The sequence below is a fragment of the Sabulicella rubraurantiaca genome (assembly GCF_017355885.1).
In the GTDB taxonomy this organism is placed as follows: Bacteria; Pseudomonadota; Alphaproteobacteria; order Acetobacterales; family Acetobacteraceae; genus Roseococcus; species Roseococcus rubraurantiacus.
Genome location: NZ_JAFEUU010000001.1, coordinates 557,985 through 669,832 on the forward strand (window position 1 = coordinate 557,985; position 111,848 = coordinate 669,832).

The 111,848-nt window shown below is 68.9% G+C and carries 104 protein-coding genes and 3 tRNA genes (2 of these 107 cut by a window edge); 45 read left to right on the forward strand and 62 right to left on the reverse strand.

Annotation, left to right across the window (positions count from 1 at the left end; genetic code table 11):
• Window positions 1-101, reverse strand: partial view of a RidA family protein gene (locus JTJ31_RS02690; RefSeq protein ID WP_207537038.1) — the 5' portion only. It extends 250 nt beyond the left edge of the window; only the first 101 of its 351 coding nucleotides appear in the window; its start codon is at window positions 99-101; its stop codon lies off the left edge, out of view.
• 177 nt (window positions 102-278) lie between these two features.
• Between JTJ31_RS02690 and JTJ31_RS02695 the strand changes: the two genes are divergently transcribed.
• Window positions 279-1,307 carry a Kelch repeat-containing protein gene (locus JTJ31_RS02695; protein ID WP_207537305.1) on the forward strand — a complete coding sequence of 343 codons (1,029 nt, stop codon included), beginning with the start codon at window positions 279-281 and terminating at the stop codon, window positions 1,305-1,307.
• Between the two features lie 5 nt (window positions 1,308-1,312).
• On the opposite strand, the gene dnaE is transcribed toward JTJ31_RS02695, so the two are convergent.
• From dnaE to JTJ31_RS02860, 33 genes are all read right to left on the reverse strand, one after another.
• A complete protein-coding gene (gene dnaE / locus JTJ31_RS02700) occupies window positions 1,313-4,732 on the reverse strand; it encodes a DNA polymerase III subunit alpha (protein WP_207537039.1) in 3,420 nt (1,139 codons plus the stop codon).
• 21 nt (window positions 4,733-4,753) lie between these two features.
• Window positions 4,754-5,434 (reverse strand): ABC transporter ATP-binding protein, encoded by a 681-nt coding sequence (locus JTJ31_RS02705; RefSeq protein ID WP_207537040.1) that lies wholly within the window; start codon window positions 5,432-5,434, stop codon window positions 4,754-4,756.
• Window positions 5,427-6,680: a lipoprotein-releasing ABC transporter permease subunit gene (locus JTJ31_RS02710; protein WP_207537041.1), complete on the reverse strand. Its 1,254-nt coding sequence runs from the start codon at window positions 6,678-6,680 to the stop codon at window positions 5,427-5,429. Before JTJ31_RS02710 ends, JTJ31_RS02705 begins: the two co-directional genes overlap by 8 nt.
• Window positions 6,681-6,725: 45 nt before the next feature.
• The gene (proS, locus tag JTJ31_RS02715) at window positions 6,726-8,033 is read right to left on the reverse strand and encodes a proline--tRNA ligase (protein ID WP_207537042.1); all 1,308 of its coding nucleotides are present in this window, start codon (window positions 8,031-8,033) and stop codon (window positions 6,726-6,728) included.
• A 395-nt stretch (window positions 8,034-8,428) separates the two neighbouring features.
• Window positions 8,429-8,686 carry a DUF1467 family protein gene (locus JTJ31_RS02720; RefSeq protein WP_207537043.1) on the reverse strand — a complete coding sequence of 86 codons (258 nt, stop codon included), beginning with the start codon at window positions 8,684-8,686 and terminating at the stop codon, window positions 8,429-8,431.
• Complete coding sequence (locus JTJ31_RS02725; protein ID WP_207537044.1) at window positions 8,686-10,329, reverse strand: ribonuclease J; 1,644 nt, start codon at window positions 10,327-10,329, stop codon at window positions 8,686-8,688. The genes JTJ31_RS02720 and JTJ31_RS02725 overlap by 1 nt, the downstream gene beginning before the upstream one ends.
• Entirely contained in the window at window positions 10,326-11,120 is a 795-nt protein-coding gene (locus JTJ31_RS02730; RefSeq protein ID WP_207537045.1) for a type III pantothenate kinase, read from the reverse strand. Before JTJ31_RS02730 ends, JTJ31_RS02725 begins: the two co-directional genes overlap by 4 nt.
• A 3-nt stretch (window positions 11,121-11,123) precedes the next feature.
• Window positions 11,124-11,840, reverse strand: a complete 717-nt coding sequence (locus JTJ31_RS02735) for a biotin--[acetyl-CoA-carboxylase] ligase (RefSeq protein ID WP_207537046.1) — start codon at window positions 11,838-11,840, stop codon at window positions 11,124-11,126.
• Window positions 11,837-13,258 carry an NADH-quinone oxidoreductase subunit NuoN gene (gene nuoN, locus JTJ31_RS02740; protein ID WP_207537047.1) on the reverse strand — a complete coding sequence of 474 codons (1,422 nt, stop codon included), beginning with the start codon at window positions 13,256-13,258 and terminating at the stop codon, window positions 11,837-11,839. Before nuoN ends, JTJ31_RS02735 begins: the two co-directional genes overlap by 4 nt.
• The gene (locus tag JTJ31_RS02745; RefSeq protein ID WP_207537048.1) at window positions 13,255-14,772 is read right to left on the reverse strand and encodes an NADH-quinone oxidoreductase subunit M; all 1,518 of its coding nucleotides are present in this window, start codon (window positions 14,770-14,772) and stop codon (window positions 13,255-13,257) included. Before JTJ31_RS02745 ends, nuoN begins: the two co-directional genes overlap by 4 nt.
• 3 nt (window positions 14,773-14,775) lie before the next feature.
• Complete coding sequence (nuoL, locus tag JTJ31_RS02750; RefSeq protein ID WP_207537049.1) at window positions 14,776-16,686, reverse strand: NADH-quinone oxidoreductase subunit L; 1,911 nt, start codon at window positions 16,684-16,686, stop codon at window positions 14,776-14,778.
• Between the two features lie 4 nt (window positions 16,687-16,690).
• Window positions 16,691-17,002: an NADH-quinone oxidoreductase subunit NuoK gene (gene nuoK / locus JTJ31_RS02755; RefSeq protein ID WP_207537050.1), complete on the reverse strand. Its 312-nt coding sequence runs from the start codon at window positions 17,000-17,002 to the stop codon at window positions 16,691-16,693.
• On the reverse strand, window positions 17,002-17,697 hold the full coding sequence (locus JTJ31_RS02760; protein WP_207537051.1) for an NADH-quinone oxidoreductase subunit J: 696 nt from the start codon (window positions 17,695-17,697) through the stop codon (window positions 17,002-17,004). The genes nuoK and JTJ31_RS02760 overlap by 1 nt, the downstream gene beginning before the upstream one ends.
• A complete protein-coding gene (nuoI, locus tag JTJ31_RS02765) occupies window positions 17,694-18,182 on the reverse strand; it encodes an NADH-quinone oxidoreductase subunit NuoI (protein WP_207537052.1) in 489 nt (162 codons plus the stop codon). Before nuoI ends, JTJ31_RS02760 begins: the two co-directional genes overlap by 4 nt.
• Window positions 18,179-19,189: an NADH-quinone oxidoreductase subunit NuoH gene (gene nuoH, locus JTJ31_RS02770; RefSeq protein ID WP_207537053.1), complete on the reverse strand. Its 1,011-nt coding sequence runs from the start codon at window positions 19,187-19,189 to the stop codon at window positions 18,179-18,181. Before nuoH ends, nuoI begins: the two co-directional genes overlap by 4 nt.
• Before the next feature lie 4 nt (window positions 19,190-19,193).
• Complete coding sequence (gene nuoG / locus JTJ31_RS02775) at window positions 19,194-21,221, reverse strand: NADH-quinone oxidoreductase subunit NuoG (RefSeq protein ID WP_207537054.1); 2,028 nt, start codon at window positions 21,219-21,221, stop codon at window positions 19,194-19,196.
• Window positions 21,222-21,227: 6 nt separating this feature from the next.
• Window positions 21,228-22,523, reverse strand: a complete 1,296-nt coding sequence (gene nuoF / locus JTJ31_RS02780; protein WP_207537055.1) for an NADH-quinone oxidoreductase subunit NuoF — start codon at window positions 22,521-22,523, stop codon at window positions 21,228-21,230.
• Between the two features lie 3 nt (window positions 22,524-22,526).
• Window positions 22,527-23,189, reverse strand: coding sequence for an NADH-quinone oxidoreductase subunit NuoE (gene nuoE / locus JTJ31_RS02785; protein ID WP_207537306.1), 663 nt, complete (start codon window positions 23,187-23,189; stop codon window positions 22,527-22,529).
• Window positions 23,190-23,236: 47 nt separating this feature from the next.
• Window positions 23,237-24,406: an NADH-quinone oxidoreductase subunit D gene (locus tag JTJ31_RS02790; RefSeq protein ID WP_408015379.1), complete on the reverse strand. Its 1,170-nt coding sequence runs from the start codon at window positions 24,404-24,406 to the stop codon at window positions 23,237-23,239.
• A 68-nt stretch (window positions 24,407-24,474) separates the two neighbouring features.
• A complete protein-coding gene (locus JTJ31_RS02795; protein ID WP_408015370.1) occupies window positions 24,475-25,113 on the reverse strand; it encodes an NADH-quinone oxidoreductase subunit C in 639 nt (212 codons plus the stop codon).
• Complete coding sequence (locus tag JTJ31_RS02800; RefSeq protein ID WP_207537058.1) at window positions 25,106-25,651, reverse strand: NuoB/complex I 20 kDa subunit family protein; 546 nt, start codon at window positions 25,649-25,651, stop codon at window positions 25,106-25,108. Before JTJ31_RS02800 ends, JTJ31_RS02795 begins: the two co-directional genes overlap by 8 nt.
• Window positions 25,652-25,657: 6 nt before the next feature.
• Window positions 25,658-26,026 (reverse strand): NADH-quinone oxidoreductase subunit A, encoded by a 369-nt coding sequence (locus JTJ31_RS02805; protein WP_207537059.1) that lies wholly within the window; start codon window positions 26,024-26,026, stop codon window positions 25,658-25,660.
• A 194-nt stretch (window positions 26,027-26,220) separates the two neighbouring features.
• A tRNA-Asp gene (locus JTJ31_RS02810) sits at window positions 26,221-26,297 on the reverse strand.
• Window positions 26,298-26,359: 62 nt separating this feature from the next.
• Window positions 26,360-26,435 (reverse strand) — tRNA-Val (locus JTJ31_RS02815).
• Between the two features lie 124 nt (window positions 26,436-26,559).
• Window positions 26,560-26,835 (reverse strand): HU family DNA-binding protein, encoded by a 276-nt coding sequence (locus JTJ31_RS02820; protein WP_207537060.1) that lies wholly within the window; start codon window positions 26,833-26,835, stop codon window positions 26,560-26,562.
• 190 nt (window positions 26,836-27,025) lie between these two features.
• Window positions 27,026-29,422 (reverse strand): endopeptidase La, encoded by a 2,397-nt coding sequence (gene lon, locus JTJ31_RS02825; protein ID WP_207537061.1) that lies wholly within the window; start codon window positions 29,420-29,422, stop codon window positions 27,026-27,028.
• 118 nt (window positions 29,423-29,540) lie between these two features.
• A complete protein-coding gene (gene clpX / locus JTJ31_RS02830; protein ID WP_207537062.1) occupies window positions 29,541-30,797 on the reverse strand; it encodes an ATP-dependent Clp protease ATP-binding subunit ClpX in 1,257 nt (418 codons plus the stop codon).
• 146 nt (window positions 30,798-30,943) lie between these two features.
• Window positions 30,944-31,585: an ATP-dependent Clp endopeptidase proteolytic subunit ClpP gene (gene clpP / locus JTJ31_RS02835; protein WP_207537063.1), complete on the reverse strand. Its 642-nt coding sequence runs from the start codon at window positions 31,583-31,585 to the stop codon at window positions 30,944-30,946.
• A 179-nt stretch (window positions 31,586-31,764) separates the two neighbouring features.
• The gene (gene tig, locus JTJ31_RS02840) at window positions 31,765-33,087 is read right to left on the reverse strand and encodes a trigger factor (protein WP_207537064.1); all 1,323 of its coding nucleotides are present in this window, start codon (window positions 33,085-33,087) and stop codon (window positions 31,765-31,767) included.
• Window positions 33,088-33,125: 38 nt separating this feature from the next.
• Window positions 33,126-33,210: transfer RNA gene (locus JTJ31_RS02845), tRNA-Leu, on the reverse strand.
• An 83-nt stretch (window positions 33,211-33,293) separates the two neighbouring features.
• The gene (locus JTJ31_RS02850) at window positions 33,294-34,565 is read right to left on the reverse strand and encodes a TRAP transporter large permease (RefSeq protein ID WP_207537065.1); all 1,272 of its coding nucleotides are present in this window, start codon (window positions 34,563-34,565) and stop codon (window positions 33,294-33,296) included.
• Window positions 34,562-35,032 carry a TRAP transporter small permease gene (locus JTJ31_RS02855; protein WP_207537066.1) on the reverse strand — a complete coding sequence of 157 codons (471 nt, stop codon included), beginning with the start codon at window positions 35,030-35,032 and terminating at the stop codon, window positions 34,562-34,564. The genes JTJ31_RS02850 and JTJ31_RS02855 overlap by 4 nt, the downstream gene beginning before the upstream one ends.
• A gap of 1 nt (window position 35,033) precedes the next feature.
• On the reverse strand, window positions 35,034-36,029 hold the full coding sequence (locus JTJ31_RS02860; protein WP_207537067.1) for a TRAP transporter substrate-binding protein: 996 nt from the start codon (window positions 36,027-36,029) through the stop codon (window positions 35,034-35,036).
• An 84-nt stretch (window positions 36,030-36,113) separates the two neighbouring features.
• Between JTJ31_RS02860 and JTJ31_RS02865 the strand changes: the two genes are divergently transcribed.
• On the forward strand, window positions 36,114-36,671 hold the full coding sequence (locus JTJ31_RS02865) for a DUF1643 domain-containing protein (RefSeq protein ID WP_207537068.1): 558 nt from the start codon (window positions 36,114-36,116) through the stop codon (window positions 36,669-36,671).
• Here JTJ31_RS02865 and JTJ31_RS02870 read toward each other — a convergent pair.
• From JTJ31_RS02870 to JTJ31_RS02880, 3 genes are read right to left on the reverse strand one after another with little or no spacing between them, the layout of a single operon-like run.
• Complete coding sequence (locus JTJ31_RS02870; RefSeq protein WP_207537069.1) at window positions 36,653-39,040, reverse strand: 1-deoxy-D-xylulose-5-phosphate synthase N-terminal domain-containing protein; 2,388 nt, start codon at window positions 39,038-39,040, stop codon at window positions 36,653-36,655. The genes JTJ31_RS02865 and JTJ31_RS02870 overlap by 19 nt on opposite strands.
• Before the next feature lie 38 nt (window positions 39,041-39,078).
• Complete coding sequence (locus JTJ31_RS02875) at window positions 39,079-40,479, reverse strand: malonyl-CoA decarboxylase (RefSeq protein ID WP_207537070.1); 1,401 nt, start codon at window positions 40,477-40,479, stop codon at window positions 39,079-39,081.
• Window positions 40,479-41,939, reverse strand: coding sequence for an NAD(P)H-hydrate dehydratase (locus tag JTJ31_RS02880; RefSeq protein WP_328805650.1), 1,461 nt, complete (start codon window positions 41,937-41,939; stop codon window positions 40,479-40,481). Before JTJ31_RS02880 ends, JTJ31_RS02875 begins: the two co-directional genes overlap by 1 nt.
• Before the next feature lie 46 nt (window positions 41,940-41,985).
• On the opposite strand from JTJ31_RS02880, the gene JTJ31_RS02885 reads away from it, so the two are divergent.
• The 8 genes from JTJ31_RS02885 to JTJ31_RS02920 all read left to right on the forward strand — a co-directional run bounded on the left by JTJ31_RS02885 (window position 41,986) and on the right by JTJ31_RS02920 (window position 47,251).
• Window positions 41,986-43,305 carry a sulfite oxidase gene (locus JTJ31_RS02885; protein WP_207537071.1) on the forward strand — a complete coding sequence of 440 codons (1,320 nt, stop codon included), beginning with the start codon at window positions 41,986-41,988 and terminating at the stop codon, window positions 43,303-43,305.
• A gap of 2 nt (window positions 43,306-43,307) precedes the next feature.
• Entirely contained in the window at window positions 43,308-43,622 is a 315-nt protein-coding gene (locus tag JTJ31_RS02890) for a hypothetical protein (RefSeq protein ID WP_207537072.1), read from the forward strand.
• The gene (locus tag JTJ31_RS02895; protein WP_207537073.1) at window positions 43,619-44,233 is read left to right on the forward strand and encodes a hypothetical protein; all 615 of its coding nucleotides are present in this window, start codon (window positions 43,619-43,621) and stop codon (window positions 44,231-44,233) included. Before JTJ31_RS02890 ends, JTJ31_RS02895 begins: the two co-directional genes overlap by 4 nt.
• A gap of 30 nt (window positions 44,234-44,263) precedes the next feature.
• Window positions 44,264-44,890 (forward strand): ParA family partition ATPase, encoded by a 627-nt coding sequence (parA, locus tag JTJ31_RS02900; protein ID WP_207537074.1) that lies wholly within the window; start codon window positions 44,264-44,266, stop codon window positions 44,888-44,890.
• Between the two features lie 7 nt (window positions 44,891-44,897).
• On the forward strand, window positions 44,898-45,356 hold the full coding sequence (locus tag JTJ31_RS02905) for a CopD family protein (RefSeq protein ID WP_207537075.1): 459 nt from the start codon (window positions 44,898-44,900) through the stop codon (window positions 45,354-45,356).
• Window positions 45,353-45,781, forward strand: coding sequence for a GNAT family N-acetyltransferase (locus JTJ31_RS02910; protein ID WP_207537076.1), 429 nt, complete (start codon window positions 45,353-45,355; stop codon window positions 45,779-45,781). The genes JTJ31_RS02905 and JTJ31_RS02910 overlap by 4 nt, the downstream gene beginning before the upstream one ends.
• 10 nt (window positions 45,782-45,791) lie before the next feature.
• Entirely contained in the window at window positions 45,792-46,766 is a 975-nt protein-coding gene (locus JTJ31_RS02915; RefSeq protein WP_207537077.1) for a zinc-binding dehydrogenase, read from the forward strand.
• Between the two features lie 200 nt (window positions 46,767-46,966).
• The gene (locus tag JTJ31_RS02920; RefSeq protein WP_207537078.1) at window positions 46,967-47,251 is read left to right on the forward strand and encodes a hypothetical protein; all 285 of its coding nucleotides are present in this window, start codon (window positions 46,967-46,969) and stop codon (window positions 47,249-47,251) included.
• Window positions 47,252-47,255: 4 nt separating this feature from the next.
• Here the strand turns inward: JTJ31_RS02920 and JTJ31_RS02925 are convergent, their stop codons facing one another.
• The gene (locus JTJ31_RS02925) at window positions 47,256-48,206 is read right to left on the reverse strand and encodes a Bug family tripartite tricarboxylate transporter substrate binding protein (RefSeq protein WP_207537079.1); all 951 of its coding nucleotides are present in this window, start codon (window positions 48,204-48,206) and stop codon (window positions 47,256-47,258) included.
• A gap of 165 nt (window positions 48,207-48,371) precedes the next feature.
• Here JTJ31_RS02925 and JTJ31_RS02930 point away from each other — a divergent pair, with 165 nt between their 5' ends.
• The 3 genes from JTJ31_RS02930 (at window position 48,372) to JTJ31_RS02940 (ending at window position 51,082) form a co-directional block, all read left to right on the forward strand.
• Window positions 48,372-49,367 carry a cysteine synthase A gene (locus JTJ31_RS02930; protein ID WP_207537080.1) on the forward strand — a complete coding sequence of 332 codons (996 nt, stop codon included), beginning with the start codon at window positions 48,372-48,374 and terminating at the stop codon, window positions 49,365-49,367.
• The gene (gene cysE / locus JTJ31_RS02935) at window positions 49,364-50,017 is read left to right on the forward strand and encodes a serine O-acetyltransferase (protein WP_207537081.1); all 654 of its coding nucleotides are present in this window, start codon (window positions 49,364-49,366) and stop codon (window positions 50,015-50,017) included. Before JTJ31_RS02930 ends, cysE begins: the two co-directional genes overlap by 4 nt.
• 78 nt (window positions 50,018-50,095) lie before the next feature.
• Entirely contained in the window at window positions 50,096-51,082 is a 987-nt protein-coding gene (locus tag JTJ31_RS02940) for a glycosyltransferase family 2 protein (RefSeq protein ID WP_207537082.1), read from the forward strand.
• Between the two features lie 3 nt (window positions 51,083-51,085).
• Here the strand turns inward: JTJ31_RS02940 and JTJ31_RS02945 are convergent, their stop codons facing one another.
• Both JTJ31_RS02945 and aroB read right to left on the reverse strand, forming a co-directional pair.
• Window positions 51,086-52,096, reverse strand: coding sequence for an NADP-dependent oxidoreductase (locus JTJ31_RS02945; RefSeq protein ID WP_207537083.1), 1,011 nt, complete (start codon window positions 52,094-52,096; stop codon window positions 51,086-51,088).
• Window positions 52,093-53,790, reverse strand: coding sequence for a 3-dehydroquinate synthase (gene aroB, locus JTJ31_RS02950; RefSeq protein ID WP_328805651.1), 1,698 nt, complete (start codon window positions 53,788-53,790; stop codon window positions 52,093-52,095). Before aroB ends, JTJ31_RS02945 begins: the two co-directional genes overlap by 4 nt.
• A 36-nt stretch (window positions 53,791-53,826) precedes the next feature.
• Between aroB and JTJ31_RS02955 the strand changes: the two genes are divergently transcribed.
• Together JTJ31_RS02955 and JTJ31_RS02960 are read left to right on the forward strand one after the other, a co-directional pair.
• The gene (locus tag JTJ31_RS02955; protein WP_207537084.1) at window positions 53,827-53,973 is read left to right on the forward strand and encodes a hypothetical protein; all 147 of its coding nucleotides are present in this window, start codon (window positions 53,827-53,829) and stop codon (window positions 53,971-53,973) included.
• Window positions 53,974-53,976: 3 nt separating this feature from the next.
• Window positions 53,977-54,882: a tyrosine recombinase gene (locus JTJ31_RS02960; protein ID WP_207537085.1), complete on the forward strand. Its 906-nt coding sequence runs from the start codon at window positions 53,977-53,979 to the stop codon at window positions 54,880-54,882.
• Here the strand turns inward: JTJ31_RS02960 and JTJ31_RS02965 are convergent.
• Genes JTJ31_RS02965 through JTJ31_RS02975 form a run of 3 tightly spaced genes read right to left on the reverse strand, consistent with a single transcriptional unit; the run spans window position 54,864 to window position 57,945 of the window.
• Entirely contained in the window at window positions 54,864-55,826 is a 963-nt protein-coding gene (locus tag JTJ31_RS02965) for an NAD(P)H-dependent flavin oxidoreductase (RefSeq protein ID WP_207537086.1), read from the reverse strand. The two genes, JTJ31_RS02960 and JTJ31_RS02965, sit on opposite strands and share 19 nt — an antisense overlap.
• The gene (locus JTJ31_RS02970; protein WP_207537087.1) at window positions 55,823-56,785 is read right to left on the reverse strand and encodes a Bug family tripartite tricarboxylate transporter substrate binding protein; all 963 of its coding nucleotides are present in this window, start codon (window positions 56,783-56,785) and stop codon (window positions 55,823-55,825) included. Before JTJ31_RS02970 ends, JTJ31_RS02965 begins: the two co-directional genes overlap by 4 nt.
• Window positions 56,782-57,945, reverse strand: a complete 1,164-nt coding sequence (locus JTJ31_RS02975; RefSeq protein WP_207537088.1) for an acyl-CoA dehydrogenase family protein — start codon at window positions 57,943-57,945, stop codon at window positions 56,782-56,784. The genes JTJ31_RS02970 and JTJ31_RS02975 overlap by 4 nt, the downstream gene beginning before the upstream one ends.
• A gap of 310 nt (window positions 57,946-58,255) precedes the next feature.
• Here JTJ31_RS02975 and JTJ31_RS02980 point away from each other — a divergent pair, with 310 nt between their 5' ends.
• Genes JTJ31_RS02980 through JTJ31_RS03010 form a run of 7 tightly spaced genes read left to right on the forward strand, consistent with a single transcriptional unit; the run spans window position 58,256 to window position 64,611 of the window.
• Complete coding sequence (locus JTJ31_RS02980; RefSeq protein WP_207537089.1) at window positions 58,256-58,663, forward strand: ATP-binding protein; 408 nt, start codon at window positions 58,256-58,258, stop codon at window positions 58,661-58,663.
• Window positions 58,664-58,692: 29 nt separating this feature from the next.
• Entirely contained in the window at window positions 58,693-59,016 is a 324-nt protein-coding gene (locus JTJ31_RS02985; protein ID WP_207537090.1) for an STAS domain-containing protein, read from the forward strand.
• A 53-nt stretch (window positions 59,017-59,069) separates the two neighbouring features.
• Entirely contained in the window at window positions 59,070-59,759 is a 690-nt protein-coding gene (locus tag JTJ31_RS02990) for a CheR family methyltransferase (protein WP_207537091.1), read from the forward strand.
• Complete coding sequence (locus JTJ31_RS02995; protein WP_207537092.1) at window positions 59,752-60,651, forward strand: chemotaxis protein CheW; 900 nt, start codon at window positions 59,752-59,754, stop codon at window positions 60,649-60,651. Before JTJ31_RS02990 ends, JTJ31_RS02995 begins: the two co-directional genes overlap by 8 nt.
• Window positions 60,648-61,649 carry a chemotaxis protein CheB gene (locus JTJ31_RS03000; RefSeq protein WP_207537093.1) on the forward strand — a complete coding sequence of 334 codons (1,002 nt, stop codon included), beginning with the start codon at window positions 60,648-60,650 and terminating at the stop codon, window positions 61,647-61,649. The genes JTJ31_RS02995 and JTJ31_RS03000 overlap by 4 nt, the downstream gene beginning before the upstream one ends.
• Window positions 61,646-62,284 (forward strand): response regulator, encoded by a 639-nt coding sequence (locus JTJ31_RS03005; RefSeq protein WP_207537094.1) that lies wholly within the window; start codon window positions 61,646-61,648, stop codon window positions 62,282-62,284. The genes JTJ31_RS03000 and JTJ31_RS03005 overlap by 4 nt, the downstream gene beginning before the upstream one ends.
• Entirely contained in the window at window positions 62,281-64,611 is a 2,331-nt protein-coding gene (locus JTJ31_RS03010) for an Hpt domain-containing protein (RefSeq protein WP_207537095.1), read from the forward strand. The genes JTJ31_RS03005 and JTJ31_RS03010 overlap by 4 nt, the downstream gene beginning before the upstream one ends.
• On the opposite strand, the gene JTJ31_RS03015 is transcribed toward JTJ31_RS03010, so the two are convergent.
• The 3 genes from JTJ31_RS03015 to JTJ31_RS03025 are packed head-to-tail and all read right to left on the reverse strand — an operon-like array spanning window position 64,612 to window position 68,484.
• Window positions 64,612-65,745: a PP2C family protein-serine/threonine phosphatase gene (locus JTJ31_RS03015; protein WP_207537096.1), complete on the reverse strand. Its 1,134-nt coding sequence runs from the start codon at window positions 65,743-65,745 to the stop codon at window positions 64,612-64,614. It abuts the gene before it with no gap.
• Window positions 65,742-67,304, reverse strand: coding sequence for a methyl-accepting chemotaxis protein (locus tag JTJ31_RS03020; protein ID WP_207537097.1), 1,563 nt, complete (start codon window positions 67,302-67,304; stop codon window positions 65,742-65,744). The genes JTJ31_RS03015 and JTJ31_RS03020 overlap by 4 nt, the downstream gene beginning before the upstream one ends.
• Window positions 67,305-67,311: 7 nt before the next feature.
• The gene (locus JTJ31_RS03025; protein WP_207537098.1) at window positions 67,312-68,484 is read right to left on the reverse strand and encodes a M20 aminoacylase family protein; all 1,173 of its coding nucleotides are present in this window, start codon (window positions 68,482-68,484) and stop codon (window positions 67,312-67,314) included.
• A 74-nt stretch (window positions 68,485-68,558) separates the two neighbouring features.
• On the opposite strand from JTJ31_RS03025, the gene glpK reads away from it, so the two are divergent.
• Genes glpK through JTJ31_RS03040 form a run of 3 tightly spaced genes read left to right on the forward strand, consistent with a single transcriptional unit; the run spans window position 68,559 to window position 71,712 of the window.
• Window positions 68,559-70,028, forward strand: a complete 1,470-nt coding sequence (gene glpK, locus JTJ31_RS03030; RefSeq protein WP_207537099.1) for a glycerol kinase GlpK — start codon at window positions 68,559-68,561, stop codon at window positions 70,026-70,028.
• Window positions 70,028-71,398: an acyclic terpene utilization AtuA family protein gene (locus tag JTJ31_RS03035; RefSeq protein WP_207537100.1), complete on the forward strand. Its 1,371-nt coding sequence runs from the start codon at window positions 70,028-70,030 to the stop codon at window positions 71,396-71,398. The genes glpK and JTJ31_RS03035 overlap by 1 nt, the downstream gene beginning before the upstream one ends.
• Entirely contained in the window at window positions 71,395-71,712 is a 318-nt protein-coding gene (locus tag JTJ31_RS03040; protein ID WP_207537101.1) for an AtuA-related protein, read from the forward strand. The genes JTJ31_RS03035 and JTJ31_RS03040 overlap by 4 nt, the downstream gene beginning before the upstream one ends.
• Here JTJ31_RS03040 and JTJ31_RS03045 read toward each other — a convergent pair.
• The 4 genes from JTJ31_RS03045 to JTJ31_RS03060 are packed head-to-tail and all read right to left on the reverse strand — an operon-like array spanning window position 71,709 to window position 77,008.
• The gene (locus JTJ31_RS03045) at window positions 71,709-72,683 is read right to left on the reverse strand and encodes a Bug family tripartite tricarboxylate transporter substrate binding protein (protein ID WP_207537102.1); all 975 of its coding nucleotides are present in this window, start codon (window positions 72,681-72,683) and stop codon (window positions 71,709-71,711) included. The two genes, JTJ31_RS03040 and JTJ31_RS03045, sit on opposite strands and share 4 nt — an antisense overlap.
• Before the next feature lie 52 nt (window positions 72,684-72,735).
• Window positions 72,736-73,389 carry an aspartate racemase/maleate isomerase family protein gene (locus JTJ31_RS03050; RefSeq protein ID WP_207537103.1) on the reverse strand — a complete coding sequence of 218 codons (654 nt, stop codon included), beginning with the start codon at window positions 73,387-73,389 and terminating at the stop codon, window positions 72,736-72,738.
• A complete protein-coding gene (locus JTJ31_RS03055) occupies window positions 73,386-74,723 on the reverse strand; it encodes an alkaline phosphatase PhoX (protein WP_207537104.1) in 1,338 nt (445 codons plus the stop codon). The genes JTJ31_RS03050 and JTJ31_RS03055 overlap by 4 nt, the downstream gene beginning before the upstream one ends.
• A complete protein-coding gene (locus JTJ31_RS03060) occupies window positions 74,723-77,008 on the reverse strand; it encodes a molybdopterin-dependent oxidoreductase (protein WP_207537105.1) in 2,286 nt (761 codons plus the stop codon). The genes JTJ31_RS03055 and JTJ31_RS03060 overlap by 1 nt, the downstream gene beginning before the upstream one ends.
• A gap of 64 nt (window positions 77,009-77,072) precedes the next feature.
• On the opposite strand from JTJ31_RS03060, the gene JTJ31_RS03065 reads away from it, so the two are divergent.
• Both JTJ31_RS03065 and JTJ31_RS03070 read left to right on the forward strand, forming a co-directional pair.
• Window positions 77,073-78,467 (forward strand): aspartate aminotransferase family protein, encoded by a 1,395-nt coding sequence (locus tag JTJ31_RS03065; RefSeq protein ID WP_207537106.1) that lies wholly within the window; start codon window positions 77,073-77,075, stop codon window positions 78,465-78,467.
• Window positions 78,464-79,636 carry an O-antigen ligase family protein gene (locus JTJ31_RS03070; RefSeq protein ID WP_207537107.1) on the forward strand — a complete coding sequence of 391 codons (1,173 nt, stop codon included), beginning with the start codon at window positions 78,464-78,466 and terminating at the stop codon, window positions 79,634-79,636. Before JTJ31_RS03065 ends, JTJ31_RS03070 begins: the two co-directional genes overlap by 4 nt.
• A gap of 4 nt (window positions 79,637-79,640) precedes the next feature.
• Here the strand turns inward: JTJ31_RS03070 and JTJ31_RS03075 are convergent, their stop codons facing one another.
• From JTJ31_RS03075 to tpiA, 3 genes are all read right to left on the reverse strand, one after another.
• Entirely contained in the window at window positions 79,641-81,275 is a 1,635-nt protein-coding gene (locus JTJ31_RS03075; RefSeq protein ID WP_207537108.1) for a CTP synthase, read from the reverse strand.
• Between the two features lie 323 nt (window positions 81,276-81,598).
• A complete protein-coding gene (gene secG / locus JTJ31_RS03080; RefSeq protein ID WP_207537109.1) occupies window positions 81,599-81,919 on the reverse strand; it encodes a preprotein translocase subunit SecG in 321 nt (106 codons plus the stop codon).
• Window positions 81,920-81,975: 56 nt separating this feature from the next.
• Window positions 81,976-82,710, reverse strand: coding sequence for a triose-phosphate isomerase (tpiA, locus tag JTJ31_RS03085; RefSeq protein ID WP_207537309.1), 735 nt, complete (start codon window positions 82,708-82,710; stop codon window positions 81,976-81,978).
• Window positions 82,711-82,818: 108 nt separating this feature from the next.
• Between tpiA and JTJ31_RS03090 the strand changes: the two genes are divergently transcribed.
• Both JTJ31_RS03090 and trpE read left to right on the forward strand, forming a co-directional pair.
• Window positions 82,819-84,705, forward strand: a complete 1,887-nt coding sequence (locus JTJ31_RS03090) for a peptidylprolyl isomerase (protein ID WP_207537110.1) — start codon at window positions 82,819-82,821, stop codon at window positions 84,703-84,705.
• On the forward strand, window positions 84,705-86,189 hold the full coding sequence (gene trpE, locus JTJ31_RS03095; RefSeq protein ID WP_207537111.1) for an anthranilate synthase component I: 1,485 nt from the start codon (window positions 84,705-84,707) through the stop codon (window positions 86,187-86,189). Before JTJ31_RS03090 ends, trpE begins: the two co-directional genes overlap by 1 nt.
• An 83-nt stretch (window positions 86,190-86,272) precedes the next feature.
• Here trpE and JTJ31_RS03100 read toward each other — a convergent pair whose 3' ends face one another.
• The 3 genes from JTJ31_RS03100 to JTJ31_RS03110 are packed head-to-tail and all read right to left on the reverse strand — an operon-like array spanning window position 86,273 to window position 90,536.
• Window positions 86,273-87,019 carry an enoyl-CoA hydratase gene (locus JTJ31_RS03100; protein WP_328805652.1) on the reverse strand — a complete coding sequence of 249 codons (747 nt, stop codon included), beginning with the start codon at window positions 87,017-87,019 and terminating at the stop codon, window positions 86,273-86,275.
• Window positions 87,016-88,224, reverse strand: a complete 1,209-nt coding sequence (locus tag JTJ31_RS03105) for a flavin-dependent oxidoreductase (RefSeq protein WP_236019781.1) — start codon at window positions 88,222-88,224, stop codon at window positions 87,016-87,018. The genes JTJ31_RS03100 and JTJ31_RS03105 overlap by 4 nt, the downstream gene beginning before the upstream one ends.
• A complete protein-coding gene (locus JTJ31_RS03110) occupies window positions 88,221-90,536 on the reverse strand; it encodes a bifunctional salicylyl-CoA 5-hydroxylase/oxidoreductase (protein WP_207537112.1) in 2,316 nt (771 codons plus the stop codon). The genes JTJ31_RS03105 and JTJ31_RS03110 overlap by 4 nt, the downstream gene beginning before the upstream one ends.
• A 76-nt stretch (window positions 90,537-90,612) precedes the next feature.
• On the opposite strand from JTJ31_RS03110, the gene JTJ31_RS03115 reads away from it, so the two are divergent.
• Genes JTJ31_RS03115 through JTJ31_RS03150 form a run of 9 tightly spaced genes read left to right on the forward strand, consistent with a single transcriptional unit; the run spans window position 90,613 to window position 98,001 of the window.
• Window positions 90,613-91,335: an SDR family NAD(P)-dependent oxidoreductase gene (locus tag JTJ31_RS03115; RefSeq protein ID WP_207537113.1), complete on the forward strand. Its 723-nt coding sequence runs from the start codon at window positions 90,613-90,615 to the stop codon at window positions 91,333-91,335.
• Window positions 91,335-91,811: a MarR family winged helix-turn-helix transcriptional regulator gene (locus JTJ31_RS03120; RefSeq protein ID WP_207537114.1), complete on the forward strand. Its 477-nt coding sequence runs from the start codon at window positions 91,335-91,337 to the stop codon at window positions 91,809-91,811. Before JTJ31_RS03115 ends, JTJ31_RS03120 begins: the two co-directional genes overlap by 1 nt.
• Entirely contained in the window at window positions 91,808-92,602 is a 795-nt protein-coding gene (locus JTJ31_RS03125; protein WP_207537115.1) for an enoyl-CoA hydratase family protein, read from the forward strand. The genes JTJ31_RS03120 and JTJ31_RS03125 overlap by 4 nt, the downstream gene beginning before the upstream one ends.
• Window positions 92,602-93,756: an acyl-CoA dehydrogenase family protein gene (locus tag JTJ31_RS03130; RefSeq protein WP_207537116.1), complete on the forward strand. Its 1,155-nt coding sequence runs from the start codon at window positions 92,602-92,604 to the stop codon at window positions 93,754-93,756. The genes JTJ31_RS03125 and JTJ31_RS03130 overlap by 1 nt, the downstream gene beginning before the upstream one ends.
• Window positions 93,756-95,360, forward strand: a complete 1,605-nt coding sequence (locus JTJ31_RS03135; protein ID WP_207537117.1) for an AMP-binding protein — start codon at window positions 93,756-93,758, stop codon at window positions 95,358-95,360. Before JTJ31_RS03130 ends, JTJ31_RS03135 begins: the two co-directional genes overlap by 1 nt.
• Window positions 95,357-95,752, forward strand: a complete 396-nt coding sequence (locus tag JTJ31_RS24470; RefSeq protein WP_236019782.1) for a RidA family protein — start codon at window positions 95,357-95,359, stop codon at window positions 95,750-95,752. Before JTJ31_RS03135 ends, JTJ31_RS24470 begins: the two co-directional genes overlap by 4 nt.
• A complete protein-coding gene (gene queG / locus JTJ31_RS03140) occupies window positions 95,749-96,777 on the forward strand; it encodes a tRNA epoxyqueuosine(34) reductase QueG (RefSeq protein WP_328805653.1) in 1,029 nt (342 codons plus the stop codon). Before JTJ31_RS24470 ends, queG begins: the two co-directional genes overlap by 4 nt.
• Complete coding sequence (gene queC, locus JTJ31_RS03145; RefSeq protein WP_207537119.1) at window positions 96,774-97,472, forward strand: 7-cyano-7-deazaguanine synthase QueC; 699 nt, start codon at window positions 96,774-96,776, stop codon at window positions 97,470-97,472. The genes queG and queC overlap by 4 nt, the downstream gene beginning before the upstream one ends.
• Window positions 97,438-98,001, forward strand: coding sequence for a VUT family protein (locus tag JTJ31_RS03150; protein ID WP_236019783.1), 564 nt, complete (start codon window positions 97,438-97,440; stop codon window positions 97,999-98,001). Before queC ends, JTJ31_RS03150 begins: the two co-directional genes overlap by 35 nt.
• A gap of 3 nt (window positions 98,002-98,004) precedes the next feature.
• Here JTJ31_RS03150 and JTJ31_RS03155 read toward each other — a convergent pair whose 3' ends face one another.
• Window positions 98,005-99,627: a thiamine pyrophosphate-binding protein gene (locus JTJ31_RS03155; RefSeq protein ID WP_207537120.1), complete on the reverse strand. Its 1,623-nt coding sequence runs from the start codon at window positions 99,625-99,627 to the stop codon at window positions 98,005-98,007.
• 70 nt (window positions 99,628-99,697) lie between these two features.
• Complete coding sequence (locus tag JTJ31_RS03160; RefSeq protein WP_207537121.1) at window positions 99,698-101,164, reverse strand: N-acyl-D-amino-acid deacylase family protein; 1,467 nt, start codon at window positions 101,162-101,164, stop codon at window positions 99,698-99,700.
• A gap of 146 nt (window positions 101,165-101,310) precedes the next feature.
• Between JTJ31_RS03160 and dctP the strand changes: the two genes are divergently transcribed.
• The 7 genes from dctP to JTJ31_RS03195 all read left to right on the forward strand — a co-directional run bounded on the left by dctP (window position 101,311) and on the right by JTJ31_RS03195 (window position 107,614).
• Window positions 101,311-102,279, forward strand: coding sequence for a TRAP transporter substrate-binding protein DctP (gene dctP, locus JTJ31_RS03165; RefSeq protein ID WP_207537122.1), 969 nt, complete (start codon window positions 101,311-101,313; stop codon window positions 102,277-102,279).
• Between the two features lie 24 nt (window positions 102,280-102,303).
• A complete protein-coding gene (locus JTJ31_RS03170; RefSeq protein ID WP_236019784.1) occupies window positions 102,304-102,891 on the forward strand; it encodes a TRAP transporter small permease in 588 nt (195 codons plus the stop codon).
• Window positions 102,888-104,165: a TRAP transporter large permease gene (locus JTJ31_RS03175; RefSeq protein WP_207537123.1), complete on the forward strand. Its 1,278-nt coding sequence runs from the start codon at window positions 102,888-102,890 to the stop codon at window positions 104,163-104,165. The genes JTJ31_RS03170 and JTJ31_RS03175 overlap by 4 nt, the downstream gene beginning before the upstream one ends.
• Window positions 104,166-104,225: 60 nt before the next feature.
• On the forward strand, window positions 104,226-105,461 hold the full coding sequence (locus JTJ31_RS03180; RefSeq protein ID WP_207537124.1) for an ABC transporter substrate-binding protein: 1,236 nt from the start codon (window positions 104,226-104,228) through the stop codon (window positions 105,459-105,461).
• A gap of 81 nt (window positions 105,462-105,542) precedes the next feature.
• A complete protein-coding gene (locus JTJ31_RS03185; protein WP_207537125.1) occupies window positions 105,543-106,790 on the forward strand; it encodes a serine hydrolase domain-containing protein in 1,248 nt (415 codons plus the stop codon).
• A gap of 61 nt (window positions 106,791-106,851) precedes the next feature.
• Entirely contained in the window at window positions 106,852-107,052 is a 201-nt protein-coding gene (locus JTJ31_RS03190; RefSeq protein ID WP_207537126.1) for a hypothetical protein, read from the forward strand.
• 46 nt (window positions 107,053-107,098) lie between these two features.
• Entirely contained in the window at window positions 107,099-107,614 is a 516-nt protein-coding gene (locus JTJ31_RS03195; protein ID WP_207537127.1) for a biotin transporter BioY, read from the forward strand.
• Here the strand turns inward: JTJ31_RS03195 and JTJ31_RS03200 are convergent.
• The 4 genes from JTJ31_RS03200 to phnF all read right to left on the reverse strand — a co-directional run.
• Window positions 107,550-108,545 (reverse strand): glycosyltransferase family 2 protein, encoded by a 996-nt coding sequence (locus JTJ31_RS03200; protein WP_207537128.1) that lies wholly within the window; start codon window positions 108,543-108,545, stop codon window positions 107,550-107,552. The genes JTJ31_RS03195 and JTJ31_RS03200 overlap by 65 nt on opposite strands.
• Window positions 108,546-108,639: 94 nt before the next feature.
• Window positions 108,640-110,025 carry a hypothetical protein gene (locus JTJ31_RS03205; RefSeq protein ID WP_207537129.1) on the reverse strand — a complete coding sequence of 462 codons (1,386 nt, stop codon included), beginning with the start codon at window positions 110,023-110,025 and terminating at the stop codon, window positions 108,640-108,642.
• Between the two features lie 215 nt (window positions 110,026-110,240).
• Window positions 110,241-111,407, reverse strand: a complete 1,167-nt coding sequence (locus JTJ31_RS03210) for an alpha-D-ribose 1-methylphosphonate 5-triphosphate diphosphatase (RefSeq protein ID WP_207537130.1) — start codon at window positions 111,405-111,407, stop codon at window positions 110,241-110,243.
• Window positions 111,408-111,409: 2 nt separating this feature from the next.
• On the reverse strand, window positions 111,410-111,848 hold the 3' portion of the coding sequence (gene phnF / locus JTJ31_RS03215) for a phosphonate metabolism transcriptional regulator PhnF (RefSeq protein WP_328805654.1). The gene runs 287 nt beyond the window's last position; 439 of the gene's 726 nt are visible here — the last part of the coding sequence; its start codon lies off the right edge, out of view — the gene reads right to left on this strand; it ends in the stop codon at window positions 111,410-111,412.

Below are 111,848 nucleotides of genomic sequence, written 5' to 3' on the forward strand. Positions count from 1 at the left end.
TCGCCCGAGGTGTCGTCGGGCACCTGCCCGGCCAGCCAGACCAGCCCGCCATGCACCACGGCGCCCGACAGGCGCCCTTCCTCAGCCAGCCGACGGATCATGGGACTCCCTCTCGTCAATGACGCCCGAACCTAACCGATGGAGGCGCGCCCGCCAGCCCGGTCCTTGACGCATCCGGTGCGCCTGCGGAGCTTTCCGCCGCGGCCGCATTGCTGCCCGGCGCCGCGCTGGCCCAGGCACAGCACCACGGAGCGCATGGGGCTCCCGACTTGCGGCCGATGACGCCCTCGCCCGAGCCCTACGCCAACCTGTTCCAGGGCGGCGCGCCGCATCACATCACACCGGAGCAGGCGGCACAGCGCGTCACGGACAGCCCAGCCCCCGCCGGCCCGGCGGGGCGCTGGGTGAAGCGCGCCGACATGCCCATCCCGCGCTCCGAGATGGCCTGGGCGACGGCCTGGGATGGCCGCATGCACGTGGTCGGCGGCTATGGCGAGGGCCAGGTGAACCGCGCCTACCACACGGTCTATGATCCGGGGCGGGACCAGTGGTTCGACGCGGCGCCGCTGCCGCGCGGGGCCAACCATGTCGCGGTGGTGGCAGATGCCGGGCGCGTCTATGCGCTGGGCGGGTTCATGGAACAGAATCGCCGCTGCGATGACAAGGCCTTCTTCTACGACGTCGCCCGCGACCGCTGGCAGGAGATCGCGCCCCTTCCCCGTCCGCGCGGCGCGGCGGCCGCCACGGTGCTGGACGGAAAGGTCCACCTGATCGGCGGTGCCACCGACCCCGCGCCCGAGCGCGCCTCCATCTCCTGGCACGAGGTCTATGACCCGCAGGCCGACAAGTGGGAGCTGCGCCGCCCGCTGCCCGCCGGCCGCGACCACGTGGGCTGCGTCACGCATGCCGGGGTGATCCATGTCGTCGGCGGGCGCTTCAACACCTTCCAGTACAACACGGACATGCACCACGTTTACCTTCCGGCCCGCGACACCTGGGAGGTGAAGGCACCCCTCCCCACCGCGCGCTCGGGCCATGGCATGGTGATCCACAAGGGCCGCTTCTACGTGATGGGCGGCGAGGGCGGCATCCTCGAGCGCGGACAGGCGCGGGACGCCAAGGTGTTTGGCCAAATGGAGAGCTACGACCCGGCCTCCGACACCTGGCAGAGCCACGCGCCGATGCCGACGCCCCGCCATGCCGTAGCCGCGGTCTCCATTGGAGATTGGATCTATGTGGCGGGTGGCGGCGCCGTGCTGGGCGGCGCGGTGCAGAGCGCCATCCACGAGGCGTGGACGCTGGGGTAAGGGGCCTAGACCTCCTCCACCTGCGCGACGCCGGGCAATACCTTGAGGGCCTGCATCATGCGTGGCCCGACATTCCAGCCGCCCGGGAGCGCCACCTCGACCTCCTGGCCCGGGCCAAGGCGCGGCACGATGGAGACGCGGCCCTTGCCGCGTCCCTCGCGCTCCAGCAGCGACTTGATGTCCGGCAAGGCCGTCGCGGCCTCGACGAAGACGCGCATCCCCTGCCCCGCCCCGGCAGCCGCCTTGTCCAGCTTCTCGCAGTCGGCGGCGGTCAGGCGCAGCGCGTCGTTCTCGATCCGCGCATCGGCCGTGACCAGCACGGCCGAGCCCTCCTCCAGCATGTCGCGGCAGCGATTCAGCACTTCGGAGAAGAAGGTCACCTCGTAGCCGCCCGCCTGGTCCGAGAGCGACACCCAGGCCATGCGGCTGCCGGTGCGCGTGTTGCGCTCCTTCCGGCCGGTCACCGTGCCCGCCAGCTTCAGCCGGCCCGACCCGGCCCGCGCCTTCTCCGAGATGCGGGAGGAAAGCGTGACGCCCAGGCGCCGCAGCGCACCGCGATACTCGTCCAGCGGATGGGCCGAGAGGTGGAAGCCCACCGCCTCCGCCTCGAAGGCAAGCTTGTCCAGGGTGGGCCAGTCGGGCATGTCGGGCAGGCGCAGCATGGCCGGCCCCTGCTCCGCCTCGCCGAACAGCCCGATCTGGCTGGAGCCGCGCTCCTCCGCGCTGGCCTGGGCGCGGCGCAGCACCGTCTCGGCCCCCGCCACCAGCTTGGCCCGGTTGCCCTCCAGGCTGTCGAAGGCGCCCGCCTTGGCGAGGTTCTCCAGCTGCATCTTGTTGAGCAGCTTCGGGTCCACGCGCGCCGCGAAATCCGCGAGGCTGGTGAAGGGCCCGCCCACGTCGCGCGCTGCTACCAGATCCTTCATCGCCTGCAGCCCGACGCGCTTGATCGCAGCGAGCGCGAAACGGATGGCCCCATCCTCGATCACGAACTCCGCGCCAGATCGGTTGATGTCCGGCGGCAGCACCTTGATAGAAAGCCGCGACGCCTCCTGCATGTGACTCGCCAGCTTCTCCGTCTTGTCCATGTCGAGCGTCATGGAAGCGGCAAGGAAGGCGACGGGGTAATGCGCCTTCAGATAGGCGGTGTGATAGGAGACGAGCGCATAGGCCGCCGCGTGCGACTTGTTGAAGCCGTAATTGGCGAACTTCTCCATGAGGTCGAAGACCTCACCCGCGACCTTCTCCGGCACGTCGTTCTTCGACGCGCCTTCGACGAAGATGGCGCGCTGCTTCGCCATCTCCTCCTTGTTCTTCTTGCCCATGGCGCGGCGCAGGAGGTCCGCGCCGCCCAGCGAATAGCCCGCCATGACCTGGGCGATCTGCATCACCTGTTCCTGGTAGACCATGATGCCATAGGTCTCGGCCAGGATGTCGTGGATCAGCGGATGCGGGCTGTCCCATTTCTCGCCGTGCTTGCGGGCGCAATAGGCCGGAATGTTCTCCATCGGGCCGGGCCGGTAGAGCGAGACGGCGGCGATCAGATCCTCGAAGCGGTCGGGGCGCATGGCGCGAAGGCAGTCGCGCATGCCCTGGCCTTCGAACTGGAACACGCCGGCTGCGTCGCCCTTCGCTAGCATCTCGTAGGTGTCGGCGTCATCCAGCGGGAGCGTGTCCAACTCCACCGTCACGCCCTGCTCGCGCAGCAGCTTCACCGCGCGGTCCAGCACGGTCAGTGTCTTGAGGCCGAGGAAGTCGAACTTCACCAGCGAGGCCTGCTCGACATGCTTCATCGAGTACTGGGTGATGAGCATCTCGCTGCGTGGGTCGCGGTAGATGGCGGTGATGTCGAGCAGCGGCTTGCGCCCGATCACCACCCCCGCCGCGTGGGTGGAGGCGTTGCGGTACAGGCCTTCCACCTGGAGCGCGATGTCCAGCAGGCGTCCCACCGCCTCATCCGTCTCCCGCGCCTCCTTCAGCCGCGGTTCGCCCTCGATGGCAGCAGCGAGAGGCACGGGATTGGCCGGGTTGTTCGGGATGAGGGAGGCAATGCGGTCCACCTGCCCATAGGGCATGCCCAGCACGCGCCCCACGTCGCGCACCGCCGCCTTGGCCTGAAGCTTGCCGAAGGTGATGATCTGCGCGACGCGGTCGGCGCCGTATTCGCGCACCACGTAGCGGATCACCTCATCCCGCCGGTCCTGGCAGAAATCGATGTCGAAGTCCGGCATCGAGACGCGCTCGGGATTGAGGAAGCGCTCGAAAAGCAGTCCGAAGCGCAACGGATCCAGGTCGGTGATGGACAGCGCCCAGGCCGCAACAGAACCTGCGCCCGAGCCGCGCCCAGGCCCCACCGGGATGCCCTGCGCCTTGGCCCACTGGATGAAGTCCGCGACGATCAGGAAGTAGCCCGAGAAGCCCATCTGCTCGATGACGCGGAGCTCGTATTCCAGCCGTTCGGCATGGATGGGCGGCACCGGCTCGGGCGCGAAGCGGCGCGCCAGACCTTCGCGTGCCATCTCGGCGACGGTTTCGCCTTCTGTCCGCCCTTCGCGCACCTTGGGGCAGACCGGAAGCTCCGGCTTGCGGGCCGTCTCCATCACCGTGCAGAGCTTCGCGATGGCGAGAGTGTTGTCGCAAGCCTCGCCCAGATCGGCGAAGGCGGCGCGCATCGCCTCCGCCGGCTTGAACCAGTGTTCCGGCGTGACGCGGCGACGCTCGCGCTCGGTAAGCAATCGCCCTTCCGCGATGCAGAGCAGGGCGTCGTGCGCTTCGTGCATCTTCGCCTCTGCGAAATACACGTCGTTCGTGGCGACGATGGGCACGCCGGCCTCATCCGCGAGGCGCAGCAATCCCGGCTCGAGCGCCGCCTGGCGCGGCGTCGGGCCGTGGCGCATCAACTCCACCGCCATCCGGTCGGGGAAGCATTCGCGCAGCGCGTCCAGCAGCCATCCCGCCGCCTCGCGACGCCCTTCCGCCAGCAGGCGCGACAGCGGCCCGCAATCGCCGCCCGTCAGCAGGAATAGCCCCTTCCCGTGTCCGCGCAGGTCATCCAAGCCGATGGCCGGACGGCCCGAAGGGTCATCATCCCGCACCCACCCTATCGAGGACAGCTTCTTGAGGTTCGCCAGCCCCTCGGCATCCATGGCGAGGGCCACCACGCAATCAGCGCCGGCTCGGAGAACCTCTTCACGAGTCTCGGACACGGCGCGGCGGGTGAGCCAGAGCTGACAGCCCATGATAGGCTGCACACCCTTCCCGCTGGCGGCCTGGGCGAATTCCAGCGCACCGAACATGTTGGCCGTGTCGGTCAGCGCCACGGCCGGCATCCCGGCGGCAGCGGCCAGGGCGGGCAGCTTCTCCGCCTTGATCGCCCCCTCGCTCAGGGAATAGGCGGAATGGGCGTGGAGATGGATGAAGCCGGCCATCCCCCCAATATAGGCGATCCCTCAGCCGGGAACGAGCACCCCTCCGCGCAGGGTCACCACGCGATCCATACGCGACGCCAACTCGTTGTTGTGGGTCGCGATCAGGGCGGCGAGGCCCCGGTGGCGCGCCTCGTTCAGCAACTCGGCGAAGACGAGCTCCGCCGTCGCGGCGTCCAGGTTGCCGGTCGGCTCGTCGGCCAGGAGCACGCGCGGCGCATTGGCCAGGGCGCGGGCGATGGCGACGCGCTGCTGCTCGCCGCCCGAAAGCTTGCCGGGCCGGTGGTCGAGCCGCGCGCCGAGTCCGAATGTGCCGAGCAGATCCTTTGCCCGCTCCGCCGCCTTCGAGCGCGAGACGCCGGCCGCCATCTGCGGCAGCATCACATTCTCCGCTGCCGTGAACTCGGGCAGTAGGTGGTGGAACTGGTAGACGAAGCCGATGGTGCTGCGCCGGATCTCCGTGCGCGCATCGTCGCCCAGCGTGCCGGCGGTGCGCCCCTCTACAAGCACCTCACCGCCATCGGGGCGTTCCAGCAGCCCAGCGACATGCAGCAGGGTGGACTTGCCCGTGCCGGAGGGCGCGACCAGAGCGACCACCTCGCCCGCTTCCAGCGCCATGTCCACGCCTCGCAGCACTTCGAGCGTGCCGGCCTCGGTGCGGTAGCGGCGCTCCACGCCGCGCAGTTCGAGCGGCGGGCTACTCATTGCGCAGCATCTCCACGGGGTCGGTGCGGGCGGCGCGCCAGCTGGGATAGATCGTCGCCAGCAGGGCCAGCGACAGGGCCAGCGCCACGACCTGCGCGACCTCCGCCCAGTTCAGAACGGCGGGCAGACGGGTGAGGAAATACACTTCCGGGCTGAACAGCTCCGTGCCCGAAAGCATCTGGATGAATTGCCGGATGCTCTCGATGTTGATGCAGAACAGCACCCCCACCACGAAGCCCATCAGAGTGCCGATCGCGCCGATGGAGGCGCCGCAGAGCAGGAAGATCCGCATGATGGCGCCGCGCGTCGCACCCATGGTCCGCAAGACGGCGATGTCCCTTCCCTTGTCCTTCACCAGCATGATGAGGGAGGAGATGATGTTGAAGGCCGCCACGATGATGATCAGTGTCAGGATCAGGAACATCACGTTCCGCTCCACCTGAACCGCCGCGAAGAAGGAGGAGTTGGCGTCCTGCCAATCCAGGATGCGGATGCCCGAGGGGATGGCGGCGCGGATGTCCCGGTTCACCGCCCGCACCCGCGTCGGGTCGGCGACGAAGACCTCCACCTGCGTGGCGGCGTCCGGCCCGGTCTGGAAATAAGTCTGGGCGGCGGGGAGCGGCATGAAGACGTAGGAACTGTCGTATTCATTCATCCCCACCTCGAACAGCGCCACGACGCGGTAGGCGCGCAGGCGGGGGATGGTACCGATGACGGTGGCACGGCCCTGCGGGGAAACGAGGGTCAGGCGGTCGCCCACGTTGATGCCCATGCGGAAGGCGAGGCGCGTCCCGATGGCGATGGCATCATCGCCGCTGAACTGATCGAGCGAGCCGGCGCGGATGTTGCCGGCGATGATCTCCCGCGCGCGCAGATCCTCCGGCCGGATGCCGCGCGCGAGGCCGCCGCTGGCTCCGCCGCCCTCGGCCGTCAGCAGCACCTGCCCTTCCACGATAGGCGTCGCGCTCACCACGCCGGGCACGCGGCGGACCGCGGCTGCTACCGCGTCGAAGTCGCGCAGATTGCCGCGTTCAGCCGCGAAGACGCCCATGTGGCCATTGAGGCCGAGGATGCGGCCCAGCAATTCCTGCCGGAACCCGCCCATCACGCTCATCACGATGATCAGCGTCGCCACCCCCAGCATGATGCCAAGGAAGGAGAAGATGGCGATCACCGAGGTGAAGCGGTCGCTCTTGCGCGACAGGAGGTAGCGCTTGGCCACCGTGCGCTCGAATGCGTTGAACATCAGTGCCTCTCATTGAGCAGCCACGCGGCCGCTTCGCGCAAATCCCTAGCCCCGGATCCGTGCGAGCGCGTCGTCCAGTGAAACCTCCTCGCGCTCGCCAGTCGCGCGGCGCTTCAGCTCCACCTTGCCTGCGGCGGCGCCGCGTGGGCCGATGATGGCCTGCCAGGGGCAGCCCAACAGATCCGCATCGGCGAACTTCACCCCGGCGCGTTCCGGGCGGTCATCCAGCAGCGCCTGGTCGGGCATCGCCGCATGGAGCTTGCCACACAGCGCGTCCGTCGCGGCATCGCCGGGCTTGAGGTTCAGGATGGAAACGCGCCAGGGCGCCACCGCATCCGGCCACTTGATGCCGGCCTCGTCGTGATTCGCCTCGATCAGCGCGGCGACAAGGCGCGACACACCGATGCCGTAGGAGCCCATCTCGGGCACCACCTCGGACCCGTCCGGCCCGGCGACGCGCAGCCCCATCGGCTCGGAATACTTGGTGCCAAAATAGAAGATGTGGCCGACCTCGATGCCGCGGGCGCTCACCTGCCGCTCGGCCGGGACACGCCCCCAGGCGGCCTCGTCGTGCTTCTCGTCAGTCGCGGCGTAGCGGCTGGTCCAGAAATCGACGGTGGGGGACAGGTCGCCCTCGTAGTCCGGTTCCTGTGCCAGCGGGTCGAAGTCGAGCAGCTCGCGGTCCAGGAAGACCTGGCTTTCGCCCGTCTCGGCGAGGATGATGAATTCGTGGCTGAGGTTGCCGCCGATCGGACCGGTATCCGCCTGCATGGGGATGGCCTTCAGGCCCATGCGCGCGAAGGTCCGCAGATAGGCGACGAACATCTGTCGGTAGGAGTGCTGCGCGCCTTCCTTCGTGAGGTCGAAGGAATAGGCGTCCTTCATCAGGAACTCGCGCCCGCGCATCACTCCAAAGCGAGGCCGCACCTCGTCCCGGAACTTCCACTGGATGTGGTAGAGATTCCGCGGCAACTCGCGATAGCTCGTGACGTAGCCCCGGAAGATGTCGGTCACCATCTCCTCGTTGGTCGGACCGAACAGCATCGGGCGGCCATGCCGATCCTCAATGCGCAGCATCTCCTTGCCGTAATCCTCGTAGCGGCCGGAGCGCTGCCAAAGCTCGGCCGACTGGATGGTTGGCATCAGGATTTCCTGCGCGCCCGCGCGGTCCTGCTCCTCCCGCACGATGCGGGCCACGTTGTTCAACACACGCAGCCCGGCCGGCAGCCAGGCATAGATGCCGGCGCTGGTCTGGCGGATCAGCCCCGCGCGCAACATGAGGCGATGAGAGACGATCTGCGCCTCGGCAGGGGTTTCCTTGAGCGTGGGCAGGAAGGCTTTGGTCAGACGCAAGGGAGCGGATTCCTCGGAGGCAAAGGCGGCGCACCCTACAGCGGAATCCGTTGATCCCGAAACCGACCCCTGCAACAGCCGGAATGAAATTTTGCTGCGCCGCACAACGGATTTGGTGAAGAAAGTGACTTGAATGGCCGGTTTCCAACCGCTAAACAAAAAGAAGGGCTGGCCCCTTGCGGGGACAGCCCAAGTTTAGGGAGGAAACGCCAGTCACACGGCAGAGAGAGGAACATCCTCTCTCTGACGACGATAATGGCGGAATGACCCTTCGAGTCCAATGCGAAAGCCGGGAAAAATCGGCTGAAAATCAGGCATCCATTAAGGATATGCCTATTCGAGGGGCGACCGCCGGGCGAAATCCAGGCAGTCGCCTTTTCCTTGTGCAGGTCGCCTCAGTCGGGGATGGCCAGCCAGCCGCGGCGGAACGAGATCAGGTCGCTTTCGATCAGCGTATAGATCGCCAGCCAGATCACCGCGGAGAGAATTGTGGTCCAGATGATCTTGCGACCGAGCTGCGGCGCGGCAGGCGCGCCTCGCCAACCGCCTTCCTCCAGGCTGCCTTCCTCCGGATTCACGCCAATCGGCAGGATGCAGAAGAGCAGCGTCCACCAGATCAGCGAATAGACTACAAAACCGATAAACCAGCCCATCAGACCCTCAGCAGGTGAACCTCGACATTGGGGCGCTTGCGAAGCTGCCGCCCCACCGCCTTGCGCAACATGGCACGCGCCGCCTCGGTCACGGCATCGTCCTCACGGCGCAGCCCCTTCGGCAGCTCGCCGAGGCCCCGGGCCAGCTCCTCGGCCAGATCCTCGGATTCGGGGCCATCGGGATCGAAGAGGCCGGGCGCCGAGATGCGTGGCTTGCCGACGAGCCGCCCCTGTCCGTCCACGGCGAGGCTCGCGACCAGCACGCCGTTCATGAGCATGCGCTTGCGCGCACCCAGCACCCCTCCCGCCACGGGTAGGAGGCGGCTGCCATCCACGGCCAGGCGACCGACCGGCACGCTTTCCGCAATCTCGGCCCCACCGGGGGCAAGGCGCACCACGTCGCCATCCTCGATGACCAGCGCCTCTGCCCCGAGGCCGCGCGCGAGAGAGGCGTGCTCGGACAGGTGGCGCCACTCGCCGTGCACGGGGATGGCGTAGCGCGGACGCACGAGCTCGTAGAGGCGCCTGAGTTCATCGCGGGCCGGATGGCCGCTGACATGGACGAAATGGTCGTCGGCGGTGATGACCTTGCAGCCGCGCCGCGCAAGATCGTCCTGCACGCGCAGGATCGCGCGCTCATTCCCCGGGATCTGCCGCGAGGAGAAGATGACCGTGTCCCCCTCGCCCAGCGCCATGTGGGGGTGGGTGTCGGCTGCGATCTTCGCGAGAGCCGAGCGCTCCTCGCCCTGCGACCCCGTGCAGATGATCAGGAGGTTGTCGTCGGGAATGTATCCCGCCTCATCCTCCGAAACGAAGTCGGGCACGCGGGAGAGGTATCCGCACTCACGCGCCGCGGCGACGGCGTTGCGGAGCGACCGGCCGAACAGCGCCACGTCGCGCCCCGCCGCCTGGGCCGCGAGCGCGACCGTCTCGACGCGGGCCAGGTTGGTCGCAAAGCAGGTCACCGCGATGCGGCCCCGCATGGGGCGGATCAGCTCCTGCAGGCTGCGCCGCACTTCCGACTCGCTGCCCGAATGCCCCTCGACCAGCGCGTTGGTGCTGTCGCACACCATGGCGAGCACACCCTCCTCGCCCAGCCGAGCGAAACCGGCCTCGTCCGTGGGCGGGCCGATCAGCGGCTCCGGGTCCAGCTTCCAGTCACCCGTGTGCACGACCAGACCGTGGCGCGTCCTGATCGCCATGGCCAGCGCCTCGGGGATGGAGTGGGCGACGCGCAGGAACTCGATGTCGAAGGGGCCGAGCTTCAGTCGACCCGGCAGGTCGAAGGGGCGAAGCTCCGCCTCCTGCGACAGCCCGGCCTCGGCCAGCTTCCGCCGCAGCACGGCCGAGACGAAGGGGCCGGCATGGATCGGGCATTGCAGCGAGCGCCAGAGATGCGCCACGCCCCCCACATGGTCCTCGTGCGCGTGGGTGATGACGAGGCCCAGCAAATCCCCCCGCCGCTCCGCCAGCCAAGCCGGATCGGGGACCATGATCTCGACGGAAGGATTGTCCGGACCGCCGAACCCGATGCCGCAATCCACGGCGAGAAGCTTGCCGTCACAACGATACACGTTGAGGTTCATGCCGATCTCCCCCGTTCCGCCGAGGGGGATGAAGGCGAGGTCGTCCTTGGGTGTCATGCGTGTCCAGCGGAGGATGGGGGGGGCGGGTTGCGCCCGGCCAGCAGTCGAAGCCCCTCAAGCGTGATGTCAGGGTCCACCGTCTCGATAAGGGTGGTTCCCTCGGCGAAGAGTGGGGCGAGACCGCCCGTTGCCACCACCTTCAGGCGCGGCTGTTCCGCCTCGGCCCGGATGCGGGAGATGATGCCCTCGATGAGTCCGACATAGCCCCAGAAGATGCCGGACTGCATGGCGCTGATCGTGTCGCGTCCGATGGCGGCCTGGGGGCGGCCGATACCAATGCGGGGCAGCCGGGCCGCGGCGCGGTGCAGCGCCTCGATGGAAAGGTTGATGCCGGGAGCGATGGCGCCTCCCAGGTAGTTCCCGGCATGGTCCACGACGTCGAAAGTGGTGGCGGTGCCGAAATCCACCACGATCAACGGGCCCTTGTAGTGGTGATGCGCAGCCAGGGCGTTCAGCAGGCGGTCCGCCCCCACCTCCTGAGGTCGGTCCACCATGATGCGGAATCCCCAGTCCAGCACCGAGCGCGCCACCAACGGCTCGCAGTCGAACCAGTCCCGCGACAAGCGACGGAGGTTGTAGAGCGCGGCGGGAACCACCGTGCCGATGGCGCAGCGGGTAATCTCGGCGGGGCGCAGGCCGGCATGGGTCATCAGAGTCAGCAGCCACACCGCGTATTCGTCGCTGGTGCGGTCGGCGCGGGTCGCGATGCGCCAGCGGCCGCGCCACTCCCTCCCGTCATGCACCGCGAAGACCACGTTGGTGTTGCCCGCGTCCACGGCCAGCAGCATCGCCTAATCCCCTACCTCGCCCGCGAGGAAACGGTGCACCCGCCCCCCGGTCGCAAGCATCAGCCCGCCATCCTCGGCGAGCCCTTCATAGCGCCCCGAGACGGTGCCGGTACCCTGGCGCAGCGTCAGTGTTTCCCCGCGCGTCGGACCGGCCGCCTCCCAGCCCGCGCGGATAGGCGCGAAGCCTCCGACGAGGCGCCGCGTCATCCAGGCATCGAGGGAAACGAGAAGCGCCTCGGCAAATTCCTCGGGCACGACGGGGCCAAGCGCGGCGGTGGCGCGGCCCGGCACCTCCGGCGCATGGGCGAGGTTCACTCCGAAACCCAGCACCAGATGCGCGATGCCCCCCTGCCCGTCCACCGCCCCTTCCGCGAGGATGCCGGCGCATTTCGCGCCGTCCCGCAGCAGGTCATTCGGCCACTTCAGCGAAAGCCCGCTGGCGAAGCGCGATGCCGTCTCGTGCAGCGCGACGGCTGCGAGCAGCCCGTATTGCGGCAAGTCCCGAGCGGGTCCGCCGGGCCGCAGCAGCACCGACAGGGCGAGATTGCCCGACGGTCCTTCCCATCCTCGTCCCTCGCGGCCGCGCCCCGCCGTCTGGCGCCGCGCCATGACGGCGAGCCCATCAGGCTCGCCCGCTTCCGCCAGTCCGGAGACGAGGCTCTGGGTGCTTTCCAGTGCCTCGAAGATGCGCAACCGCCAGCGGGAGGCCGCGCCGCTCACCCCATCAGCGCCAACGCGGCCTGCCGCGCGGCGGCGAGGATGGGTGCGGGGAAGAGGAAGAACAGCGTGGTGAACAGCGCGGTCGCGCCCAGCACCACCGTCACTCCCCCGGCGCGCTGCTCGAAGCCCGGCTGCGGAGCGTCGAAATACATCACCTTTACGATGCGCAGGTAGTAGTAGGCCGACACGACGGAGGAGATGACACCCACCGTCGCAAGCACCCAGAACCCCTGCTCCACCGCCGGCAGCAGCACGTAGAGCTTGGCGAAAAAGCCAGCGAGCGGCGGGATGCCCGCCATGGAGAACATGAAGATGGCCATGCACAGCGCCATCATCGAGTCGTTGCGGCCCAGCCCGGCGAGATCCTCGACGCCTTCCACCGCGCGGCCATTGCGGCGCATCGCGATCAGCACCGCGAAGGCACCCAGATTCATGGCGATGTAGATGCTAATATAGACCAGCACCCCGCGAAGGCCGCTTTCGCCGCCGACAGCGAGGCCCATCAGGACGAAGCCGACATGGCCGATGGAGGAATAGGCCATCAGGCGCTTGATGTTACTCTGGCCGATCGCGGCAAAGGCCCCAAGCACCATCGAGCCGAGCGAGGCCAGCACGATGATCTGCTGCCATTGGTCGGACAGCTCGGAGAACGGCCCGGCCAGCACGCGCACGAGGAGCGCGACCCCCGCCACCTTGGGTGCGGCGGAGAAAAAGGCTGTGACCGGCGTCGGCGCGCCCTCATAGACGTCGGGTGTCCACATGTGGAACGGCACCGCCGCGATCTTGAAGGCCAGAGCCGCGATGATGAACACGATGCCTACCACGACGCCCGCGCTTACCCCTGCCTCGGCGGAGAGCGCGTCGGCCAGCCGATCGAAATTTGTCGTGCCGGCAAAGCCATAGACCAGCGACGCCCCGTAGAGCAGCAGGCCCGAGGAAAGCGCGCCCAGCACGAAGTACTTCAGCCCTGCTTCCGCCGAGCGCGGGTTGTCGCGGTCGAACCCCGCTAGGACGTAGAGCGGCAACGACAGAAGCTCGAGCCCGAGATACAGGCTCATCAGGTCGTTGGCCGAGATCATGACCATCATCCCGAGCGTGGCGAAGAGCGCCAGCACCGGGAACTCGAAGCGCGACAGGCCCTCCTTCTCATTCCAGTCGAGGGCGACAAGGAGCGAGAGCGACCCTGCGGCCAGCGCCAGGATCTTCATGAAGGAAGAGAAGCTGTCCGAGACGTATTGCCCGCCGAAGCCCGTGCCCTCGGGCTGCATCAGCACGAGCACGCCTGTGACGAGGAAGGCACCGATCGTCGCCATGGCGACGGGGAAGGTCATGTCCCGCCGGGGTACGACCCCGATCAGCAGGATGGCGCAGCCCGCGAGCGCGAGCACGATTTCAGGAAGGGCGATCTGCCAGTTCATGGAAGCCCCGCGAGCCGGGAGGCGGCCTGCACCGCAGCCTGGTGTTGCTCCACCAGCTGCGACACGGTCACCGAGAAGAAGGAAAGGAAAGATTGCGGATAGATGCCCATCCACAACGTCAGTGCGATCAGCGGCGCGAAGGTCGCATACTCGCGCGGGCTGAGGTCGAGTAGCGAGCGCAGGTCATCCCTCGTGATGCGGCCGAACGCCACGCGCCGGTACAGGTAGAGCATGTAGGCCGCGCCGAGGATCATGCCGAGCGCAGCGCCCAGCGCCACCCAGGGGCTGACGGACCACGCGCCGACGATCACCAGGAACTCGCCGGGGAAGCCCGCCGTACCCGGCAGCGCGACGCTGCCCATGGTGAAGAGCATAAAGACCAGCGCATAGGCCGGCATGATCTTGGCCACCCCGCCATAGCGCGCGATCTCGCGCGAATGGATGCGGTCATACAGCACGCCGACGCAAAGGAAGAGCGCGCCCGACACGACGCCATGCGCCAGCATGGTGAAGAGGGCGCCCTCGATTCCCTGCTGGTTGAAGGTGAAGATGCCAAGCGTGACGATGCCCATATGCGCCACCGAGGAGTAGGCGATGAGCTTCTTCATGTCCTGCTGCGCCAGCGCGACCAGCGAGGTGTAGACCACCGCCACCACCGACAACACGTAGATGAAGGGCGCGAAATAGGCCGAGGCCTCCGGCAGGAGGGGCAGCGAGAAGCGCAGGAACCCATAGGCCCCCATCTTCAGCAGCACGCCCGCGAGGATGACGGAGCCAGCCGTCGGCGCCTCCACGTGCGCATCGGGAAGCCAGGTGTGGACCGGCCACATCGGCACCTTCACGGCGAAGGACGCGAAGAAGGCCAGGAACAGCCAGACCTGGACACCGAACGGGATCTCGAACTCCGCCAGCTCCGGGATGCTGGTCGTGCCCGCGCTGAACCACAGCACGATGATCGCCAGCAGCATCAGCACCGAGCCGAGCAGCGTGTAGAGGAAGAACTTGTAGGCGGCATAGACGCGCCGCGCCCCACCCCAGATCCCGATGATGAGGAACATCGGGATCAGCACGCCCTCGAAGAAGACGTAGAACAGGATGAAGTCCATCGCGCAGAACATGCCGACCATCATCGTCTCCAGGACGAGGAAGGCGACCATGTACTCCCGCACCCGGTTCTCCACGCTCTCCCAAGAGGCGAGGATGCAGAGCGGCGTCAGCGCGGTGGAAAGCAGGACGAACAGCACGGAAATGCCGTCCACGCCCATCATGTAGTTGACGCCGAACTCCGGCAGCCAAGAGAGCTGCTCGACGAACTGGAAGTCCGGGCTCGACTTGTCGAAGCGGAACCAGAGGATCAGCGACAGGACGAAGGTGATCAGGCTGGTCCAGAGCGCAGTCCAACGAGCGTTGGAAGCGACAACCGCATCCTCGCCACGCACGCTCATGATGATCAGCGCTCCGGCCAGTGGCAGGAAGGTCAGGAGCGAAAGGAGGGGAAATCCCGCGGCGTTCATCGGTCAGGCGCCCACAAGGAAGATGGTGATGAAGAGGACGAGGCCGATGATCATGGCGAAGGCGTAGTTCGCCACCCGCCCGGTCTGCAGCCGCACGGCGCCGCGCGCGGCGCCCGCCGCGACAGAAGCCGCGCCGTTCGGCATGCCGTCGATGATCCGTACATCGCCGATCTGCCAGAACTGCACCGCGAGGCGCCGCGCCGGCTGGACGAAGATGCGGTCATACAGCTCGTCGAAATACCACTTGTTGAGGAGAAACCGGTGAAGCCCCGGCACGGCGGCCGCGATGCGCGCCGGCACCCGCGGCAGGAAGCCGTAGAGCAGCACGGCGAGCGCAATGCCCGACACGGCGGTGACCTTCGCCACGGTTGGCACCCAATGCGGCGCGTGGTGCAGCGCCTCCATCATGTGCTTGGCCGGGAGGTTGAAGATCGCGCCGTTCCAGAACTGCTCCTGTAGGTCGCCGATGAAGTAGGGCGCGAAGATGAATCCCGTCGCGACCGCACCGGCCGAGAGGATCAGCAACGGGATCAGCATCACCGCCGGGCTTTCGTGCACATGCGCCATCGTTTCCGCATCCGCCCGCGGCGCTCCATGGAAGGTGAGGATCAGGAGGCGCCAGGAATAGAAGGCCGTCAGGAAAGCGGCTAAGATCCCGCAGGCGAAGGCATAGGTACCCACACCGGATTGCGCGGCGATCGCGCCCTCCAGGATGGCGTCCTTCGAATAATAGCCGGCAAAGATCGGGATGCCTGCCAGCGCCAGCGAGCCGGTCCACATCACCACGTAGGTTACGGGGATCTTGCGCCAGATGCCCCCCATGCGTCGGATGTCCTGCTCGTCGCTCATCGCATGGATGACGGAGCCGGCGCCTAGGAAGAGCAGCGCCTTGAAGAAGGCATGGGTGAAGAGGTGGAACATCGCCGCCTGGTACAGCCCAACGCCCGCGGCGAAGAACATGTAACCCAGCTGCGAGCAGGTCGAGTAGGCGATGATTCGCTTGATGTCGTTCTGCACGCAGCCAATCGTTGCGGCGAAGATCGCGGTTGTCGCACCCACCACCGTCACCACGGACAGGGCGAAGGGCGCATACTCCATCACCGGCGACATGCGGCACATCAGGAACACGCCCGCCGTCACCATCGTCGCGGCATGAATCAGCGCGGAGACCGGGGTCGGGCCCTCCATCGCATCCGGCAGCCAGGTGTGCAGACCAATCTGTGCCGACTTGCCACAAGCCCCCAGGAACAGCAGCAGCCCGATCAGCTCGAGGGACGGCACACCCAGGAAGGTGTCCCCGGCCTGCTCCGCCGCAGCGGAGAAGATGGCGTCGAACTCCAGCGAGCCGAAGGTCCAGAAGGTCAGCGCCATACCGAGCATGAAGAACAGGTCGCCGACGCGGTTCACGATGAAGGCCTTCATCGCCGCCGCGTTCGCGCTTTCCTTCTCGTACCAGTAGCCGATGAGCAGGTAGCTCGCGAGGCCGACGCCTTCCCAGCCGAAGAAAAGCTGGACGAGGTTGTCTGCCGTCACCAGCATCAACATCATGAAGGTGAAGAGCGACAGGTAGGCGAAGAAGCGCGACGGCGTCTCGTCATGCGACATGTAGCCGACGCTGTAGAGATGGATCAGCGTGGAGATGAAGGTCACCATCCCCACCATGACCGCGCTCAACGTGTCGTAGCGCAGCGACCAGGCGAATTCGAGATCGCCCACGTCCATCCAAGTGAACAGCAGCTCGGTCGCGGGCTGGCCGCCCAGCGCGACCTGGAAGAAGGCCGAGACGCCGCAGATCGCGGCGAGCACCATGCAGATCACCGTGGACCACATGGCCGCCCGGTCGCCGATCCAGCGGCCGAAGAATCCGCTGACGGTGGCGCCCAAGAGCGGGAAGAAGACGGCTCCGACGAACATGCGCCTAACCCTTCAGCGTCGAGACGTCCTCGACCTCGATGGTCCCGCGGTTGCGGAAGTAGATGACGACGATGGCGAGGCCGATCGCGGCCTCGGCGGCGGCGACGGTCAGGATGAACATCGCGAAGACCTGCCCGGCCAAGTCACCCAGCTGGGCCGAGAAGGCCACCAGGTTCAGGTTGACCGAGAGCAGGATCAGCTCGACCGACATGAGGATGACGATGACGTTCTTGCGGTTCATGAAGATACCGAAGACGCCCAGCACGAAGAGGATGGCGCCCACCACGAGGTAGTGCGCGAGACCGACCGCCAGCATCAGTGGTGCCCCCCATGGCCATGGCCATCATGCGCGACAGGCTTCGGCTTCTCCTTCGGCTCGGGCGGAAGCGGGCGCAGGATGGACTCGCGCGTGATCCCCTGCCCCGGCGCCGGGCTCTGCATGGACAGGATGGAGGTGCGGGCGATCTGAGCGCCGATGTCCTGGCGCCGTGAATGCGCCGGCTTGTCGCGCAGGGTCAGCACGATGGCCCCAATCATGGCGACCAGCAGGATCAGCCCCGCCGCCTGGAACAGGAAGATGTAGTCCGTGTAGATCAACCGCCCCAGCGCCTCGGTGTTGGAGACGCCCTCGGGCACGGGAGCCAAACGCAGGTCGCCGGCATCGGGTGCGAAGTTCCAGGCGCCCAGCACCAGCAGGAGCTCCAGGAACAGAATGCCGCCCACCACGGCACCGAAGGGCGCATAGCGCTGGAACCCCTCGCGCAGCTGGCTGAAGTCGATGTCCAGCATCATCACGACGAAGAGGAAGAGCACCGCGACGGCGCCGACATAGACGATGACCAGAATCATCGCCAGGAACTCGGCCCCCGCCAACAGGAACAGCGCTGCCGCGTTGAAGAAGGCGAGGATCAGGTACAGCACCGAGTGCACAGGATTGCGCGAGGTGACGACCATCACCGCCGACGCGACGAGGACCGCCGCGAAGACGTAGAAAGCAAGGGCGGCGATCATCGGTAGGGCGCGTCCAGTTCGAGGCGCTTGGCCAGCACCGGCTCCCACCGGTCGCCATTCGCCAGCAGCTTCTCCTTGTCATAGAGCAGCTCCTCGCGGCTCTCGACGGCGAATTCGAGGTTCGGCCCCTCGACGATGGCATCAACCGGGCAGGCCTCCTCGCAGAGACCGCAATAGATGCACTTGGTCATGTCGATGTCATAGCGGGTGGTGCGCCGGCTGCCATCCTCGCGGGGCTCCGCCTCGATGGTGATGGCCAGGGCTGGGCACACTGCCTCACACAGCTTGCATGCGATGCAACGCTCTTCCCCGTTCGGGTAACGGCGCAGCCCGTGCTCGCCCTTGAAGCGGGGCGAGAGGGGTGACTTCTCATGCGGGTAGTTGATCGTCGCCTTACGGCTGAAGAACTGCTTCAGCGTCAGTGCCATTCCACCGACCAGCTCGGTCAGCAGGAAGGATCGGGCGAAGCGGTCGAGCGTCATCATGCCGGAAGCAGCCCCGTGATCTTAAGGAACCCCGCCGTGAGAACCAGCCAGAGCAGCGAGAAGGGCAGGAACACCTTCCAGCCCAGCCGCATCAGCTGGTCATAGCGGTAGCGCGGGAAGGTCGCGCGCACCCAGAGGAAGAAGAACAGCACCAGAGCGATCTTGAGCGCGAACCACACCGGGCCCGGGATCCAGGTGAAAGGCTCCATGTGCAGCGGCGGATACCAGCCTCCGAGGAAGAGGATGGTCGTCAGCGCGCTCATCAGGATCATGTTTGCGTATTCGCCGAGGAAGAACAACGCAAAGCTCATCGAGCTGTATTCGACGAAGAACCCGGCCACCAGCTCCGACTCGCCTTCCGGCAAGTCGAACGGGGCACGGTTCGTCTCGGCCAGGGCCGAAATGAAGAAGATCACGAACATCGGGAAGAGCGGGATGAAGAACCAGAGATTCTCCTGTGCCCGCACGACTTCCGTCAGGTTCAGCGAGCCGACGCAAAGCAAGACCGTGACGATGACGAAGCCGATCGAGACCTCGTAGCTCACCATCTGCGCGGCGGAGCGGAGCGCGCCGAGGAAGGCGTACTTCGAGTTCGAGGCCCAGCCGGCGATGATGATGCCGTAGACGCCCAGGCTGCTGATAGCGAAAAGGTAGAGGACACCGACATTGATGTCGGCGATGGCCCAGCCATCGTTCACCGGGATCACCGCCCAGGCCAGCATCGCCAGCATGAAGGTCAGCATCGGCGCGGCCATGAAGAGCAGCCGCGACGCGCCGGATGGGATGATCGTCTCCTTCATCAGCATCTTCAGCGCGTCGGCGAAAGGCTGCAGCAGGCCGAAGGGGCCGACCACGTTCGGGCCCTTCCGCATCTGCATCGCGGCCAGGACCTTGCGCTCGGCCCAGGTCAGGTAGGCAACGGCGATCAGCACCGGCACGAGAAGCGCCAGGGTCTGTGCAACGGTCAGGGCCAGCACCCCGACTGGCGTATTGAGGAAGTCGGTCATGCCCTCACTCCGCCGCGATCGCCGGCTGCGGCGCCACATAGGTAGCGGCGCATTCCGCCATCACCGCGCTGGCGCGGGAGATAGGGTCCACCTGCCAATAGTTGGTGATGGCCGGCACGAAGGGCTCGCCAGAGAGCGGCCCCTCCCCGCCCGGCCCCGCGCTGTCCGTGCAGCCGCGCACCGGGCCGGCATTCAGCCGGGCCAGCGCCGGGTGGTTCGCCGCCATCTCGCCGCGCAGCGCGTCCAGCGTGTCGAAGGGAAGCGTCACGCCCAGGAACTGCGACGCGGCGCGGATGATGCGCCAATCCTCGCGAGCCTCACCGGGTGGCATGGTGGACAGGCGGCCGCGCTGCACGCGCCCTTCCGTGTTCACGTAGGTGCCGTCCTTCTCGGTATAGGCTGCGCCCGGCAGGATCACGTCGGCGCGCGCAGCGGCGCGGTCCCCGTGGTGGCCTTGGTAGACGACGAAGGTGCCGGCCGGGATGCGCGCCACGTCAAACTCGTCCGCGGCGAGGAGCCACAGCGCATTCACGCCACCGCCCAGCATCCCCTCGACATCATGGCCGCCCTCGCCCGGGACGAAGCCGACATCCAGCGCTCCTACCTGACCACCGAAATGGTGCAGCAAATTGAAGCCGTGCCAGTCCTCGCGGAGCGCATTGACGCTGGCCGCGAGATCCCAGGCGGCCTTCAGCACCGCCGCGCCATCGGGTCGCGCCAAGGCGCCGCGCCCGAGGATGATCATCGGCCGCTCTGCGCCTTCCAGGAAGGAAGCGGCGGCGGCGATGTCCTGCGGCCCCGTGCCGAGCCGCTCAGCGGCATAGGTCAGCTCCGCGTCTGGGCCGATCATGCCGACGCGGAAGCCGCCAGCCAGCCAGCGGCGGCGGATGCGCGCGTTCAGCACCGGAGATTCCAGACGCGGGTTGCTGCCGATGATCACCAGCGCGTCAGCGTCGTCGATACCGGCGATGCCGCTGTTGAACAGGTAGAAATCAGGCCGGGACGCGTCGAGCCGCGCCCCGTCCTGCCGCGCATCGTAGCTGGTCGAGCCGAGCGCGTTCAGCATCTGCTTCAGCGCGAAGAGGCTCTCGGCGTCGCAGGTGTCACCGGCGATGGCGCCCAGGCGCTTGCCCTTGAGGCCCGCCGCGACAGCCTGGAACGCCTCGGCCCAGGAGGCCGCGACCAGCTTGCCATCGCGCCGCACCCAGGGGCGGTCGAGGCGACGGCGCTTCAGACCGTCGATCGCGAAACGCGACCGGTCGGCCAGCCACTCCTCGTTCACCTCGTCATTCTGGCGCGGCAGGACGCGCAGCACCTCGCCCGCGCGGACATCCACGCGGACGGGGGCGCCGAGCGCGTCCATCACGTCCACGCTCTCGATCTTCGAGAGTTCCCAAGGGCGGGATATGAAGGCGTAGGGACGGCTGGTCAGCGCACCGACCGGACAGATGTCGATCAGGTTGCCGGAAAGCTCCGTGCTCAGCGCCTTCTCGACATAGGTGCCAATCTCCATCTGCTCGCCGCGGCCCGTCGCGCCCATCTCGGGCACGCCAGCCACTTCCTGCGAGAAGCGGACGCAGCGCGTGCAATGGATGCAACGGTTCATGATCGTCTTGATCAGCGGACCGACATACTTGTCCTTCACCGCCCGCTTGCCCTCCTCGTAGCGGGAGAAGGACTTGCCGTAGGCCACTGCCTGGTCCTGCAGGTCGCACTCGCCGCCCTGGTCGCAGATCGGGCAGTCGAGTGGGTGGTTGATCAGCAGGAACTCCATGACGCCGCGCCGCGCCTTCCGCACGGTCTCGGTGTCGGTGAAGATCTTCATGCCGTCCATGACCGGGTAGGCGCAGGAGGCGACGGGCTTCGGCGCCTTCTCCACCTCCACGAGGCACATGCGGCAATTGCCGGCGACGCTCAGCCGCTCATGATAGCAGAAGCGCGGGATTTCCTTCCCCGCTGCCTCGCAGGCCTGGAGTGCCGAGGCGCCATTCGGCACCTCGACCTCGATGCCATCGACCGTGACCTTGGCCATCGTTGCTTACTCCGCGGCGAGCGGAACCGTCCGCCCCTGCCGCTCAAGAATCCGTCGTTCCATCTCAGGCCGGAAGTGGCGGATGAGGCCCTGGATCGGCCAAGCCGCCGCGTCGCCCAGGGCGCAGATCGTGTGCCCTTCGACCTGGCGCGTCACCTGCTCGAGCACGTCGATCTCCTCGATCTCCGCCTCGCCGCGCACCATCCGGTCCATCACGCGCTTCATCCAGCCCGTACCCTCGCGGCACGGCGTACACTGGCCGCAGGATTCGTGCTTGTAGAAATGGGCCAGCCGCGCAATCGCGCGCACCACGTCGGTGCTCTTGTCCATCACGATCACACCGGCCGTGCCAAGCCCCGAGCGGTGCTCGCGCAGCGCGTCGAAATCCATCAGCACGTCGTCGCAGATGTGCTTGGGCAGCAGCGGCACCGAGGAACCGCCGGGGATGACCGCAAGCAGGTTGTCCCAGCCGCCGCGCACCCCGCCCGCATACCGGTCGATCAGCTCGCGCAGCGGGATGCTCATCTCCGCCTCGACGTTGCACGGCTTGTTCACGTGGCCGGAAATGCAGAACACCTTGGTGCCGGCATTCTTCGGACGCCCGAACCCGGCGAACCAGCCCGCGCCGCGCCGCAGGATGGTGGGCACCACGGCGATCGTCTCGACATTGTTCACCGTGGTCGGGCAGCCATAGAGCCCCACCGCCGCCGGGAAAGGCGGCTTCAGGCGCGGCATGCCCTTCTTGCCTTCGAGGCTCTCGATCAGCGCCGTTTCTTCGCCGCAGATATAGGCGCCCGCGCCGCGATGAACGTAGAGGTCGAAATCATAGCCGGAGCCGGCCGCGTTCTTGCCAAGCAGCCCGGCCTCATAGGCCTCGGCGATCGCGGCCTCCAGCACCATGGCTTCGTTGTAGTACTCGCCGCGGATGTAGATGTAGCCGGCCACCGCGTTCATCGCGAAGCCGGCGATCAGGCAGCCCTCGATCAGCTTCTGCGGATCGTGACGGATGATGTCGCGGTCCTTGCAAGTGCCGGGCTCGGACTCGTCCGCATTGACCACCAGATAGGCCGGCCGGCCGTCGCTCTGCTTCGGCATGAAGGACCACTTCATGCCGGTCGGGAAGCCTGCGCCGCCGCGGCCGCGGAGGCCGGAGTTCTTGACCTCCTCGATGATCCAGTCGCGGCCCTTGCCGATGAACCCGGCCGTGCCATCCCAGTCACCGCGCATCTTCGCCGCCTGGAGGTTCCAGGGCTGCGTCCCGTAGAGGTTGGTGAAGATGCGGTCCTTGTCGGAAAGCGCCATGGGCTACTCCTCCACACCCGTCAGCGTGTTCGGCCCACCCTCGGGGGCGCTGGTCTGACGGCCGATGACGCTGCCCGGCCGCGGGCGCTCGCCGCGCTTCAGGGCCTCGATGAGCTTCACCGTGCTGTCGTAGTCGAGATCCTCGTAATAGTCGTCATCCACCTGAAGGATCGGCGCATTCACGCAGGCGCCCAGGCACTCCACCTCGGTCAGGGTGAAGTTGCCGTCCGCGCTGGTGTCGCCATAGCCTTTCAGCCCGCCCGCATCCTTGCAGGCGCGCAGCACGTCGTCGGAGCCACGCAGCATGCAGGGCGTCGTGCCGCACACCTGCAGGTGGTACCGGCCGATCGGCTTGGTGTTGAACATGAAGTAGAAGGTTGCGACCTCGTAGACGCGGATCGCCGGCATGCCGAGGCGCTTCGCGATCACGTCCATCGCCACGCGCGGCACCCAGGCGCTGCCAGTCTGCCGGCCCGTCTGCTTCTGAACCACATAGAGCAGCGGGATGACGGCGCTGGCCTGCTTGCCCGCCGGATAGCGGGCGATGAACTTCTCGACCTCGCGCTCGCTCTGCTCGTCGAAGGCGAAATGCGTGGGCTGGTCGTGCTCAGCCTTGCCCTGGGCATGGGTGTGCTCGAAGCCACCGCCGGTGCCCTGGTCGCGCAGGCTGTCGGGGCCGCGTTGGGCCTGGCCCTTCTCCTCGGGACGATCAGTCACCGGTCGATCTCCCCGAACACGATGTCCAGGGAGCCGATGATCGCCACCGCGTCCGCCAGCATGTGCCCCTTGCTGAGCGCCTCCATGGCCTGGAGATGCGCGAAGCCGGGGGCGCGGATCTTGCAGCGATACGGGCGATAGGTCCCGTCGCTGACGAGGAACACGCCGAACTCGCCCTTCGGCGCTTCGGTCACGGTGTAGGTCTGCCCGGCCGGCACGTGATACCCTTCGGTGTAGAGCTTGAAGTGATGGATCAGCGCCTCCATCGAGCGCTTCATCTCGGAGCGCTTGGGGGGGCTGATCTTGCTGTCCGGCATCTTGATCGGGCCGGTGGGCATCTTCAGCAGGCACTGCTCGATGATGCGCAGCGACTGCCGCATCTCCTGCATGCGAACGAGGTAACGGTCGTAGCAGTCGCCATGGCGGCCAACCGGGATCTCGAAATCCACCTCGCTGTACATCTCGTAGGGCTGGCTCTTGCGCAGGTCCCATGCGACGCCCGAAGCGCGAAGATTCGGCCCGCTGAAGCCCCAGGCCATCGCCTGCTCAGCCGTCATGACGCCGATATCCACGGTGCGCTGCTTGAAGATGCGGTTCTCTGTCAGAAGCCCCTCGAGTTCGTCGAGGAAGGCCGGGAACTGCCCCGCCCAGCGCAGAATCTTCTCCGGCAGCTCGGCCGGGATGTCGCGCGAGACGCCGCCAGCGCGAAAGTAGTTGACGTGGTAGTGCGAGCCGCCCGTCATCTCGTACATCTCGAGCAGGTGCTCGCGCTGTTCGAAGCCCCACAGCGCCGGCGTGATCGCGCCGCAATCCAGCGCGTAGGTGGTCACGTTCAGCAGGTGGTTCAGGATGCGCGTGATCTCGGCGAACATGGTGCGGATCCAGCGCGCGCGGGGCGGCACCTGGTCCTCCACGTTCATCAGCTTTTCCTGGGCCAGCACGAAGCTGTGCTCCATGCACATCGGGCTGACATAGTCCAGGCGATCGAAATACGGGTTCGCCTGCAGGTAGGACTTATGCTCGATCAGCTTCTCGGTGCCACGATGCAGCAGGCCGATATGCGGGTCAGCACGCTCCACCACCTCGCCCTTCATCTCGAGGATGAGGCGCAGCACGCCGTGCGCCGCCGGATGCTGTGGGCCGAAATTGATGGTGTGACTGTCCATCTGGACGGTGCGGCGGAACTCACCCGCCTGATCGCCCGGGCCTTCGCCCAGGACGGTGGTCGTCACGCTCATGGCGCCTCGCTCCCCTTCTCGGGGCCCTCGATGCGGTTCAGGTGGACCTTCTCGTCACCGGGGAGCGTGGTCATTGCCTCCCAGGGCGAGAGGAAGTCGAAGTTGCGGAAGTCCTGCGTCAGCTTCACCGGCTCATAGACCACGCGCCCGGCCTCGGCGTCGTAGCGCACCTCGCTGAAGCCGGTCAGCGGGAAGTCTTTGCGGAGCGGATGCCCCTCGAAGCCGTAATCGGTGAGGATGCGCCGCAGATCGGCAAGGCCAGCGAAGGTGATGCCGTACATGTCCCACGCCTCGCGCTCGAACCACGTTGCGGTAGGCCAAAGCAGCGATACGCTGGGCACAGGTTCGCGCTCGTCGGTGGCGACGATCACGCGAACCCGCTCGTTCCGCGTCAGGGACAGCAGGTTGTAGACCACGTCGAAGCGCTCGGCGCGCTCCGGCCAGTCCACGCCGCACACATCCATCAGCAGGGCGAAGTCGAGGGCCGGCGTGTCGCGCAGCAGCAGCATCAGCGCCGGCAGCGCGGCCCGCGTCGTGTGCAGCTCCAGCTCCCGGCCCCAATTGGCGCGGACGAACTCCACCGGCAGGCGGTCGCCCAGCGTGGCGCGGATGTCGTTCTCGAGCGCGTCAACCACGGAGGATGGTTCCCGTCCGGCGAATCTTCCGCTGCAGCTGGAGGATGCCATAGACCAGCGCCTCCGCCGTGGGCGGGCAGCCGGGCACATAGACATCCACCGGCACGATGCGGTCGCAGCCGCGCACCACGCTGTAGCTGTAGTGGTAGTAGCCACCGCCATTGGCGCAGGAGCCCATGGAGATGACCCAGCGCGGCTCGCTCATCTGGTCGTAGACCTTGCGCAGCGCGGGGGCCATCTTGTTGGTCAGCGTGCCGGCCACGATCATCACGTCGCTCTGACGCGGCGAGCCGCGCGGGATGATCCCGAAGCGGTCGAGGTCGTAGCGGGCCATGTAGGCATGGATCATCGGCACGGCGCAGCAGGCCAGGCCGAAGGTCATCGGCCAGAGGCTGCCGGTGCGGGCCCAGTTCACCACCTTGTCCAGGCTGGCGACGACGAAGCCCTTGTCCTCGATCTCGCCGGTCACGGCGCGGACCACCGCGTCCTGCTCGGCGCCGGGGCCAAGCCCCTGCTTGTTCCAGGCGATCTCGTTCATCTCGCCTTACTCCCAGTCCAGGGCGCCCTTGCGCCACTCATAGATGAATCCCACGGTCAGCACGCCCAGGAACCCCATCATGGACAGGAAGCCCAGCCAGCCGATGTCGCCCAGCGCGACCGCCCACGGGAAAAGGAAAGCCACCTCAAGGTCGAAAATGATGAACAGGATGGCGACGAGGTAGAATCGCACGTCGAAGCGCCGCCGCGTGTCGTCGAAAGGCTCGAAGCCGCACTCATAGGCGGAGAGCTTCTCGGCATTCGGCTTCTGCCGCGCCAGAAGAAGGCTGCCACCCACCATGGCGAGGGCAATGCCGGCTGCGATTCCCAGAAAGACAAGAATGGGAAAATACTCGGCGAGCAGGGGCTGCGTCATGGTCCGGCCTTGCTGTCCACTTTGCCTTGGCTTGTGCTTGACTTTGGCCATGCAGCGCGCAAGCCCGCGCCCGGCCCGATGCGGCGCACCATAGGGAAGAACCGCCCGTGCCGCCATAGGGCGACCTGGGAATTTTCCTTAGCACTGCAACAGCTTGAAGCTGGTGCCGACACGTCCTGAATGAAAGGGGAGACTGGCGCGAGTGACGGGGCTCGAACCCGCGACCTCCGGCGTGACAGGCCGGCGCTCTAACCGACTGAGCTACACCCGCGCAGCGTGGAGCGGCGTTTACGGCCCCCACGCGATCCTGTCAACGCGGGGGGAGGAGGAAAGTGGTGGGCGCTGACGGGATCGAACCGCCGACATCCTGCGTGTAAAGCAGGCGCTCTCCCAGCTGAGCTAAGCGCCCCCTGCCCCCCTCCATAGCCCGTCCTCCGCGCAGGACAAGAGCCATGCGCCGGGAACGAAAAAAGCCGGCCTTTCGGCCGGCTTCGGCCCCTACTGGAGGGGCCCGGATCCGTCAGGAACGATACTCAGTTCACGGCGTCCTTCAGGCCCTTGCCGGCCTTGAAGCGGACGGTCGTGCTGGCCGGGATCTTGATCTCCTCGCCGGTACGGGGGTTGCGGCCCTTGCCAGCCTTACGCTTGCTGGTGCTGAAGGTGCCGAAGCCCACTAGGCGAACCTCGCCGCCCTTCTTGGTCAGGGCCGTGGTGATCGCATCGAACACCGCGTCCAGCACCTCGCCGGCCTTGGCCTTGGACATCTCCCCCGTCTCGGCCACAACGCTGACCAGATCCTGCTTGTTCATAGGGTTGCCCCCCCTCTCTCCGCATCCTGCCGGTCGGGGACGATTCCCCGCCGGCACTGGCGGCGACACTAATCGCGGCGTTTCGGCCGCGTCAACCGAAGCGTCGCGCCAAGACCCAGGGATTCATTGGGTTTGCGGCGAATGAACCATGCCCTGACCGCAGAAAGGGGGGCCGAAGCCCCCCTTCCCGTCAGTGCGGACGAACCGCCGGCTCCGGTGTCGCCGGCGGTGGCGGCACCTCCTCCGGCTCGACCCAAGTGATGGGTTCCGGCGCGCGCACCAGGGCGCCCGCAATCACCTCATCCACATGGGAGACGGGCCGGATGGTCAGCGCCTTCTTCACGCTGTCCGGAATCTCCGCGAGGTCCTTCTCGTTCTCCTTCGGGATGAAGACGGTCGTGATGCCGGCCCGCAAGGCCGCCAGCAGCTTCTCCTTCAACCCGCCGATCGGAAGCACGCGGCCGCGCAGCGTGATCTCACCGGTCATCGCAACGTCGCGCCGAACCGGGATGCCGGTCAGCACCGAGACGATAGAGGTCGCCATGGCGATGCCAGCGCTCGGTCCATCCTTCGGAGTCGCCCCTTCGGGAACGTGGACGTGGACGTCACGCTTCTCGAACAGGGTCGGCTTGATGCCGAAGGTGACGGAGCGGCTGCGGACATAGGACAGCGCGGCCTGCACGCTTTCCTTCATCACGTCGCCCAACTGCCCCGTCGGCTTCACATGGCCCTTGCCGGGAACGACCACGCTCTCGATCGAGAGGATGTCGCCACCCACCTCGGTCCAGGCGAGTCCGGTCACCACACCCACCTGATCCTCGCTCTCCGCCTCGCCGTAGCGGAACTTCCGCACGCCGGCATACTTGTCGAGGTTCTTGCGCGTGATGGCGACCTTCTTGGCCTTCTTGGAGACGATCTCCTTGACGGCCTTCCGCGCCAGCCCGCCGATCTCACGCTCGAGGTTCCGGACGCCGGCCTCGCGCGTGTAGTAGCGGACCATGTCGCGGATCGCGTCGTCGGAAAGTGTCCACTCGCCCGGCTTCAGCCCGTTCGCCTCGGTCACCTTCGGAAGTAGGTGGCGCTTGGCGATCTCGACCTTCTCATCCTCGGTGTAGCCGGGGATGCGGATGATCTCCATGCGGTCAAGCAAGGGCTGCGGCATGCGGAGCGAGTTCGCCGTGGTGACGAACATCACGTCCGAGAGGTCGTAGTCCACCTCCAGGTAATGGTCGCCGAAGGTCGAGTTCTGCTCGGGGTCCAGCACCTCCAGCAGCGCGCTCGACGGGTCGCCGCGCCAGTCGGCGCCGAGCTTGTCGATCTCGTCCAGCAGGAAGAGCGGATTCGAGGTCTTCGCCTTCTTCATGCCCTGGATGACCTTGCCCGGCATGGAGCCGATATAGGTCCGCCGGTGGCCACGCACCTCGGCCTCGTCACGCACGCCGCCTAGGCTCATCCGCACGAAGGAGCGGCCGGTCGCCTTGGCGATGCTCTTGCCGAGCGAGGTCTTGCCGACGCCCGGAGGGCCGACGAGGCACAGGATCGGGCCACGGATCTTCTTCGAGCGCGACTGGACAGCCAGGTACTCGATGATCCGCTCCTTGACCTTCTCCAGACCATAATGGTCGGCGTCCAGGACCTTCTCCGCCTCGACAATGTCGTTGCGGACCTTGGAGCGCTTCTTCCAGGGGATGGACAGGATCCAGTCGAGGTAGTTGCGCACCACCGTCGCCTCGGCGCTCATCGGCGACATGGAGCGAAGCTTCTTCAGCTCCGCCATCGCCTTCTCGCGCGCTTCCTTGCTCAGCTTGGTGGCGTTGATCTTGGCCTCGAGCTCGGCGGCCTCGTCCTTGCCCTCCTCGCCTTCGCCCAGCTCCTTCTGGATCGCCTTCAGCTGCTCGTTCAGGTAGTACTCGCGCTGGGTCTTCTCCATCTGCCGCTTCACGCGGTTGCGGATGCGCTTCTCCACTTGCAGGACGCTCATCTCGCCCTCCATGTGGGCAAAGACGCGCTCCAGCCGCTGGCCGACGGCGCCGATCTCGAGCAGCTCCTGCTTCTCGGGGATCTTGATGGAGAGATGCGCCGCCACCGTGTCGGCGAGCTTACCCGCATCCTCGATCTGATTGATCGAGACGAGCACCTCCGGCGCGATCTTCTTGTTGAGCTTGATGTAGCTCTCGAACTGCGAGACGACGGAGCGCATCAGCGGCTCCACCTCGCGACGCTCGGGCGCCTGCTCCTCGATGACCTCGGCGAAGGCCTCGAAATACTGCTTGGTCTCCTTGAAGCCGGCGATGCGCGCACGGCGCCCGCCCTCGACCAGCACCTTCACGGTACCGTCCGGCAGCTTCAGGAGCTGGAGCACGGTGGAAACAGTGCCGACCTCATACAGGTCGGCGCTGCCAGGGTCATCCTGGGCGGCATTCTTCTGGGCGACGAGGAGGATCTGCTTGTCCTCCTTCATCACGGATTCGAGCGCCCTCACCGACTTCTCGCGCCCCACGAAGAGCGGCACGATCATATGCGGGAAGACGACGATATCCCGCAGCGGTAGCACGGGAAGCAACTCGCCGCGGATGGTTTCCGTCATGGGGACCTCTCTAGGGACAGTCGGCCGGGGGCAAGCCCAAAGGCGGCACAAGCCGCCCGGCCACGGGATGGATTCACCATTTGGTCTCGCGCGGCCCTGATTCCAAGGCCGCGGCGCATCAGGCGGAGCTCTGCTCCGCCGGCTTCTCGTTGTAGATGAACAGCGGCTGGGCGCGGTTTTCGGCCACTTCGCGGTTCACCACGACCTCATCCACATCGGTGAGGCCCGGAAGCTCGAACATCGTGCCGAGCAGGATCTGCTCCATGATGGAACGGAGGCCTCGGGCACCCGTCTTGCGCTGGATCGCCCGCTGGGAAACCGACTTCAGCGCGTCCTCGGTGAAGGTGAGCTTGGCTCCCTCCATCTCGAACAGACGCTGATACTGCTTCAGCAGCGCGTTCTTGGGCTTCGTCAGGATCTCGATCAGCGCCCGCTCGTCCAGATCTTCGAGGGTCGCGACCACCGGCAGGCGGCCGATGAACTCGGGGATCAGGCCAAACTTCAGCAGATCCTCCGGCTCCACCTCGCGCAGCACGGTGCCGACGCGCCGCTCCTCCGGATCGCGGACCTCCGCACCGAAGCCGATGCCCGAGCCCTTACCACGCGCGCCGATGATCTTCTCAAGCCCGGCAAAGGCACCGCCGCAGATGAACAGGATGTTGGTCGTATCCACCTGCAGAAATTCCTGCTGCGGATGCTTCCGACCGCCCTGCGGCGGGACAGAGGCGACCGTGCCTTCCATGATCTTCAGCAGCGCCTGCTGAACACCCTCGCCCGACACGTCGCGCGTGATGGAGGGGTTGTCCGACTTGCGGCTGATCTTGTCGACCTCGTCGATGTAGACGATGCCGCGCTGCGCCCGCTCCACGTTGTAATCCGCGGCCTGGAGCAGCTTGAGGATGATGTTCTCCACATCCTCGCCCACGTAGCCCGCCTCGGTCAGCGTGGTGGCGTCCGCCATGGTGAACGGCACGTCGAGGATGCGCGCGAGGGTCTGCGCAAGCAGCGTCTTGCCCGAGCCCGTGGGCCCGATGAGCATGATGTTGCTCTTCGCGATCTCAATGTCGTTGTTCTTCTGGCCCGCGGCCAGACGCTTGTAGTGATTGTGGACCGCGACGGAGAGCACCTTCTTCGCATGGTCCTGCCCGATGACGTAGTCATCGAGGACCTTGCAGATCTCCTTCGGTGTCGGCACGCCATCGCGCGTCTTCACCATATGCGTCTTGTGCTCTTCACGGATGATGTCCATGCAGAGCTCGACGCATTCATCGCAGATGAACACCGTCGGGCCCGCGATCAGCTTGCGGACCTCGTGCTGGCTCTTCCCGCAGAAGGAGCAGTACAGGGTGTTCTTGCTATCGCCAGACTTGCTCATGCCCACTCCTCGCTCCCTCGGCAGGCGTCAGCCCCCGCCCGGAAGGCGCGTTGGCGAATGATAGCCCCCCGGAACCCCCGGGGGGAAGCGCGCCTTCCCCGGGGCACCATCACGCCCCCCGGGGAATTGAAACGTTCCAAAGCCGGTTAGGTTTTCGCCGGCTCGAGAGATGCGGGCCGGGTGGTCACGACCTGATCGATCAGACCGAAGGCCAGGGCCTCCTCCGCCGACATGTAGCTGTCGCGCTCCAGCTTGGCCTCGATGGCCTCGACCGGCTGCCCCGTGTGCTTCACGTAGATCTCGTTCAGCCGCCGACGCAGGGTCAGGATCTCGCGGGCCTGGATCTCGATGTCCGTCGCCTGCCCCTGGGCGCCGCCGGAGGGCTGGTGCACCATCACGCGGGCATTAGGCAGCGCGAAGCGCTTGCCGGCGGCACCGGCGGTCAGCAGCAGGGAGCCCATGGAGGCCGCCATGCCGATGCAGACGGTCGAGACGGGCGAGCGGATGTACTGCATCGTGTCATAGATCGCGAGGCCGGCGGAAACGACGCCGCCCGGAGAATTGATGTAGAACGAAATCTCCTTGTTCGGGTTCTCGCTCTCCAGGAACAGGAGCTGGGCACAGATCAGGGAAGAAACCTGATCGTAAACCGCGCCCGTGAGGAAGATGATCCGCTCCTTCAGCAGGCGCGAATAGATGTCGTAGGCTCGCTCGCCGCGGCTGGATTGCTCCACGACCATCGGAACCAGCGAGTTGTTGTAGATTTCGACCGGATCGCGGTCCCGCATGGAATGTCTTTCCCGAAAAAGTCGCCCGCCCCGGGATGGGCGCGGGCGGCGGGCCGGCCCGGCGAATCACGCCCGGCGCCCTGCCCTCCAGCCCGCATCATGTGGTGCGCCGGGGAGGCAGGAAAAGCCCCCTCCCCCACAGCCACGAAACCCGACCCTGGAGTGGCCGGGGAACGCCGTCAACCGCCCTGGGCGGCCTTCTGCAGCGCCTCGGGCGACATCTCCTCGTCCGTCACCTTGGCCAGCTCGAGCATGAAGTCGACCACCTTCTCCTCGAAGATCGGGGAGCGGAGGTTGTCCATGGCCTGCGGGTTCTTCTGGAAGAACTCGAAGACCTGCTTCTCCTGGCCCGGATAGCGGGCGACTTCCTGGCGCAGGGCGTTGGAAAGCTCCTCGCGCGTCACCTCGATGTTGTTGGTCCGGCCGATCTCGGCGATCAACAGGCCCAGGCGGATGCGGCGCTCGGCGATGGAGCGGTACTCCGCCTTCAGCGTCTCCTCGTCCTTGCCGACATCGTCGCCGTCCAGGCGGCCGGCCTTCATGTCGGCCTCGACGCGCTGCCAGATCTGGGCGAACTCGCCCTCCACCATGCCCTCGGGCACGGTGAAGCTGGCCTGGTCGGCCAGGGCATCGAGCAGCTTGCGCTTCACCGCAAGGCGGGAGGCGGCGTCGTACTCGCCCTGCAGCACCTCGACGATGCGCTCGCGCAGCTTGTCGAAGCTCTCGAGGCCCATCTTCTTCGCCAGCTCGTCGTCATGGGCCGGCTTGGCATAGACCTTGAGGGCCTTCGCGGTCACGGTGAACTCGGCATCCTTGCCGGCCAATTCCGCCGCGCCGTACTCGGCCGGGAACGTCACCTTGACCACGCGTTCCTCGCCCGGGGCCAAGCCTTCCAGCTGCTCGGTGAAGCCGGGGATGAAGCCCGGACCCGCCACTTCGATGGGCATGTCGTTGGCCGAGCCGCCCTGGAACTCCTCGCCACCGATGCGGCCGACGAAGTCGCAGATCAGCACCTCGCCCTTCTGGGCGGCGCGGGCCTCCGTCTCCTCCAGCGAGGCGTTGCGGCGGCTGATGTTGTCCAGCGCCTCCTTCACCTGCTCCTCGCCCGGGGCCGCCTTGGGGCGGGTAAGGTTGATGGAGGCGAAGTCCGGCATCGGGATCTCGGGCAGGATCTCGACATCCACGCGGAACTCCAGGTCGGCACCATCATGGAAGTTGATCAGCTCGATCTTGGGCTGGAGCGCCGGGCGCAGCCCGCGCTCGGACACCACCTTGCCCGTGGCCTCCTGCACCGAGGCTTCCAGCACCTCGCCCATCACGGCCTGGCCGTAGCGGGCCTGGACCACCTTCTGCGGCACCTTGCCGGGGCGGAAGCCAGGGATCTTCATGTCCTTCGCAAGCTCGGCGAGGCGCTTGTCCTTCTGCGCGGCGATGTCGGCGGCGGGCACCACCACCGTGTAGGCCCGCTTCAGACCCTCGTTCGCAACCTCCGTCACCTGCATCGCGCGCAATCCATCCAATCTGTGCCGGGACTTCCAAGTGGTGCGGGCGGAGGGACTTGAACCCCCACGGCTTGCGCCACTGGAACCTAAATCCAGCGTGTCTGCCAATTCCACCACGCCCGCGTCCGTATCCGCGTTCCGCGTCGGAAGCCGGGCGTGTAGCGGAAACCCCCGGCCGCGCCAACCCAGGCTTTGCCCGATCGCTCCTATCTCTGGAGGGCCAGGGCGAAGCCGGGGATATAGGTCGTCAACATCAGCACGGCGAGCATCACCAGGATCTGCGGCCAGATGGCCCGGGAGACGGCGCCGAGCGACAGGCCGCTGATCGCCATGCCCACGAACAGGCAGTAGCCGATGGGCGGGGCCGCCATGCCGATGGCCACATTGGTGACGATGATGGCCCCGAAATGGATCGGGTCCACCCCGAAGCCGTTGCCGATGGCAATCAGCAGCGGTCCCAGCACCACCATGATCGCGATCTCGTCCATCACCGCCGCCAGCAGGAAGAAGGCGATGTTGAGGGCCGCCAGCGCCATCCAGCGCTCGGAGAAGTTGGCGGCCATCCAGGAGGCAAAGTCCACCGCGATCCGCTCCTGCGCCACCAGCACCCCGAACCCGGCGGAGGCGGCGATGATCGCCGTCACCATGGCGCTGGTGCGCATCCCCCGCAGCACCAGGGCCGGCAGGTCGCGCAGGGCGATCCGGCGCTCCACCCAGAGACCGATCACGAGGGCATAGACACAACTCATCGCCGCGGCCTCGGTGGGGGTGAAGACCCCGCCATAGATGCCGCCCAGCACCAGGACAGGGGAAAGCAGCGCCCAGCGACCCTGCACGATGGCCCGTCCCAGCTCACGCCAGCTTGCACGTTCCTGGCGTGGGACGCCGTGCCGGCGGGCATGGAACCAGCAGACGACCAGCAACCCGGCCGCGATGGTGAGGCCCGGCACGACGCCGGAAAGGAACAGCCGGCCGATGGATTGCTCGGCCACGATTCCCCAGATCACGAAGGCGATGGAAGGCGGGATCAGCGGACCCAGCACCCCGGCCGATACGGCGATGGAGGCGGCGAAGGCGGCGGAATACCCACCGGCGACCATGGCCGGGATCATGATGGCGCCGATCGCCGCCGTGGTGGCAGGCGCCGAGCCGGAGATGGCCGAGAACACCACCGCCGCCAGCACCGTGACCATGGCGAGCCCGCCGGTCCGGTGCCGCACGGCAGTGGAAGCCACGTCGACGAGGCGCTGCGACAGCCCGCCAGCCCCCATAATCTCCCCGGCCAGCATGAAGAGCGGGATGGCCAGGAGGCTGAAGCTTTGCGAACCCGCAACCAGCTGCTGCGCCAGGAAGGCGGGCTCCATGTCTGCCAGCAGCAGGGCGAGCGCCGTCACGCCGGCGATGGCGATGGCGAAGGGCAGGCCAAGGATGACGAGCGCGGCGAAGCCGGCCGTCAGGGCGAGGGCGACTCCGCTCATGCCGGCTCAGCCGGCCCGGGAAGCAGCGCGTGTTCCAGCGCGAAGATCATGACCAGCGCCCCGCTCGCCGGTGCCATGGCGGTGAGGATCTCGGTCGGATAGCCGATCGCGGCGGAGATGGAGCCGCCGGTCATCTCGACGAAGCGCAGGCCGGACCAGGCGACGAAGCCGCCCAGCGCCGCTGTCGCCAGGGCCAGGACGCGCCCCCAGGCGCGGCGTGACGCCGGGGGGAGCCGCTCGGGCAACAGAGTCAGTGCGACGTGGAACCCCTCGCGCACGCCGAGGGCGAGACCGCCCAGCGTGGCCCAGGAAAACATGAGCAGCGCCAATTCCTCCGACCATGGCGGCGCCCGGTGAAAGACGTAGCGCATCACGACCTGGAGGAAGATGCTGCCCAGCATGACCGCCGCGGCCAGCACGATGCTGGCGCGCAGCAGCCAGGCGAGGGCGTCGAGCGCGCGTCCCACGCTACTCCGCCGCGGCCAGCGCGTCGCGCACGATGTCGGCGCCGATCTGGCCACGGAAGCTTTCATACATCGGCAGGACAGCGCGGCGGAACGCGGCTGCGTCGGCCACGCGGTTCACCTGCATACCCTTCTGGCCTAGCGAGTCGGCGAGGGTGCGGGCGATGCGTCCCGCCTCCTCCCGCTGGGTTGCCCTCGCAGCGGCCGAGGCCTCGCGCACTGCGGCACGAAGGTCCTGCGGCAGGCGGTCATGCGCACGCTTCGCCATGCACAGCGCGATCATGGAATAGATATGGTTGGTGAGGGACAGGTACTTGGTCACCTCGTTGTACTTGCTGGCGTCGATCACGGCGAGCGGGATCTCCAGCCCGTCCACGGCGCCCTGCTGCACGGCGGTGAAGGTCTCGCCCCAGGCCATGGGGACGGCGGTGCCGCCCAGGGCGTTGAACAGCCCGATATAGATCGGGCTTTGCAGAACGCGGAACTTCACGCCACGCACGTCGCCAGGCTCCGCAACGGGCCGGACATTGTTGATCATCTGGCGGAACCCGCCCTCCATGAAGCCGAGGGCCATCACGCCTCTCGCTTCAAGGCGTTGCGCTAGGCTCGTGCCCACTTGGCCGTCTAGGACGCGGTGCGCTTGCGCCTCGTCCCGGAACAGGAAGGGCATGTCGCAGATCTGGAAGGCCGGCTCGACCTGCGCGACCACGGCATTGGTGATGATGCCGCAATCCACCGTGCCGAGGCGCATGCCGTCCAGGAGGGGCCGCTCGTCGCCCAGCGCGCGATTCGGAAAGAGTTGGACCTCGACGCGGCCGCCGGCGCGGCGTTCCAGCTCGGTCTTGAAGGCGCGGGCACCGATCGCATAGGGGTCCTGCGCGCCATCCGTCGTGGTCCAACCCATGCGAAGCGCCACGCGGTTCTGCGAAAGTGCGGGGGTTGCCAGAAGCGTCGCCGCGCCCAGCCCCGCCAGGCCGCGGCGGCCAATCATCGTCATCATGGATCGTTCCTTTCCCTCGGCCGGCGGGGCCGGCTCCGCGGGCGGAGGCTAGGCACAGGCGCAGGGTGCCGCAAGGATGACGCCATGTCCGATCCTCATGACCCTGGCGGCCGTGTCCGGCTGCGCCTCGCGGAGGACGTGGTGTCCGAAGCCGAGTTCTCTCCTTGCCGGCGCTGGCGCTGGACCCTGGAGCGGCGGTGGGACGGGCGACCCATCGGCAGCCCAGGAGTGGCGGCGGTGATCGGCATGAACCCTTCCACCGCCGACGTGGACGTGGATGACCCGACCGTTCAGGGCGTGATGTGGCGCGCCCGGCACCTCTGGGGGGCAGGGGGCTGCGTGATGCTGAATGCCTTCGCCTATCGCGTCACCGACAAGCGGCGGCTCCTGGAAGTGGACGATCCGGTGGGGGCGGAGAATGATGCCGCCATCGCCCGCCACGCTGCACGCGCCTCGACCCTGGTCGTGGCCTGGGGGCAACCGCCCAAGCCGCTCGCATGGCGAGGGCCGCAGCTTGCGTCCATGCTCGCCGGGCTGGGGCTGCGGCCGCTCTGCTTCGGGGTGAACGGGGATGGCAGCCCGAAGCATCCGCTCTACCAGAGGCGCGATGCGCCCCTCATCCCCTATCCGATCAGGAGCTGAGCGCAAGCATCCAGGATCGTCGCCTCATCCAGCCCGTACTCGGCGTAGAGGTCGGGGAGGTCGCCAGCCTGGCCGAAGCGGTCCACGCCCAGCGCCGCGACGCGTTGCCCGCGCACCGCGCCCAGCCAGTCCAGCGAGGCCGGGTGCCCATCAAGCACCGTAACGAGCCCTGCCTCCGGCGCCAGCGGCGCAAGCAGCGACTCGATGTGGGAGGGAGCAGCGCCCGGCCCGCCGCGTGCCCGGCGGCGGGCTTCCAGCCAGCCCTGGTGCAGCCGGTCGGGGCTTGTGACGGCGAGAAGCCCAGCGCCCGGCTCCTCCTCGCGCAGCGATTCGAAGGCGGCCATCGCCTCGGGAGCGACCGGCCCCTGATAGGCGATAGCGATGCGCGCGCCGGGCGCGGGCGGCACCATCCAGTAGCCGCCGGCGATCACCGCATCCGGGTCCAGATCGCGCTTGGGCTGGGCGAGGCCGCGCGTCGAGAGGCGCAGCCATACGGAGGTACCGTTCTCCGCCTGCATGTACGCGAAGGCGTGGCGCATCAGCACGGCAAGTTCGTCGGCAAAGGCGGGCTCGTAGCTGGATAGCCGGTCCTGCGCCATGCCGATCAGCGGCGTGTTGACCGACTGGTGCTGCCCTCCTTCCGGCGCCAGCGTCAGCCCCGACGGGGTTGAGACCAGCAGGAAGCGCGCATCCATGTAGCAGCCGTAGATCAGCGCATCGAGGCCACGATTGACGAAGGGATCGTACACCGTCCCGATCGGCAGCAGCCGCGCGCCATAGAGGGAATGGGCAAGGCCGCACGCCGCCAGCACGAGGAACAAATTCTGCTCGGCGATGCCGAGTTCGATGTGCTGCCCCTCGGGCGACATGCCCCATCGTTGCGCCGAGGCCAGCTTGGCGTCGCGGAACACGTCGTTCTTCTTGTGCCGGTCGAAGATGCCGCGCCGGTTCACCCAGGGACCCAGATTGGTGGAGACGGTCACGTCCGGGCTGGTGGTGACGATGCGTGAGGCCAGGGGGCCGTATTCCCCCTCCCCGCGGCCGATGCCGGCCAGGATTTCGCCGAAGGCGGCCTGGGTGGAAAGTTTGCGCCCTTCCGGCACCTTGGGAATCGGGAACGCATCGGGCACCGGAATGGTCGGGGCGGACAGGCGCCGCCCCTCGGGCGTCAGCGGCTTGGCGAAGGGCGCATCCTCGACGATGCGGCGCAGCTCCGCCTCCGGGAAGGGAAGCCCCTCGAACGGGTCCCATTCATGGCCGGGACGGATGTCCATCTCCGCCCGGAACCCCTCCATCTGCTCCTTGGTCATCAGCCCGGCATGATTGTCCTTATGCCCGGCAAAAGGCAGGCCCATGCCCTTGATGGTGTAGGCGATGAAGCAGGTGGGCTGGTCCCCGGCGGCGTCCTGGGCGCGGAAGGCTTCAAGCAGCGTTTCGACGTCATGCCCGCCGAGATTGGTCATCAGCCCGGCCAGTTCATCATCGGAGAGCGGGTCGATGATCGCCCGCACCCCAGGCTCGCGGCCCAGCTCTGCCAGGAGCGCCGCGCGCCACGCGGTGCCGCCCTGGAAGGTGAGCGCCGCGTAGAGACTATTGGGGCAGTCATCGATCCAGCGGCGCAGCGCCTCGCCGCCCTCGCGGGCGAAGGCGGCCTGGAGCTTGCGGCCATATTTCAGGGTGACGACATTCCACCCCATGTCGCGGAATAGCCCCTCGATGCGGCCGAAGAGGCGGTCCTGCACCACGGAATCGAGACTCTGGCGGTTGTAGTCCACGACCCACCAGACATCGCGGATATCGTGCTTCCAGCCTTCGAGCAGGGCTTCGTAGATATTGCCCTCGTCCAGCTCCGCGTCGCCGACGATGGCCACGTGGCGCCCGGCCGGCACGCCCGGGGGCGCGAGATCCTTCAGCCGGACGTAATCCTGCACGAGCGATCCGAACGAGGTCAGCGCCACGCCAAGCCCGACCGAGCCGGTGGAGAAATCCACCTCCGCCCCGTCCTTCATGCGGGAGGGATAGGGTTGGATGCCGCCGAACTGGCGCAGCGTCTCCATCCGCTCCGGCGACTGGCGGCCCATCAGCAGGTTGATGGCGTGGAAGACCGGCCCTGCATGAGGCTTCACGGCCACGCGATCCGCGGGCCGCAGCACCTCGAAATACAGCGCCGTCATGATGGACACGCAGGAGGCGCAGGAGGCCTGGTGCCCACCGACCTTCAGCCCGTCCCGGTTGGGACGGACGTGGTTGGCGTGGTGGATCATCCAGGCGGACAGCCAGAGCAGCTTGCGTTCGATGGCGTGCAAGAGCTCGATACGCTGCGCCTCGGCCGGGGTGTGGGCGCGCTGCGCCAGGGCCTGCTGATTCATCGGGGTTCCTCCGGCTTGTCCCCGACTCTACCCGGGATTCAGCTCTTCACAAGTTTCCGAACATGGGCGGACATGGCGCGCTTGCCCTCACCCGCATAGGCCTCGTGGTTGTCTTCGATCGCCTCGGGGTCATAGAGGTAGTTGACCATCATCCCCGCGCTCTCGCGCATGCCCTTGGCGCTGATGTCGCCGCGCCAGTTCAGCCGCTCGATCCGCGCGCCGTTGCTCAGGTGGAAATGCGCGACTGGGTCGGCGGCGCGCTTCGGGTTCCGCCCGCCTTCCACGGCGAGGTAGCGCAGGCAGAGGCGGTTCAGCACCGGTTCCAGCGCCTTCATGGTGGGCATGTCCCAATCCTTGCGCGCCATCAGCATCTGCAGCGCGGCGAGGCCCGAGGTGCCGGGCGCGGCCTGGGCCGCCTGGCGCAGCGACTCCGTCTCCTCGGGCGTCAGCAGCCCTTCGGCCCCAGCCTCCTCCCGCGCCGCGAGCCAGCGGCAGAAGCCGGGGATGGGCGAGAGGGTGGCGAAGTTGCGCAGGTTGCGGAATTCCTGGCTCAGCACGTCGACCACGCGCTTGATCAGGAAGTTGCCGAAAGCGATGCCGTCCAGGCCGCGCTGGCAGTTGTTGATGCTGTAGAAGATGGCGGTGTCGGCCTTGGCCGGGTCCATCACATCCGCCGTCGGGTCCAGAAGGGCCTGGACGCTGCCGGCGAGGCCCTGGACCAGCGCGATCTCCACGAAGATCAGCGGCTCCTCAGGCATGCGGGGGTGGAAGAAGGCGTAGCAGCGTCGGTCGCTGTCCAGACGGTTCTTCAGGTCTTCCCAGCTTTCGATGCGGTGCACCGCCTCGTATCGGATCAGCTTCTCGAGCAGGGCGGCGGGGCTGTTCCAGTCGATGCGGCGCAGCTCCAGGAAGCTCACATCGAACCAGGAGGCGAGCAGCGTCTTGAGATCCGCCTCAAGCGCTCGCAGCAGCGGGTCGTCGCCCATCAACCCCAGCAGGTCCTCGCGCAGATCCACCAGCAGCTTCACCCCGTCGGGAATGCCGGTGAACTGCGTCATGAGACGGACGCGCGGGCTTTCCAGCGCGCGGCGCAGCGCGACCTTGGCCGCGGCCTTGCCGGCCACGTCGGTGGCGCTGGTCCATTGGGCCATGGCGTTCTCGACGGCGACGGGGTCGGCGTCGAACTCAGCCAGGGTGCGGAGGAAGGAGAGCCGGTCGGCCGCAGGCAGGGAGCGATAGGCCGCTGCAAGCTTTGCCGCGCGCGCGCGCGCGGAAACTTCGCCGCCCCGCGCGGCCAGGCAGGCCCGCATCTGTTCGGCGATCGAGAGTTCTTCTTCGCGGCCCGAGACCCGCTCCGCCATATCCCGCCAAAGGCCTGTCACGCGGCGGAGAGCACGGTCCACCAGGGTTTCGGCGGGAATTACGGCGACGTCGGACATCAAGCTTCTCTCCGGGTGGTTGCATATCCTAACGCCGCAACATGCAGAAATGTAGCGTGAATTTGCTGTGGCAGATCCTCGGCGATCATGCCAGGACCGGCCCTGCGCGCCGCCTCGCCGTGCAGCCAGGCCGCTGCGCAGGCCGCTTCGAAGGATGGCATTCCCTGGGCCAGCAAGGCGGCGGCGATACCGGCCAGCACGTCTCCAGTTCCGCCGCTGGCCAGCCAAGCGGGTGCGTTGTCGTTGATGGTCGCTCGCCCGTCAGGTGCCGCCACCACCGTGTCGCTGCCCTTCAACAGGACAACTGAGCCAGATTGGGATGCGGCCCTCCTTGCCGCGCCGAGCCGATCGTTCCCGACCTCGCCGAAGAGCCGGGCGAACTCGGCCGAGTGGGGCGTCATGATCGCCGCACCCTCCAACCGGTCCGCGTGCCCGGCGAGGGCGGTGAGTGCCCCCGCGTCGAGGACAAGCCGCTTTCCGGCGGCGAGCAGCGCGGCGACCGCTCCACGCGTCGTGGCATCCGGGGGTAGGCCCGGGCCCACGCAGAAGACGTCGCGCCGCCCGTCCTCCAGCAGCGCTTCGGGCCAATCACCGGTAAGGGTCAGGGCGCCCGGTTCTGCCATGCGGTGGGCGCGCGCCGCCTCCCCCGACTCGCAAGCCAGGGTAACGAGGCCGGCCCCGGCGCGGCGCGCACCCCGCGCCGCCAGCAGCGCGGCGCCCGACATCGCGTCGGAGGAAAGAATGGTGACATGCCCGCGCGCGTGCTTGTGCGTCGCAGCCCCAGGCTGCGGAAGCTGCCACAGCGTCGGGTTGTTGCGGAAGGTGCGGGGAGCGATCCGCTCCAGCACCGCTTCCGGTAAGCCGATCTCCGCCAGCAACGTTTCGCCGCACAGGTCGCGCCCGGGCAGGAGAAGATGGCCCGGCTTCAGCCGAAAGAAGGTGACGGTCAGTGCCGCTTGCGGCGCAAATCCGTGCACCGCGCCGGTCGCGCCATCCACCCCGCTCGGCACGTCCACCGCCACGATGGGCGCCCGGATGACAGAGAGGGTTTCCGCCACAAGCCCATCCACCGCGCGCGACAGGCCAGCGCCGAACACCGCGTCCACCACCAGCCCGGCGCGCGCCACGGATGCGGGCGCGAAGGGGCGAACGGGGCCGCGCCAGCGCGCGGCGGCACCTACCGCATCGCCGCCGGGTGGGGCTAGCGGCGCCACGGCAACATCCCAGCCCGCACGCTCCAGGTGCCGCGCCGCGACATACCCGTCGCCGCCATTATGCCCCGGCCCGGCCAGCACCAAGACCGGGGCCGGCCGGAAGCGCGACCGGATCGCGTGCGCCACGGCTGTCCCGGCCGCCTCCATCAGCGCCGGTCCGTTTCCGGCGAGGCGGTCGGCCTCGGCCATCTCGGTGGGGGACAGCAATTCGCTGGGGGTTGCGGCACGGCTGATCATCGCGCTCATAATCAGACGAAGCCGCGCAAAAGCGGAACAGCCGGAGGAAACACCCATGGCCGAGCGCTCGATCCAGGAGCTTTACCGCGACGACCCCGAGCGGGCCGACGCCCTGGCCTTCGGCCGGCGAGGTGCGCTGAAGGGTGCGGCGCTCACTGCCATGGGCGCGGCGCTGGGCGCGGCCATTCCCTTCGCCCGCCATATGCCGGAAGGGCACCTGCCCGCGCTCTTTTCCCGGCCCGCCGCAGCGCAGGGCAGCGGCGGCAACGCCCCGCCGGTCCTGCGGATGGACGGCAAGGCCGAGCTGATCCTGCAAGGCGACCGCCCGCTCGTGGCCGAGACGCCCGAGCATATGCTGGACGAGCCCGTCACAAGCTACCGCCACTTCTTCATCCGCAACAACGGCCAGATCCCGGAGCAGCATACCGGCGACCCCAATTCCTGGCGCGTCACGGTGGATGGTGAGGTGAACTCGCCCCTCGACCTGACCGTGGGCGACCTCCGCTCCCGGTTCGAGAACGTGACACTGCAACTCCAGATGGAGTGCGGTGGCAATGGGCGCGCCGCCTTCTCGCCGCAGACGCGCGGCAATCAGTGGGGCAACGGCGCCATCAGCAACGGCCAATGGACCGGGGTGCGGCTACGCGACGTGTTGCGCGCCGCCGGGCTGAAGCCGGGCGCCACCCATACGGGGCATTTTGGCGCGGACCCGCATCTGTCGGGCGCCACGGATCGCGCCGCCATCTCGCGCGGGATGCGTCTGGCCAAGGCGATGGATGACGACACGCTGATCGTCTTCCAGCTGAACGGGCAGCCCATTCCGCACATCCATGGCGCGCCGGTGCGGCTGCTGGTTCCAGGCTGGCCGGGTAGCCTTTCGCAGAAATGGCTGACCCGCATCGCGGTGCTGGACAAGCCGCATACGGGGGCCGGCATGGGCGGTACCTCCTACCGCCTACCGGTTTCGCCCATCGTACCGGGCAGCACCAATGACGGCCGCTCCTTCGCGGAGATGGAGAGCATGCCGGTGCGCTCCATCCTGTCCTCCCATGCCCATGGCACGCGGCTTCCCGCCGGCACCCGCGAACTGGACCTCCGCGGCGCCGCCTGGGCGGGCGATCTCTGGGTCAGCAGCGTCCATGTCTCCACGGATTTCGGCGCGACCTGGCAGAAGATGGACCTCGCCGCACCCGCCAACCGCCATGCCTGGCAGCGCTGGCAGGGCCGCATCTCCCTGCCGCGCGACGGGTATTACGAGATCTGGTATCGCGCGACGGACAGCGAGGGCCGGATGCAGCCCCATGCGGCGGCGAACTGGAACCCGCAGGGCTACGGCGCCAACCCGATCAGCCGCGCAGCCATCCTGGTCGGGTGAGGATGCGCCACTTCCTCCTCCTTGCTCTCCTTCTCGCCACACCCGCAGCGGCGCAGGAGGAGGACCCCTCCATCCTGCCTGAGGGGCCGGGCCAGGAGGAGGTATTCTACGCCTGCACCGCCTGCCACTCGACGGCGATCATCCGGCGCTCCGGCTTCGACCGGAATCGCTGGGACGGGCTGATGGACTGGATGACCGAGGTGCACGGCATGGCGCCGCTGGAAGGCGAGGAGCGGCGGCAGATCGTGGATTACCTCGCGCAGCATTTCGGCCCGCGTGGGGGATCGGCGCGCGGGCGAAACCCCTTCCTGCCATGATCGCACGCCTCGCCTGCCTGCACACGGCACGAAGCAACGCGGCCCTATTCGAGGCGGCGGTCGACGCCCTGCCCGTTCGCGCGGCTGAGCTTTCGCACCATGCCCGCCCTGACCTGCTGCGCGAGCCCGACGCGGCCACGCTGGACGAGGCGGCGCGCGTGATGGAGGCGCTGACTCGCGGGGCAGATTCGGTGATCCTCACCTGCTCCACCATCGGCCGGGCAGTTGAGCGGGTGCGCGCCCCCTGCCCCGTGCTGCGCGCGGATGCGGCACTGGCAGAGGCGGCGACGCGTTCGGGCGGCGAGGTGACCGTGCTCTACGCCGCGCCGACCACGCGCGAGCCAACGGAGGCGCTGTTCTCGGCCGCCGCCGCCCGCACCGGCGCCACCGTGAAGCTGCATTTCGTCGCCAAGGCGTGGGATTGCTTCCTGGGCGGCGATCTCTCCGGCTACCACGCCCGCATCCGGGAGGCGGCCGAGGAGGCGATGGGCCGCGTCGCCTTCGCCCAGGCCAGCATGACACCCGCTGCCGAGGGGCTGACGCCGCGGCCCCTTACCGTCCCGGGCGCCGCTATCCTCGCGGCGCTGCGTGCCATTCGCGAGGCGCGCTAGACTCTGCCCCCGAATCGAAGGGGTACAGGCATGGCCTTCGTGATCGCCGTCGCGCAGCAGAAGGGGGGCGCGGGGAAATCCACCCTCGCCGCCAACCTCGCCGTTGCGCTGGGAGAGGGAGGGCCGGTCACTCTGCTGGACACCGACCCGCAGCAATCCCTGGCGCGATGGCATGCCATCCGGGTCGCCCAAGGACATGCGCCGCTGCGCTTCGACACGCCCTCGGGCTGGCGGGTGCCTTCGTCGCTGGATGGATTGCGGCGCGGGCCGGGCTTCGTGGTGCTCGACACCCCACCGGCGGCGGACACGGACGCGAAGCAGATGTTGCGCGCCGCGGACCTCGTCCTGATCCCCCTCCAGCCCTCCCTTCCCGACCTCTGGGCCAGCGAGGCGACGGTCGCCCTGGCGGAGGGCGAGCGGAAACCCTGGCGCTACGTGCTGAACCGCGTCCCGCCGCAATCGCGCGTGGCCGAGGTGGTGCTGGAGGAACTTGCCCGCCGCAAGGCGCCGCTGCTGGCGGAACGCCTGGGCAACCGCGCGGTCTATGCCACAGCATTCGCCACCGGCCAGGGCGTCACCGAGGCGCAGCCCCGTTCCACCGCCGCTTCCGAGCTTCGGGCCCTCGCCTCTTCCATCCGGGGGCTTGCCGGCCAATAAAAGAAGGATGCTGCCAAACCTCCTTTACGCCCTGCACGTCTTTTTCGCCGCGCTCTGGGTGGGCGGCATGGCATTCGCCATCCTCGCATTGCGCCCTTCCCTCGCCGCGCTGGAACCGGCGCAGCGCATGGCGCTGATGGGCGGGACGCACCGGCGATTCTTTGTCATCGTCTGGCACGCCATGCCGATCGTGCTCCTGTCCGGCTACAGCCTGCTGCTCGGCTATTACGGCGGCTTCCGTGGTGCAGGCTGGCATGTCCACCTGATGCATATGACCGGGCTGCTGATGGCGGCCGTGTTCCTGGCGGTCTTCTTCGGCCCCTGGAAGCAGATGCGCGCCGCCCTGGCCGCTGGCGACCAGGCGGGCGCCGCCGCCGCCAATGACCGGGTTCGCCAGCTCGTCACCGCGAACCTCCTCCTCGGAACCCTCACCGTGCTGGTCGCGGCCTGGGGCCGCCTGGGATGAACCCGCCGCGGCTTACCATCAGCGACGACGATTATCCCGAGCTGGAAGCAGTCGCCGCCATCCAGCGTGGCCTCCATACCTTCAACCAGGAGATGGGCGGCCCCTATGACCGCGAGCCGGTCACCGTGCTGGCGCGCGACGAGAATGAGGTGGTGAAGGGCGGGCTGCTCGGCCTCACCTACTGGAACTGGCTGTTCATCGACTGGCTATGGCTGTCGCGCGAGGTGCGTGGCCAGGGTCTCGGCACCGACCTCCTTTCGCGGGCGGAGGCAGTCGCGCGCGGGCGGGGCTGCACCGACGCCTATACCGACACATTCTCCTTTACCGCCGCGAATTTCTGGAAGCGCAACGGCTGGATCGAAGCGGGTCGGCTGGACGGCATGCCGCCCGGCCATTCGCGCATCTGGTACCGCAAGAAACTCTGAGGAGACGCCTATGAAGGCCGCCATTGTCACCGAACAGGGCCTCGTCGTTCAGGAAGTCCCGGAGCCGAAGCCGGGACCGCAGCAGGTTCTGATCAGGCTACGTGCCGTCGGCATGAACCGCGCCGACCTGGCCATCGCGGCAGGGCATCGCCACGGCGCGATCGGCGGCCCCGGGGCCATCCCCGGGCTCGAAGGCGCGGGCGAGGTGGTGGAGGTCGGGCCAGATGTGCCGGATTCGATCCGACCGGGCATGCGGGTCATGGCCTCCCTCGCCTCCTCTTACGCGGAATACGCGGTGGCCGATTGGGGCCGCGTGTCGCCGATCCCGGATGCCAACATGTCGTGGGAGGTCGCGGCCACGCTGCCCGTCGCGCTGCAGACCATGCACGACGCGGTGGTGACGCATGGCCGTGCCGGGCCGTCGCGCACGGTGATGATCCAGGGCGCCTCCTCCGGCGTCGGACTGATGGGCTTGCAGGTAGCCCGGCTGATGGGCAGCCCGGTGGTGATCGGCACCTCCACCAATGCAGAGCGGCGCGCGCGCCTTCGCGAATTCGGTGCGACCCTCGCCGTCGACACCAACGATCCCACCTGGGTCGATCAGGTGCTGGAGGCGACGGAGGGGCGCGGCGTGGATTCGGTGGTGGACCAGATCAGCGGCTCGCTGGTTCGCCACACCATGCGCGCCACCGCCATCCTGGGCCGCATCGTGAATGTGGGGCGCCTGGGCGGCATGGTCGCGGATTTTGATTTCGACCTGCATGCAGCGCGGCGGATCACCTATATCGGCGTGACCTTCCGTACACGCTCCGCCGACGAGATCCGCGAGATCGTGCGCAAGATGCGCGCGGACCTCTGGCCCGCGCTGGAGCGCGGCGAACTGCGTCTGCCGCTGGATCGCTGCTTCCCGCTGGACGAGGTCGGGGCGGCGCTGGCGCATATGAAGGCCAATGCACACTTCGGGAAGATCGCCCTGATCCCCTGAGGGGCGGCATCCCGTGACCGCCTCCCCCGAGGACGCGCTGTGGACTGCGGGGGTCGTGCCGATGCCGGTCGGAAGTGGCCCTGTATCGAGACGGACAAGGCCGGGAGGATCGCGGTGGCGCCGGACCTTTCGGTTCCGGGCCATCCGGAGATCTTCGCCGTCGCGACCTCGCCGCCGCGGAGGACAGCAAGGGGCCCCACGTGGGGAAGCTTCTCACCGAGCGAGCCTTTGAGCGGAGTTCAGCTTCCCCGTTCAGCTATCGCCACTACGGCAAGCTCGCGACGATCGGGCGGCATTCCGCCGTGGTCTATCTGGACTGCTTCAAGCTGCGCGACCACATCGGCTGGTGCTTCTGGGGCATCGCGCAAGCGTTGTTCCTGATCGGCTTCCGCAGCCGCGTCGTCGTGTCCTTCGAGTGGCTGTGGAGCTACCTGACCTTGCAGCGCAGCGCCCGGCTCATCACCGGGCGCCGGCGGGACGACTGAAGTCCTAGCTCAGCTGCATGCCGGTGCGGCGCACTACCTCAGCCCAGCGGGCGGCGTCGGCGCGAAGGCGCTCGCCCAGCGCCTCGGCGGGGGTATCCACCGGCTCAATGCCCAGGCCCTTCAGGCGTTCGGCGACTTCTGGCACGCGCAGCACCTGGCCCACGGCGGCGTTAATGCGGGCGATCAAAGCAGGGTCGGTGCCCTTTGGGGCGACTAGGCCGTGCCAGCCCGACGCCTCCAGCCCGGACAGCCCAGCCTCGGACAGGGTCGGGACTTCCGGCAGGGCGGCGGCGCGAGCCGAAGTGGACACGGCGATACCCTTCAGGCGCCCGACCTTCACGTGGTCCGTCACCGCGCCGATGTTGATCATGACGCCCTGGAGCGAGCCGCCGAGCAGGTCGTTGACCGCCAGCGCACCGCCACGATAGGGCGCGTGGGTCCAGCTCGTTTCCGTGACCTGTTGCAGCACCTCGATCAGCAGATGGGACAACTGTCCATTGCCTGGCGTCCCGACCGCGACCGGATTGTGGCGGCTGTATTCCACGAATTCGCGCAGGGAATTTGCCGGGAAATCCGCGCGGGCGACGAGGATCTGCGGCACCGAAGTGACTTGCGCAACCGGGACGAGGTCGGTCAGCGGGTCAAAGGACAGGCGCGGGAAGAGCGCCTTGTTGATGGAGAGACTATCGGCGCCCGCCACCAGCGTCAGCCCATCTGGGCACGCCCGCGCCCCGGCTTCATAGCCGATATTGGAGCCGGCCCCCGGCAGGTTCTCCACCACGATGGAGGTGCCCAGCGCGGGGCCAAGGTGGCGCGCCACCAAGCGCGCGACGATGTCCTGCGAGCCGCCGGGAGCCACCGGGACGATGAGGCGGATCGGGCGCTCTCCCTGCGCGAGCGCCGGCAGGGGCAATGCCAGGGAAGCGGCAGCAGCAACGAGCGAACGGCGATTCATCGTGGAAACCCCTATTGCACGATTTATTTGTGTTTTATCGGAACTATACACCGCTACGTCAACGTTCTTTCCGTGTGGAAGATCGGCGACGTGCGCATCCCCGGCACGCGTGGGAAGCGTGGATGGGGATTTCCACGCCGCGCCGCGCAGACATAAGCTACCGCTATGTGGACCGCCCCCTCAGCCGGCTTGCTCGGCTCCATCGGAAACACGCCGCTCATCCGCCTCCACCGCGCCAGCGAGGCGACGGGATGCGAGATCCTCGGCAAGGCAGAGTTCATGAATCCCGGTGGCTCGGTGAAGGACCGCGCCGCCCTCGCCATCATCGAGGCGGCGGAGCAGCGTGGCACGCTGAAGCCCGGCGGCGTGATCGTCGAGGGAACGGCGGGCAACACCGGGATCGGCCTGACCCTGGTGGGCAACGCGCGCGGCTACCGCTCAGTCATCGTGATGCCCGAGACGCAGAGCCAGGAGAAGATCGACTTCCTGCGCATGATCGGCGCCGAGCTGCGCCTCGTGCCCGCCAAGCCCTTCAAGGACCCAGGCAACTACGTCCACGTCTCCCGCCGCCTCGCCGAGGAGGAGGGCTGGTTCTGGGCCAATCAGTTCGACAATCTCGACAACCGCGAGGGTCATCGCCGCACCACGGGCGCCGAGATCATCGCCCAGGCCGGCGGCAAGGTGGATGGCTTCACCTGCTCCTGCGGCACGGGTGGAACGTTGGCGGGCGTGGCGCTGGCGCTGAAGGCGCACGACGCCTCCACCCGCGTCGTCCTGGCCGACCCGCTGGGCAGCGCCCTCTATTCCTGGCGCAAGACCGGCGAGCCGGTGATGTCCGAAGGCACGTCCATCACCGAAGGCATTGGTCAGTCCCGTGTACCGGCCAATCTGGAAGGCGCACCGATCGACGATGCCATCCAGGTGACGGACCCCGAGGCGCTGGAGCAGGTCTTCGACCTGACGCGGCACGAGGGCCTGTGCGTGGGCGGTTCGGCCGGGCTAAACGTGGCGGCGGCGGTGAAGCTGGCGCGGGAAATGGGGCCGGGCCACCGTATCGTCACCATACTTTGCGATGGCGGTTCGCGTTACCAGTCCAAGCTGTTCAACCCGGAGTTCCTGCGAGGGAAGAACCTGCCCACCCCGCCGTGGCTCGAATCATGATTGGCGAGATGCTGGAACTTGGCCGTTCCATCCGCGAACGGGACCCGGCCCGCCCCTCCTGGGGCGAGGTGGTGTTCTCCTACCCGGGCCTCCATGCGGTTCTGTGGCACCGCTTGGCCCACGCGCTGTGGCGCGCCGGGCTGCGCGGCGCAGGGCGCTTCGCGTCGCATCTCGGCCGGATGCTGACGGGAATCGAGATCCATCCCGGCGCCCGGATCGGACGGCGCCTCTTTATCGACCACGGCATGGGGGTGGTGGTCGGTGAGACGGCGGAGATCGGCGATGACGTGCTGATCTATCATGGCGTCACGCTGGGCGGGCTTTCGCTCAAGCCCGGAAAGCGGCACCCGACCATCCGCAGCGGCGCGGTGATCGGTGCGGGCGCCCAGGTGCTTGGGCCCATCACCGTCGGGTACGGGGCACGGGTAGGCGCGAACGCCGTCGCCGTGAATGACGTGCCCGACGGCGCCACGGTGGTCGGCATCCCGGCGCGCTGCCCGCCCTCCGATTGCGGGCAGGAGCCGAATGTCGGTTACGGGCTTTCGGCCTCGAATCCCGACCCGGTCGGGGAAAGGCTGGCAGCGCTGGAGGCAGAAATCCGTCGCCTCCGGGCCGAAGTGGAGCGGAGCGCTCTGCGGGAGCGAAGCTAGCGGCGCAACCGGCGCCCCCATTCGACGCTTACCATCATGGGCAGGGCGCAAGACCCAAGCCTGCTTGGGAGGTGTCGAATGGACGTTTCCGTCATCCTGCCACTCCGCGCCGGCGCGGCCTCTCCCTCCGGGATGATGCGCTCCATCTTCGGGCAGCGGCATGAGCCGCGCGAGGTGATCGTGGTGGATGACGGGGCGACGGATGAAGGCCTGGCCCTCAAGGCTGAGTTCGGCTCACGTCTCGCCATGCTGCGCGTGGAGCGCTCCGGCGGGGTGCAGGCGATGCGCAATGCCGGCATCGCCAAGGCGCGGGGCGACTGGCTGGCCTTCGTGGATGGGAGCGAATGCTGGGGGCCGGATTTCCTGCTCCGCCTGGCGACGCTGCACCGCGCGGCCCCGAAGCTCGACCTTCTCTTCACAGATTTCCGCCAAGGGGAACCGGCCGCCGCGACCGGCTTCGCTGCGGCGCCCCCAGGTTGGTGGGACGGGAGCAGGCGGCAGGACCTCCCCGAGGGATGGGTGTTCGAGCGCCCGGTCGCCGCCCTCGCCTTCCGCTGGACGCCGATCCGGCTTTCCGCTTCCGTCTTCGCCCGCTCGCTGGTGGAGCGCGTCGGAGGCTTCGATTCCCGCATGCGCGGCCTCCGCCCGGAGGCCTGGGAGTTCCTGCTGCGCTGCCTTTACGCGGGCCGTCTTGGCGCCCTGCCAGAGGCCCTGGTCGCGGTCAGGCGCGGCGATACCGCCACTCCACACGACCAGGCCGGACGACTGATTCAGGAAGTGGAACTGCTGCGCTTCGTCCTGCGTCATCACCGCGAGGCGGTGCCGTTCCGCGCCGTGATCGAGGAGGAAATCCGCCACCGCCGCGTCGCCGCCGCGGACCTCGCCTTCGCCGAGCGCAACCACGCCCTGGCGCGGCGCCTCCTGTCGGAGGTCGCCTCGCGCGACCGTTCGCTCCGGCTGCGGGCCAAGGCGGCGTGCCTCGCCCTGCCGGACAGGCTGGGGCTGCCGCTGAACGGCCTGCTCCAGCGCTTGTCGGAATGGCGGCAGCGCCGGGCTGCCGCCTGAATCTCAGATCTTCACGACCAGCTTGCCGAAATTCTCGCCGCGCAGGAGGCCAATGAAGGCGCGCGGTGCGCGCTCCAGCCCCTCCACCACGTCTTCCTTCCACTTCAGCTGGCCGGCGCGGATCAGCCCGTCCATCTCGGCCAGGAAGCGCCCGTAGCGCTGCCAGCCCGTATCGAAGACGATGAAGCCCTGGATTCGCAGCCGCTTGCGGACCACGGCGCCGAGATTGGGCCCCGGCTCCGCCTTCGAGGTGTCGGCCCCGGGAGCGGTGTTGTATTGCGAGATCATCCCGCACATCACCATGCGTCCAAAGTCGCGGAAGCGCGGGAAGACGGCATGCTGCGTCTTGCCGCCCACATTCTCCCAATAAACGTCGATGCCCTCCGGGCAGGCCTTGTCCAGCTGGGCATCGAGGTCGCCGCGATGGTCCAGGCAGGCGTCGAAGCCCAGTTCCCTTACGACGAAGTCTCCCTTGGCCTTGCCGCCCGCGACGCCGATCACCCGCGCGCCGCGCGCCTTGGCGATCTGTCCCACCACCTGCCCGACCGCGCCGGAAGCTGCGGAGACAACCACCGTCTCGCCCGGCTTGGGCTGGCCGATATCTTCCAAGCCGACCCAGGCGGTAAGGCCGGGCATGCCCAGCACGCCCGTATAGGCGGAAAGCGGCGCGATGCCCGTGTCCACCTTGCGCAGCGCGTCGCCATCCGCCACGCAGAAGCGCTGCCAGCCCTTGCCCCCGGCGACAAGGTCCCCCTTCGCGAAACGGGGATCGTTGCTTTCCACGACCTCGCCCACCGTGGCGCCTTCCATGACGTCGCCGATCGCGACGGGCTTCGCGTAGCTCTTCGCGTCGCTCATCCGTCCGCGCATGTAGGGGTCGAGCGACAGGAAATGCGCGCGGATGAGGACCTGGCCCCGGCCAGGGCGGGGGGTCTCGGTCTCCACCACCTCGAAATCGTTTTCCGACGGCTCGCCCGTCGGACGGTTCCGCAGCAGCACCTGCGTGTTCTTCATGGACTCGCTCCCTCCTCGATCAGCAAGCGTCGCACCGCGTCCTCGGGCACGTCGTCCGCGGTCAGGCAGTGCCCTGCACCGCGCAGCAGCACGAAGCGCATCTGCCCTTCGCGCGCCTTCTTGTCCGCCCGCATCCGCGCCATCAGCGCATCGGCCGTGAAGCGGCGCGGAAGGTCCGCGATCCGCACGCGCATGCCGCATTCGCGCACATGCTCGCGCACCCGCCCCGGCATTTCCTGCGAACAGAGGCCGAGCCGCGCCGAAAGCTCCGCCGCGAGGCCGAGGCCGATCGCCACCGCTTCGCCATGCAGCAGCGCGTCGCCGTAGCCGGTCTCGGCCTCCAGGGCGTGGCCGAAGGTATGGCCCAGATTCAGCAAGGCGCGGCCGCCCTCGGCCTTGGTCTCGAACTCGTCCTCGGCGACCACGGCGGCCTTCAGGCGGCAGCTTTCGAGCACCGCATAGGCGAGGGCAGCAGGGTCGCCCGCCAGGGCGAGGGGGCCATTGGCCTCGCACCATTCCCAAAGTGGGCCTTGCAGGAGGCCGTGCTTCGCCACCTCGCCCCAGCCGGCCTGAAGCTCGCGCGGCGGCAAGGTGCGAAGCGCGCCGGTATCGGCCAGGACGAGGCGCGGCTGGTGGAAGGCGCCGACCAGGTTCTTGCCGTGCCGCGTATTGATGCCGGTCTTGCCGCCGACGGAGGAATCCACCTGCGCCAGCAGGCTGGTCGGGCATTGGACGAAGGACAGGCCACGCAGGACGGAGGCCGCCGCGAATCCCGCCAGGTCGCCCACGACGCCCCCGCCCAGCGCCACGATCGCGGTACGGCGGTCGGGCTTCGCATCAAGGATCGCCTCCACCACCCGCGCATATTCCGCGAGGGATTTCGACGCCTCGCCCGGGGCGACCGTCACCTCGCCTGCCAGGGTGAACCCCGCCTCGGCCAGGCTAGTCCGCAGCGTGGGCAGGTGATGCGGCGCGACGTTGCGGTCGGTGACGACGACGCAGCGCCGCCCCTCCAGCCGTGCCGCCATCTCCGCCCCTGCCCGCGCGAGCATCCCCTCGCCGATCAGGATGTCATAGGCGCCGCGCTCAAGCTCGACGCGGAGGCGCTCGGGCGGGCGATGCGCCAGGATCGCCTCGGCGACGCGGCGCGTGGTCTGCTCCGGCGGTTCGTCCTGGCAGGGGACGACGAGGTCAGCCTGGGCGTAGAGCGGGTGGCGCGCGGCCATCAGCCGTTCCAGCACCTCGCGCGGGTCGGCGTCGCGGAACATCGGGCGATGCTCCCGCCCGGCCACGCGGCGCAGCAGCAGTGGCAACCGCACCTTCAGCCAGACGGTCAGCGCGCCGGAGGACCGCAGCAGCGCCCGCGTCTCCGGATCGGCGAAAGCGCCGCCTCCGGTGGCAAGCACCACGGGTTCGTCTCCGGCGACAAGGCGGCCGATCACGCGGCGCTCGCCCTCGCGGAAATGCGCCTCGCCATAGCGGGCAAAGATCTCGCTGATCGCGATGCCGGCCGCCTGTTCGATCTCGGTGTCCGCGTCGCGGAAGGGCAGGCCCCAGCGCGCGGCGAGGCGACGGCCAATGGAGGATTTCCCGGCGCCCGGCATCCCCACCAGGACGATGGAACGGCGGGGGGGCGAGGGGATGGGGGACGAAAGGGGGGCGAGGTTGCGCGACACGGTCTGCGAAGGTAGCACGAAGCCCGCGCCGTGCGAGGGGATGCCCCGGTTTCCATGTTCCGTCGTCCGATCCTTCTTCTGGTCCTCCTGCTGATCGGGGCCCTGGTACTCGGTCTGCTGGCGCTCGGCGCCTTCCCGCCGGAGGTCTCGACCTCGCCGGTCGAGCGCGTCCTGCCCAATGACCGGTTCCAGACGCGGTAGCACGTGGCCCTCCATCTTCTGGAAGCCTTCCTGGAGATGATGGCGGCGGAGCGTGGCGCCGCGCGCAATACGCTGCTCGCCTACCGAACCGATCTGGCGGAATACATTGCCGCGCACGACCCGGTCAGGGCCGATGCGGCAGAACTCCGCATCTATGTCGGCGGGCTGGCTGGCCGGGGATTCTCACCGCGGTCCCAGGCGCGGAAGCTGTCCTCGCTGCGGCAGTTCCACCGCTTCCTCGCGCGCGAGGGGTTGCGCCTCGACGACCCGACCGAGTTGCTGGAGAGTCCCAAGGCCCCTGCCCCGCTGCCCAAGGCATTGAGCGAGGAGGAGATGGATCTCCTCACCATGGGCGCGGCCTCCCTTCCCGACAGCCAGGCGCCGGTGGCCCTGGCGGTGATCGAACTGCTCTACGCCTCCGGCCTGCGGGTGTCGGAACTGGTCACGCTGCCTTCCGGCGCGCTGCGCGGCGACGCGCCGCTCGTGACGGTACGGGGGAAAGGGGCTAAGGAGCGTCTCGTGCCGATCTCCCGACGGGCGCGCGAGGCGACATCCATGGCGCGAGAGGGGTTGACCAAGCGAGGCAAGGGCCGCCCGCAGGCGCAGCGCTGGCTCCTGCCCTCACGCGGGGCGTCGGGGCACCTGACGCGGCAGGGGGTGGGTCTGCTGCTGAAGCAGGCGGCCCTGGCCGGTGGCCTGGACCCGGCGCGGGTGTCGCCGCACGTGCTGCGCCACTCTTTCGCCACGCACCTCCTGTCGCGCGGCGCCGATCTGCGCGCGCTGCAGACCCTGCTCGGCCACGCCGACATCGCCACCACGCAAATCTACACCCGCGTGTTGGAGGAAAGGCTCCGCGCGGTGGTCGAGGAGCATCACCCCCTCGCCCGGCTTCAGCCCAGCGCAGCCTGAGTCCCTGCGCCGAGGCGGTGCAGCCTCTCCAGCACCGCGCGCGCCTCCGCTCCCATGCGCCGTACCACCTCGCCGGCCGATGGGAGGTCCTCGATTAGCCCGACGCTTTGCCCGGCCCAGACATAGCTGTCTTCCAGCGCGCCCTCCCCGACGCCGCGCGCATTCGCCTCACCGGAGATGAGGGGGAGGATGTCCTCGCCCTTGGCCTCAGCGGCAAGGATGGCCTCGGCATGGCGGGAGCGGAGGACACGCCCCGGCTGGCCGACGCTGCGCTTGATCAACATCGTCTCCTCCGGAAGCGCGGAGAGCAGGGCGTTCTTGTAGGCCGCATGCGCCCGCGCTTCTTTCGTGGCGACGAAGCGCGTGCCCATCTCGACTCCCTCGGCGCCCAGGGCCAGCGCCGCCACCAGCCCGCGCCCATCGGCGATGCCGCCTGAGGCAAGAACGGGGATGGAAACCGCGGCGACGACGCGCGGCACCATTACCATCGTCGTCTCGTCACCACGCCCGATATGGCCACCGCCTTCGAACCCCACCGTGGCGACGAGGTCGGCGCCCGCCGCCTCCGCCTTGCGCGCCAGCTCCGGCCCGGCGGTGAGCACCAGAACCTTGGCCCCGCCATTCACGCGGCGAATCCAGGGCGCCGGATTGCCGGCGGTGAGGGCAATGACCGCCACTCGCTCCTCCAGCGCCACTTCCAGCATCGGCGTGATGTCGAAGCGGCCGATGGGCAGGTTCACGCCGAAGGGCCGCGCGGTCAGCGCTCGGCAGGCGAGGATCTCGGCACGCAGCCCTTCGGGACCATTCAGACCGACCGTGCTGATCTGGCCCAGCCCGCCCGCCTCGCTGACCGCGGCGCAGAGTTCGGCCCCCGCCACGCGGGCAAGTCCGCCCTGGACGATGGGAAGATCGATGCCGAGCATCTCGGTGACGCGCGTTCTCATCCTGCAGTCGCTCCCGTGACACGCACCACCTCCGCCCAGCGCGAAACCTCGGCGGCGACGAAGGGGCGAAATTCGGCAGGCCCCATGCCAGACGGGATGGCGCCGAGGGCGCGTATGCGCGCGGCATTCGCCTCTTCCCGCAGCGCGGCGGCGATGATGGCGGCCACACGTTCCACGATGGCGGGCGGGGTGCCGGCGGGCGCCATCAGCGCCTGCCAGGCGGTCGGCTCGAAATCCGGCCAGCCCAATTCTCGCGCCAGGGGCGGGATGTCGGGGAAGTCCGGATGCGGCTCACGCGAGGAGATGCCGAGCGCCCGCAGGCGCCCATCGCGGATGAAGGCCGATTGCGGCGGCAGATTCTCCAGCACCGCGTCGATGCGCCCGGCGATGAGCTCCGTCACCGCCGGGGCGGAGCCACGGAAGGGCACATGCGTTCCCCGTGCGCCGGCACGCCGCAGCAGCAACTCCATCGAAAGATGCGGGTGGGTGCCGATGCCCGCCGAGCCGAAGGAAATTCCCGCCGGCTTCGCCGTGGCCCAATCCAGGAACTCCTTCGCGCTCCGCACGGGCGTGGATGGATGCACGGACAGCACATTCGGCACCATGGCGATCACCACGGTGGGCGCGAAGTCGCGCAGGAGATCGAAGGGAAGGTTGCGGTGCAGCGTCTGGTTGATAGTTGCGGCCGCCGCGACCACGGCAAAGGTCTGCCCATCGGGAGCGGAGCGCGCCACGTGCTCCAGCCCCACATTGCCACCTGCGCCCGTGCGGTTCTCCACAAGGAAGGAGCCACCGGTGGCAGCGCCTAGCGCGGCGGCTGAAAATCGCCCGAGCGTGTCGGCCGCTCCGCCCGGCGCGAATGGCACGATGAGGCGCACCGGCCCGTTGGGCCAGGATTGCGCCGCGGCCAGACCCGGCAGGAGCGCCGGCGCGGCCAGAAAGGCGCGTCGGGCGATCATCGCACCATCTCCTTCGCGATCAGCAGGCGCTGGATATCGGAAGCGCCCTCGAAGATCCGCAGCAGGCGCACGTCGCGGAAGAACTGCTCCACCACGCTGCCGCGCATGTAGCCGGCGCCGCCATGGATCTGCACGGCACGATCGGCGACGCGCCCCACCATCTCGGAGGCGAAGAGCTTGCAGCAGGCGATGTCAGCGATGATCTCGCCCTGCGCCTCACCCGCCACGTCGAAGGCCCGCGCGGTCTCCAGCACCATGGAGCGCGCCGCCAGCAGCTCCGCGCGGGAATCGGCAAGCTGCGCCTGCACGAGCTGGAACTCCGCGAGAGCCTGACCGAATTGCTTCCGCTGCCGCGAATAGGACAGCGCCTCGTCCAGCAGGCGCTGCGCCTGGCCGACACAGGTGGTGGCGACATGCAGCCTTGCGTGGTTGATGCCGCGCATCGCCGTCTTGAAGCCACTGCCCTCGCGCCCGCCGATCAGCGCCGTCTCCGGCACGCGGACGCCGTCGAAATAAACCTCGCTCGTCGCGCTGCCGTCCTGGCCCATCTTGCGGTCGGCAGGGCCCATCGTGATGCCCGGCGTTTCGCGCGGCACGATGAAGGCGCTGATGCCGCCCGCTCCGCGCGAGCCCTCCTCCGTGCGCGCCATCACGATGAGCACCTGCGCCTGACGGGCATTGGTGATGTAGCGCTTGCTGCCGTCGAGCACGAATTCCGCGCCCTCGCGCCGCGCACGGGTCCGCACCCCGCCCGCATCGCTGCCCGCTTCCGGCTCGGTTAGGCAGAAGGCGGCAGTGGCCTCGCCGCTCGCCATGCGCGGCAACCATTCGCGCCGCTGTGCTTCCGTCCCGTTGTAGAGGATGGGCTGGGAGCCGAGCCCGATGGTGGTGGAGAAGCGGGACCGGAAGACGGCAGACGCATAGGTGACCTCCATCATCACCCGCACCTGCTGCTCCATGCTCAGGCCCAGCCCGCCATAGCGCGTGGGGATGGAGATGCCAAACAGCCCGGCCCGGCGCAGCAGATCCGTGAGGTCCTCCGGGAGGGTTTCCTCCCCTTCCAGCCGTGACTCGGCCGGGATCAGGCGGTCGCGCACCAGGCGGCGGATATTGCCCAGGTATTCCGCGAAGGCCTCGTCCTCGACCACTCCATCCGGCATTGTGCCCCTCCCTGCTTGAAGGGGAGGCTAGACCTGATGGCTCGGCCAGCGCCAGACAGCGGATGAACCGGGCGGCCCTCAAAGCCGCTTCCTTCTGGCTGCTGGCAGGCCAGCCGCGCAGACCGCGCATCATCTCGCCAAGATCCGCCACGCGTTCCACCAGCCAGTGCCTTGCGGCAGCGTCGCTCGCATCGCACAACTCTTCCAGCAGCAGGCGCAACGCCTCGGCCATCGGCGCCGCGCCCTCCGATGCCGACGCGAGGGGCCAAGCTTGCGGCGCGGCGCGCGGCGGGCCAGCCTGCGGGGGACGATGAGACCTTTCCATCTCCGCCTTCCCCCGACGCTCGACAGCGTCACCGCCCTTCAGGATGCGCTGGAAGCCTGGTCCGATGAGGCGGGCTTGCCCATGCCCGTGGCGATGCGCCTGGCGCTCGTCGCCGAGGAAGTCGCGGCGAACGTGGCGAATCACGCGACAGGCGCGAGCTATTTCGAGTTCGGGGCGAAGGTCGAGTCAGAAGGCATCCGGCTTTCCCTGGTCGATGACGGACCGGAATACGATCCGCTCGCGCACGCCGCACCCGATACGGAGGCCCCGCTGGAGGATCGCGACCCGGGCGGCCTGGGCATCCATCTGGTCCGCACCATGACGCGCGGCGCCGCCTATGCGCGGGAGAGCGGGCTCAACCGTCTCACTTGCACCCTTCCCGTCGAAGGGTAGATTCCGCCCACTCGCTGGAGAGACAAGTCATGGAAATCACCGAAGCCCAGGAAGCCGGCCGCTCCGTTGCCGTGCTCGACGGGCGTCTGGACACCGCCACCGCCGCGATGACCGAGGCGAAGCTGACCGAGATGCTGAAGCAGGGCGGCCTCATCGCCGACCTGTCGGGCGTTCGCTACGTCTCCTCGGCCGGGCTGCGCGTCCTGCTGAAGGCTGCGAAGCAGGCCAAGGAAGGCCAAGTGCCCTTCGCCGTCGTAGGGCTGCAGCCACCGGTGCGCGAGGTGTTCGAGATCAGCGGCTTCGACAAGATCATCCCCGCCTTCGCCACGCGGGCCGAGGCCGCGGCCGCCTGAATCCCGAGCTTCTTGCCGGGCTGGCCAGCCTTGCGGGGCTGGCCGATTCGCCGGTGCTGGCCGGGCGGCTGGCCCGCGCGCCGGACCTCGCAGCGCGCTGCACCAGGACCCCACCGGATTTCAACAATCCCGACTGGGCCGCGCTTCTCGATGCGGTGAGCGTGGCGGAGACGCGGCTGTTCCGCTTGCCGGGGCAGTTCGCGACGCTGGCCGAGCTGCTTCCCGGGTTGGGCGCGACGGCGTGCAGGCAGGGCCGCGCCCTGCGCCTCCTGTCAGCGGGCTGCGCCAGCGGGGAGGAGGCATGGAGCCTCGCGGCCCTGGCCCTGCGCCACGCGCCACCCAGCACGAGAATCGAGGTCCTTGGCCTCGACATGTGCCGGCCGTCGCTGGACGTCGCACGAGCGGGGAAGACGGGGGCTGGGCTGGGCGACCCCCTCGCCTTGGTCCCGGGTGAAATCCTGCCCTTCCTGGCCGACGAATGCAGGCGACCGCGCCCGCACCCCGCCCTGCGCGCCGTCACCCGTTTCGATCGCGCCAATCTGCGCGACGCACTACCGGGCCATTTCGACGTGATCTTCTGCCGCAATGTGCTGATCTATCTGCACGAGGCGGCACGCAGGGAGGTCGTCGCCCGCCTGACGGAGGCACTTCACCCGGGCGGCGTGCTCGGCCTCGGTCCCACCGACCAGCGCCCCGCCGGCCTCGTGCCGCTGGGCGAGATGCTGTGGCGCCGCGATGCGTGACGCGATCCCCCTTCCCGGTGGCGGCGCCTTCGCCCTCGTGGATGGGGTCGCCGTGCCGGTTCCACGCCAGGCCTCGGCCGAGCGCACCGCGCGCGAGGCCGCAGAACCCCTGCCACTGCCTCCCGCCACGAGCCGGCGCGCGGGCATCGCAGCGCTGCACCTGACGCTCGGCGACGCGACGCTCGTCGTGCCGGCTTCGCTCGTCTGGCGCATTCATGGCTTCGACGCGCCGGTGCCGCTGCCCGCCTCGCCGCCTGGGGTGCTGGGCGTTTCGCTGATGGATGGCACCCCCGTGCCGGTGCTGGCGCTGCCGGGTGCGCAGGGCTGGCGCGACGCGATCCTCCTCCTGGATTTGCGGCACGGCGGGCGCCGCTTCGCATTGCCAGCCGGGCGCATCTCCGCCCTGCCCTCGGGAGGCGAGGAGTTCGCTGCCTGGCTCCAGTCCGACGAGGCAGCCTCGCTTCTCGCCGTGACGCCGCTTGCCCCGATGGAGACACCCGCTCCGCCCGTGCCGCATCGCGACCTCGTCGTGTTCAGCGCGGGTGGGCGCGATGTCGCCCTCCCTGCCGACGCGGTGGTGGCCGTCCTTCCGCCGCTCCATCCCGCGCCGGTGCCGGGCGGCTCGGTTGCCGCGCATCGCGGCGAGGTGCTGCCCGTGCTTGATGCCGGGCCGCGCCTTGGCGGTGCGCCGACGCGGCTGCCCGCGCCGATGCTTCGCCTCGCTACCCATCCGGGGCGGCTGCTTCTGGTATCCTCCATTGCGGGGGTGCGCAGAGTGCCGGCGGAGGAGGTCCATTCCCTGACACCGGGCGGGCTGATCGCGGCCCTTGCACGCTCTGGCGCTGCGCCGCTCCCCGTGCTCTCCCTGGCCGCGCTCGGGAGGCCGGCATGATCCCGGTGCTGATTGTGGACGACAGCGCCTTCATGCGCCTCGCCCTCCGACGAATCATCGAGGCGGAGGGAGATCTGCGGGTCGTGGGCGAAGCGGCGGATGGCGAGGCCGCCATCGCCGAAACCAAGCGCCTGCGCCCGGCCGTGGTGGCGATGGATGTGGAAATGCCGGTCCTGTCGGGGATCGAGGCGACGCGGCGCATCATGGCGCTGCCCGATCCACCCGCCGTGGTCATGGTCAGCCAGCACACCTCGGCCGACAGCCCGGCCGCCCTCGCCGCCCTCGCCGCCGGGGCCAGCGACTACTTGTCCAAGGATACCGGCCTGGGCGGCCTCGACCTCGGCCATCTGGACCGCGAGTTGCGGGCACGGCTGAGGCACTGGGCTCGGCAGCGGGATCGCACAGGCGGACCCGCACGACCAGTGCAATCCGTGCCGGGCCAGCGCCCTTCGCTGATCCTCGTCGCCGCCTCGACAGGTGGGCCGGATGCGTTGGAGGCGCTGCTGCGCGCCTCCGGGCCGCCCCCCCTGCCCACGGTCATCGCGCAGCACATGCCCGAACGCCTGGCGCCGGAACTGGCAGCCCACCTCGCGCGGCGCACCGGAACCCCCGTGCGCGTCGCGGAGGAGAATGAGCCGCTTCGCCGTGGCGAAGCCACGTTGCTGCGGAAGGACGCCGTGCTGCTGCGCGAAGGCGCGCATCTCGCACTGCGCTTCTCCCCGCGCACCGATGGGCTGGTCCATCCCTCTGCCGACCTTCTGTTCCGCAGCGCAGCGCTGCTTGCCGTGCCATGCTGCGCCGTGGTGCTGACGGGCATGGGCGATGATGGAGCAGATGGTGCGGCGCGGATCGCGTCGCAGGGCGGCATGGTGATGGTGCAATCGCGCGACAGCGCGGTCGTCGGAGGCATGCCCAGCGCGGCGCAGGCGCGCGTGCCCGCGGCCGTGGCGCTCTCCCCCGCCTCTATCGGCGAGCGTCTCAAGGAACTCGTGCGATGATCGAGGATGAGGAACTCCTCGCGGCGCTGCGCCCGGAATGGGCGGCGGAATGCGATGCGCTGGCGGCCGCGACGGACGCGGCTTCGGCGCAGCGCGTCCTGGCAAGGCTGCGCTCCATGGCCGACGCGATGGGCTTCGCCGCGCCCTTCCCGGAACCCGATGCACCCTTCGAAACCCTCGTCGCCGCCGCGCCTGCGCTGCGCGGCGTGCTGGCGCCGCAAACGGCGCAGCCAAGCCCGGCGCGGGTATTGGTAGTGGATGACAGCCGCACCATCCGGCGCCTCCTGCGTGGCATCTTGGATGGCGCGGAGGGGCTGGAACTGGTGGGCGAGGCGGCGGACGGGCAGGAAGGGCTGCGCCTGATGGCGGAGCATCGGCCCGACCTCATCCTGCTCGACCTCGAGATGCCCGTGATGGACGGGATGGGGTTCCTGGCCGAATGGGCGCTCGCCGGGACGGGCGCGGTGGTGGTCGTTTCCTCCGCCGCGCCACCCGGCAGCCCGGCTGCGCTGGAGGCGCTGCGGCGTGGGGCTTTCTGCTGCGTTTCGAAGCCATCCGGCGCCTTGTCGCCGGATCTCGCCGATCGAGCGGGGGTGGAGATCGTGGCGGCCTGCCGCCGGGCGATGACACGATGAGTCCCGACGATCCGCTTTTCGCCGAGTTCCTGGCCGAGTCGGCGGAACATCTCGATACGCTCGAAATGGGGCTGACGGGCGAGGCGCCAGTGGATGTTCTGTTCCGCGCCATGCACAGCCTGAAGGGCATGGCCAATGCCCTCGGCGCGCGCGGCATGGGCGCCCTGGCCCACGCTGCCGAGGAGGTGCTGGGACGGGCACGGTCCGGCGCACGGCCGCTCGACCGGGATACACGCGAGGCGCTGCTGGGAACGGTGGACGCGCTGCGCGCAGCACGTGACGCCCTGGCCGAAGGGCGCGACCTGCCGGCCGATGCCGCATTGCTGGCACGGCTTGTCGGCGGGGAAGCCGCACCTGCCCCTGCGGCAGCCCCGGTGCCTGCCGCCGCTCAGGGCGGTGACCCGTTGCGGCTTTCGCTGGCCTCGCGCCTCGCGGCAGAAATGCCGCGCCTTTCACCGCAACTGGCCGAGGCCGCCCGCGATGCGGGGCTTCCGGCCTTGGCCACGGCCATTGCCGAGGCTGGGTCGCCCGCCGGATACGGGCGGTTGCGCAGCAAGCTCGCCCTGCTGGAAGCGGTGACCGGCATTCCGGCCGGATCCGCTGCCACGCTTACTGGCCGGCCCGACCCTGCGCCCCTCCTGGCGGCGCTGGAGAGTGCGTCGGCGCGCGAAGCGGCGCGCGACTTCGCCGATGCCGCCCATGCCCATGGGGATCGCGGGGCTGAGGAGCTGGGCCGGCAGATCCAGGACCTGGCCGCACGCGGTGTTTCGGTCGGACATTTCAGGTCGGCTCTGCTGGAGCCGGTGCTGCGCGCCGTCGAGGCGCCGCCCGCGCCGCCGCCCCCGCCTCTCACCTCCTCGCTCGCCGCCGCCCTGCCGCAAGCCGCACACCAGCGCGCCGCCGCCGCGATGGCGAGTGGGCGGCGCATCTGGCGCTTGCGCCTGGGTGCCCTCGCCCTCGCCGAAGCGGTGGCGGAATCCTTCCTTCAGCGCGCGGGCGATTCCCTGGCCAGTGCCGGACCGCCCGGCTCACTCGACCTCTTCTTCAGCAGCGACCTGCCGCCCGCCGAGCTGGCCGGGCTGCGCGCCGAGCTGGACCCCGAGGGCGTCGCGCTGCTCGACCTCGCTCCGGCCGATGCGCCACCCCCGCCGCCCATGCTGCGCGTCCGGCAGGATCGGATCGACGCGGTGATCGCGCTGGAGGCGGAGTTGCGCGCTGCGACCCTCGCCCTGACCGACTCCCTCGCCGACCCGGGCGCGGCGCAGGCACTGGAAGACCTTGCCGCCATCCAACGCGCCTTGCCGCCCGGCCCGGCGTCGCGCCTCGCCCCCGCGCTGGAAAGGTTGCGCGCTGTCCGCGTCGCGGCGGACCGCGCGGCGAGCCGCCTTCGCCTGTCCCTGGGCCAGATGGACGAGGCGGTGCTGGAGCTGCGCGTCGTGCCCTTCGCACAGCTGGCGCAGCGCCTGCACCGCCCGCTGCGGCAGCTTGCCGAGGCGCAGGGCAAGACCGTTGAGCTGGTGACCGAGGGCGAGGAGGTCACGCTGGACCGTTCCCTCGCCGACCTCCTGGCCGATCCGCTGCTGCATCTGCTGCGCAATGCTGTGGACCACGGGATCGAGACACCGGAGCTGCGCGCCGCCGCCGGCAAGCCGCGCATGGCGCGCATCCTGTTCACTGCGGAGCGCCGGGCGGGGCGGTTGCGCGTCGTGCTGCGCGACGACGGGCGCGGCGTGGACGAGGCCGCCGTGCTGGCCCGCGCCCGTGCACGGGGCCTGCTGCCGCCCGGCGCCAACCCGGTGGGAGAGGCGGTGCATGCCCTGCTCTTTCTCCCCGGCTTCTCGACGCGCGAGGTGGTAAGCGACGTGTCAGGGCGCGGCGTCGGACTCGACGTGGTGCAGGAGGCGGCACGGCGTGCCGGCGGCACCGTGCGCGTGGACAGTGTGCCGGGCCAGGGCACGGGCTTCGTGTTGGACTTGCCGCTGAACGCCGCCATCCAGCACGTTCTCCTCGTGGAAGCGTCGGGCCATCCCTATGCCCTTCCCGCGAACCGCGTGGAATCGGTTCTGGAGCCGGACCGCGTCCCGCCGGGCGTGAAACTGCGCTCGCTGGAGGAATTGCTGGAACTCCCGGCGGCGCCACCTTCCGCGGTGGTGCTGCTGCGGCGCCCGGCCGGGTTGATGGGCCTTTCCGTCGCGCGGATCGGGCGGCGCACGGATTTGCTGCTCAAGCCGCTGCACCCCGAGATCGCCGGCCGGCTCGGTGTGGGCGGCGTCGGTGTCCTGGGCCATGGCGAGGCGGTGCTGCTGCTGGAGCCGGACGAGCTTTAACTAGCGGCTGAAGGCCAGGATCGTCACGTCATCGGCAGCGGGGGCGCCGCGCGCATGGGCGGCGACAGCCGCCAGCAGCTTGCCGATGGCAAGGTCCGGCGCGACCGTGCCGCCGAGCGACGCGACGACGGCATCCTTGCCCAACAGCTCACCCTCCGGGTCCTGCGCTTCTGTCACGCCGTCGGAGAGGAGCAGCAGCCCCTCGCCCTCCGGCACGGCAAATTCCTGCGAGGCGTAGGGGAAGCCTTCCATCACCCCCAGCGCGGGCTGCACGGCGTAGCCTTCCAGCGCCACCGCACCGCCCTGAGTCAGGCGCAGCGGTGCCTCGTGCCCCGCAACGCAGATACGCCCCTTGCCATCCCGCCGGTCCACCACCCCCAACGCGGCGGTGACGAATGTCATGTCCTCGTTGTCCACGGCCAGATCGTCATTGGCGAGGGACAGCAGCGCCGCCGGATCCGGCACCCCGGTCGAGATGCGGGCAGCGGCGCGGATCAGCCCGAAGGAGCGGGCCATGGTCAGACCCGCCGGGGCCCCCTTCCCCGCAACGTCGGCCACCACGAACAGCACGTGGTCCGCCCCGATGGGCAGCAGGTCATACAGGTCGCCGCCCACCTCGCGCGCCGGCTCCATGTATGCATGAACCGCGAAGCCGGGTCGCTCCAGCGCGGCGAAGTCTCGCGGCACGATGGAAAGCTGCGCGCGCCGCGCGCTCTCGAGCTCCGTCTCCAATGCCTTGAGGCGCTGATCTGCGAGGTCGCGCAGCGCCTTCTTCTCGAGCACGGCCTGCAGCCGGGCCCTCAGCAGCGGCGGGTCGAAGCTCTTGGGCAGGTAGTCCTCGGCACCGAGTTCGATGCAGCGGATCACGCCCGACATCTCCGTCTGGGCAGAGATGACGATGACGGGCGGCGCGTCGCGCATGCCGCGCAGCCGCTCCAGCACGCCGATGCCATCCAGTTCCGGCATCTCGAGGTCCAGCAGCACCACGTCGAAGCGTCGCCGCCCGATCGCCTCCAACGCCTCGACGCCGTTGGTGGCCATCTCCGGCTCGCCATAGCCCAGCTCGGCAAGGCGACGCTTGAGCAGCAGCCGGTTGAAGGAGCTGTCGTCGACGACCAGGAAGGAAGGGTTCATGCGCGGCCCGCGGCCATGTTCTCCACAGCCGCACGCGATTCCGCGGCAAGGCGCGACAGATCGATCATGGTGACGGTGATCTCCTCGGCGGCCGTGGCATTGCCCTGGCCGATGCGGGTCAGCGTGGCGACCCGCTCATCCAGGCTGGCGATGGTGGCCTGCTGTTCTTCCATGGCGACGGCGATGGAGGCGGCGAGGCGTGCCGTCTCCTCCGTGAGCCGTTCGAAATCATCCATGCTGGCACCAACCGCCGCGGCTGCGCCCGCGCCTTCGCGCGTGCGGCGCCCGGCCTGGAGCACCACCTCGGCGATCTCCTGCGCCAGCGCCTCGGTCGAGGCGGCGAGCTGCCGCACCTCCTCGGCAACCACGGCAAGGCCGCGCCCGTGCTCGCCCGCGCGGGCCGCCTCGATCGCGGCATTGATGGCGAGGATGTTGGTCTGGGTGGCGATCTTGCCGATGGTGGCGGCGATTCGTGTCACGCGCTCCGTGTCCTCGCCCACTGCATCCACGGTTTCCACCAGCAGCCGCACCTTTTCCAGCGAGGCCTGGAGCAGCCGCCGCGCCTCGGCGGCTGTGTCGCGCGCGGTCTGGGTGGAGCGACCGACATCGCTGACCGCCTGCGAAGTGTGAGAGAGGGCGTCCGAGACCTGCCGCAGCTCCGAAAGCTGGGTCAGGCTGCCCTCGCTCACCTGGCCGATCGCCTGGCTCGCCTGGGAGGTGACGATGGCGGTGCGCCGAGCCCCTTCCAGAGCCTGGTCCATCAGTCGCCGCGTCTCCGCGAGGTTGGCGCGGAACACCGCCACGGCGCGCGCCATCTCGCCCACCTGGTCCCGCCTCTCCGTCCCTGGGACTTCCACCTCCGCGTCGCCCGCGGCGAGGTGGCGCATCGAGGAGGCAACCCTGCCCAGCGGCTTCACCGTCATCGCCACCAGCACGACCCAGACGAGACCCAGCCCCACGAGGCCCATCAACACGCCCAGCAGCGTGGCGCGCTGGCCCTGCTCGCGCAGCCGGTTCGCCTCCACGAGGCTTTCATCCGCATCCTGCTTGGAGATGCGTCGCGCATCGGTGGCAAGCCGGTTGAAGGCCACCACCACGTCCAACCATTCCTCCTGCAACGGCCCCCACTCGGCCCGCGCGCGCCGGGAGAAGGCGTCGGCCACGCGTTCGCCCAGCTCGCGCATGCGGATCGCCATGTCGCGTGCGCCCTCGGCCACGACGCGGTCCAGCCGGTCCCCGAGTAGGTTCGCCAGAGTTTCGTAGCTTTCGAGAATGCCGTCCGCGTTGCGCTTCATGCGCGGCGCGGTGACGGTGGGCGGCAGGGCGCCGGCCAGCACCGCGGCGAAGCCCTGCGCGAAATCCGCCACGTCGTTGGAGAAGTCGTCCACCGCCGCGATGGCAGCGCGATCGCGAACGCCCATGCGCTCGATGATCGCGCCCTGGCGTTGCAGCAGCACCAGCGCGCTGCCGGCCAGGAAGGCCAGCACGGCGAGCATCAGCAGCAGGACGATCGCCGCCCTGGTGCCGATGCGGCCAAAGAAGCCGGTGCCCTGCTCCATTCCCGCGTCAGCCGCGCGGCATTTCCTGCTCCACCAGGGCGGCGAAAAAGCCGGCGCCGATGGGCAGGAGGGCGTCGTTGAAGTCGTATTTCGGGTTATGCAGCGCGACACCGCCTTTGGTGCCGTCATCCTGGCCGAGCTTCACGAAGCAGCCCGGCCGCTCCAGCAGCATAAAGGAGAAATCCTCGCCACCCATGTTGGGCGGGCGCTTGCGGATCACCCGCTCATTTCCCACCACCTTCGCGGCGGCGAGCGCAGCGCGCTCCGTCTCCGCCTCGTCATTCACGGTGGGCGGGTAGCCGCGGACGTATTCCACCGTCACCTCCGCATCGTTCAGCGCCCCGATCTGCTTGGCCGTCTGAGTGATCAGGCGCTCCATCTCATTCTGCGTGCCGGGGCGCAGCGTGCGGACTGTGCCGCGGATCTCGGCGGTTTCCGGAATCACGTTGGAGGCGCTGCCGGCATGGAACTGGCAAAGCGAGATGACGGCGGAATCCAGCGGATCCACGCGCCGCGCCACGATCGCCTGCATGGCGACGATGATCTGCGCCCCGACGACGATGGGGTCCACTGTCTGGTGCGGCCGCGCAGCGTGGCCGCCGACCCCCTTGATGAAGATGTTCACCCGATCCGACGCCGCCAGGACCGGTCCGGCGACCACAGCCGCCTCGCCCAGCTTCATGTTGGGGTCGTTGTGGACGCCGAACACCTTGTCGCACGGAAAGCGGTTGAACAGCCCGTCCTGGATCATGGCGCGCGCCCCGGCGCCACCTTCCTCCGCCGGCTGGAAGATGAAGTGCACCGTCCCGTCGAAGTTCCGCGTCTCGGCGAGGTACTTGGCAGCGCCGAGCAGCATGGTGGTGTGGCCGTCATGGCCACACGCATGCGCCTTGCCGGGCACGATGGACGCATAGGGCGTGCCCGACTCGTCATTCATCGGCAGGCAGTCCATGTCGGCCCGCAGCCCGACCGAGCGGCCCGAATCGCCATTCCGCAGCACGCCGACAAGCCCGGTCGCGCCCAGGCCGCGATGCACTTCGATGCCCCATTCCGCCAGCTTGGCGGCGACGAGGTCGCTGGTCCGCCGCTCCTCGTAGCCAAGTTCGGGGTGCTGGTGGATGTCCTGGCGCCATTCGGCCATTTCGGGCTGGAGGTCGGCGAGACGATTGGGGACGGGCATTCCGGTCTTCCTTGATTCACGCCATCATCCGGCAGCACGGGGCACCGCGTCAAAGGGGCAGGAAACACAGGCACATGCAGGCGATCCTCGCCCTCGACCAGGGCACCACCTCCACCCGTGCCATCGCCTTCAGCGCGGGGCTCGATCCCCTCGCGACCGTTCAGGTCGAGCTGCCGCAGCATTTTCCCCGTCCCGGCTGGGTGGAGCACGACGCGGGCGACATCGAGACCCACTCCCTCCAGGTGCTGCGCGAGGCAATCGACAGGGTCGGACTGGAGCCGCGACAGGTCGCCGGCCTCGGCATCACCAACCAGCGCGAGACCACGCTGCTGTGGGAGCGGGATACGGGCCGGCCCATCGGCCGCGCCATCGTCTGGCAGGACCGGCGCACAGCTGAGACCTGCGCCAGGTTGCGGCCCGAGGAGTCGCTTGTCTCCGCGCGGACCGGGCTGCTGCTCGACCCCTATTTCTCGGCCACGAAGCTTGCCTGGCTTCTGGACAACACCCCGGGCGCCCGCACGGCGGCGGAGCGTGGGGCACTGTGCTTCGGCACGGTGGATTGCTTTCTGCTCCATCGCCTCACCGAAGGCCGGGTCCACGCCACCGACGCGACCAATGCCGCGCGCACCTTGCTGATGGACATCCGGCGGGGCGATTGGGACGAGGAGATGCTCGCCCTGTTCCGCATCCCCCGCGCCTGCCTGCCGGATATTCGCGACTGCGCAACCGAGTTCGGCACCACGCGCCTCCTGGGCGGCGAGATCGCGATCCGCGGCATGGCCGGAGACCAGCAGGCGGCGACCATCGGCCAGGCCTGCTTCGCGCCGGGCATGGTGAAGTCCACCTACGGCACGGGCTGCTTCGCCCTTCTGGTCACGGGCGACGAGCCGGTGGCCTCGAATCACCGGCTGCTCACCACGATCGCCTGGCAGCTAGGCGGGAAGCGGGCCTACGCGCTGGAGGGCTCCATCTTCTCGGCGGGCGCGACGGTGCAGTGGCTGCGCGACGGGCTGGGGATCATCTCCCATGCCCGCGAGGCCGGTGAATGGGCCGCCAAGGCCGACCCGGCGCAGCGCGTCCATCTCGTGCCCGCCTTCACTGGCCTCGGCGCGCCGCACTGGGATGCGGGGGCGCGGGCGGCGCTGCTGGGCGTGACGCGTGGCACCACCAAGGCCGAAATCTGCCGCGCCGCGCTGGAATCCGTCGCCTTCCAGACCGCCGACCTGCTGGACGCCATGCGCGCCGACTGGCCCGCCATGGGTGATTGCGTGCTGCGCGTGGATGGCGGCATGACCGCCAGCGACTGGACCATGCAGTTTCTGGCCGACCTGCTCGGGGCCCCGGTGGATCGGCCGGTTGTGGCGGAGACCACGGCCCTGGGTGCCGCCTGGCTGGCCGGGCATCAGGCCGGGCTGTTGCCCGGTCCCGAGGCGCCGGCGACCCACTGGAAGCTGGAGCGCCGCTTCACCCCCACCATGTCGCGCGACGAGGCGCGCGAGCGGCATGGCGACTGGAAATGCGCCGTCGGAAGGGTTCTCGGCTGATGTTCCGCCTTGGCAATGGCTCCGGTTTCTCGGGGGACCGGGTGGACGCGCCCATCCCCGTGATGCGCGACCTCGTGGCAGGCGGCACCCCCGCCGCGCTGTTCTTCGAGACGCTGGGCGAACGCACCGTCGCACTGGCGCATCTGGAGAAGCGGCGCGACCCGGAACTCGGCTACGAGCCGATGCTGGAGCGGCTCGTGCGGCCCATCCTGCGTGACGCGGCCGAGCATTCGATCCCGCTCCTGGGCAATTGGGGTGCCGCCAACCCGCCAGCCGGGGCGCGCGCCGTGGCCCGCGTGGCGATGGAGCTTGGCCTGCCCGACCTCCGCATCGCCGTGGTGGAGGGCGACGACGTGACAGGCGAGGTCGCGAACGGCCAGCTGCCGGTGCACGAGGCTGATGCGGGGCTGGACATGGGCGATTGGCGCCTCGTCGCCGCCAACGCCTATATCGGCGCGGAACCGCTGGTCGATGCGCTGCGCGAAGGCGCACAGGTGATCGTGGCAGGACGTACCAGCGACCCGGCCCTGGCCATTGCGCCGCTTGCGCATCATTTCGGATGGGGCATGGACGATTGGGACCGCCTCGCCATCGGCGCGGCGGCGGGGCACCTGCTGGAATGCGGGTCACAGGTGACGGGGGGCGTGTTCTGGGACCCGGGCCGGAAGGACGTTCCGGACCCCGCCAATCTCGGCTTTCCCATCGCGGAGGTCACGGCGGAAGGCAGCCTCGTCATCACCAAGCCGGCAAATACGGGCGGCGCCGTGGATTTCCGCACGATCAAGGAACAGCTCCTCTACGAACTGCATGACCCGGCGGAATACATCACCCCGGACGTGGTGCTGGACATCACCGGCTGCACTCTGGAGCAAGTGGGGACGGACCGTGTCGCCCTGCACGGATTGCGCGGCCGGGAGCGGCCCGAGACGCTGAAGGTGACGGCCAGCTTCGAGGGCTCCTGGCTCGGCGAGGGCGAGGTGAGCGTCGCCGGGCCCAACGCCGCCGGGCGCGCCCGCGCCATGGCCGACGTGCTGCTGGAACGGTTGCGGATGCGCGGCCTCAAGGTGAAGGCGCGGGTGGATCTGATCGGCGTTGCCAGTGTGCATGACAGCGACGGCGGCGCTCTGTGGCGCGATGCCGGATATGACGCGCCGGAGGTCCGCGTGCGCCTCGCCGTCGAATCCGCCGGCCGCGACGATGCCGATCAGGCGGCACGCGAGGTGCTGGCCATGCTGTGCTGCGGCCCTGCCGGGACGGGCGGTGCGCGGTGGCGGGTGACGCCGCGTATCCTCACCCAATCCCACCTCATCCTGCGCGAGCGCGTTCCGACACGCGTCGCGATCCGCACCGCCAAGGAGTTGCTGCGATGACGCGCGTCCCGCTCTACGACATTGCCCATTCGCGGGCGGGGGACAAAGGTAATCGCTTGAACCTGTCCCTCATTCCCTACGACCCGGCGCATTACCCTCTCCTCGCCGAACAGGTGACGGAGGAGCGGGTGTTGGAACTTTTCCGGCATCGCGGCGCCACCGCCTGCCGGCGCTACGACCTGCCTCTGCTGCACGCCTTCAACTTCATCGTGGAGGATGCGCTGGAGGGCGGCGTGAACGGCTCCCTCAACCTCGATGGCCACGGCAAGACCAATAGCTTCCGCCTGCTGGCCCTCGAGGTGGAGATTCCCTAGCCGGCGGTGATGCCCAGCGCGCTGACCATGCCGCCGATGGTGCGGCTGTCGCGCTCAACGAAGGCGGCGAAGTCGCGCGGGCCGAGCGGCGCGGGGGTGATGGCGTGGTCGTTCAGCCGCGCCTTCACCAAAGGTGTCTCCAGCGCTGCCAGTGTCGTGGGGTGCAACCGTTCCGCGATCGGTTCCGGCAGCCCGGCCGGACCGCTCAGCCCCACCCAGTTTTCCGCGATGAGGTCAGGGAAGCCCGCCTCCGGCGCCGCCGCCACATCGGGCGCCGAGGAGGAGCGGCGGGGGCTGCTGATGGCGAGGCCCCGCAGTCGGCCGGCATCGAAGTGCTCGACATATTGGGGCAGCGTGTCGAAGGCGAGCGGGACCTGGCCGTTCAGCAGATCGGGCAGCAGCGGGCCGGAGCCGCGATAGGGAATATGGGTTAGGCTGACCCCAGCCTGGCGCTGGAACATCTCGCCCACGATGTGCCCGACAGACCCCGTCCCGGAGGAACCGAAGCCTGGCGCCGTTCGCTGCGCCGCAGCCCAGGCCTTCAGCCCCGCGAGGTCCGTCACTGGCACCACGCGCGCATTGACCACCGCGACCACCGGGGCCGCGCCGATATAGGAGACATGGGTGAAGGATCGCAGCGGGTCATACCCGACCTGCGGATAGAGGGGCGGCGAGGTGGTGATGGGCGCCGAGTTCGACAGCAGCAGCGTGTAGCCATCCGCCGCCTGCTGCGCGACATGCAGCGCCGCGACGGTACCCCCTGCCCCTGCCCGGTTGTCCACCACGAAGCGCTGACCCAGCTTCTGGGAGAAATGCTCGGCCAGGACACGCGCCACGATGTCGGAGGACCCACCGGGCGGGAAGGACACGACGATGCGGACCGGACGCGTGGGCCATGCCCCCTGGGCGCGCAAATTCAGGGCAGGAAGGCAGAGCGATGCCGCGAGAAGCGGCAGGTTGCGGCGGTGCATGGGGCACTCTCCTCAGGATGAGGAGCATCCAGCATTCGCCGTGCCAAGGTGGTTAAACCCCGGCAATCCTGCGCAGCGCGGCGACGCCGAGGAGCGTGGCGTCCAGCAGCGGAAGCCCGGTCTCCGCCTCGATTTCCCGCTCCAGCAAGCCGGACGGATAGTTGGTGCACCAGGCGCAAAGCGCATCGCAGTGCGGAGCGAGGCGGCACGCCTGGGCGAGGATCGCCTCCTCCGGGACGGAGGCGAAGCCAAGATTGTCCGAAAGGCCCAGATGGTCCTCCGCTGCCACCTGCCAGCCCTGGCGCGCAAAGGTAGCAAGCAGGCGTGCGGTGTAGGCGTCGTCATAGGGCGTCATCACGCCGAGGCGCGGCTGTCCCATCCCGGTGTAGGCACGCTCCATCTCCAGCGCGGAGGTGCCGGCGGGAATGCCCGTCGCCTCGGTGATGCGCACGCAAAGGTCGCGATCGTGCTCCAGCCCGATCACCCCGCCCTTGGAGCCGTTCCAGATGATTGCCGCCGGGCGTGCGGCGGCAAGCAGTTCCGCCGCGCGCAGCATGTTCGGGATGTCGTGCGCTTCCGGCACGCCATCTGGCACCGGCGTGCGGGAGAAGACCGGAACCACGCCCGGCACATTTCGCAAGGCGGCGATGGTGGTCGCCTCCACCACCCAGTTCGCGCTCGGGGTGATGGTGGCGAGGGGCGTCACCGAGTCAGGGCCACCAGCGCGGTGCGCGGCGGCACGCCGGGCTGGAACTCCGGCCAGCGCGTCGCGGGCCGGCTGAAGGAGGCGCCGGGTTCCGCGCCGGGGCGTCGGGCGACCGTCAGCACCGTGCCGCCATCGGGCGTCACCGCCACGCCGCCAATGCCCGCCGCACGTGGCGCGCTGTAGAGCGGACGACCCTCAAGGAACAGGGTTTCCGCAGCCGGCCCGACGCGGCCCTGCGTATCGGTCCCTGCCAGAATCTCACCGCGTGGGCTGGCGGTGACGGCTGCGGCGTTGGGGAGGCGCGCCAGCGGGGCGAGGATTCCGACCTCTGCTGCCGCATCACCGCGCCATTCGGCCACACCATCCAGCCCGGCGATCAGCAGGCGGGAGCGCGGCGCGTCCCAGGACAGGGCGGAGAGCCCGGTGAAGGGGGTGCCACCCGCGCTCCGTGCCTCGGCCAAAGGTTCGCTGGCACCGGGCAGCGGCGCCCAGCCCAGCCGTCCGCCCTCGTTCCGCGCGACAAAGAGCGTGCCGGCATCGAGCGCGTCGGCCGCAGCGGCGGGGCCGGCGGAGAGGAAACGGAACAGATAGCCGGCTTCCCCCGCCTCCGCCATGAAGACGGCAGCGCGGCCGTCGCGCGTCACGGCGGCGGCGCAATCGGCTTTGGGGAAACGCCCGGGCGCCGCCCGCTTCACGGGGATGCTCTGGGGGTCGAGCGGGTCAAGCTCCACCAGCCAGCCATACTGGGCCGGGCTCAGCCCGCCGAGCCGCTGGAGCCAGGGCGTCGAACCCCCCTCCGTCAGCAGCAGCGTGTTCCAGGGCGTCGCCGCGCCACCCGTGACGGCGAGGACGCCCCGCGCCGCGCCGCCGGGTCCCCGGCACAACGTCGCCGCGGAAAGGCGGCGGGCCTGGAATCCGCCCTCGGCCACGATCCAGCGTCCCCCTTGGCGTTCTAGGTTCAGGAGACTGGCGCCCTGCATCATCGCCGCCACGTCCGGCCGATCGGCGCCGCCGGGGAAGGCCATGCGCGGATCCACGGTCGGATGCGCCACAGCGAGAACGAGGCGCGGAATCCCATCGGCCGAGGCGGGCGGCGCGATCAGCGCGGCGATGCGCGCATCCCAGCCGAACTGGGCTGAGGCACCGTCCGGCGTCAGGCGGCGCGGGTCGAATGGCGGGGCGTCGAAGGTCACGCGGTCGCCCCAGCGGATCAGGATGTCGCGGCGCCAGCCGGGCGCCACCACGTCATCCTGCTGCACGGGCGGCCCGCCCTGTGCGAGGGCCACAGCCGGGGTGAGCAGAGCGGGGGCGGCCAGAAGGGTCCGGCGTCGCATCAGATCATCCCCTCGATCGGCGGCGGGACATGGGCGCGCACCGGCGGCAGCGCCTCCAGCCAAGGCTCGACGCGCACGAGGCAGGATTGCGCCGACGGCCCCTGCCCCATGCGCGAGGTCCCCACATCCGCGGTCAGCACGTTCGGATTGCCATGGACGCAGAGCGAGCCGGGCACCCCGGGCTCCAGCGGGTCGAACCAGGCGCCTGTCGCCATCAGGGCGACGCCTGGCGTGAGATCCTCGACGATGCGCAACCCGGCAAGGCAAGCGCCGCGCTCGTTCCACACCCGCACCACCCGCCCGTCGGCGAGGCCGCGCGTCCTGGCATCCTCTGCGCAGAGCAGGATGGGCTCGCGCCCTTCGATCTTGTCAGCGGCAGCGATGGGCCCGGGGTCCAGCTGCGAATGCAGGCGCGTCGCCGGCTGGAAGGAGAGCAGGTGCAGCTCATCCGGCGCGGCGGAGAGCAGGGATTCGCGTGGCGGGATCCAGCTGGGCATCCCGGGGCAGTCAGGCAGGTTCATCGCCGCGATCGCCTCGGAGAAGACCTCCACCTTGCCCGATGGCGTGTCGAGCGGGCTGGCCTCCGGGTCGGCGCGGAAGGCGGCGAATTGGGTGTATTCCTCGCGGTGGGCGGGGAGCGGAAGCTCTACGTGGCCCTCGGCCCAGAATCTTTCAAAATCAGGCGCCTCAAAGCCGAACTTGGCACAGGCTGTGACCCATCGACCGTAGAGAAAGCGCAGCCACGCCCCCTCGTCCCGCTGCTCGGTAAAACGGTCGCGGAACCCGGCGGCGTCGGCGAGGTCGGCCAGGATGTCGTGGTCGTTGCGCGCTTGGCCCTGCGGCGCGATGGCGCGATGCATCGCGCGCACGAAGCGGTCGCGCGAGGTGGAGGCGATGTCGTTGCGCTCCAGCGTCGTCGTCGCAGGCAGCACGATGTCGGCGTGCCGCGCCACGGCGGTCCACCAGGGTTCCTGCACCACGATAGTTTCGCTGCGCGCCCAGGCCCGCAGGAACCGGTTCAGGTCCTGATGGTGGTGGAACGGGTTGCCGCCCGCCCACCAGACCATGCGGATTTCCGGTAGGGCGAGATTCAGGCCGTTATAGGCCATGGTGCCGCCCGGGTTTTCCAGCAGCTCCGTGATGCGGCCAACGGGGATGAAATCGCGCACCGGGTTGGGCGCGGCCGGCATGGAGACGCTCGGCAATTCGCGCCGCGGGTTGCCGATGCCGCCAGAGGAGCCATAGCCGAAGCCGACCCCCTGCCCTGGCTTGCCGATGCTCCCCAGGGCACAGGCCAGCGCCACAAGGGCCCAGTAGGGCTGTTCGCCATGGTCGGCGCGCTGGAGGCTCCATGCGGCGGTGAGCATGGTGGGCTGGCCGGCGCATTCCTCGGCCAGGCGACGGATGGTGGCGGCGGGGACGCCGGTGATGCCTTCCGCCCATTTCGGCGTGCGGCCGTCCAGCGAAGCGGCGAAGCGGTCCCACCCAGTGACATGAGTGGCAAGGAACTCACGGTCCTCCAGCCCCCGGTCGAGGATGTGGCGGATCATCGCCAGCAGCAGCGCCGTGTCAGTGCCGGGCCGGATCGGCACCCATTCGGCGCCGATCGCCTCCATCGTATCGCCCCGGAAGGGCGAGACATTGACGAAGCGCACCCCGGCCTCGGCCGCCGCGCGCATGTTCGGGACATAGGTCTGCGCCGCCGCGCCGCTCGTCACCTGCCCGTTCTTCTCAGCCAAGCCGCCCAGACAGAGCATGAAGCGGGCATGACGCGCGATGGCGGACCAGTCGGTCATGCGGCCCAGCAGCACCTCCACGTCGCCCAGTACGTGCGGCAGCAGGGCCTGAGCGGTGGCATAGGAATAGGCGTTTACGCTGGTGGTATAGCCGCCGCCCAAGGCGAGGTAGCGCTGAAGCTGCGTCTTGGCGTGGTGGAAGCGCCCAGCGGAGGCCCAGCCATAGGAACCGCCGAAGAGCGCGTTGTCGCCGTGCTCGGCGCGGGTCTGCGCCACTTCCTCGGCCAGGAGGCGCGTGATCCGGTCCCAGGACACCGGCACGAAGGGGTCGCCTCCCCGCGCATGGCCGGCGCGCCGCCCCTCCAGCCAGCCTTTGCGCACATAGGGCCGGTCAATCCGGGCTTCGCTGTGCACCGTGGCCGGCGTCGCGGCGACGAGGCGGGGCGGCATCGGGTCGCGTGCGAAAGGCCGCGCCTCCACGAAGCGTCCGTCGCGCACCACCGCGTCGAAGAAGCCCCAGTGGGAAGCATGCGGCACGATCTGATCCATCGCGCCGTTATGCCCTTCCTCGTTCCGCCCGGCCAGCTAGGATGGGTGGATCAGGAGACGCGACATGACCCCTCCCCGCAACAGCAATGCCGTCCGCGACATCGCGAGCGTGCTGCATCCCTACACGGATGGCCGTGCCCACCAGAAGAACGGGCCGCTGGTCATCACGCGCGGAGAGGGGGTGCGCGTCTTCGACGAGCAGGGCAATTCCTACATCGAAACGGTGGCCGGGCTGTGGTGCGCCTCGCTCGGCTTCTCCAACGAGAGGCTCGTGGAGGCGGCGACGCGCCAGATGCGCCAGCTTCCCTTCTATCACGGCTTTACCGGCCGCTCGCACGAGCCGCAGATAGAACTGGCCGAGATGCTGCTGGAGCGCGCGCCTGCGCCGATGTCGAAGGTGTTCTTCGCCAATTCGGGTTCCGAGGCGAATGACAGCGCCATCAAGATGATCTGGTACTTCAACAACGCGACCGGGCGGCCGCAGAAGAAGAAGATCATCGCGCGCATCAAGGGGTATCACGGCGTCACCCTCGCCGCGGCCTCGCTCACGGGCCTGCCGGCGAATCACAAGCTGTTCGACCTGCCGATTGCCGGCATCCACCACGTCTCGACCCCGCACCATTATCACGGCGCGAATGAGGGTGAGTCCGAGGAGGATTTCGCCACCCGCCTCGCCAACGAGCTCGAGGAAGTGATCCTGCGCGAGGGGCCGGACACCGTCGCCGCCTTCTTCGCCGAGCCGATCATGGGCGCGGGCGGCGTTCTGGTACCGCCGGCGACCTATTTCGAGAAGGTGCAGGCGGTGCTGCGGCGCCACGACGTGCTCTTTGTCGCGGATGAGGTGATCTGCGGCTTCGGCCGCACCGGCGAGTACTGGGGCTCGCAGGCCTTCGGCATCCAGCCGGACATCCTCACCTGCGCCAAGGCGCTCTCCTCCTCCTTCCTGCCCATCTCCGCCGTCATGGTGAATGAGCGGGTCTTCGAAGGCCTGGCCGATGGCTCGCAGAGCGTCGGCACCTTCGGCCATGGCTTCACCTATTCGGGCCATCCGGTCCCGGCCGCCGTCGCGGTGGAGACGCTGAAGATCTATGACGAGATGGACCTGGTCGGTCACGTCCGCTCCGTCGCGCCCGCCATGCAGGACGGGCTGCGGAAGCGCTTCAGCGACCATCCGCTGGTCGGCGAGGTGCGTGGGCGCGGACTGATCGCGGCGGTCGAACTGGTCGAGGACAAGGCGGCGCGCCGCAACTTCGACCCGGCGCGCAAGATCGCTCCGCGCCTGTCTAAGATCGCGGAGTCGCATGGGCTGATCATGCGCTTCCTGCCCGGCGACGGCATCGCCTTCTCTCCGCCGCTCATCATCACCGAGGCGGAGGTGAACGACATGCTCGACCGCTTCGGCCGCGCCCTGGACGAGCTTCAGGTCCAGCTGCGGCGCGAGAGCCTCGCGCCGGTTTGAACCGCGCGCCGCTTTCGGTGGCGGCAGCGCTCGCGCTGCTGCCACTCGCGCTCGTCCTCCAGTCGCGCGCCATGGCGCCGCTTGCGCTGCTCGGCCTCGCCGGGACGGTGCTGCTGGCTTGGCGCGAGGGGTGGCGCCCCTCCCATCTGCCCCGTCCGGCCTGGCCGCTGCTCGCCTTGCTCGCCTGGGCGGCGGTCTCGGCGCTGTGGTCGCCGGAGCCCGGGCGCGCCCTCGACACCAGCCTTCGCCTTGCGGCGATGACCGGGCTTGGGGCGATGGCCGGGGCGGCGCTGCTCGCCTCGCCTTCTCCGCGCATCGGATACTGGGCCGCTGGAGGGCTGGCTCTGGGGCTGGCGGTCGCGGCGCTGGACGATGCCACCGGCAATGCGGTGCGTGCGGCGGTGCGCGGCCTGCCGGAAGCGCCGGCGCAACTCGCCTTCGGGCTGAAGAACGCCATGGCCGGGATGGCGCTGCTCGCGCCTCTCGCCTTCGCTCATCCATCCGTTCCGCTGCCGCTGCGAGTGCTGCTCGCGGCGGGAGTCGTGTTCGTCTCCTTCCTGTTGCCTGGTGAGGCGGCGAAGCTCGCTTCGCTTGCCGCGGTCGCCGCCGCACTCCTCGCTGCGTTTGCCGTGCGTTCCGTCGGGATGCTGATCGGGCTGGTGGGGGCTGCCTTCGTGCTTGCCGCGCCCTTCCTGGCGCGCTTTGTGCTGGGAGGTGGGATCGAGGTGGGCGAACTTCCCTTCTCCGCCGCGCACCGGCTCCTGATCTGGGATTTCGTCGCCTCCCGCATCACGGATTCGCCGCTGATCGGCTGGGGCATGGAAGCGTCGCGCACCATTCCCGGCGGCACCGGCGCGCCGGATGCCGCAGTGCTCGCGCGCTTCGGCGTTTCAGGGCCCTATTGGGCGACGGCACAGCTCCTGCCACTGCACCCGCACAACGCTGCACTACAGATCTGGCTGGAACTCGGTGCGGTCGGCGCCGTACTCGCGGCGTGGCTTCTGGTGGAGTTGGGGCGCGCAGCACGCAGTCCCGCCGCCGTGGGCTGCTTCGCCGCCGGCTTGGTGGTGGCGATGCTGTCCTACGGCGTGTGGCAGTACTGGTGGGTGGCGGGGCTGCTCCTTGCCGCCGCCGCCTGCGCCGCGGTGCCAGACCGCGGCGCGCGATAGGTCCTCAGACCAACCGGATCTGCTTCACCGCCGCACCCACGAAGCCGGCAAAGAGGGGGTGCGGCTGGAAGGGCTTGGACTTCAATTCCGGATGGAACTGCACGCCGATGAACCACGGATGGTCCGGATACTCCACGATCTCCGGCAGGACGCCGTCGGGCGACATGCCGGAGAAGCGCAGCCCGCAGCCTTCCAGCTTGTCCCGATAGGCGACGTTCACCTCGTAGCGGTGGCGGTGCCGCTCCTCGATCCGGTCGCTGCCATAGACGCTCGCCACCAGCGAATCGGTTGCAAGCTGCGCCGGATACACGCCAAGGCGCATGGTGCCGCCCAGGTCGCTGGTGGCCGTGCGGCTTTCCCGCTGGTTGCCGCGTACCCATTCGGTCATCAGCCCCACCACCGGTTCCTCGGTCGGGCCGAACTCGGTGGAGGAAGCCTTCTCCAAGCCTAGCAGGTTCCTAGACGCCTCAATCACTGCCATCTGCATCCCGAAGCAGATGCCGAGGAAGGGGATCTTCCGCTCGCGCGCGAAGCGCACCGCCTCGATCTTGCCCAGCGTACCACGCTCGCCGAAGCCGCCGGGAACCAGAATGCCGTGCACGCCATGGAGGCGGTTCAGCACCTCTTCCTCGCCGCGCTCGAAGATCTCGCTATCCACCCAGTCGAGCTTGACGCGGGTGTTGTGGGCGATGCCGCCATGGGCCAGCGCTTCGTTCAGCGACTTGTAGGCGTCGAGAAGCCCCGTGTACTTGCCGACCACGGCGATCGTCACTTCCCCCTCGGGGTTGGTGATCCGCTCCACCACGCGCTGCCAGGGGCGCATGTCGGGCTCGCCATAGATGCTCAGGTTGAAGTGGCGCAGCACTTCGCGGTCCAGCCCCTCACGGTGGTAGGAGAGCGGGACCTCGTAGATCGAGCGCGCGTCGTAGGCCGGGATCACGCTCTCGGGACGGACGTTGCAGAACAGCGCGATCTTGCGCCGCTCATTCTCGGGAATCGGGCGGTCGCAGCGGCAGAGCAGGATCTGCGGCTGGATGCCGACGCCCAGCAACTCCTTCACGGAATGCTGCGTCGGCTTGGTCTTCAGCTCACCGGCCGAGGGGATGTAGGGCACCAGCGTCAGGTGGACGAAGAGGCTGCGCTGCGGGCCCAGCTCGTTCGCTAGCTGGCGGATAGCCTCCAGGAAGGGCAGCGACTCGATGTCGCCCACGGTGCCGCCGATCTCGACCAGGACGAAGTCGTAGGAATCGGTGTCGGCCTGGACGGCTTCCTTGATGGCATCGGTGATGTGCGGGATGACCTGCACCGTCGCGCCCAGGTAGTCGCCGCGGCGCTCCTTCGCGATCACCTCGGAATAGAGCCGGCCCGTGGTCCAGTTATCGGCCCGCGTCGCGTGCTCGCCGGTGAAGCGCTCGTAGTGACCGAGGTCGAGGTCGGTTTCCGCCCCGTCATCGGTCACGAAGACCTCGCCATGCTGGTACGGGGACATCGTCCCCGGATCCACGTTGAGATAGGGGTCGAGCTTGCGGATGCGCACGCGATAGCCGCGCGCCTGCAACAGGGCCCCAAGGGAAGCCGCCGCGATGCCTTTTCCGAGGGAAGAGACCACGCCGCCGGTGATGAATACGAACCGCGCCATGGGAGCCCGTCCTACCCTGAAGCCGGGTTGGAAGTCACCCCTTCCCCGACGCAACCCGTGGGTTCGTTCCGCTCATGGCAGGCGCGTTCGGCAGCGTTGCCTCGGCATGGCAAGGGCTTGATCGCGCTTTGGACGCCCTGGCCTCGCCACGCGGCGTCCGCTCGCATAGCGCTAGGCAAGCAGCCCTTTCATGGCGTGCGTGCTCCAGTCGAGTCGGGACGGCAGCGGAACATCAGAATGGGAAGGAAGCCCTCATCCACCGCGAAGCCTCCCGCGGCAGGGGTTCCATCGAAGGGAGGGAAAAGCCCCTCCACAACCGTGCGTCAGTTGGTCGGGACGGCCGGCATCGCCGGGACGGCGGGAGCCGTGGCCGGGGCGGCCGGCGGCGGTGCGTCCAGGATGGAGCGGCGTGCGCCGGTTCCACGGTCTAGCAGGGCCAGAACCAGGGCGAGAGCGAAGAACATCGTGCCAAGAATGGCGGTGGTCCGCGTCAGCAGATTTGCCGTCCCGCGCCCCGACATCAGTCCACCCATCCCCTGCGAGGAGCCGATGCCGAGCCCGCCCCCTTCGGAGCGCTGGATCAGGATCACGCCGATCAGCGCCAGGGTTACGAGCAGGAACAGGACAAGGAGGACGGTGGACATGGTGCCCGGCTTCTAGACCAAGCGCACCGGGACCGGAAGCCGCCTCGGGCCGCGCTTCAGCCCGCCGCCTGGGCAATGGCCAGGAAATCCGCCGCAACCAGGCTGGCCCCGCCCACCAGCGCGCCATCCACATGCGGGAGGGCCAGGATCGCCACCGCGTTGCCCGGTTTCACTGAGCCGCCATAGAGCAGGCGCGTCGCCTCGGCGGGCTTGCCGAAGCGGCCCACCAGGGCGCGGCGCATCGCGCCATGGATGGCGGCGATGTCGTCCTCCGTCGGGGTCCGGCCGGTGCCGATCGCCCAGACCGGCTCATAGGCCACCACGCCGCCCGCCTCAGCGAAGCCGTCGGGCAGCGAGCCGGCAAGCTGCGCCTCGACCACATGCTCCGCCTCGCCTGCCAAGCGCTGGTCCTCGGTCTCGCCGACGCAGACGATGGGGGTCAGCCCGGCGGCGAGCGCCGACTCGGCCTTGGCACGCACGTCAGCGTCCGTCTCGCCATGATCGGCCCGGCGCTCGCTGTGGCCCAGGATGACGTGGGTCGCCCCGGCATCGCAAAGCATGGCGGCGCTCACATCCCCGGTATGGGCGCCCTTGGCCGCCGCGTGGCAGTCCTGCCCGCCGACCGCGACGGAGGAGCCCCGCAGGGCCGAGACCACGCCCGGGATGTGCAGAAAGGGCGGGCAGACCAGGAGGTCGGCGCCCGTCGCACCGCCCTTCACCCCCTCGGCGAGCCGGGAGGCCTCGGCCAGCGTGCCGTGCATCTTCCAGTTCCCGGCGATCAGGGGGCGGATTCCTGGCGTCATCCCGAGCATCCTTATTTTGGCGGGCCGGTGATGGCGCGGGCCGCCCCGTTTGGCAACTGCCCGGCCAGCCGCTAATCCCTGCCCATGATCTCCGCGATGCGCCGCCTGGCTGGGACCTGGTTCGCCAAGGCCCTCTTCATCCTGCTGATCCTGTCCTTCGCCATCTGGGGCATCGAGGACATGGTCCGCAACATCGGCCGCGACACCTCCGTCGCCCGCGTGGGCGGCGAGGCAATCGAGGCGCAGGAGGCACAAGAGGCGACGACGCGCGAGCTGCAGCGCATCACCCGCGCGCTTCAGGGCAACTTCACCCCTAATGCGACGATCCGCCGCGCCGTGGCGGAACAAGCGGTGGAATCCCTCGTCATCGACCGCGTGGCGCGGCAGGAAGCACGGCGCATGGGCATCACCGTCCCCGACGATACGGTGCGCGCCTACGTCTTCCGTATCCCCGGGTTCCAGGGGCTGGATGGCCGATTCTCGCGCGATTCCTTCAATCAGTTCCTTCGCAACAACGACCTGACCGAGAGCGGCTTCCTGGCGCTGCTGCGTTCCGACCTGTCGCGCCAGCAGCTTTCGGGCGCAGTCCGCTCCGGTGCCGCCGCGCCCGAGGCGCTGGCCGCCCGCATCCTGGCCTGGCAGCTGGAACGGCGCACCGCCTCGCTGGTCGAGCTGGAATTCGCCGCCGCACCGGAGCCGGAGGCCCCCACCGAGGCGCAGCTCGCCCGGTTCCACGAGAACAACGCCGCACGCTTCTCCACGCCGGAGTTCCGCGACGTCGCCATCGCCACGCTGAACGCCGAGCGGATGATCGCTTCGATCGAGGTGAGCGAACGCGACATCGAGGATGCCTACGCCGCGAATCGCGACCAATACGGCGCGCCCGAGCGGCGCGAGGTGTTCCAGGCCCTCCTGCCCACCGAGGAAGCGGCGCGCGAGGTGGCACGGCTGTGGCGCGAGGAGGGGACGGAGTTCCCTGCCGTCGAGGCGGCCGCGCGCGAGGCGGGCGGCAGCGCCACGCCGCTTGGCTCCGTCACCCGCACCGAGATGCCGCTCCCGGCTCTGGCAAATGCCGCCTTCGCCCTGGCGGCGGGCGCGGTGTCCGACCCGGTGCAGACGCCCTTCGGTTGGCATGTGCTGCGCGTCGGCACCGTGCAGCCCGGTGAGACGCAGCCTCTGGAAGCCGTGCGCGACCGAATCCGCGCCACGCTGGCCGCCGAGCGCGCCGCGGACGAGGCCTTCGACCGGGCGACCCGCGTGGAGGACACGCTGGCCGGCGGCGCCACGGTGGCCGAGGCCGCACGGCGCCATGAGCTCGGCTTCGCCGAGGCGCGGATCGACGCCGAGGGCCGCGCGCCGGACGGGACGGAAGTGCCCCTGCCCGTCCCCGCCGCTGCCCGCGCCGCGGCGCTTCGCGCCATCTTCGCCGCTGAGCGCGGCGCGGCACCCCGCTTCCAGGAAGGCGAATGGGGCTTCATGGCGGTGGAGGTGCGCGAAGTGATCCCGCCCGCCCTCATCCCGCTGGACGAGGTGCGCCAGCAGGTGACGGAGGCCTTCCTGGCCGACGCGCGCCGCCGATACCAGGAACAGCGCGCGGCCGCCCTGCTGGCCGCGCTGCGCGCCGGGCGCCCGATGGCCGAGGCCGCCGCCGAAATCGGTGCCACGCCAGAAGTGCTGGGGCCCTTCGGACGTGAACCGGGCGGCGGCAACCCGATGCCGCGCGAGCTGCTCGCGCCGGTCTTCGAGCTGCCGGTGAATGGCGCGACCATGGTGGAGCGTCCGCGCTCTTTCGCGGTGGCGCAGCTTCTTTCGATCCAGCCCGCCGAACTTGGCGAAGCGGCGGAGGCGCTCGGCACGCTGCGCCGCGAGTTGGCGCAGACCATGGCTGAGGATCTGGAGGCCCAGTATCAGGCGGCGCTGCGCGCCCGCTCCGACGTGCGCATCAACCCGCGCATCGTGCAGCAGATCGCGGGCGGCGAGTGATGGATTTCGCCGCCTTCCGCGAGGCGCTGGCCGAAGGCCCGGTGCTTCTGCACCGCGAGCGCGTCTCCGACCTCGACACCCCGGTCGGTGCCTTCCTCAAGCTGGCCGAGGGGCGGCCCTTTTCCTTCCTGTTGGAAAGCGTCGAAGGCGGCGCGGCGCGCGGGCGCTATTCCGCCATCGGCCTTGCCCCCGACATGATCTGGCGCGTGCGCGACGGCGTGGCCGAGTGCAACGAGCAGGCTCTCTCCGCACCGCATGCCTTCCAGCGCGAGGCGCTGCCGCCGCTGGAGGCGCTGCGCGCCCGTGTCGCCGCCTTGCAGATCCGCCGCCCTGCCGGCCTACCCTCCATCGCCGCCGGGCTGTTCGGCTATTTGGGCTATGACATGGTCCGGCAGATGGAGCGCCTCCCGGCGCTGAATCCGGACGTGCTCGGCATCCCGGAAGCGGTGCTCATCCGGCCAACCCTGGTCGCGGTGTTCGACCACGTGCGCGATGCGCTGACGCTGGTGACGCCGGTCTGGGACGCCGCCGACCCGGAAGCCGCCTGGCAGCGCGCGCAGCAGCGCCTGGACGATGCGGAAGAGGCGCTGTCGCGGCCCCTTCCCCGTCCGGCACCGCCTGCCCGCCTGCCACCGCAGCCGGAGCCGCAATCCAACTTCACGCCGGAAGGCTACATGGCGGCGGTGGAGCGGGCGCGTGAATACATCCGTGCCGGCGACGCCTTCCAGATCGTGCCGTCGCAGCGCTTTTCGGCGCCCTTCGCGCTGCCGCCCTTCGCGCTCTATCGTGCCCTGCGCCGCATCAATCCGGCGCCCTACCTCACCTTCTTCGATTTCGGCGCCTTCGCGACGGCCGGCGCCTCGCCCGAAATCCTCGTGGGTTGCCGCAATAGCGAGGTGACGATCCGCCCCCTGGCGGGCACGCGACGCCGCGGCGCCACCCCGGCGGAGGACCAGGCGCTGGAAGCCGAACTCCTCGCCGATCCGAAGGAGCGGGCGGAGCACCTGATGCTGCTCGACCTCGGCCGCAACGACGTGGGGCGCGTCGCGGCGATCGGCAGCGTACGCGTGCCGCACCAGTTCGTGATCGAGCGCTACTCCCAGGTCATGCACATCGCCTCCGAGGTGAAGGGCAGGCTGCGTCCCGGGCTTTCGGCGTTGGACGCGCTGGTCGCGGGCTTCCCGGCCGGCACGCTTTCCGGCGCGCCGAAGGTGCGCGCCATGGAGATCATCGAGGAGCTGGAGCCATCGCGGCGGGGCCTCTACGCCGGCGGCCTCGGCTATTTCGGCGTAGATGGAAACATGGATGTGTGCATCGCCCTGCGCACCGCGCTGGTGAAGGACGGGACGCTGCACGTCCAGGCCGGTGCCGGCGTGGTGGCCGACAGCGACCCGCGCGCCGAGCACGAGGAATGCATCGCCAAGGCACGCGCCCTGTTCCGCGCCGCCGAGGAAGCGGTGCGCTTCGCGGCCGGGGGCCGCTGAACGAAGCTGAACGTCTCATGGGCGCTCAGCAGAGGTGGACCCTCTGCTGAGCGCTTGGATGCCTCAGCCGGCGATTGACCCGCCTAGCGCTTCCGGTTGAGGAAGGCGCCCATCATCCGCGCCGGCTCGTCGGTCGTGAAAGCTTGGCCGAAGGCGCCGACTCCGGCCTCGATTCCCTCGTCCAGCGTCAGCCCCTCCCAGCGGGAGATCAGTGCCTTCTGGTCGCGGATGGCGCGCGGCCCGGCCTCGCGCAGCAAGTGCAGCCACTCCTCCACCGCCGCGTCCAGCCCGGCGCGAGGAACGACGCGCTCCAGGAAGCCCCATTCCTCGACGGTTCGGGCGTCTAGCGTCTCAGCGAGCAGGAGGAGGCGCCGCGTCCGCCCCCAGCCTATCAGGTTGGGCAGCATCGCGGCCTCCACCACAGAGGGGATTCCGACCCGCACCTCAGGCATGCCGAACTTCGCTTCCTCGGCCGACACGCGCAGGTCGCAGGCCGCCGCGATCTCCATCCCCGCTCCCAGGCACCAGCCCTGGATGCGGGCGATGACCGGCACCGGGCAAGCGCGGATGGCGCTGTTCACCGCATGGATGCGGGAAATGAAGGCACGCCCGACCTCGGGAGTCCGGATGGCGCCCATCTCGGAGATGTCGGCGCCGCCGATGAAGGCGCGGTCGCCCTCGCCGGTCAGCACCACGGCTCGGATATCCTCCTCCACCGCGAAGGCGCGCGCCATCTCCTCCAGGATCGGCGAGTTCACCGTGTTCAGCTTGGCGTGGTTCAGCAGCGTGACACGGCGAATGTCGCCGTCTCTCCGGATCTCGACCTTCACCGCGCAAATCCCGCCATCACTGCATATCCCTTGCTGATCGCCTCCAGCTCCTCCGGGGCGATGACATCCTCGATGCGCGCGAAGCCGTCAGGGGCGCGCTCGCTCACGACGTCCACCACGCGTTCCGGTCCGCCGCGCCGATTGCTCAGCACGATGTCGCGCGTCGAAGGCAGTCGCTCACCCTCATAGGCCAGCAGCGCCTCCTCTACCGGTAGCGAAGCCAGCTTTGCCGCGAGGCAGCGCGCATCGAGCACCGCCTGGGAGGCGCCGTTGGAGCCAACCGGATACATCGGATGCGCCGCGTCGCCGAGCAGCGTCACGCGCCCCTCCGTCCAGCGCGGCAGCGGGTCGCGGTCGCACATCGGATATTCCCAGAACTCGGGCGTGGCGCGGACCAGCGCCTCCACGTCCAGCCAGGGAACACGGAAGCGGCGCAGATGCGGCAGCACTTCCTCCAGCTTGCCGGGGCGCGACCAGTCCTCCCGGCGGGGCGGTGGTCCGGACGGGTCGCCGATCTGCGCGCAGACTACCCAGTTGGTGAGGCGCGTGCCCGGCGCCGAGCCCGGCGCGATGGGGTAGAGGACCAGCTTCTCCTTCATGTCGCCGGCGACGATCATGCAGTCGCCACCCTCGTATTCCGGCCAGTCCAGCGCGCCGCGCCACATCTGGATCCCGTTCCAGCGTATGCCGCCATCCTCCGGGTGCATCCTGCGGCGGATCGCGGAATGGATGCCGTCCGCCCCCACCAGCGCGGCGCCGCGAAGCTCCTCGCCGCCAGGGAGCGTCACGGTCACGCCCTCGGCATCCTGACCGAAGGACTCCACACGGCTGCCGGCGCGGAGCGCCGCGCCAAGCCGCTCCTGGGCCGCGCGCCACAGCACGCCGTGCAGCCGCCCACGATGGATGCTGAACTGCGGCACGTCATGTCCCGCATGCATCCCGCGCGCCTCGCTGCGAATCACCTGCCCGAAGCGGTTGAGGTAGCGCAGCTCCCGCGTGCGGATCGCCACTGCGTCCAGCGCCGGCAACAGGCCCAGCGCCGCGAGCTCGCGGATGGCATGCGGCAAGGTGTTGATACCCACGCCGAGTTCCCGCACCTCCGGCGCCGCTTCCAGAACGACGCAGGGAATGCCGCGCTCATGCAGCGACAGGGCGAGGGTGAGGCCGCCAACACCACCCCCCGCGATCAGGACGGGCAGTGTCATTCCGCCGCGCGGCCCAGCGGGGCCGGGGCATGGCTGGCCGGACGGGCCTTGCGCCGAAGCTCCATCATCTCCTCCCTCGCGCGCGCGGCGGTGCGGAACAGTGCCTGCTTGCCGTACTCGTACTGGATCGGCGTCGCCACATCGCGGACGCCGTATTCTGCCGCGGCATGGAGGGTGAAGGAAGGGTCGGCCAGATGCGGCCGCCCCAGCGCCACAAGGTCGGCACGCCCGGCCGCAACGATGGTGTTCACCTGATCCGCCGTGGTGATCGAGCCGACGCACATCACCGCCATGCCTGCCTCGTTGCGGATCATGTCCGCCCAGGGAAGTTGGAACATGCGGCCGTAGCTCGGCAGAGCGTCATGCACGGTCTGGCCGGTCGAGACGTCGATGAGGTCGCAGCCTGCGTCACGGAAGGCGTGGGCAATGGCCAGCGTATCCGCGTCGGAGATCCCGCCATCGGCCCAGTCGGTGGCGGAGATGCGGACCGACATCGGCCGGTCGGCGGGCCATTCGGCGCGCAGAGTCCGGAACACCTCCAGCGGGAAGCGCAGCCGGTTCTCGACCGGCCCGCCATACTCGTCAGCCCTGTGGTTGGTCAGCGGCGAGAGGAAACTGGCAAGCAGGTAGCCATGGGCGCAGTGGAGCTCCAGCATGTCGAAGCCGCATTCGAGACCACGCCGCGCAGCCGCCACGAACTCCGCCTTCACCCGCTCCATGTCCTCCTGCGTCATCTCGCGCGGCACCTGACTGTGCGGGAAGTACGGGATCGCGCTGGCCGACAGGATGGGCCACGCACCTTCCTCCAGAGGCTGATCCATCCCGTCCCACATCAGCCTGGTTGCCCCCTTCCGCCCGGCATGGCCAAGTTGCAGCGCGATGCGTGCGCCGGCCCGGTGGGCATTGGCGACGATGCGGGTCCAGGCCGCCTGCTGCGCGTCGTTCCACATTCCGGTGCAGCCTGGGGTGATGCGCGCATCCGGCGCCGGGCAAGTCATCTCCGTGACGATCAGCCCCGCGCCGCCCATGGACCGCGCGCCGTAATGGATCAGGTGAAAGTCGGTGGGCACCCCTTCCTCGGCCGAGTACATGCACATGGGCGAGACGACGACGCGGTTCGCGACCTCCATGCCCCGCAGGCGGAAGGGCTGAAACATGGGCGGGTTATCCGGCTTTCCGCCCGGCGCCTCTGCCGCCACCAGCTCCTGGACTTCCCGCACGAAGCCAGGTGCGCGGAGCAGGAGGCTATCCCAGGTAATGGCCTTAGAGCGGGTCATCACGCCAAAGGCGAAGCGCGCCGGGGCGAAGTGCCAGAAGCGCCGCACATGCTCGAACCAGACGAGTGAAACGTCGGCCGCGTGCTGCGTTTTCTCCACCTCTTCGCGTCGGCCGGATTCGTAGCGTCGCAAGCAGGTGGCGACGTCACCCCTCGCCATGAAGGCGCGGTGCAGGCCGATCGCATCCTCCATCGCCAGCTTCGTGCCGCTGCCGATGGAGAAATGCGCGCTGGCCTTGGCGTCGCCGAGCAGGACGAGCCTGCCGCTCACCCAGCGCTCGCAGCGAATGGTCGGAAAGCGCCGCCAGTGCGAGCGATTGGTGATCAGGCGATGCCCCTGCAACTCCTCCCGGAACACGCTCTCCAGGAACCGGGCGCTCTCCGCCTCGTCCATCGCACCCAGCCCGGCACGGACGAAGGTCTCGGGGTCTGTCTCCATGACCCAGGTCGAGCGACCCGGCTGGTACTGGTAGCAATGGGCGATGAAGATGCCTTCGGTCCGCTCCTTGAAGAAGAAGGTGAAGGCGTCGAAAGGACGCGTCGAACCCATCCAGGCGAAGCGATTGGGACGCAGGTCGAGGGTGGGCCGGAACTCCTCGCGAAAGTGCTCGCGGATCGGGGAATTGATGCCATCCGCCGCGACGACGAGGTCGGCGTCGCGAAAATCCTCCGGCTGCGCCTCACGCCCGAACTCCAGCTCCACGCCGAGACGGCGAGCGCGGTCCTGCAGCAGCAGCAGCAGCGTGCGGCGGGAGCAGCCGCAGAACCCGTTGCCGCCGATGCGGTGCCGCGCGCCCTTCGCAACCACCTCGATGTCGTCCCAATAGGCGAAGCTCCCGGTGATGGCGCGGTAGGAGGGCTCGTCCGCCTCCTTGAAGGCATCAAGCGTGGCATCGCTGAACACGACCCCGAAGCCGAAGGTGTCGTCCGGCCGGTTGCGTTCCACCACCGTGACGTGCGCCTTCGGCATGTCGCGCTTCATCAGGATGGCGAAGTAAAGGCCGGCGGGGCCGCCGCCGATGATGGCGATGCGCATGGCGCTGCTCCTGGAGCCCGTCGGGGCGGAGAATATCCTTGCGGCGGGCATGGCCGCAATGCTTTAAGCTCAAAGCATGTTGCGGTTCGACGGGCAGCGTGCCTTGGTGAGCGGCGGGGGTACGGGCATCGGCCTGGCCTGCGCCCGTGCGCTGACCGAAGCCGGCGCCATCGTCACCGTGCTGGGCCGGCGCGAGGCGCCCTTGCGTGCGGCGGTCGATTCCGGCGCAGCCGCCGAATGCATCGCCGCCGATGCCCGGACGCCCCCTTCCCTTCCTTCCGCCTCCATCCTCGTGAACGCGGCGGGTGCGGCCGTCTCTGCGCCCTTCCTCAAGACGGATGACGAGACGTTCCGCGCCACGCTGGAAGCCAACCTCATGAGCGCCGTGGCACTGACCCGCGCCTTGCTGCCGCGGATGCTGGAGGCGCGCTGGGGCCGCGTGGTCAACGTCGCCTCCACGGCCGCGCTGAAGGGATATGCCTATGTCGCGCCCTATGTCGCGGCGAAGCATGCGCTGCTCGGCTTCACCCGTGCCCTTGCGCTGGAAGTGGCGACGCGCGGCGTCACGGTGAACTGCGTCTGTCCCGGCTTCACGGAGACACCTCTGCTGCAGGAAAGCATCGCGCGCATCGGCGCCATGACGGGCCGCGACCCGGCCGCCGCCCGCGCCGCGCTAGCCTCGGGCAATCCACAGGGCCGCCTCTTCACGCCGGAGGAAGTCGCCGAGGCCGTGCTGTTCCTCTGCGCCGCGCCGGGGGTGAACGGCGCCGCGCTGCCCGTTTCGGGCGGGGAGGTGTGATGGACGCCGAGACCGCCCTCGCCGGGCTGCCACCGGGCCGGAAGGACAATCTCCGCCTTTGGCTGCGCCTCCTCACCTGCGCGACACTGATGGAGCGTGAGATCCGTCGCCGCCTGCGCGCGGAGTTCAACACCACCCTGCCCCGCTTCGACATGCTCGCCGCGCTGGACCGCGCACCGGAGGGTCTGACCCTCGGCGAGGTGTCACGGCGGATGATGGTGAGCAACGGCAACGTCACCGGCCTTGCCTCGCGCCTGGAGGAGGAAGGGCTGGTGGAACGGCGCCTGGATGCCAATGACCGTCGCGCCTTCCGCCTGCGCCTGACTCCGCTGGGCGCGCGCGAGTTCGCCCGCCAGTCCCGCGCGCATGAGGTTTGGGTAAACGCCCTTCTCGCCGGGGTGACGCCAGCGGACCGCGCAGCGCTGCACGCATTGCTCGGGCGCGCCAAGCATTCCATCGCCGAGGGAAGCGCATGAGCCTGCCGCAACATCTCCGCAGCGAGAGCGAGGGCGGCGTCGTCACCCTCACCCTCGACCGGCCCGCGCGCAAGAATCCGCTGACCTTCGACAGCTATGCGGAGTTGGTCGCCATCTTCCGTGCCGCCGCGACGGATGATTCCATCCGCGCCTTCGTCGTGACGGGTTCCGGCGGCAATTTCTGCTCGGGCGGCGACGTGCACGAGATCATCGGCCCGCTGCTGGAACGCGACACGAAGGGGCTGATGCGCTTCACCGCCATGACAGGTGACTTGGTGAAGGCGATGCGCGCCTGCCCGCAGCCCATCGTCGCGGCGGTGGATGGGGTGGCGGCTGGGGCTGGCGCCATCATCGCCATGGCCTCGGATATCCGCCTCGGCACGCCACGCGCCCGCGTCGCCTTCCTGTTCAATCGCGTCGGCCTTGCGGGGTGCGACATGGGGGCCTGCGCGATTCTTCCGCGCATCATCGGACAGGGCCGCGCCTCCGAACTCCTTTTTACCGGTCGCGCCATGCGCGCCGAGGAAGGGGAACGCTGGGGCTTCTTCAACCGGCTGGTGGAAGGCGATGTGCTGGCGGAGGCGCAGGCCCTTGCGGCGGAGATCGCCGCTGGCCCCGGCTTCGCCCACGGCATGACCAAGCGAATGCTGGCGATGGAATGGGCCATGGGCGTCGAGCAAGCGATCGAGGCCGAGGCCGTTGCCCAGGCCCTGTGCATGACCACCCAGGATTTCCGCCGTGCCTATGAGGCCCTCGCGGCGAAGCGAACACCCGTCTTCCAGGGGGATTGATGCCCGACCGGGACTTCCTGCGCTGGCCCTTCTTCGATGACGCCCACCGCGACTACGCGGCGCGCGTCGAGGAATGGGCAGGACGCCACGCGGAAGCCCTGACGGACCATGAGGATGCCGAGGCCTCGACCCGCGCCCTGGCACGCGCGATGGGCGAGGCCGGGCTGCTTGACGCGGCCGTGCCGCCGGATGGGCGGCTGGATGTGCGGAAGCTGTGCCTCGCGCGCGACATCCTGGCGCGCCATTCCGGGCTGGCCGACTTCGCCTTCGCCATGCAGGGCCTGGGCACCGGCGCCATGACCCTGTTCGGCGCTCCCGAGTTGCGGGCCAAGGTGCTGCCGGAGGTCAGGGCTGGAACCAGCCTCGCCGCCTTTGCCTTGTCGGAGCCGGAAGCCGGGAGCGACGTCGCCGCCCTGGCGACCACCGCCACCCGCGACGGCAGCGACTGGCGCATCACCGGCGAGAAGAGCTGGATCAGTAACGGCGCCATCGCCGGCTCCATCCTGCTTTTCGCCCGCACTGGCGAGGCACCGGGGGCGCGTGGCCTGACGGCCTTCTGGCTGCCGGGCGACGCGGAGGGTTTGAGCGTGGCGGAGCGCATCGAGGTCGCGGCGCCGCATCCTCTGGCGCGGTTGCGCCTGGACGGCGTGCTCGTGCCGGATGCCCACCGCATCGGCGCGCCGGGCGAAGGCTTCAAGGTCGCCATGGCGGTGCTGGACGTGTTCCGCGCCACGGTGGGCGCAGCGGCGCTGGGCTTCGCGCGGCGTGGCCTCGACCTGCTGATGGATCGCGCTTCCGGACGGCGTCTCTTCGGCGCCACGCTCTTCGACCAGCAGATGACCCAGGCCGCCATCGCCGATGCCGCAGTCGCGGTCGAAGCCAGCGCCCTGCTCGTCTACCGCGCCGCCTGGCTGAAGGACCAGGGCACGCCGCGCGTGTCGCGCGAGGCGAGCATGGCGAAGCTCCATGCCACCGAGGCCGCGTTCCGCGTCGCCGATGCGTGCCAGCAGATCCATGGCGGGCTTGGCGTCGTCCGTGATTCCGGACCGGAACTCCTGGCAAGGGAGGTGCGGGCGCTGCGAGTCTATGAGGGCGCGTCGGAAATCCAGCGCGTGGTGATCGCCCGCGCGGAACGGGACAGGAGGGCCGGGTGATGGACAGCTTCTGCCGCGACAACCTGCCGCCGCCCGAGGAATGGCCGGACCTCACGCCCCTGCCCTACAAGGCGCGGCTGAATTGCGCGACGGAATTGCTGGACCGCAACCTCCAGACGCGCGCCCATCATCCGGCGGTGGTGACGCCATCCGAGACCCTTACCTACGCGCAACTGGCGGAGCGCGTGAACCGCATCGCCAACGTGCTGGTAAAGGACCTCGGCCTCGTGCCGGGAAACCGCGTCCTGCTGCGTTCTGCCAACAACGCCTGGATGGTCGCCGCGTATTTCGCGGTGCTGAAGGCCGGCGGGGTGGTGGTCGCCACCATGCCGCTGCTGCGCGCGCGGGAACTGGGCCAGATCCTCCGCAAGGCATGCATCACCCACGCGCTGTGCGACGCGCGCCTCGCCGAGGAACTCGCCGCCGCCGAGGCGCCGGAACTCCGGCACATCCTCCATTGGGGCGACGGGGAGCTCGAGGCGCGCTGCGCTGCTCAGCCCCCACAATTTCAAGCGGCGGACACAGCGCAGGACGATGTGTGCCTCATCGGCTTCACCTCCGGCACCACCGGTGAGCCGAAGGGCACGATGCATTTCCACCGGGACATGCTCGCGATCTGCGACCATTACTCCGCGCAGGTGCTGCGTCCCTCGGCGGAGGACCGGTTCATCGGCTCGCCACCGCTGGCCTTCACCTTCGGGCTAGGCGGGTTGGTGCTGTTTCCCTTCCATGTCGGCGCCACCGCCATCCTTCTGGAGCGCGCGCCGCCGGAGGAACTGGCCGCCGCCATCGCCCGGTACCGTGCGACGATCTGCTTCACCGCCCCCACGGCCTACCGCGCCATGGCGGCCAAGGCGGGTGAGCACGATCTTTCCTCTTTGCGGAGATGCGTCTCGGCCGGGGAACACCTGCCCAAGCCCATCTTCGAAGCTTGGCAGAAGGTAACCGGGCTGAAGCTCCTCGATGGCATCGGCGCGACGGAGATGCTCCATATCTTCATTGCCGCGCCGGAGGAGGCGGTCCGCCCCGGCGCCACGGGCCTTCCCGTCCCGGGCTACGAGGCCAAGATCATCGGCCCCGATGGGACGGAGGTGCCGCGCGGCACTCCGGGGCGTCTTGCCGTACGCGGGCCGACCGGCTGCCGCTACCTCGCTGATCCGCGGCAGCGCAACTACGTCCAGCATGGCTGGAACATCACTGGCGACAGCTTCTTCCAGGACGAGGACGGGTATTTCCACTTCCTGGCCCGCAACGACGACCTGATCGTCAGCGCGGGCTACAACATCGCCGCGCCGGAGGTGGAGGAGGCGCTGCTGTCCCATCCTTCCGTGAAGGAAGCCGGAGTCGTGGGCATACCGGACGAGGAACGCGGCATGGTCGTCACGGCCCATGTCGTGCTGCATCCCGATTATCCGCGCGACGACACCACCACCCGCGCCCTGCAGGATCACGTGAAATCCATCATCGCGCCCTACAAATACCCGCGCAGGGTAATGTTCCACGACGCCCTCCCACGCACGGAAACCGGCAAGCTGCAGCGCTTCGCCCTTCGCAAGCTTTCCCTTGCGCCCGACGCCGCGCCCTGGCAGAGCCCCGCCCCATGAGCCTCACCGCGCTTCACCCGAAGGGATGGCCCGCGCCGCGCGGCTACGCCAACGGCCTGATGGGCGATGGCCGCCTTGTCATCCTGGGTGGGCAAGTCGGCTGGGACACCCAGGGACAATTCGCCGAGGGCTTCGTCGCGCAGACGCGGCAGGCGCTGCGGAACATCCTCACCGTGATGGCCGAGGCCGGCGGCCGGGCCGAGCACATTGCCCGCCTCACCTGGTACGTCACCGATATAACGGAATATCGCGAGAGCCTGGCGGAACTCGGCCCCGCCTACCGTTCCGTCATGGGACGGCATTTCCCCGCCATGACGCTGGTGCAGGTGGTCGCGCTGGTGGAGCCGGAGGCGAAGGTGGAGATCGAGGCGACCGCCATCCTGCCACCGTGAGCGCGGAAGCACGCATCCGCGAGCAGGCTCTCGCCCTGGGCTTCGACGCGGTTCGCTTCACCACCGCCACACTGCCGCCCGAGGCGCGCGCAAGGCTGGATGCCTTCCTGGACGAAGGCTCCCACGGCACGATGGAGTGGATGGAGACGCGGCGCGAACAGCGCGCCCATCCGCAATCCCTCTGGCCCGAGGCGGTGAGCGTCGTCGTGCTCGGCACCAACTATGCACCGGACTACGACCCATTAGAGAGCCTCGGTCAGCGGGACCGCGCCACCATCTCCTGCTACGCGCAGGGGAAGGATTATCACGACGTCGTGAAGAAGCGCCTGAAGGCGCTGGGCCAGTGGATGGCGCGCGAGTTCAAGGGGGCGCCGCTCAAGGTCTTCGTGGACACCGCCCCCGTGATGGAGAAGCCCCTGGCCCAGCAGGCGGGCCTGGGCTGGCAGGGCAAGCACACCAACCTCCTGTCCCGCGAATGGGGCAACTGGCTCTTCCTGGGCGAGATCTACACGACCCTGCCCCTCCAGCCCGACAAGCCGGAGCGCGAGCATTGCGGCACCTGCCGCGCCTGCCTGGATTCCTGTCCCACCAGCGCTTTCCCGGCCCCCTTCCGGCTCGATGCGCGGCGCTGCCTCTCCTACCTCACCATCGAGCACCGTGGCCCGATCCCGGAGGAGTTCCGCCGCCCGATGGGGAACCGCATCTATGGCTGCGACGACTGCCTGGCCGCCTGCCCCTGGAACAAGTTCGCCCGGAAGGCGCGTGAGATGGCCTTCCAGCCGCGCCACGACGTTGCGCCCTCCCTTGCCGAACTGGCATCGCTGGACGACGCCGCCTTCCGTGCGCGCTATGCCGGCAGCCCGGTGAAGCGCATCGGCATCGGGCGCTTCCGCCGGAACCTCGCCATCGCCATCGGCAACAGCCACGACCCGTCGCTCCGCCCCCAGGCCGAGGCGCTGGGCGCCGATGCCGACCCGATCGTAGCCGAGGCGGGGGCCTGGGCGCTGCGGGAACTCGCCGCATGACGGAAGGCGCGCTGGTCCTGTTCAGCGGGGGGCAGGACAGCGCCACCTGCCTCGCCTGGGCAATGCGCCGCTTCGAGAGGGTGGAGACGCTGGGCTTCGATTACGGCCAGCGTCACAAGGTCGAGCTGGATTGCCGTGCTGCGCTGCGCGACGGCATGGCTTGCCCCGCCCTGGGCGAGGACCACCTGCTCTCCCTGCCTGTCCTGGGCGCGATCAGCGACACGGCCCTGACGCGCGACGCCGAGATCACCATGCAGGCCGACGGGCTGCCCAGCACCTTCGTGCCCGGCCGCAACCTCGTCTTCCTGACGCTGGCGGCCGCGCTCGCCTATCGGCGGGGTCTGCGGCACATCGTCGCCGGCATGTGCCAGACGGATTACTCCGGCTACCCGGATTGCCGCGACGATACGGTGAAAGCCATGCAGGTGGCTCTGAACCTGGGCATGGACCGGCGGTTCGTCCTCCACACCCCGCTGATGTGGCGCGACAAGAAGGCAACCTGGGAGCTTGCGGAGGCTCTGGGCGGCCCGGCGCTGGTAGAGCTCATCCGCCGGGAGTCCCACTCCTGCTACCGGGGTGTACGCGGCACACTCCATCGCTGGGGGCATGGCTGTGGCGATTGCCCGGCTTGCGACTTGCGCGCCCGGGGCTGGGATGCCTATGCCGCGTCGCATGATCCTCTCTCCCCGCCTTGAGGGCTTCCTTTTCCTGCTCGGCTTCGGGCTGTGCATCCCGATAGCCAACTGGCTGATCGGCAATGCCGGCACGGTCTGCGTGCCGAACGGCCCCTGCCTGATCCCCGTGGCGCCTGGGCTGATGGCGCCCTCCGGTGTGCTGATGATCGGCCTTGCCTTGGTGCTGCGGGACCTCGTGCAGCGGCGTCTAGGACTGGGTTGGGCAGCCACCGCCATCTCCGCGGGGACGGTGCTCTCCGCCTTTCTGGCGCCGCCCGCACTCGTCGTCGCCTCGGCCACGGCCTTCTTCCTGTCGGAAGCTGCTGACCTTGTCGTCTACACGCCCTTGCAGCGGCGCGGGCTGACGCGGGCGGTGCTGGCCTCCTCCGCCGTTGGGCTGGTGGTGGACAGCGTGGTCTTCCTTTGGCTCGCCTTCGGCAGCCTGGATTACTTGGCCGGCCAGGTGATCGGGAAGGCGTGGATGGTCGTGTTGGCCCTTCCGCTCATTGCCCTGCTGCGTCGGCGCGACGAGCGACTGGGCCTCGCCTGACCCTCACTCCGCCGCGAGGGCAGAGCGGCGGGGCAGCACCGCCTCCATCGAGGTGCGGACCAGGATCCCGGCCGGGCCGGGACGACGGATTGCCTCGCGCATCGCGGCGAAATCGTCCCGCGTGTTCACGCGCAGCAGGGGCAGGCCGAAGCTTTCGATCCAGCGCCCGAAATCCGGGTTGCCAAACATGGTGCCGCTGACCCGGCCCGGGTGCTGGTGCTCCTGGTGGATGCGGATGCTGGCATAGCCCCCGTTCTCCGACAGGATGAGCTTGATGGGCAGCTTGCGCTCCAGCGCAACGGCCAGCTCGCCGCCAGTCATCAGCGCCCCGCCATCGCCCACGGCGCATGCGACGGTACGGCCCGGGCAGCGCAGCGCCGCTGCGACAGCCGCGGGCGCCCCGAACCCCATGGCGCCGGAAATCGGCGCCAGGAGGCGCTGCCCCGGCTTCCAGGATACCTTGCGGTAGAAGGGCGCGCCGAAGGTTCCGGCGTCGAGGGTCAGGATGCCGTCCTCCGGCAGTGCCTCGCCGATCGCCTGGGCGACCTCGGCGAAGGGCAGCCCATCGGGCCAGTCGCGGCGCGCCACCTTCGTGTCGGCGACGTGCAGGGCGCGCAGCCTCTCGCACCACGCCGTGCGGCCCTTCGGGAAGCCCGGCGCCTCGCGCTCCATCGCCGCAAGCAGTGCCCGCGCATCGGCGGTGATGGCGGGGTCGGCGGGGAAGTGCCACCCGAGGAAGCGCGGATCGGGGCAGACATGGACAAGGCGCTGCCCCGGTGCCGGCCAGGAATAGCCCTGGGTCGTGATGTCCGTCAGACGCGTGCCGAGCGCCACCACCAGATCCGCCTCGGCGAAGGCATCGCGCTGCGCATCCGGGTTCCGCAGCCCCATGTCGCCGGCATAAAGCGGATGGTCATTGGGAAAGAGGTCCTGCCGGCGGAAGGACACCGCGACGGGCAGGTTCCAAGCCTCGGCGAAGCGACGCAGCGCGGCGCGGCCGCCCTCGCCCTCCAGCCCATGCCCCGCCAGCAGGATAGGGCGTTCGGCGGCACGCAGCAGGGCGGCCAGGGGCGCAGGGTCTGGCGCGGCGGCCTCGACCCGCGTCGGTTCGACCATGCGGACGGGGCAATCCTCGGCCAGCACATCCTCCGGCAGGGAGAGGACGACAGGGCCAGGCACGCCGCCCGTCGCGGCGGCCCAGGCGCGGGCGATCAGTTCGGGCACCTGCTCTGGACCGGTCGCCTCGCCCACGAACTTGCAGAACCCGCCGAACATGCGGCGGTAGTCGATCTCCTGGAAGGCGTCGCGGCGCAGGTCGCGCGCCTCGACCTGCCCGATCAGCAGGATCAGAGGAACCGCATCCTGTTCAGCTGTGTGCAGGGCGATGGAGGCGTTGCAGGCGCCCGGGCCGCGGCTGACCATGAAGACGCCCGGCAGGCCGGTGAGCCGCGCATCGGCCAGGGCAGCGAAGCCAGCGCCGCCTTCCTGGCGACAGACCACCAGATCCATCGGCGCGTCGTGGATGGCATCCAGCAGCGCGATGTAGCTTTCCCCGGGCACGCAGAAGGCACGGTCCACGCCCTGGCGGCACAAGAAATCGACGAGAATCTGGGCGGCGCTGGGCACGGGCGGCATTTCCTCTTTCTAGTGGCCGCGGAAGATGCGCCGGAGGAAGCGGCCGGACAAGCCGCTCCGCTCAGCGGGATCGCAGGCGAGGATTGCCCAGGAAGCGGCCCGGGCCCGCCCCCGTCGGCGCCTGCCCTTCGCGATAGGTCTCGACCCCGTTGCACCACACGCGCCGGATGCCTTCGGAGATGGCGTCCGGGTTCTCGTAGGTGGCGTGGTCGCGCACCGTCGCGGGGTCGAACAGGACGATGTCGGCGAAGCCGCCGGGCCGGATCGTGCCGCGATCGGGCAGACCGAAGACCTGCGCGGTGCGGCCCGTCATCTTGTGAATGGCCGTCTCCAGCGTGAACAGCCCCACATCGCGCACGTAATGCCCAAGCACGCGCGGGAAGGTGCCCCAAAGGCGCGGATGCGGCTTCGCATCGTGCGGAATCCCGTCCGAGCCGATCATGGAGCGCGGATGCGCCATGATGCGGCGCACGTCGGCCTCGTCCATCTGGAAGTAGATGGCGCCGGCCGGCAGCAGCTTCTCCGCCGCCGCGCGCCGCGTCATGCCCCAGTCGCGGGCGATGTCGTCCAGGTTGCGCCCCGCCTGCTCGGGGTGCGGAACGGACCACGTCACCTGCACGGGCACGTCCTGCCGCAGCCTTTCCGGCATCAGCACGGTGGAACCCGCCGGATAGGGGTACACGTCGAAGGCAACGGGCTGGTCCTGGCCCAACGCGTCGATCAACGCGAGCGTGTCCCGCGAGCGGCCGAAATTCTCCGGCATGGAGCATTTGTGGTGGGAGATCACCGTCTCGATGTTGCCGGCCTCGCGCGTCGTCCGCAGCGTCTCGCGGATGGAATCCATCACGCCGTCCGCCTCGTCGCGCATGTGGGTGGCGTAGAGACCACCTTCCTCCGCAACCACGCTGGCGACGGCAATCACCTCCTCCGTCGGCGCGTGCATGTTGGGCGGGTAGTAGAGGCCTGTCGAGAAGCCGCCCGCCCCCTCACGCAAGGATTCGCGCAGCCTGTCCTGCATGCGCGCGATCTCGCGGTCCGTGGCCGGGCGGTACACGTCGCCCTCCATCGCCTCGACGCGCAGCGACTGATGGCCGCAGAAGGCGAAGGTGTTAACCGCCGTGGGACGCTTCGCCAGCGCCTCGGCATATTCGCCGAAGCCGCCCAGGGTGAACCAGCTTTCATCGCCCAGCAGGTCCAGCGGCGGCGGCGGGCGCTTCTCCATCCGCAGCGGGGCGAGGGACACGCCGCAATTGCCCACCACCACCGTCGTCACGCCCTGGCTGGTCTTGCAATGGACGCATTCCGGGCCGCAGAGCACCAGACGGTCATCGTGGGTGTGGGCGTCGATGAAGCCGGGGGCGAGGGCGAGGCCCTCTGCGTCCACCTCCTCCTGCCCACTGGCGGAGCCGAGATCGCCGAGGCTCACGATCCGATCGCCCTCCACCGCCACGTCGGCGCGGAAGCGCGGGGCACCCGTGCCGTCGAGCACGGTGGCATTCCGGATCACAAGGTCGCAGCGCAAGGCCATGGGCAGGGTCTCCGTCGTTGGCCTCACCATGCCGCAGGGTCGCGCGTCGCGCCAGGGCACGCCGGATGGACGGGCCGGAACGGAAGCGGTAACGCTGCGGGCAACCGGCGCCCTGCGTAGGCGCCCCGCTCGGGAGGTTCCAGACCATGCTCCGCCGCACTCTCGCCGCCGCTGGCCTCGCCGCGATGATGGCCAGCCCGGCCTTCGCGCAGACCCAGCTCACCATCCAGCATCCGCTGCCGCTGAACAGCCACTACGGCGCGGGCGCCTCCGCGCTGAAGGAAGCTTTCGAGCGCGCGACCAATGGCCGCTACCGCGTCAACATTCAGCGCAACGACAATGAGCGCGAGGTGATCGAGAGCGTGCAGATCGGCACGGCGGAGTGCTATCTCGGCTCTACTGGCCCGGTCGGGAATTTCGTGCCCGAGGTGCGGAACCTCGACGTGCCCTTCCTGTTTCGCGACTATCCGCATGCGCGTGGCGTGCTGGACAGCGAGATCGGCCAGCAGCTTCTTTCCCGCTTCCAGCCGCGTGGCCTTGTCGGCGTGGCCTGGATGGAGAACGGATTCCGCCACCTGACCAACTCGCGGCGCGAGGTGAATACTCCGACCGATATGCGCGGGCTGAAGGTCCGCACCATGGAGAACCAGGTCCACATGCGCGCCTTCAGCGCGCTGGGCGTCCTGCCGACGCCGATGGCCTTCTCCGAGCTGGTGCCGGCGCTGCAGCAGGGCACGGTGGACGGGCAGGAAAACCCGATTCCGGTGATCGTGGCCAACAACCTGAATCAGGTGCAGCGCTTCCTGACGCTGACGGGCCACGTCTATTCCCCGGGCGTGCTGATCTGCAATCCGGCCTTCCTGGCGCGCATGTCGGCCGCCGACCGCAACGCCTTCAACGAGGCGGCGCGTCAGGCCGCCCGCGCGAACCGTGACCGCGTCTCGGCCGATGAGGCGTCGGGCGTGGAGGAGCTGCGCAGGCGAGGCATGACCGTGGTGACACAGGTGGACAACGCGGCCTTCCAGCAGGCCCTCGCCCCCTCGGCCGGGCAGATCGAGCAGCAGCTCGACCGCGCCCTTCTCCAGCGCATCCGCAGCTGGCGCCCGGCACAGTAAGCCGCTCAAGGGCCGGGCGAGGCGATGAACCCGATGAATACCGGGCCGCTGATGGCGGTGGGGGCGCTCAGCCTTCTCGCCACGGCGGCGGCGCTGCTGCTGGGGCCACGGGTGCCCGCGCTGCGGCGGGGGGTGCTTCTGCTGGACCGTGTCGCCACCGGCCTCGCCGCCATCCTCGCCTGCCTTGCCCTTGCCGTCGCTTTTGGAGCGGGGCTCTGGCAGGTCATCGCCCGCTTCGCGACCGAGACGCCCGCCATCTGGTCTGAGGCGCTGGTGCGGACGGCGCTGATCTGGATGACCTATCTCGGCCTCTCCGTGGCGCTGCGGGCTGGCGCCCTCGTCGCCATCGACGCCGCGCATCGCTACAGCAGGGGCGCGGTGCGCCGGGCGGTGGAGGCCGCGTCCCTCGCGGCCTGCCTGTCTCTCCTTGGCATTCTGCTGTGGTTCGGATGGTCCATGGCCGAACGGGTGCAGTTCCAGGAAATGGCAGGGCTGGAGGTGTCCATGAGCTGGGGCTACGCCGCGCTTCCCATCGGCGCCGCCTTCGCCATCCTCGGCGCCCTCGCGCATTTTCTGGATCGCAATGAGGGATCGCTGGAGGACGTGGCATGACCGGTGCCATGCTGACCGTGATGCTGGTGCTGTTCGCGGCGGCTGTGCCCGTCGCTGTAGCCATCGGCATCGCCGCGGTCTGGGGCATCGTGGGTTTCACGAGCTTCCCACTGATCGTCGCGGCGCAGCAGCTATTCGTCTCGCTGGACCGGTTTCCTCTGGCCGCCATCCCCTTCTTCATCTTGGCCGGGAATCTGATGGATGTGGGCGGGATTTCGCGCCGCCTCGTGGATCTAGCGAAAAGCCTTGTCGGTGGCGTTCAGGGCGGGCTGCCCTGCACCTGCATCGTCACCTGCATGATCTTCGCCGCGATCAGCGGCAGCAGCGTTGCCACCACCTTCGCCATCGGCGCCATCATGATCCCGGCGCTGGTGAGGCATGGCTATCCGGTCGGCTTCGCCGCCGCGCTCCAGGCCACGGCGGCGGAGCTTGGCGTGATCATCCCGCCCTCCATCCCCATGATCCTCTTCGGCGTCAGCACCCAGGTCAGCATCCCGGAGCTGTTCCTGGCCGGCTTCGGGCCAGGGGTGCTGATCGGCCTCGCCTTGATCGCGACCGTGCTGGTCTGGTGCCGCATCAAGGGCTGGGGCAAGCAGGATGGCGAGGGTCGGCTCCCGCTGCTGCAGGCGACCAAGCAGGCGGGCTGGGCACTGCTGATGCCCGTGGTGGTGCTGGGTGGCATCTATGGCGGCATCACCACCCCCACCGAGGCCAGTGTCGTCGCCGTGGCCTACGCGCTGCTCGTCGGCATGGTGCTGCATCGCGAACTGGGCTGGCGCGACCTGTATCCGATCTTCCGCCGGTCGGTCGTCTCCTCCACGGTCATCCTGTTCATCATCGCCTGCGCCGGGCTGTTTTCCTGGCTGCTGAACCGCCAGGGCGTGCCCGATGCGGCCGCTGCCTGGCTGGTCGAGACCTTCGATGGGCCGGGCTGGTACCTGCTGGGCGTCAACCTCTTCCTCTTCGTGGTCGGCATGTTCGTGGAGACGAGCGCCTCCATCATCGTCCTCGCGCCCATCCTTCAGGAGGCGGCGACCCGCTTCGGCATCGATGGCGTCCATTTCGGCACCGTGATGGTGGTGAACCTCGCCCTCGGCATGATCACCCCGCCCTTTGGGGTAAACCTCTTCGCGGCGGCGCAGGTGGCCGGCACCTCGATCGAGCAGATGATGCGCTACCTGCCGATCTTCATCGCCGTCATCCTGCTCTGCCTGATGATCATCACCTACGTCCCGGCCGTTTCGCTTCTGCTGCCCAGGCTCGTGTTCGGCTAAGGGCGCTTGCACGCCGCCTGAGGCCCCGGCAACCTCCACCGAACAATAGGGAGGTTGTCCATGCAGACGATCAGCCGCCGCGCCGCCCTCCGCGCGGGGAGCGTGCTTGCCCTTTCGCCCCTTCCCGGGCGCAGCCAGCCACGCGACAACACGATCCGCATCGGCGTGCTGGCCGATTTCAGCGGCCCGTACCGCGACACCTCAGGCCCTACCTCCGTCGCGGCCGTGCAGCAGGCCGTGGAGGATCTCGGCCTATCGCAGCGGGGCATCAACGTGGAGGTGTTGCAGGGCGACCACCTGAACCGTCCGGACGCGGCCCTCGCCCTCGCGCGACGCTGGATCGACACCCAGGGCGTGGACATGATCTGCGAGGTGAACAACAGCGCCATCGCCCTCGCCGTCGCCAATCTTGTGCGGGAGCGCGACAAGGTACAGCTGGCCTCGGGCGCGGCCTCATCCGCCCTCACCGGGGCGCAGTGCTCTTCCCACACCATCCAGTGGACCTACGACACCTGGATGTTCGCGAATGTGGTCGGCGGGGCCACGGTGCGCTCCGGTGGTGATACCTGGTTCTTCCTGACCGCCGACTATGCCTTCGGCCACCAGTTGGAGCGGGACACGGCGGGATTCGTTCAGCGCGCCGGTGGGCGGATGCTGGGTTCGGCGCGCTTCCCCTTCCCGGGCACCACCGATTTCTCCTCCTTCCTGCTCCAGGCCCAGGCGTCGCGCGCCAAGGTGGTCGGCCTCGCTACAGCCGCGCAGGATACGGTCAACGCCATCAAGCAGGCGCGCGAATTCGGCATCACCCGGCGCGGTCAGCAACTGGCGGGAATGGTGATGTTCATCACCGACGTGCACGCCATCGGGCTGGAATCCGCCCAGGGCCTGATCATGAGCGAGGTGTTCTACCATGACCTCAACGACCGCACGCGCGGCCTCGCGCAGCGCATCCTGCGCCGCACGCCCACCAACATGCCGAACCAGGAGCATGCGGGCACCTATTCCTGCGCCATCCACTACCTGAAGGCCGTGGCCGAGATGGGCGCGGCCGGCGCCAAGGCAAGCGGCGGCGAGGTGCTGCAGGTGATGAAGCGCATGCCGACGGATGACGACGCCTTCGGCCCCGGCCGCATCCGCGAGGACGGCCGCAAGATGCATCCCGCCTACCTGTTCGAGGTGAAGTCTCCCGCCGAGAGCCGCGGCACCTGGGACTACTTCAAGCTGCGCGCCACTGTCCCGACCGAAGAAGCTTGGCGCCCACTTTCGGAGGGTGGCTGCCCCCTGGTCCGGGGCTGAAGCGCGCTTTACGCCGGGACTATGCTGGCGCAACCTTTGCGCTGGCGGCCCGGCAGAGGCGCGCCAAGGAGGACAAGGTCCATGATCGCACGACGCCAGCTTCCGGTCATCGCGGGCGGGCTTCTCGCCGCCCCAAGCCTCGCCCGCGCACAGAACGAGACGCTTCGCCAGGGCTTCTCTCCTTCGCGGCTCGACCGCTTCGCCCCCGCCATGGCCCGCGAGATCGAGCGCGGCTCCTTCCTCGGAGCCGTGGGCCTGATCGCCCGGAATGGCGAGGTGGTGCACCACCAGGCCTATGGCCATCAGGACATGGCGCGTCAGAAGCCCATGGCGCTGGACAGCATCTTCCTGCTTGCTTCCATGACCAAGCCCCTCACCAGCGTCGCTACGATGATGATGATCGAGGAGGGCCGGCTGTCGCTGCGCGACCCGATCGTGGAATGGATGCCCGAGCTGCGGAACCTCGTGGTCCACACGCCGCAGGGTGACCAGCCACTGGCGCGGCCCATCACGGTGCAGGACCTGCTGCGTCACTCCTCTGGCTTCGTCTATGCCGACGCGGCGCCGGAGCGCATCCGCGATCTCTACAACCAGCACAACATCGAGGCACGCGAGCAGACGCTGGCCGGCGACGAGATGCTGCGCCGCCTCGGCACCATCCCCCTCGCCTTCCAGCCCGGCGAGCGATTCTTCTACTCTATCAGCACCGACGTGCTGGGCCTGTTGCTGGAGCGCGTGGCCGGCGAGCGGCTGGATCGGCTGCTGGAAAGCCGTATCACCGGCCCGCTTGGCATGAAGGACACGGTCTGGTGGGTAGATGATGCTCGTGCGCCGCGCCTCGCCGAGGCGCCGGATTCCGATCCGTTGAAGGCTTCCATGTGGGCCTCCTACCGCATCCGGCAGGACAACTCGACCAATTCCTACCTGAAGGGCGGTGCCGGCATGGTGGGAACCAGCGCTGACTACCACCGCTTCTGCCAGATGCTGTTGGATGGCGGCAGCTTCGAAGGCCGACGCTACCTCTCCCCCACCACGGTCCGCTTCATGATGAGCAACCACATCGTTGGCATGGGCGGATCGCCGGCCGCCAGCACCGGGCCAGGCTATGGCTTCGGGCTGGGCTTCGGGGTGCGGCTGGCGGATGGCATGGGCGTCGCGCCGGGCAGCCCCGGCGATGCGATGTGGGCCGGCGCCTGGGGGACGTCCTTCACCATCGACCGGGCGCAGAACCTGGTTGGCGTCTTCATGGCGCAAGGGCCGTCCAACCGCGTCCGCACGCGGATGCTGTTCAAGAACCTCGTCTACGGCTCGCTGGTGGATGAGGGCTGAAGCGGGGCGTTGACCCGGCCCGGCGCAGGACCATCTTCCGTCTCGAGATGAGGAGGAAGGCATGATCCTGCGCCCATTCGGTGCCCCGCTGGGCATGATGACCTTGGCCTTGGTGGCCAAATGCGCGTTCGCGCTGGGGCTGGGCCTCGGCACGGCGGTCCTGGCTGGAGCCTGCGCGCTGCGCCGCACGATGGGGCGGAGCGATCGCGGTGCTTCCGACCCGATTCACCACGCGGAATCCGCCGAGGACGCCGTCACCTGACCGTGCCGGGCTTGCGGCGCCGCGCGCAGCATGCGAGGCGGCGCCCATGACCCATGACCTCCCCCTGCGCGCCGCGTCACGCTTCGCGGCGCTCGCATTCCTCGGCTCCGTGGTGCTGGCCGCCTCGGCGCAGGTGGCCCTGCCGCTTTGGCCGGTGCCGGCGACGATGCAGAGCCTCGTGGTGCTGCTGCTCGGCGCCCTGGGCGGTGGACGCCTCGCCGCTTCCGCCGTCGCGCTCTACCTGATCGAAGGCGCGATGGGCCTGCCGGTCTTTGCGAATGGCACGGGCGGTCCTGCCGTGCTCGCCGGTCCGACCGCAGGCTATCTGGTCGGCTTCCTGCCTGCTGCCTGGCTCGCCGGCTACGCGGCGCGTGGCGCTTGGTGGCGCCAGGGCGCGGTGCTGGTTGCCGCGCATCTCGCCCTCTTCGTGCCAGGCGTCCTTTGGCTCGCCGCCTATGTGGGGATCGAGCGGGCGATTTGGGCGGGTTTCGTCCTGTTCATCCCCGGGACGTTGCTGAAGACAGCGCTGGCGCTGGCCTCGCTGAAGGCACTGCGGCGCTAACTCCACCGAAGCCGAGCGCGAGATAGGCCAACCGCTTCATCTCGCGCCGGCTGTGGGTAACGGCCTGCAGGATCAGCCCGACCGCGAAGGACAGCAGTGCGGCAAGGACGAGCGCCGAGGCCAATACCGCCGTGGGCAGGCGGGGCACCAGCCCCGTCTCAATGAACTCGAACACCACCGGCAGGCCGAGGCCCAGCGCCACGACCGCCAGCAGTCCAGCCAGGATCGAGAAGAACTCGAAGGGCCGCTCCCGCTGCACCAGCACGCCGATGAGGCGCAGGATCACGAAGCCGTCGCGCCAGGTGGACAGCTTGCTGGTCGAGCCCTCGGGCCGCTCGCTATAGGGCGCGGCGATCTCGCCGACCGGCAGGCGAAGCTCGAGCGCGTGGATCATCAGCTCCGTCTCGATCTCGAAGCCGGCGCTCATTGCCGGGAAGCTCTTCACGAAGCGGCGCGAGAACACCTTGTAGCCGGAGAGCATGTCGCGCGTCTGGGTGCCGAAGACGCGGCCCACCAGCCCGGTAAGCACTCGGTTGCCGAAGCGGTGGCCGGGCCGGTAGGCGCCGCCGTGCCCCGTCTCCTCCCGCGCCGCGTTCACCATGTCGAACCGGCCCTCGGCCGCAGCGGCGATCAGGCGTGGCGCGCTAGAGGCGTCATAGGTCGCGTCGCCATCCACCATGACGTACCAATCCGCCTCGATGTCCGCGAACATGCGGCGCACGACGCTGCCCTTGCCGGGGCGGCTCTCGAACCGGACCTCCGCCCCCGCTTCGCGCGCCATGTCGGCCGTGCCGTCCGTCGAATTGTTGTCATAGACGTAAATCACCGCGTCCGGCAGGGCGGCGCGGAAGCCGCGCACCACCTCGGCCACGGTCAGCGCCTCGTTATGGCAGGGGACAAGCACCGCGACGTGGGAAGTAGTCAGTGGCATGATCAATCTTGGCGCGGTTTTCCCTGAGGTTCCACCTCAGTGACCTCCAGAGGAGCGAGCATTGCCCCTCACCGAATTGCGCCGGGAGCCGCCTTCAATCGGTCGTGCCAGGGGCACTTCCCCGCACGCGGCAATCGCTTCCCGTTACGGCTCGCAACGCCCCCTCGGGCAAGTGCCCGTTCAGGATCAATCGGACGGTTGGATCGCCTTCGCGCCCGTCATAGGCCGGGCGGTCGTGTATTGCACGGCGTGCGACCCACTCTCTCACGCCGGGCTCGAAAGTGACCGCGAGTTCGCGTCTACCAGAGCCCCGCGACTCAGCGAGCCGCGCGTCGAGCGTTTCCAAGAAGGCATCCTGACATAATCCATCGCGGTAGAGGCGAAGCTGTATGAAGGCGTTGGTCATAAGCATCAGCCCAGCGGAGACACCCAGCGGCAAGAGCATCCATCGCGCCCGCCGCCAAGCTTCTGCGATGGCGAAAGCCAGGGCGAGTGCGAATGGAATGCCGGATGCGTAGAGGTAATGGCTGCCGGGCTCCGCCAGGGTCAGGACCGGCATAAGGCATAGGAAATAGGCGGCAATGTAGAGGAAGGCGACCCGCCACTGGCTCCAGTATCCCACCAGCGCCGCGAGCCCAGCGTGGAGCAAGGCTGCCCCCACATAGGCTGGCAAGCCGAGCCGCGACTGACGAGGGAAGTCCGTCATGTGTGGAAGGAAAGGGAAAGCCCAATACCCGAGCAGATTTCGACCAAGATAGCGGGTGGAAGGAGAGTAGGTGGCGACCGCCCGTCCTTCCAGCGTAGCCACAATGGCCGGTATCCGTACCGCGAGATAGGCAACGATTGGTAGGCAAACCAAAACCAGGATAACGAGAAGCCTCGTCCAAGAGAGCGGGGGTGACACGGGGGCGATTAACCAAGCGGCGAGGATGGAAACGAGCACGGCCCCTGGCAGGACGACAGAGGTCTCTTTGGAAAGGATCGCTGCAGAAGACCAGACAACAAGCGCGATACCGCGCGCTGGAGTAAGTCCTGACTGCATTGCCCGGATAGCTTCCGTGCAGCTTAGCAAGACAAACAAAGCGTACCATCGGTCAAACGATGCTGCCATCCAGCCGGTGGACGCTGTTGCAAGCGGCGAGGCGGCGAAGCATAGGGCGGCGAGCAACGCCCAGTTCCGCGGGGCCCCACAGCGCAAAAGCGCTGTCAGTAGCGCGACGGCAGTGCCAGCGTGAAACAGCACATCCCCCAGGTGCACCAAAAGCGGGGAACTGACCATGAACAGCGCGCTGAAACCTTGTTGCAGGAAACCCAGAGGACGAACAGGATACCCGAACTCAGGACCTGACTGCACGCGCCCGTAGGCCAGCATGAAATCACGGAATCCACTTTTTGAAACGTGGTCCCATTTTTCCCACTCGTCATGGCTAAAATAACCCGGATTCAGCACAATGCCGAGATGCAACACTACAACCGTCACGACTAATCCCAGGAGCCATCGGACGGGGACGCGAGCGCTTTCTGAAGACATGCTAGCTTCCATGACTGGCCCTGAGCTCGGGTCATCCGACTTTTAGGCAAGCGACCGATAGGCGTGAGCCAATGGACTGGCAAGGACTTCGCGGTCCGGTGAGGGATCGCTTCACCCGTATGGCGGTCTCATTGCAGGCTACTGACCGAGCAGTCCGTGTCGCGCTACATCAGCGCGGCGGCCACCTCTTCTGTCCGATGCGTCGCCCCAGCTAGGCGCCACGCCGCGGAGGGCGCGACCCAGGCCAGCTCGCCCACAGCGAATACCGCCTCCACCCCGCCCTCGGTCCGCAGCAGGGCGAGGTCGCCGCGCAGCCCTTCCGCGATGCGGCCCCGGTCCGAAAGGCCGAGGGCGCGAGCCGGATTCTCCGACACGAGCGCCCAGGACGCCGCGAGGTCGAGCACCCCGCGCTCGGCGAGGCGGAACGGCGCCTCCGTCAGCGCCGGCCAGTGGTAGTCGCTGGCCAGCACGGAGACGAGGCCGCGCTCGGCCAGCGGCGCGGCGCTGGCCCAGCCCAGGTGGCTGCCGCCGCGCACCACATTGGGCGCGCCCATGACCACCGCCTCGCGCGCCTGCCGCGCCTCCTCCGCCACGGCCTCGGCCATGGGGAACTCGCAGATCGTGGCGCCGAGACTGCGGAAATAGCGGCGGTCCTCCGGCTTTGCATCGTCATGGGAGAGCATGGGGATGCCCACCCGGCGCGCGGCCTCCGCCATGCGGGCGCGCGCGGCCGGCACCTCGGGACGGCGCGCGGCGGCCTCTAGCGCAAGGCGGCGGAACTCCTCCTCCTTCACCCCGGCGCGGCCCGCGTATTTGCCAAGCTGCTTCGGGTCGTCCAGCCGGCGCAGGATGCCGGGCGTGTGGTCGTTGAAGCCGAGCAGGGAGACCGCGCCTTCCTCGATGGCTGCCAGCGCACTGGGTTCGGCCTCGAAGTTGTCGGCTTCGAAGCGCAGATGGACGCGCAGCTCCGGCCCGGGCGGCGGATCGCGAAGCGCCGCGAGCAGATCGCGGAACACGGACAGCGAGCGCAGCCCCGGCTCCCAGGACAGCGTGACGCCGAGGAAGGCGGTGGTGATGCCGGCGGCCAGGATCTGCGAGGCGGCGTCGCGCAAGGCGAAGGCGGCTGGGAAATCGACTCCGGGCCGGGGCTGGATGCAGCGCTCATGCGCGTCGCCATGGATGTCCACGATGCCGGGCAGGACAAGGAGGCCGCGCGCGTCGAAGCCCTTCCCTCCTGCCCCTGCCATGATCCGGCCGTCGGAGAGCCCGACCTCGCCGGGGGCAAGGCGCCCGTCGCGCAGCACCGCGCCACCGCGAATGGTCCAGTTCATGGTCAGCCTTCTCCGACGACGAGTTGCGTGCGGCCGGCGGCATATCGTGTGATCGTCGCGTCCACGGGCTTTCCCTCCGCATCCACGTTCAGCGATTCGCTCACCAACACAGGGCGGGCACGCGACTGGACCAGTAGCATCGCCTCCTCGGCGGTCGGCATCCTAGCCGTGATGCGGGTGACGCGGCGGCGATAATCCGGAACGCCGGATGCCACCAGCGCGGCTGTGATGGAGGGGTTCTCGCGCAGCATAGCCGCGATGCGGGGAAACCGGGCGAGCGGGAAATGGTGTGCGCCCAGCGCCACCGGGCGGCCATCCGCCATGGACACACGCTCCACCATCACCACCCGCGCCCCCTTCTTTAGTTCCAGCATCTCGCGGATGCGTGGCTCCGGCTCGATCTCCGCGAGGCGGATCACTTGCCCGGCCGGCTCACGGTTC

Coding starts and splice junctions, on each gene's coding strand:
- JTJ31_RS02980 (WP_207537089.1), top strand. CDS start 58,256: ATGAGACCTTTCCATCTCCGCCTTCCCCCGACGCTCGACAGCGTCACC.
- JTJ31_RS03160 (WP_207537121.1), bottom strand. CDS start 101,164: ATGGCCTTGCGCTGCGACCTTGTGATCCGGAATGCCACCGTGCTCGAC.
- JTJ31_RS02760 (WP_207537051.1), bottom strand. CDS start 17,697: ATGATCGCCGCCCTTGCTTTCTACGTCTTCGCGGCGGTCCTCGTCGCG.
- nuoF (WP_207537055.1), bottom strand. CDS start 22,523: ATGGCGCTTTCCGACAAGGACCGCATCTTCACCAACCTCTACGGGACG.
- JTJ31_RS03190 (WP_207537126.1), top strand. CDS start 106,852: ATGATCCTGCGCCCATTCGGTGCCCCGCTGGGCATGATGACCTTGGCC.
- JTJ31_RS02860 (WP_207537067.1), bottom strand. CDS start 36,029: ATGATGACGATGATTGGCCGCCGCGGCCTGGCGGGGCTGGGCGCGGCG.
- JTJ31_RS02885 (WP_207537071.1), top strand. CDS start 41,986: ATGGCCGAGCGCTCGATCCAGGAGCTTTACCGCGACGACCCCGAGCGG.
- JTJ31_RS02880 (WP_328805650.1), bottom strand. CDS start 41,939: ATGAGCGCGATGATCAGCCGTGCCGCAACCCCCAGCGAATTGCTGTCC.
- JTJ31_RS03010 (WP_207537095.1), top strand. CDS start 62,281: ATGAGTCCCGACGATCCGCTTTTCGCCGAGTTCCTGGCCGAGTCGGCG.
- JTJ31_RS02915 (WP_207537077.1), top strand. CDS start 45,792: ATGAAGGCCGCCATTGTCACCGAACAGGGCCTCGTCGTTCAGGAAGTC.
- JTJ31_RS02705 (WP_207537040.1), bottom strand. CDS start 5,434: ATGAGTAGCCCGCCGCTCGAACTGCGCGGCGTGGAGCGCCGCTACCGC.
- JTJ31_RS02975 (WP_207537088.1), bottom strand. CDS start 57,945: ATGCCGGATGGAGTGGTCGAGGACGAGGCCTTCGCGGAATACCTGGGC.
- JTJ31_RS02895 (WP_207537073.1), top strand. CDS start 43,619: ATGATCGCACGCCTCGCCTGCCTGCACACGGCACGAAGCAACGCGGCC.
- JTJ31_RS03180 (WP_207537124.1), top strand. CDS start 104,226: ATGCAGACGATCAGCCGCCGCGCCGCCCTCCGCGCGGGGAGCGTGCTT.
- JTJ31_RS03135 (WP_207537117.1), top strand. CDS start 93,756: ATGGACAGCTTCTGCCGCGACAACCTGCCGCCGCCCGAGGAATGGCCG.
- dnaE (WP_207537039.1), bottom strand. CDS start 4,732: ATGGCCGGCTTCATCCATCTCCACGCCCATTCCGCCTATTCCCTGAGC.
- JTJ31_RS02925 (WP_207537079.1), bottom strand. CDS start 48,206: ATGAATCGCCGTTCGCTCGTTGCTGCTGCCGCTTCCCTGGCATTGCCC.
- JTJ31_RS02820 (WP_207537060.1), bottom strand. CDS start 26,835: ATGAACAAGCAGGATCTGGTCAGCGTTGTGGCCGAGACGGGGGAGATG.
- JTJ31_RS02745 (WP_207537048.1), bottom strand. CDS start 14,772: ATGAACGCCGCGGGATTTCCCCTCCTTTCGCTCCTGACCTTCCTGCCA.
- JTJ31_RS02790 (WP_408015379.1), bottom strand. CDS start 24,406: ATGGACAGTCACACCATCAATTTCGGCCCACAGCATCCGGCGGCGCAC.
- JTJ31_RS02800 (WP_207537058.1), bottom strand. CDS start 25,651: ATGAACGAGATCGCCTGGAACAAGCAGGGGCTTGGCCCCGGCGCCGAG.
- JTJ31_RS02865 (WP_207537068.1), top strand. CDS start 36,114: ATGTCCGATCCTCATGACCCTGGCGGCCGTGTCCGGCTGCGCCTCGCG.
- JTJ31_RS02805 (WP_207537059.1), bottom strand. CDS start 26,026: ATGACGCAGCCCCTGCTCGCCGAGTATTTTCCCATTCTTGTCTTTCTG.
- dctP (WP_207537122.1), top strand. CDS start 101,311: ATGCTCCGCCGCACTCTCGCCGCCGCTGGCCTCGCCGCGATGATGGCC.
- JTJ31_RS03105 (WP_236019781.1), bottom strand. CDS start 88,224: ATGACACTGCCCGTCCTGATCGCGGGGGGTGGTGTTGGCGGCCTCACC.
- nuoK (WP_207537050.1), bottom strand. CDS start 17,002: ATGCTGGCGGTCGGTCTCGCGCACTACCTCGTGGTGGGCGCCATCCTC.
- clpP (WP_207537063.1), bottom strand. CDS start 31,585: ATGCGGGACCGCGATCCGGTCGAAATCTACAACAACTCGCTGGTTCCG.
- JTJ31_RS03200 (WP_207537128.1), bottom strand. CDS start 108,545: ATGCCACTGACTACTTCCCACGTCGCGGTGCTTGTCCCCTGCCATAAC.
- JTJ31_RS03110 (WP_207537112.1), bottom strand. CDS start 90,536: ATGCGCATCGCCATCATCGGCGGCGGCCCCGCCGGCCTTTACTTCGCC.
- JTJ31_RS03170 (WP_236019784.1), top strand. CDS start 102,304: ATGAACCCGATGAATACCGGGCCGCTGATGGCGGTGGGGGCGCTCAGC.
- JTJ31_RS24470 (WP_236019782.1), top strand. CDS start 95,357: ATGAGCCTCACCGCGCTTCACCCGAAGGGATGGCCCGCGCCGCGCGGC.
- JTJ31_RS03025 (WP_207537098.1), bottom strand. CDS start 68,484: ATGCCCGTCCCCAATCGTCTCGCCGACCTCCAGCCCGAAATGGCCGAA.
- JTJ31_RS03130 (WP_207537116.1), top strand. CDS start 92,602: ATGCCCGACCGGGACTTCCTGCGCTGGCCCTTCTTCGATGACGCCCAC.
- JTJ31_RS02720 (WP_207537043.1), bottom strand. CDS start 8,686: ATGGGCTGGTTTATCGGTTTTGTAGTCTATTCGCTGATCTGGTGGACG.
- cysE (WP_207537081.1), top strand. CDS start 49,364: ATGATTGGCGAGATGCTGGAACTTGGCCGTTCCATCCGCGAACGGGAC.
- JTJ31_RS02850 (WP_207537065.1), bottom strand. CDS start 34,565: ATGAGCGGAGTCGCCCTCGCCCTGACGGCCGGCTTCGCCGCGCTCGTC.
- JTJ31_RS02965 (WP_207537086.1), bottom strand. CDS start 55,826: ATGAGAACGCGCGTCACCGAGATGCTCGGCATCGATCTTCCCATCGTC.
- JTJ31_RS03210 (WP_207537130.1), bottom strand. CDS start 111,407: ATGAACTGGACCATTCGCGGTGGCGCGGTGCTGCGCGACGGGCGCCTT.
- JTJ31_RS03020 (WP_207537097.1), bottom strand. CDS start 67,304: ATGGAGCAGGGCACCGGCTTCTTTGGCCGCATCGGCACCAGGGCGGCG.
- JTJ31_RS03115 (WP_207537113.1), top strand. CDS start 90,613: ATGTTGCGGTTCGACGGGCAGCGTGCCTTGGTGAGCGGCGGGGGTACG.
- JTJ31_RS03125 (WP_207537115.1), top strand. CDS start 91,808: ATGAGCCTGCCGCAACATCTCCGCAGCGAGAGCGAGGGCGGCGTCGTC.
- JTJ31_RS03000 (WP_207537093.1), top strand. CDS start 60,648: ATGATCCCGGTGCTGATTGTGGACGACAGCGCCTTCATGCGCCTCGCC.
- lon (WP_207537061.1), bottom strand. CDS start 29,422: ATGACGGAAACCATCCGCGGCGAGTTGCTTCCCGTGCTACCGCTGCGG.
- queC (WP_207537119.1), top strand. CDS start 96,774: ATGACGGAAGGCGCGCTGGTCCTGTTCAGCGGGGGGCAGGACAGCGCC.
- JTJ31_RS03035 (WP_207537100.1), top strand. CDS start 70,028: ATGTTCCGCCTTGGCAATGGCTCCGGTTTCTCGGGGGACCGGGTGGAC.
- JTJ31_RS03045 (WP_207537102.1), bottom strand. CDS start 72,683: ATGCACCGCCGCAACCTGCCGCTTCTCGCGGCATCGCTCTGCCTTCCT.
- JTJ31_RS03150 (WP_236019783.1), top strand. CDS start 97,438: ATGCCGCGTCGCATGATCCTCTCTCCCCGCCTTGAGGGCTTCCTTTTC.
- JTJ31_RS03055 (WP_207537104.1), bottom strand. CDS start 74,723: ATGCGACGCCGGACCCTTCTGGCCGCCCCCGCTCTGCTCACCCCGGCT.
- nuoG (WP_207537054.1), bottom strand. CDS start 21,221: ATGGCCAAGGTCACGGTCGATGGCATCGAGGTCGAGGTGCCGAATGGC.
- JTJ31_RS02940 (WP_207537082.1), top strand. CDS start 50,096: ATGGACGTTTCCGTCATCCTGCCACTCCGCGCCGGCGCGGCCTCTCCC.
- JTJ31_RS03195 (WP_207537127.1), top strand. CDS start 107,099: ATGACCCATGACCTCCCCCTGCGCGCCGCGTCACGCTTCGCGGCGCTC.
- JTJ31_RS02905 (WP_207537075.1), top strand. CDS start 44,898: ATGCTGCCAAACCTCCTTTACGCCCTGCACGTCTTTTTCGCCGCGCTC.
- JTJ31_RS02695 (WP_207537305.1), top strand. CDS start 279: ATGACGCCCTCGCCCGAGCCCTACGCCAACCTGTTCCAGGGCGGCGCG.
- trpE (WP_207537111.1), top strand. CDS start 84,705: ATGGATTTCGCCGCCTTCCGCGAGGCGCTGGCCGAAGGCCCGGTGCTT.
- JTJ31_RS02730 (WP_207537045.1), bottom strand. CDS start 11,120: ATGCTGCTGGCCGTGGACGCGGGCAACACCAACGTGGTCTTCGCGGTG.
- JTJ31_RS03015 (WP_207537096.1), bottom strand. CDS start 65,745: ATGAACCCTTCCTTCCTGGTCGTCGACGACAGCTCCTTCAACCGGCTG.
- JTJ31_RS03075 (WP_207537108.1), bottom strand. CDS start 81,275: ATGGCGCGGTTCGTATTCATCACCGGCGGCGTGGTCTCTTCCCTCGGA.
- JTJ31_RS02995 (WP_207537092.1), top strand. CDS start 59,752: ATGCGTGACGCGATCCCCCTTCCCGGTGGCGGCGCCTTCGCCCTCGTG.
- nuoH (WP_207537053.1), bottom strand. CDS start 19,189: ATGACCGACTTCCTCAATACGCCAGTCGGGGTGCTGGCCCTGACCGTT.
- JTJ31_RS03005 (WP_207537094.1), top strand. CDS start 61,646: ATGATCGAGGATGAGGAACTCCTCGCGGCGCTGCGCCCGGAATGGGCG.
- JTJ31_RS02910 (WP_207537076.1), top strand. CDS start 45,353: ATGAACCCGCCGCGGCTTACCATCAGCGACGACGATTATCCCGAGCTG.
- JTJ31_RS03120 (WP_207537114.1), top strand. CDS start 91,335: ATGGACGCCGAGACCGCCCTCGCCGGGCTGCCACCGGGCCGGAAGGAC.
- JTJ31_RS02955 (WP_207537084.1), top strand. CDS start 53,827: ATGTTCCGTCGTCCGATCCTTCTTCTGGTCCTCCTGCTGATCGGGGCC.
- JTJ31_RS02725 (WP_207537044.1), bottom strand. CDS start 10,329: ATGACACCCAAGGACGACCTCGCCTTCATCCCCCTCGGCGGAACGGGG.
- nuoI (WP_207537052.1), bottom strand. CDS start 18,182: ATGATGACGCTCGACCGCTTCGCCCGATCCTTCCTGCTGACCGAGCTG.
- JTJ31_RS02985 (WP_207537090.1), top strand. CDS start 58,693: ATGGAAATCACCGAAGCCCAGGAAGCCGGCCGCTCCGTTGCCGTGCTC.
- JTJ31_RS03060 (WP_207537105.1), bottom strand. CDS start 77,008: ATGGATCAGATCGTGCCGCATGCTTCCCACTGGGGCTTCTTCGACGCG.
- JTJ31_RS02875 (WP_207537070.1), bottom strand. CDS start 40,479: ATGTCCGACGTCGCCGTAATTCCCGCCGAAACCCTGGTGGACCGTGCT.
- nuoL (WP_207537049.1), bottom strand. CDS start 16,686: ATGTTCGTCGGAGCCGTCTTCTTCCCGCTCTTGGGCGCCACCGTCAGC.
- nuoN (WP_207537047.1), bottom strand. CDS start 13,258: ATGAACTGGCAGATCGCCCTTCCTGAAATCGTGCTCGCGCTCGCGGGC.
- JTJ31_RS03040 (WP_207537101.1), top strand. CDS start 71,395: ATGACGCGCGTCCCGCTCTACGACATTGCCCATTCGCGGGCGGGGGAC.
- secG (WP_207537109.1), bottom strand. CDS start 81,919: ATGTCCACCGTCCTCCTTGTCCTGTTCCTGCTCGTAACCCTGGCGCTG.
- glpK (WP_207537099.1), top strand. CDS start 68,559: ATGCAGGCGATCCTCGCCCTCGACCAGGGCACCACCTCCACCCGTGCC.
- JTJ31_RS02945 (WP_207537083.1), bottom strand. CDS start 52,096: ATGAAGAACACGCAGGTGCTGCTGCGGAACCGTCCGACGGGCGAGCCG.
- JTJ31_RS02870 (WP_207537069.1), bottom strand. CDS start 39,040: ATGAATCAGCAGGCCCTGGCGCAGCGCGCCCACACCCCGGCCGAGGCG.
- JTJ31_RS02930 (WP_207537080.1), top strand. CDS start 48,372: ATGTGGACCGCCCCCTCAGCCGGCTTGCTCGGCTCCATCGGAAACACG.
- clpX (WP_207537062.1), bottom strand. CDS start 30,797: ATGAGCAAGTCTGGCGATAGCAAGAACACCCTGTACTGCTCCTTCTGC.
- JTJ31_RS03185 (WP_207537125.1), top strand. CDS start 105,543: ATGATCGCACGACGCCAGCTTCCGGTCATCGCGGGCGGGCTTCTCGCC.
- JTJ31_RS03175 (WP_207537123.1), top strand. CDS start 102,888: ATGACCGGTGCCATGCTGACCGTGATGCTGGTGCTGTTCGCGGCGGCT.
- JTJ31_RS03065 (WP_207537106.1), top strand. CDS start 77,073: ATGACCCCTCCCCGCAACAGCAATGCCGTCCGCGACATCGCGAGCGTG.
- parA (WP_207537074.1), top strand. CDS start 44,264: ATGGCCTTCGTGATCGCCGTCGCGCAGCAGAAGGGGGGCGCGGGGAAA.
- JTJ31_RS02970 (WP_207537087.1), bottom strand. CDS start 56,785: ATGATCGCCCGACGCGCCTTTCTGGCCGCGCCGGCGCTCCTGCCGGGT.
- tig (WP_207537064.1), bottom strand. CDS start 33,087: ATGCAGGTGACGGAGGTTGCGAACGAGGGTCTGAAGCGGGCCTACACG.
- JTJ31_RS02710 (WP_207537041.1), bottom strand. CDS start 6,680: ATGTTCAACGCATTCGAGCGCACGGTGGCCAAGCGCTACCTCCTGTCG.
- JTJ31_RS02890 (WP_207537072.1), top strand. CDS start 43,308: ATGCGCCACTTCCTCCTCCTTGCTCTCCTTCTCGCCACACCCGCAGCG.
- JTJ31_RS03090 (WP_207537110.1), top strand. CDS start 82,819: ATGCGCCGCCTGGCTGGGACCTGGTTCGCCAAGGCCCTCTTCATCCTG.